Source organism: Xanthomonas citri pv. mangiferaeindicae, from assembly GCA_002240395.1.
In the GTDB taxonomy this organism is placed as follows: Bacteria; Pseudomonadota; Gammaproteobacteria; order Xanthomonadales; family Xanthomonadaceae; genus Luteimonas; species Luteimonas citri_A.
Genome location: CP016836.1, coordinates 1,295,605 through 1,410,947, shown reverse-complemented (window position 1 = coordinate 1,410,947; position 115,343 = coordinate 1,295,605). Strand labels below are relative to the sequence as shown.

Below are 115,343 nucleotides of genomic sequence, written 5' to 3'. Positions count from 1 at the left end.
GTGGGATCTAATTTGCATTGTGAATTGACCCGTGCATTAGTATTAATGAGAGGGTAAATTTAGTTCAGAATTTGGAGGCAAGGGATCCGATTCAAAAAGGAGCTGAGTTATATGTTGCCTTGAGCTTGTATCCGAAATAGGATTTTTCGCCGGCGGCGGATGCGGCGTGGAAAGTTATCAATCAAATGCATAAAAACTAGTCGAACAGGCGCCGCCATCGCATAGTCGTATACGGAAGGAGCGGCCGGTCTACGGTATCGCGACCCCGACGCCTGCACGACGGCGCGGCACTGATGGTAATGACAGTGTGACGGGGCTAGTCCGCGTCCGGGTACCAAGGCCGGGCAGTGGGGTCGACGTCGTCCTGGCCGCGCTCTATTGCTACAGGCCTCGGTCCTCACGAGAGGGCATGCATCCCAGCCCAGAACGAGTAGCCCAGCCCTGCCGATTTCAAGTTCCCACCAGCATCGACGCCTGTCGAAGCCGTCACCCTGCAGCAAGTCACGGACATCCAGTCTCGCTGCGCACACGAGTAGCACTGAGGGCGGTCAGATGCTGCCCGGTTCACTGATCGCGTGGCGCTATCTCTTCATTAACAGTGGTGACTGTGCAGCTATGAAGGGCTGAAGTATTCTCGCTGTTCCGGCCGCTTTGCGAGATGCCGACAAGCGACCCGGGTCACCGTGGTCCTGTGCCAGAGCATGCGATATTCCGCAGATGAGATAGAAGGCCATGAAACCCTCCGAAGCCATCCGCCACCAGTTGACCGCTTTGCGCGGCACCGCGCGCCGCTTTCGGGTCGCCAATCCGCGCTTTTACGGATCGGTGGTCCATGGCACCGATCGTGACGGCAGCGATCTCGATCTATTGGTAGACCCCACGCCCGAGACCACGCTGTTCGACCTCGGCGGGCTGCAAGTTACCTTGGAGGAATTGCTCGGTATCCCGGTCGACGTGCGCACGCCTGGCGATCTGCCGGTCCGGTTCCGGGACACCGTGTTGCGGGAAGCTCGGCCGCTGTGAGCCCCGACCGATTCGAGGGCTGGCTCGATGACATGCGTGGGGCGGCGCACCAAGCCTGCGGTTACGTGGAAGGCATGACACGCGAAGCGTTCCTCGACGACCCTCGCACCCAACAAGCGGTTGAACTTGCTGACCATCGGTGAGATTGCGGCCAAAGTGATCGAGCGGTACCCAGAGCGCATCGCACGGTACCCCGGCATTCCCTGGGCGGGGATGAAGGGAATGCGCAATCGCATCGCGCACGGATACTTCGAGATCGACATGGGCGTGGTATGGGAAACCGTGCAACGTGCCCTGCCCGAACTTGTCAGCCATCTCGAAGCGCGTTCCGACTGATCGCTGCGCGGTCCGCCCCCCTCAGCAGGACACCGTCTACGTCTTCGATCGTTTTACGATCGTGCCCAGCTCTACGCCGGATCGGTGTTGAGGCAACGGCGCCGCGATCGCAATGCCGGCGTCGTCAGCGGTCATTCTCCCGATACGCTCGCACATGCTCGATCAGCGCGCGCAGCTTCGGGGGCTGGTGCCGGCGGTTGGGGAAGTACAGAAAGAAGCCCGGGAACGGCGGGAGATAGGCCTGCAGCAGCGGCACCAGTTCGCCGCGTGCGAGGTAGGGCGCGAAGGTGTCCTCGATACCGAAGGTGATGCCGCCGCCGGCCAGTGCGGTGCGGATCATCAGCAGCATGTCGTTGGTGGTGATCTGCGGCGCGACCTGCACGTCGAACGGGCGGCCGTCCTCGACGAACTCCCAGCGGTGCGGCGCGACGGCTGGCGTCACGCGCCAGCCGATGCAGCGGTGGGCGACGAGGTCGCGCGGATGCGCAGGCACGCCGTGGCGGGCGAGGTAGTTCGGCGCGGCGACGGCGACTTCGCGCTGCGGGCCGGTCAGCGGCACGGCGACCATGTCCTGCTCGATCACCTCGCCCAGGCGCACGCCGGCGTCGAAGCCGGCAGCGACGATGTCGAAGGTCTCGTCGGTGACGGTCACATCCAATGTGATGCCGGGATAGGCGTGGGCGAACGTCGCGATCAGCGGCCCGGACAAAAAGCGCTCGGCGATCGAGGTGACCGCCACGCGCAACAGGCCCCGTGGCGGGCCGTCGTCGACGGCTTCGTCGAGCGCGGTACCCAATGCGGTCAGCGGCGTGACGACCTGGCGATGCAGACGCTCGCCGGCCTCGGTCAGGCGCACGCTGCGCGTGGAGCGGTGGACCAACGCGATGCCGAGCGCATCCTCCAGCCGGCGGATGCCCTGGCTGACCGCTGAGCGCGTCACCCCGAGCCGGTCGGCGGCGGCGCGAAAGTTGGGGCCTTCGGCAACGGCGAGAAAGACGCGCAGCAGGTTGAGATCGAGGTCCATTGGTTAGTCATCCTAACCAATACGTCCAGCGGCCAGGGAATTCCGGCCGCGTTGCACGACGCCTACCGTGGGCGCTCCCCACTGGAGCCCGTCTCATGCAGACCCTGACCGACCGCATCATCCTGATCACCGGCGCCAGCAGCGGCATCGGCGCCGCCACGGCGCGCGAGCTCGCGGCCCGCGGCGCGACCGTCGTGCTCGGCGCGCGGCGGACCGAACGTCTCGACGCTCTGGTCGCCGAGATCGTCGCTGCGGGCGGGCGCGCGCAGGCGCGTGCGCTGGATGTCGTGTCGCCCGACGACATGCAGGCCTTCGCCGACCACGCGCTCGCTGCGCACGGCCGCATCGACGCCATCGTCAACAACGCCGGCGTGATGCCGCTCTCGCCGCTGTCGGCCCTCAAGCGCGACGAATGGAACCGGATGATCGATGTCAACCTGCGCGGCGTCCTGCACGGTATTGCCGCGGTGCTGCCGACGATGGAGCGGCAGGGCTTCGGGCACGTGGTCAACGTCGCCTCGATCGGCGCGCACCGCGTGTTTCCCACATCGGCGGTCTACTGCGCGACCAAGTACGCGGTGTGGGCGTTGTCGGAAGGTTTGCGTCAGGAGACCGACCGCCTGCGTGTGACCGTGGTCAGCCCGGGGACCACGACTTCGGAGCTTGCCGACACGATCACCCATGCGGGCGCGGCCGAGGGCATGCGCGATTTCCGTCGCATCACGATCGCGCCCGAGGCGGTTGCACGCGCGATCGCCTATGCGATGGAACAGCCGGCGGATGTGGATGTCAGCGAAGTGGTCGTGCGGCCGGTGGCCAGTCCGTATTGAGCCCGCGATCGCCGTCCCGTGTCGCCTTCGCAAACGATGGCCCGTCCGAGTTCGACTTCCCGCGCGCGGGCAAGTGCCGTGCAATGGGAGCATTCGACATCCGCGCTGCAGCCCGGGCTTGCCACTGTGCGTCAGCTTCAGTCCGCGGTCGTTGCAGGTGGTGGCGTCTCGGCGTCTCCTGCCGACGCATGGGGTGCGTTCGCAGGGCCGCTATCGGCGAGCAGACCGTTGAGCCGGTCGACGAGACGCGGAATGGAGCCTTCAGAGTAGCCGCGCATGATGTCTGCCGTGTTGCCGTGCCGGTCGATGAGGAAGACGTAGGGGACCGAGGTGACGCCGTATGCCGCACTGATCGCCCCGTCATGGTCGTGGGTCCAGGTCACCGTCAGATCCTTGAGCTGGCGCCGCAGCGTGCGATAGGTGCGGACGTCTTCCTTGAAGTTCACCAGGACGACGTCCAACTGGTCTTTGCCGACTTGCCGCTGCAGCCCTTCGAGTACGGGCGTGTACTTTCGGCAATACCCGCACCAGGAGGCCCAGAAGGCCATCACGACGACCTTGCCGCGCTGTTCGCTGATGCGATAGGTCGCCCCATCGGGCATGAGACCGATCACATCGGGTGGTGGCTGGCCAATCGTGGGCAGACCTGCACTGGCCGACAGCGGTGTGCCCAGCACGCACGCCAGGAGCCAGCCCACGATGATGCGTGTCGTCATTCCATGTCCCCTGTGTGCGCTGGCGGCCCGTTGCGGGGCGCTCCCGTTGTCCCGGCGCCTGCATGCGCGGCAGGACCATCGGCGATTGCGCATCGGGCGTCAAGCGCGACGCGGTCCGTCCATGCGCGCTTCCATCGCGCGCCGATGCCGATGCGCGCGGCATCGTGGGCAGGCGGCGCCCGGCATGCCGCTTTCATACGATCTTTGCGATCGCCGCCGCACACTTGCGGTTCCCTCATCAGGAGCGATGTCCATGGGCCTGTTCTCCAAGATCACCGACCGCATCTTCGGCCGTAAGGCCACCCCCGCGCCGCCGGCCGAGACCAAGCAGCCCAAGGCCGTCGTCTTCACCGGCAGCGAGGACGATCCCAAGGTGTCGCCGCCCGCGCGCAATCCGGCGCCTGCGGCACCTGCCGCCGAGCCGGTCGATGTCGAAGCGGTGTTGAGCGGCATCGCGCAGGAAAAGGGCGGCAAGTCCGACTGGCGGCATTCGATCGTCGACCTGCTCAAGCTGCTCGACCTCGACTCCAGTCTCGACGCCCGCAAGGAACTGGCCACCGAGCTCGGCGTCTCCGCGGGCGCGCATGGCAGCGCCGAGCAGAACATCGCGCTGCACAAGGCGGTGATGCGCAAACTGGCCGAGAACGGCGGCAAGGTGCCGGCCGAGCTGCGCGACTGATCCAACTGCGTGGCGGTGGTCCGGTGCGCGGATGCCGGACCGCCGCCTGTTTGGCGCTTGGCGCGACACCCGGCGCCAAGCCCCAAGCCGTGCGTGATGGCGGCGCGGCGAAGCGACGATGACGGGCCGGCTCGCGTTAGGATGCCGCACTCCCCGGTCGTCCCTCCTGGCATCCGCATGAAGGTCCGCTTTCCCGACGCCTTGCCGGCGGCATGAGCAGTGCAGCGCGGCGCGCGGACGCCCGAATCGAACCCCGTCTCGAACGTTTGCAGCCGTGGTTCGCCGCGCTGGGCAGCCTGCTGGTGCATGTGCTCGCGGTGCTGCTTCTGCTGGCGTCGACGCCGGTGACCGTGACGTCGCCGCAAGGCGCTTCGTCCGGCAGCCGGATGGTCGTGGACTTCATCGGCATCCCGCCACCACAGGCTGCCGAGGCGCCACCCAGCCCGCCGCCGCCAGTGCGCCCGCCGGTCGCGCCGCCGCCGGCGGCCTCGCGCCTGCAGACCACGCGCGTCGAACGTGCGGAGATGGCCCTACCGCCAGACAGACAGGCGCCCGCGGACGTGCCGGTGGACCCACCGCGCCCGGCACCGCAGCCCGCGCCGCCGCAGGCGGTGCCGCCCCCGACACCCGCGCCTGCGCAGGCACAGGCCGCCAGTCCGCCGGCGCCGCCGCGACGCGACCACACCTGGGGCCAGCCGCCGGGCATGCTGCCCACCGAGACCGCGCCGGTGAATGCTGGCATGACCCGCAGCCCGACCGCCGGGCGCACGCGCGGCCACGATTCCGACGCCGACCATCCCAGCCTCGAGGTGGGCGGCTACCAGGTCTATTACGACCTGCGCAGTGAGACCCGATTGCAGGCCTGGCGCGACCAGGGCATGACCGAGGTGTTCCTGCCGTTGCCCGGCACACGCAAGCTCATGGCCTGCCCGCTGGAGACGGCGCTGCGGCGTGATTCGGGGCCGTGCCGCCTGCTCGATCCGGAAGACCCGGCCATGGCCGGCATTGGCGATGCGCGCGAGGTCATCAACATGCAGCAGGTCTATCGCCGCGGCGAGCCGGTCTGGCGGGGACCCGGGCCGTATCGCTGAGTTCCGCGCGGCCTTGCGCCGCAGCCCGGCTCAGGTCGGTGTGTCGACGTCGTCCCAGTCGGCGTCCTCGAACCGCACCAGCCAGTTGAGCGCGTGATGGCGCTCGGTCACTACGCCGCCGATGAGGCCGCCGGCCGGTGCCTGGTTGTCGAGCTGTGCCTGGCGGACCAGCCAGTGCAACCGCAGGTGCAGGTCGAGGGCATCGAGGATCTCGGCGGCCGGGCGCGGCGTCGGCAGTGCCGGCAGCGTGCCGTCGGCCCAGGCGAGCGCCCGTTGCGCGCAGTCGGGCACATTGCAGATCCGGTCCGGGAACGGCAGCGCCTCCGATAGTCCCAGTGCCCATTGCAGGACCGCCAGTGCCTCGTAGCGCCACACCGCATCGATGGTCTGCTGGCGCGTCGGTGCCTCGTCGTGCAGGAAGGCCGCTTCCTTGGGCGACAGCGCCGGCCAGCCGGCCGCCAGACGAGCGCGGATGTCGGCCAGCGGCAGCGGATCGCCTTCGTTGAGGGTTTCGCCGCGAATCGCCACCGCCATCAGCGCCAGCATGCGGCCCGCCATTTCGTCGGGGCTGCGCAGGACGACCTCGCCTTCGCCGATCACGGGCGGCAGCGACGCCGGCACGCGCAGCGACCTCGCGGCCAGGGCCTCCAACGTACGCGTCCGGCGATGCCGCGCGTCTGCGGGATAGGGCGCCTCGGCATCGGGATCGGCGCCGGCATGGCCGACCAGACACTGACCGTTCGGCGCATGGAGATCGCCATCGGCGTCTGCGTAGATCGCGTTCGCCGCCTCCGCCCACTGCTGGAACGCCGGCAGCGCATCGCGTGCGATCTCCACCCGATGGTGCCAGTGCGTGCGCTGCAGATGGCGGAACGTGTGGTAGCGCTGCGCCGTCATCTGCTCGCGCGCGACCTGCATGACCTCTGCAATGCGCATCTGCAGGTGTGTGGCCAGCGCCGGATCGTTGCGCGCCCAGCGGGCGTGGTGCACATGCGGCACGTCGAGTGGCGGCGGATCGCGCAGGGTGATGTAGGTGTCGAGCGTCAGCGTCATGCGGGGACAGGGAGGTGGGGGTGGCGGGGGCGAAGAGCTTGCCAGACCCGGGGCTGCACATCCGTGGAGGCGTGATCAGGCGATCAGAGGTGGCGCGGACGCCGTGCGCTGTCCCCGCGCGCGGGCATGCGGCAGCGCGGACCAGTGGCGCGCCATGCGCTGCACGGCGTCCAGCAACTGCGCTTCGGGTTTTGCGTAGGGCATCCGCAGCCAGCGGTCGAAGCCGCCGTCGACGGCGAATGCCGGTCCCGGCGCGAGGTGCACATCGTCGCGCTCGAGCGCCGCCGCAAGCGCCGTGGCGCTGCCATGCGGCAGCCGTAGCCACAGGCTCAAGCCGCCGGTCGGCAGACGAAAGCGCCAGTCGGGCAGGTGGTGCTGCAGCGCGTGTGCGAGCGCGTCGCGCTGGCGGCGGACCTGCTCGCGGCGGGCCGCGAGCATCGGTCCGTCGTCGAGCAGCTCGACGGCGACCAGTTGATCGAACAGCGAGCTGCCGAGATCGAGCTGTACGCGCGTGGCGACCAGGCGCTCGACCAGCGGCTGCGGCGCACGGATCCAGCCCACGCGCAGGCCGCCCCAGCACAGCTTGGAGGCACTGCCGACGGTGATCGCGTCGCGCGCGAACGTGGCGAACGGCGCCGGCATCGGCGTGTCCGACAACCCGGTTGCCTGCAAGGTCTCGTCGACGATGGCCTGGGTGCCGGTGGCCGCCAGCGCGGTGGCGTAGCGCGCGCGCTGGGCTGCGTCCATCAGCAGGCCGGTCGGGTTGTGGAAATCGGCGATGACGTAGGCCAGCCGTGGCCGGGCCTGCCGCAACGTCGCCTCCAGACCGTCGAGGTCCCAGCCGGCGTCGCCGAGCGGATCGCCCATCGGCACGGCGACCAGCCGCGCGCCGCCCAGCGTCAGCGCGCCCATCGCATTGGGATAGACCGGCGTGTCCACCGCGATGCGGTCGCCCGGCCGCGACAGCGTGCGCGCGACGATCGCAAGCGCCGACAGCGCGCCGGCGGTGACCACGATCTGGCTCGGCGTCGTCGGCAGTCCGCGCCGCGTGTAGGTGGCCGCGATCCGTGCCTGCAAGGCCGGCAGGCCGGACGGCAGGTAACCATCGCCCGACAGGTAGGCCGGCAGCGCCGCGAGCGCGCGCGCATATGCGGCCGCGGTGCCCGGTGTCGCTGAGCCCGCCGCGCGAGTGAGGTCGATCGCGTCGGCGGCGAACTTCGACGCGCCCAGGGTGTGGTCGTGCGCGCGTCGCCGGGTGATGGGGACCGCAGCGAAGGTCCCCGCCCCCTGGCGCGCGGTCGCAAACCCTGCCGATGCCAGTTCGGCATAGGCGCGCGTGACGGTGTTGCGCGACACCCCGAGCGCACCGGCGACGGCGCGCTCGCTGGGCAGTCGAGTGTCGATCGGGATGCGCCCGTCGCCGATCAGTTCCTGCAGCGCTTGGCACAGCGCGCGGTAAGCCGGGGCGGCATCGAGGCGGCCGACCAAGGCGGCGAGGCGTTCGGGGGCGAGGCTGCGTTGCATGCGGGGCCACTATCCCACGAATGGCTCTATCGCAAAGGGCCAATTGCCGACATCGTGGCCCCAATGTCCGTCCCTTCCGCCACGACCCTTGCCAACCTCGGCCCGCTTGCGCAGTTGCGCGCCGGGCGCCTGCCAGAACGTCTGGGCCGGTTGCTGATCGGCTTGTGGATCTACGGGCTGGCGATCGCGCTGATGATCCGTGCCGCGGTGGGCGCCTCGCCCTGGGACGTGTTCCACCTCGGCGCTACGCGGCATGTGCCGATGTCGTTTGGCATGGTGATGGTCGTCACCGCGCTGGCGGTGCTGCTGGCATGGATCCCGCTGCGGCAGATGCCGGGGCTGGGCACGTTGGCGAACACGTTGCTGCTGGGCCCGTTCGCCGACCTGCATTTGCTGTGGCTGCCCGTGCCCGAAGGCTTGGCGCTGCGCTGGGCCTACATGCTCGGCGGCGTGGTCGCCTGTGCCTTCGCCACCGCGCTTTACGTGGGCGCACAACTGGGGCCGGGCCCGCGCGACGGGCTGATGACCGGCCTGGCCCGCCGCACCGGTTGGTCGATCCGCAGCGTGCGCACCGGGATCGAACTGACGGCGCTGGCAGTCGGCGTGCTGCTCGGCGGCACTGCGGGCCTGGGCACGCTGGTATTCGCATTCGGAGTTGGTCCGCTGACCCAGCGCTTCCTGCGGCCGTTGGCGGTCAAGCTCGAGCGACCTGCTGCGCTGCCCTGAGTCGGCTGGCCCGGGCCGACGGCTTGCGCCTGCCGTCGGCGCCGCCAAGCTCGCCGCCATTGCGGGATTCCAGCGCGTACTTGATCGTGGTCAAGGTGGGCAAGACCGGTTGCACGGACACTGCAGCCATGAACACGCACCGCCCTCGTCCACTGCGATCCGCACTGCCGGTCTCGCGTCGGTGCGATGCGGTGGGGACACGCGTGACGGCGTTGCGCAAGCGGCATGATCGCGCTCGCACCACACCCTCGGCGTGGCACTGGCTCGCACTGCTGGCGATGCTGCTGCTCGCGGTGGCGCCAGGGATCAGCCGGTTCCAGGGCAGTGTGCAGGTCGATCCCGAGCAGATGTCGATGGCCCTGGCCGCAGCCGGGCACGCAGCAGGGCATGCTGTCCCGGACGACCACCCACACGAGGGTGCGCGGGACCACGCGGGCGCGGATGGCCACTGCGGCTACTGCCCGCTCGCCTCACATCTCACGCTGCTGTCCAAGGTGCCGGTCGTGGTGCCCCCGACCGCATGGGCGGCAGCGCCCGCATTCCGCTTCCATTCGGTCCGGCGCATCGCCGCGACCAATCTCCGCGGCATCGGCGGGCAGGGCCCGCCAGCGCGCACCGTCGCCGCCTGACCGCGGAATCCCGGCTTGAAGCGCACCGTCCATGCGCACGCCCCAACGGCGTGACGCAGGGCGCAGGGCCCGCTCACGCCCGCATTCCGAATCCAGATGTCGCGACCGGCCGCCAGGCCTGCGTCCGATGAAGCTGCACGCGTCACCGGCCCGCCCGGCGACGCTCGATCCGGAGATCTTCCATGTTGTCCACACGTCCCCAGGCGCAACCCGCCTCCCGCACCGCCCTGGCCATCGCCTGCGCGCTGACGCTGCCGCTCGCCGCCCAGGCCGACGACCTGCCCGAACCCGTCAACCTCGAAGCGGTGCTGGTGACCGCCGCGCCGGTCTCACCATTGACCTACGACATCGATCCACGCCTGCCGCGCCAGCCGGTACCGGCCAGCGATGGCGCCGACTACCTCAAGACCATTCCCGGCTTCACCGCACTGCGCAACGGCGGCACCAATGGCGATCCGGTGCTGCGCGGCATGTTCGGCTCGCGCCTGAACCTGCTCACCAACGATGGCAGCATGCCTGGCGCCTGCCCCTCGCGCATGGACAACCCGATGTCCTACGTCTCGCCCGAGACCTTCGACAGCCTGGTCGTGATCAAGGGCCCGCAGACGGTGCTGTGGGGCCCCGGCGCTTCGGCCGGCACGGTGCGCTTCGAGCGCGAGACGCCGGTGTTCGATGCGCCGGGCGTGCGCATCAACGGCAGCCTGCTGGGCGGCTCGAACGGCCGCAACGACCAGGTGCTCGATGTCGTGGCCGGCACGCCGCAGGGCTATGTGCGCGTGAGCGGCAACCGCTCCGAAGCCGACGACTACCAGGACGGTGACGGCGTCGTGGTGCCCTCGTCGTGGAAGAAGTGGAACAGCGATGTCGCGCTGGGCTGGACGCCCGATGCCGACACCGTGCTCGAGCTCAACGCCGGCGTCGGCGACGGGCAGGCGCGCTACGCCGGTCGCGGCATGGACGGTGCGCAGTTTCGGCGCGAGAGCGCGACGTTGCGGTTCGAAAAGCACGCCCTGGGCGGCGCGCTCGACGCGATCGAGAGCAGCGTGTTCTACAACCACGCCGACCACGTCATGGACAACTACACCCTGCGCGATCCGAACCCCGCCAGTGCGATGCCGATGCCGATGGCGTCCAATGTCGACCGGCGCACGACCGGCGGGCGCATCGCGCTGGGCTGGAAGTGGACCGGCTGGGACCTTCAGGCCGGCGTGGACACGCAGCAAAGCCGGCATCGCGCGCGCAAGGGCATGGGCCGCGGCACATACGCAGCGCAGCCCTGGACCACCGACGCGCGCTTCGAGACCGCCGGCGTGTTCGCCGAGGGCACGCGCCACCTGCCGCCGGGCCGGCACCTGACCGGCGGTGTGCGCATCGACCGCGCCAAGGCCACCGACGAACGGGCCACGGCCGGCATGATGGGCATGCCCAATCCGACCGCCGGGCAGACCCGCGAGGAAACGCTGCGCGCCGGGTTCCTGCGCTACGAGCAAGAACTCAAGGACACGCCGGTCAGCTGGTACGCCGGCCTGGGCCACACCGAGCGCATGCCCGACTACTGGGAGCTGTTCTCGCCCGGACGTGGACCGACGGGCGCGGCCAACGCCTTTGCCGGTATCGCACCGGAAAAGACCACGCAGCTCGACATCGGCGTGCGCTACCGCACGCGGAAACTGGATGCGTGGGTGTCCGGTTATGCGGGGCGCATCGAGGACTACATCCTGTTCACTTACTCGGCCGGCGGCATGATGGGCATGACCTCGTCGGCGGCGAATGTCGATGCCGACATCCGCGGCGCCGAGGCGGGCGTGGAAGTCCGGCCGTGGACGCACTGGAAGTTCGGCGGCACGCTCGCCTACGCCTGGGGCGAGAACCGCACCACCGGCCAGGCCTTGCCGCAGATGCCGCCGCTCGAGGCGCGCCTGTCGGCAGGCTACGACGACAAGCGCTGGAGCTTCGGGGCGCTGGTGCGCGCGGTCGCCAGCCAGGACCGCATCGCGGTTGGCCAGGGCAACGTGGTGGGGCGCGACCTCGACGCCAGCGCGGGCTTCGCGACACTCGCCCTCAACGGCGGCTATCGCATCAACGACCGTCTGCAGCTGACGGCCGGCATCGACAACGTCTTCGACCGGACCTACAGCGAGCACCTGAACCTGACCGGCAGCGCCGACTTCGGCTATCCGGCCGACCCGGTACGGATCAACGAGCCCGGCCGCACCGCGTGGGTGAAGTTGAACGTGAACTACTGACGGTTCGGACGATGAGTAAATTAATTTACATTACGAGCCGGAAAGATGTAATTTAATTTCCATGTCTAAGCGAACGCCACCGACGATGCCACGCGCCCAACGCCAGATCCAGGCGTTGGGCGCGCGGCTGCGCGCGGCGCGCATGCGCCGGCAGATGACCCAGGGCGAGCTCGCGGCGCGGGTCGGGGTGAGCGTACCGACGGTCGGCAAGCTGGAGCGCGGCGATCCGGCGACGAGCCTGGCCACGATGTTGCGCGTGCTCACGGCGCTGGGGCTGGAGCAGGACATCGATCTGTTGGCCCGCAACGACGAACTCGGCCGCGAACTGCAGGACAGTCGCCTGCGTCGCCCCGCCGCACGTCGCGTGAGTACGTCGTGAGCCCGTCCGCTGCCGACGTTCAGGCGATCGACCAGGTCGAGGTCTGGTTGGATGCCGCTGGCCTCGGCGGCGAGGCGTTGGTCGGCCACCTGGCCCGGCTGCCCAGCCGGACCGGCGACACGTTCCAGTTCCAGTACGCCGACGACTGGGTGGACGGCACAGCCCCGATCCGCAGCTTTGCGCTGGATCCGCAGTTACCGCTCCATCGCGGCCCCCATGTCGCGCGCACGGGCGCCAGCACGTTGACCGGTGCATTCACCGATTGCTCGCCCGATCGTTGGGGCAAACGCCTCATGGATCGGCGCGAGGTCATCGACGCCCGTGAACAGAATCGGCGGGTGCGAGCACTGCGCCCGTGGGACTATCTGATTGGCATCCACGATGCCTCCCGGATGGGCGCATTGCGGCTGCGCGCGGCCAACGGCCGATATCTGGACGATCGTGAACTCAGCGCGCCGCCGATGACCGAGTTGCGTGCGCTGGAGGCGATCGCCGTGCGCGTGGAACGCGACGACATCGACGACAGCGCACTCGACGCCAGGTGGATCAGGCAATTGGTGGCACCGGGCGCGTCGCTGGGCGGCGCCCGCCCCAAGGCGAGCGTGCGCGATGTCGATCAGACACTGTGGCTTGCGAAGTTCCCGTCCAGCGACGATCGGCACGATGTGGGCCTGTGGGAGTACGTGACCTATCGCCTCGCGCGCGCGGCCGGCATCGACATGCCTCAAGCACGTCCGCTGTCTCTGTCCAACCTGGGCACCACCTATGCGGTGCGCCGGTTCGATCGGAGTGGGGCCGACCGCCATGCATACGCCTCGGCGCTTACGCTGTTGGATGCGGACGACAGCGAGGACATCAGCTACGTCGAGATCGCCCACGCGATCGAAAACCAGAGCGTTGCCTCGGCGATCGTCGATGATCTGTCGCAGCTCTATCGTCGCGCGGTGTTCAATGTCCTGGTCGGTAATCGCGACGACCATCTGCGTAACCACGGATTTCTGCGGGCGCCCGATGGCTGGCGCCTGGCCCCGGCCTTCGATGTGAATCCCAACCCGGACAAGGACACGCACGTCCTTTCGATCGGCCTGGACGATCCGTCCCCCGATACCCGGCTGTTGCTGGACACCTGCGCCTACTACCGTCTGAGCAAGACGCGAGCGCGCACGATCGTCGAGGAGGTACGGGTGGCGGTGCGCGGCTGGAGGGACGAAGCCAGGCACTGCCAGGCACGTGGTACTGAGATCGCGGCGATGGAGGCGGTGATCGACCCGGAGCGCTGACTGGCTATGGTCCCCCGTATCATGGGGCCCGACATTCCACACGACGTTTCGGACATGGCGAAGGCGAACCCGCTCCAGGAACAACTGCTCAAGGCGGGCCTGGTCAAGAAGAGCAAGGTGGCCGAGGTCGCGCGCGAGCAGCACAAGGCGCGGCACGGCAAGGGCGCGCCGGCGCCGACGGACAGCCAGCGCGAGGCCGAGCGCGTACGCGCGGAGAAGGTCGAACGCGACCGTGCGCTGGCCGCCGAGCACAAGGCCCGGGCGCGCGCTGCCGAGTTGGTCGCGCAGGCGCGCCAGATCATCCAAGACAAGCAGGTGCCGCGTGCCGGGCAACTGGAGTATCGGTTCACCGCCGATGGTGCGATCCGCAGCCTGCTGGTCGATGAGGCCCAGCGCAAGCAACTGGCCGCAGGCACATTGGTCGTCGCGCGGCTGGGTGAGGGCTATGCCTTGTTGCCGCGTGCGGCGGCCGACAAGGTGCGCGAACGCGATGCCGCACTGATCGTGGTCGATCACGGACAGGCTGCGGAGGCAACGCCGTCCGAATCCAACGCCGAGGACGACGCCTATTACGCGCAGTTCAAGGTGCCCGACGATCTGATGTGGTGAGGCTGTTGCGGTTCGCGATGACGCGACGTGGTGTGCGCCGGCCATGCGCAGGGCCGACGCCGTGACCACGGTGCCGCGCTTGGCGTTCGCGCCCGATGGCGAGAGCCAGCCGATGTGGCTGGGCGATGCCGATCTGCAATCGCCAGACGGCCGGCACGTGGTCGCGCTGCGCTACGCGGGCGAGCCGCCGCACGGCGCGAGCTTCTACGAGGGGCAGATCGATGGCGTGCCCGTTCCCGGTTTCTTCTGGGCCGGCGCGCTGGGCTTTTCGGCCGATTCGCGCTTCTTCATTGGCGGGTGGATGCCGGCGCGCTACGCGCGCAAGACTCTCGTCGTCGACATCGCCGCACGTCGGTATCTCGTGCTGCCGCTGTATCTGCGCAGCTTCACGTTCCATTGGCCGGTGTTGCAGGGGGTCGGTGCCGATGCCGCCACCGCGTACGCCGACATCGACGACGCACTGACCTTCACCCTCCGCGGCGACGCGCCGTGGACCGCCTACTGATCCACGCCCAGCCGCGCGCCTCAGGGCGCGGCGATCGGCAGGACCAACCGCGCCCGCAGGCCGCCGCCGTCGCGGTCGAGCAGTTCGAGCGCGCCACCGTGGCGCTGCGCGGTCGAGCGCGCAACGGCGAGACCGAGCCCGGCACCGCCGGTGTCGCGACTGCGCGAGTGTTCCAGGCGCTGGAACGGCTGCACCAGCCGCGCGCGCGCCTCGGCGGGAATACCCGGGCCACGGTCGACCACGTCGATGGACAGCCGGCCGTCGCGCGTGTGGATTTCAATGTCGGCCGCGCCGGCGTAGCGCACGGCGTTGTCGATCAGGTTCGACAGCGCGCGGCGCAGCGCCAGCGCATCCCCTTGCACGATGGCCGGTGCGTGCGCATGCACCTGCACCGACTGGCCCAGCGCCCGGGCGGCCGCAGCCAACTCGCCGGCAAGCGCGGTCATGTCGATCGGCGCGCGCTGCAGCGGCGCGACCTCGCCCTGCGCATAGGCCAGCACCTGCGCGATCATCGTCTGCATCCGCGCGATGTCGGCGACCATGCGCTCGCGATCCGGCGATGGCGCGGTCTCGGCGCGCAGCCGCAGACCGGTCAGCGGCGTGCGCAGGTCGTGCGCCACGGCAGCGAGCATCGCAGTGACATCGTCGGCCTGCGCGCGCAGGCGGGCGTGCGCGTCGGCGATCGCCTGGCCCAGCATGCGGACCTCGGCGGCGCCTTCGACCGGCACCGGTGGCGCGCGCGCGGCCAGGTCCACCCGGGCGCTGGCCTCGGCCAGCCGCCGCAGCGGCAGCGTAAGCCGGCGCGCCATCCACCAGGCCAGTGGCGCGATCAGCAGCGCGCCCAGCGCCAGCGCCAGCAGTACCTGGCGGCGCCACTGTCCGCGTCCGGCGTCGACCGCACTCACGACGCGCCAGGTCCCGTCCGGCTGCGCGACCGCCAGCTCGAACGCCGGGACCTGCAACCCGGTCGCCAGCAACGCAGCGCGCACGCGCGCCTGGCGCGCGCTGTCGGCCTGCCCGGCCATCGCCAGTTGGCCGTCATCGACGACCTGCAGCGCGACGTCGGGTTTGCGTCGCCAGGTCGCGCGCACCTGCGCTGCGGGACGCTGCAGGCGCTCGGCCGCCAGGTCGGCCAACCAGGGCACCGGCGTTCCGCTCGGCGCGGCCGTCTGCGTGCGCAGCTGGAGTCCGGGTGCGGGCGGCTGCGTACCCGACAAGGCTGCGATCGCGTCGGCCGGCACCATCGTCGGCATCGGCGGTGCCGGCCACCAGCCGACCACGGCGAAGCTCACCGCCTGCGCCAGTACCAGCGTCGCGAGCGCCAGCCCGCCGACCAGGACCAGGATGCCGCGCGGCCGGCTCACAGGCGGCGCACCGTGGCCGCGAAGCGATAGCCCTCGCCGCGCAGCGTCTGGATCAGCGCGTCGGCGCCCGGCCGTGCCTGCGCCAGCTTGCGGCGCAGCCGGCTGATGGCCAGATCCACGGCGCGATCGAAGGGCTCGGCCGCGTCGCCATGGGTCAGTGCCATCAGGCGTTCGCGGTCGAGCACGCGGCCGGCGCGTTCCACCAGCGCGCGCAGCAGCGCGAACTCGCCCGCGGTCAGCGCCACCTCGGTGCCGTCGGGTGTGCACAGGGCGCGGATATCGAGCCGCAGCATCCAGCCGTCGAAGCCGTAGCCCTCGGCCGGGCGTGTTGCCTGCTGACGCAGCTGCGCACCGCGTCGGAGCAAGGCGCGCACGCGGGCCAGCAGCTCGCGCGGATCGAACGGCTTGGCCAGGTAGTCGTCGGCGCCCACCTCCAGCCCGATCACGCGGTCGGGCGGGCTGTCGAGTGCGCTGAGCATCAATACCGCGACGTCGGCATCGGCCAGCCGCCGGCACACCGACAGGCCGTCCTCGCCGGGCATCATCCAGTCCAGCACCACCAGGTCGGCCGGCGCCTGCGCGAGCAACCGGTCCATCGCGGCGGCGCCGTCCGCACCGCGCACGGCGTAGCCGTGGCGTGCGAGGTAGTCGCACAGCGCATCGCGGATGCTGGCGTCGTCGTCGACGACGACGATGCGGGCGGTCTCGGCCGTCATGCGGGCATTGTCGCCTGCCTTTGTATCGCGTTCGTATCGGCGATGCCCGCCCCGCGCCGTCGCCGACATCGTCGCGATACCTGTGCCCGCTGCAATGGCGGCTCTTTCATCGAGGTGCCGCCATGTCGCTCCGCGTCCTGCTCTCTGCCTGCCTGCTGTCGCTGACCCTGGGCACACCCTGCGCCGCCACCGCATCGCCTTCGATCTCCGAAGGCGAGACCCACCGCATCGCCATGCGCCTCGTCGGCAAGCACCCGCGCGTGGAGGTACAGATCGAAGGCGCCACGCGTCCGCTGAGCTTCGTCGTCGATACCGCCGCCGGTGCCAGCGTGGTGGACCTCGCGCTGGCCGAGCGCTTCGGCTTGCTCGAGGCCACGGCGCGCGACATGACCATCCAGGGCGCAGGCGGCAGTGCGGCTGCGACCCGGGTGACCGCGTTGCAGGCCTTGTCGGCCGGTGACTTCGCCTGGAAGGCGCAACTGCTGGCGATGGACCTGTCGCAGATCGCCGAGGGCGATGCACCGCCGATCGACGGCATCCTGGGCAACGATCTGATGGCGCGCTTCGACCTGCGCTTCGACCTGCCGACCGGCGAACTGCTGCTCACCCCACCCGGCAGCCTGGCGCGCGCCGACTGCCTGGACAACGCGCTGCCGCAGCGCGCCGCCGGCCTGCAGCGCTTCGCCTTCGTGCCGACGCAGCTGCGTGACAGCGCGCAGGCCGTCGACGCGATCGCTGTCGTCGACACCGGCGCCGCGCAGACCGTGCTCAACCTGCCGGCTGCGCGCGCACTGGGTGTGACCGAGCACGATGCCCGACTGCGTCGCCGCGACGCCGGCACCCGCGGCATCGCCGACCAGGTGGTCGAGACCTGGCTCTACACCCTGCCGCAGCTGTCGATCGACGACTGGTCGCTGCCGTCCACCGAAGTGCGGGTCAGCGCGCTGCCGGTGTTCTCGGTGCTGGGCCTGGCCGAGCGCCCCGCGGTGATCCTGGGCATCGACGCGCTGCGCCAAGGGCGCGTCGACGTGCTGGCGAACGCGGCGGGCGTGTGCCTGGCAAGCGCGTCGGGCTCGGGTACGCCCTGACCGCACGCCGCGGTCCCCTGAGCGGCATGGTTGTCCCGGTTGCCAATGGCATCGCTGCGACACGCAACGTCGGATGCCTGGAAATCGCGCGCTATCGTGTCCCGCGGCACGCCGGATAGCCCGAGCATCCCCAGAACGTGGCGCCAGTCCTGCGGTTGGCACGCCGGATCATCGTGGCGCCGCAGCGTGGGCAGTCGGGCGATGCGCCGGCCTGGTGACTGGGATCGGGATCACGCTCGACGGCGTCGATGGCTTGTGCCACCACCGGTGCATCGCGCGTGTCGGCGCTGTTGGGGTCGGCGGCCTGCACACTGCGGATCATCGCCAGCAGCGTGGGTCCGTCGATGAGGTCGATCGGCTTGCCCTGCGCGAAGCGCGCGGCATCCCGGGTGAATCCGCCCAGTGCAGCGATACGCACCGCTTGCGCGCGGTGGTGCGCGAGCAGGCCGTACATCTCGCGTACGACGCTGACCGGCACCTGGCGGCGGCGCCACTGTTTGCATTGCACGAGGGTGCGTTGCCCACCTTTGCGCAGGATCAGGTCGATGCCGCCATCCGCGCCGCCCAGGCCGGTCTCCTCGATGCCGTAGCCCTGACGCCGGAACGCCTCGCCGACGAGACGCTCGAAATCGCGCCATCCCAGTGCCGCCACATGATCGAGCTGCGTGCAGGCATCGAGCAGCCGCCGGCGCCGGCGCGTGCGGACGAAGGCGGCCAGTGAGGCGATACTGCAGGCGCCAAGGAACAGCCAGGCGATCGGCGCGAGGGCATCGCGCTGCATTGCCAATGCTTGGGCGAGTGGACCGTCGAGCCGTGTGACGTAGGCCGGCACGCCATGCCGGATCGCCGCATAACCGACCAGCCCGACCACAAGCGCGACCGGCCACGGTAATGCGGCCAGGCCTTCGAATGGATTGCCGCGTCCGCGTCCGCGTCCCATGCGTCCCCCTATCTCCTGCGGTGCACGATAGCCGCACGCAGGCGCCAGGAGAAGCGACGCCCCGGCGCAGAGCGTCGAGGCGTCGGGACCTCAGCCGAGGTCGGCCTGGGTCACACGTGCAGACAGGCAGCGCGTCAGTAGACCAGGCTCAATCCCAGCGACGAGTAGGCGTAGTCCGTGCTGGTGTAGACGCACAGGCCCGCCGAGGGATTGCCGGCACTGTGGACACCGGCCGCGACGACGCCGCCGGCCACGGCGATGAACCACGGTCCGCCGCTGTCGCCGCCCTGGCACAGGCCTGCGCTGGAGTTGAGGCCGACGAAGGTCGCCGAGCACGCCGCGGTGCCCGGGACGGCCGGCCCGCAGATGCTGCCCGGGCTGTATGCCTTGGAGAACACCGTCGCGCAGCCATAGCCGCCGGTGCGGCCGTAGCGACAGATCACGTTGCCCACGGTCGTGGCCGCCTGGGTCCGGCGCCCAGTGACCTGCGCATAGGCGGCGCCGGTCCACACCCAAGGGCCTACGCCCACGGCCGGGACCGGAAGCGCCCAACCGATGTCCGAGGTGCTGTTGTAGGCCCGTGCCACGTGGGTCAGGCTATGGCTGGCGCCATCTTGGCCGAAGTAGCTGTAGATGCCGGACGTCGGCTGGCAATGGCCGGCGGTGAGCGTGCCGTACTGGCTGGCGGTGTTGCCGACGACGAAGCCGCCGGTACAGATGTACGTGATGCCCGAACGCACGTAGTCCAGCAGCCCACCGCCGAAGACCGCCTGTTGCTCGTTGGGCGCATCGAGTTCGACCAGACGCACCGGGACACCGAAATGCGCGGCGGCGAGGCGTTGGACATCGGCTTGACCCATCGCTTTCTCGCCGCGGACGCGTTCGATCACGATTTGGCCGGTGCGCTCGTCGACATAACCGCCCTGCAGGCCCTGCACTCGCTGACCGAGCGTCGAAAAGCCCGTGTCGAATCGGCGTTGCAGATCGGCGAGCGTGTGGTCGGCGCCCACCTCGTACGCGACCTCCAGCGGGTCGGCACCGAACTGGTGGAACTCCGGTCGCACGGCATCGTAACCGGTCAGCCGCACGACGAGCCGACTGGATGGGGCATGCTCGATGTAGACGCCCGCCAGGCGGCTTGCGTAACGCTGACGGACGCGCTCGGCGATGGCGTCGGCGAACGGTTGGACATTCAACTGTCGGCGCGCCGCGTCTTCGGAAATCCCCAGCGCGTCGGCGACGCCGGCCACATCGCGCGACATCGACGCGTCCGCACTCAACAGCCCGTCCGGTGCGATCCATCGCGAATCGGCCGCATGGCCGGTTGCGATACTTCCCACGCCCAGAACCGCGATGCAAGCGACATACGGTAACAACTTGGCGTTCATGGTCACTCTCCATTGACTCGGGAAAATGTCACGTTCTCGTGACGCCCCGACCGTACGCCGATCCCGCACCGGGAGATGTGACGCGCATGCTTATTTTGGCGGTCCGGGCGGCGCCTGATCCGCCTGCCGCGCACGCAGCGCTTGGTACTCGGCCGCATTCATCAGCGCTCCGGCCATCCAGTACTCGCCGGTCGCGCATGCCGCCGGAATCTCCGGGATGACGCGGGCCGGTGCATCCGGCCCGCCTGCACCGCCCAGGGCGATGTCGTCGCCGATCGAAGCCGCATGGCCGGTGAAGCCGTCGATCACCTGGACGCGGCCGTCCGCCCCCTGCTCGAGGCGACTGTCGTGATGCCAGACGATCAGTGGGCCGCTGTCATCGCCGATCCGCAGGCAGCCGGCGGGATCTGCGTGCAGACGCCCTTCGATCAGGGCCTGATGGGCCACGAGGGATCGCTCAGCGTTGCGGATCAGAATCGGTGACGCCTTCGGGCGTTCGTCGGACGCGCCAGCGGGGGCGTCGACGTTGGACGAGCAGGCCGCCAGCAGCGCGCCCGCGGCGCTGGCGACGAACAACATGCCTGGATGCTTCATCTGGATGCACTCCCTTGTGATCGCCTGGGTCGGTGTCGGGCCGAACCGCATCGGCGGCTCGACGTTACCAGCCTGCGCGCGAACGAACTGAGGCGCCCGATGGGGTCGAAGGCGCGCGGTCGCGCTTGACCTTCCCACGGTGGCAAGCCGCACACTGCCGGCAACCTATCTCAAGGAGTCCGCCATGCAGTTCCATCTCGACGACATGACCTGCGGCGGCTGCGCACGGTCGGTGACCAAGGCCATCCAGTCGGTCGATGCGCAGGCGAGCGTGGAGGCCGATCCGCCGAACCGCACGGTGGTGGTGCAGACCTCGGCTGCGCGTGAGGCGGTCGTCGCGGCGCTGCGCGAGGCCGGTTTCCCACCACGCGAAGGCTGACCTGCTGCCTCGCGCACTGCGGCCTGCATCGACAGGTTGCGGCGCTCTGTCTTGATACGCAGGCAGACGATCGCGTGATGCCCACCGTCTGCGTTAGCGCATCCGCGTCCGCTTCGTTGCCGATCGCGTCGTCGCGGATGCGCTCGGGCGCCGCAAGACGGCGCCAGTCCGCGGGCGGTCGTCTGCCGGGCCGGGAACGGGCTGCTGCAGTTGCTCGAGGATCGGGCAGTCGGGCCGATCGTCGCCGGCGCAGCAGTCGACGAGCGTGCGCAGCGTGTCGGTCATCTGCTGCAGGTCGCGCATGCGCCGTTCGAGTTCGGCGATGCGGTCCTGCGCCAGGCGTTTGACGTCTGCGCTGTGGCGCGCGGTGTCGTGCCACAGGCCCAGCAGGTCGGCGATCTCGGCGACCGAAAACCCGAGGTCGCGGGCACGGCGGACGAACTGCAGGCGGTGGACATCGGCCTGACCGTAGGCCCGATAGCCGGCGGCGGTGCGCGCGGGTGCCGGGATCAGGCCGCTCTGCTCGTAGTAGCGGATCATCTTGGCCGAGACGCCGGACGCGCGAGCGGCCTCGCCGATGTTCATGGCGCCGCGCCTGCGCATGCGGCCGCGGTGACCTGCGGTGCCTGAAAGCGGCGTAGCCGCAGCGCATTGCCCAGCACGAACACGCTCGACAGCGCCATCGCGCCGGCGGCGAAGATCGGCGACAGCAACACGCCGTAGGCCGGATAGAGCACGCCGGCAGCGACCGGGATCAGCGCGGTGTTGTAGCCGAAGGCCCAGAACAGGTTCTGTCGGATATTGCCGAGCGTCGCCCGCGACAGTGCGATCGCGTTGGGCACGCCCTGCAGATTGCCCGACATCAGCACCACGTCGGCCGATTCCATCGCCACGTCGGTGCCGGTGCCGATCGCCAGGCCCACGTCGGCCTCCGCCAATGCGGGGGCGTCGTTGATGCCGTCGCCGACGAAGGCGATGCGGCCGTGCTGCGCCCGCAGTCGACGCACCGCCTCGACCTTGCCCGCGGGCAGCACTTCGGCCACGACCTCGTCGATGCCCAACTGCTGGGCGATGGCCTGCGCGGTGCGCGCGTTGTCGCCGGTGATCATGGCCACCTGCAGGCCGAGCGCGTGCAGCGCAGCGATGGCCGCAGGCGTGCTGGCCTTGATCGGATCGCCGACCGCGACGATGGCGGCCAAGCGGCCGTCGAGGGCGGCATACAACGGCGACTTGCCTTCGTCGCCCAGGCGCTGCGCGGTATTGGCGAACACGGCGACGTCCAGGCCGAGCGTGCGCATGAAGCGGTCGGCGCCAACCTCGACGCGTACGCCGTCCACGTGCGCACGCACGCCCATGCCGGTAATCGACTCGAATCGGTCGGTGGTGGCCACCGCGAGGTCGCGCCCGGTCGCCGCATCGACGATCGCGCGCGCGATCGGATGCTCAGAGCGCGCTTCGACCGCCGCGACCTGTGCGAGCACATGGTCGCGTTCGAAGCCGTTGGCGACGACGAGATCGGTGAGCACCGGACGCCCCTCGGTCAGCGTGCCGGTCTTGTCCACGGCCACCACGCGGGCGTCCTTGAGCAGTTGCAGCGCCTCGCCCTTGCGGAACAGCACACCGAGTTCGGCGCCGCGGCCGGTGCCGACCATGATCGAGGTCGGCGTCGCCAGGCCCATCGCGCAGGGGCAGGCGATGATCAGCACGGCCACCGCGTTGACTAGTGCAAAGCCCAGCGCCGGTGTCGGACCCAGCCACAGCCAGGCCAAAAAGGTCAGCAGCGCCGCGAGCATCACTGCCGGCACGAACCACAGCGTCACCCGGTCCACGACCGCCTGGATCGGCAACTTGGCGCCTTGCGCCTGTTCGACCAGGCGGATGATCTGCGCGAGCGTCGTGTCCGCACCGACAGCGGTCGCGCGCAGTGTCAACGCACCCTGCTGATTGACGGTGCCGCCGACCACCGCGCTGCCGACGGTCTTTTCCACCGGCACCGGCTCGCCGGTGATCATCGATTCGTCGACGTAGCTGCGTCCTTCGACGATCTCGCCGTCGACCGGAATCCGCTCGCCGGGCCGCACCTCGAGCACATCGCCGAGCATCACATCCTCGACCGCGATGTCATGCACCACGCCTGCGCGCTGTACGTGCGCGACGCGCGCCTGCAGGCCGACCAGGCGTTGGATCGCCTCGGACGTGCGACCCTTGGCCCGCGCCTCCAGGAAGCGCCCGAGCAGGATCAGCGCAACGATCACTGCAGCCGCTTCGTAATAGACATTGACCGTGCCGGCGGGCAGCAGGCCGGGGGCGAACGTGGCGACCACCGAGTAGCCGAACGCGGCCGCGGTGCCGACTGCGACCAGCGAGTTCATGTCCGGCGCCAGCCGCAGAAGCGCGGGGATGCCGTGGCGATAGAAGCGGCGGCCCGGCACCGCCAGCACCAGTAGTGTCAGCGCGAACTGCAGATACCAACTTGTGCGCATGCCGATATGGGTCATGACCCAGTCGTGCATGCCAGGAATCGTGTGCGCGCCCATCTCCAGCACGAACACCGGCAACGCGAGCGCGGCGGCCAGAAGCAGGTCCCGGCGCAGGCCTGCGCGTTCCTCGTCCTTGCGCGCCGCGCCGGCATCGTCGTTGCGTTCCTGCCCGACCGGCCGGGCCGTGTAGCCGACCCGGTCGACCGCCGCGAGCAATGCATCCAGGCCCGCTGTTCCGCGCACGGTGGCGCGCTCGGTCGCCAGGTTCACCGCTGCGGACTCGACGCCCGGCACCGCTGCCAGTGCCTTCTCGACGCGACCCACGCAGGACGCGCAGGTCATGCCCTCGATCGCAAGCGTCAGCGTGGCGGCCGGCACCGCATAGCCGACCCTCTCGACCGCCTGCACCAGCGCCGCACGGTCGACCGGTCCGGCCGGCACGACCTGGGCGCGCTCGCTCGCCAGATTGACCGACACGCGCGCCACGCCGGGCACCTTGGCCAAGGCCTTTTCCACTCGACCGACACAGCTTGCACAGGTCATGCCGGTGATCGGCAGATCGATCGTCGCGTCCGGAGACGTCCGGGAACCGGGAGAGGCCATGGGAACTTCCGCAAAGGCTGACAGCTGCGGCCAGCCTAAGCCTTCCCATCGTGGGAAGGTCAAGCGCGCGTGCGGCGCCTTGTACGGCGCAGCCAACGACATCGCCGTCGTGGCAGCAGCGCCGCCGTTCTTGGTCGGGGGCGTCAGGCCGAGCCGGCAGCGCCCATGAACTCGTCGTAGGCCGCCTGCGCATTGGCGGCGTACATCAGCGACGGCCCGCCGCCCATGTAGACAGCCACCCCCAGCATCTCCCGGAACTCCTGTGGCGTCGCGCCCAGCCGCACCAGTGCCTTGGCGTGGAAGCCGAGGCAGCCGTCGCAGCGGTTGGCCACGCCAATGGCCATGGCGATCAGCTCCTTGGTCTTCTCGTCGAGGGCGCCGGGCGCCATCGCCGCCTTGCTCAGCGCATTGAAGCCGCGCATCACGTCGGCGTGGTGGCTGCGCAGATCGGTGAGATTCCGCGAGATGTCGCGGGTCAGTTCGGTATAGGTCGAGGCGTGCATGGTCGATTCCAGAGAAGCCGGCACGACGCCGGCCGCATGATCATATTAGCAATTGCTAATTTAGCAAAACCTAATATGATGGCGCCATGTCAACAGACGACTCCCTGGATTTCATGCACCAAGGCGCCGAGCAGGCGGCCTCGATGCTGCGCATTCTCGGCCACCCGCAGCGGCTGCTGTTGCTGTGCCTGTTGATCGAGCACGGCGAGGCCAGCGTAGGCGCGCTGCAGGCCCAGGTGCAGCTGAGCCAGTCGGCGCTGTCCCAGCACCTGGCCCGGATGCGCGAGGACGGGCTGGTGTGCTTTCGCCGAGAGGCGCAGACGCTGCATTACCGCATCGCCGATCCCCGTGTAGAGCGGTTGATCGCCACGCTCAAGGACCTGTTCTGCCCATGAGGACCCCTCCGATGGACATGCTCGACGCTCGCGCCACCTTTGCGCTCATGCAGACCGGCGCCTGCCTGATCGACATCCGCGATCATGATGAACATAGGCGCGAACGGATTCCCGGTGCGGTGTCCCACCCGCTGGTGCACCTGGGCACGACGCTTTTGCCACGGGGCGAGGCCACGGTGGTGGTGTTTCATTGCCGCTCGGGGATGCGGACCGGCGTCCATGCGGCGCGGCTCGCCGCTGCCGCGGGTCCGCATGTCCGGGTGTGCACGCTCGAGGGCGGTCTGGATGCCTGGAAGCAGGCCGGCCTGCCGGTACTGACGGACCGGACGCAGCCGTTGGAATTGAACCGCCAGGTCCAGATTGCGGCCGGCAGCCTCGTCCTGCTGGCGACCGCCCTGGGTTTCGGTGTTTCGCCCTGGTTCCACCTGCTGGCAGGCGGCATCGGCGCCGGCCTGACGTTTGCCGGTATCAGCGGATTCTGTGGGCTTGCCCGGGTGTTGGCGCGCATGCCGTGGAATCGCCGGTCAGGCCTGCCCGCATCGAGTTGAGCGCAGGCCACGCAGGTGAGGCTTTGTGTACGTCGGGGAGCCTCAACGCGCGAACGCCATCCGGTCGAGGGTGTTGTCGGCCGCGTTGATCCATACGTGCAGTTCGCGGCCGTGCACGGTCCGCCCGCCAAGCGTAGGGACGCTTTCGTCGGCCTGCTGCGGTTCGAACACGACTTGGAACGTGCCCTGATCGGCAGGATGGACGTGGACCTGGAACTTGGTCAGATCGGCTTCCGGCTGCTTGTCCCGGAAGACGGAGATGGCCGCGGCCAGCGCGGCGGCGCGGGCGCCGTCCAGAACGAGCTCAGCGGGGCCGCCGCCGGTGGCGCCGGCGTGGGCGAGAGAAGCGAACGCGAGCGTGCGTATGAGCAGGATCCTGTTGAAGACCATGGGACGACCTCCAGCAGTCGAGTGGCGGCGCCCGAGGGCCCGCCTCCGGGTGAATCGCGAGGCACGCTTTTCGCGCTAGAACAGCGCGCCCTGTGACGGCGGGACGTCGGCGTCGAGATCTCGACCGGACTCCTGCGCTGGCGGGGGAGCTTGTTGCAGGCTCGCCGCGCCCAGCCGCCACGCCAGCCCCGACATCCGCACCGCATGCCGCGCGAGCGCGTCGCGCAGAACCTGCGCGCCGCCGGCGATGTGCAGGCGGCTGCGCGCGCGGGTGATCGCGGTATAGATCAGTTCGCGCGAGAGCACGCGGCTGTCGTGGCGCGGCAACTGCAGCCAGACCTCATCGAACTCGCTGCCCTGGGCCTTGTGCACGGTCATCGCAAACGCGCTCTCGTGCGCGGGCAATGCGGCAGGATGAAACGCGCGGACCTCGCCGGGCACGTCACTGGCGAACCAGGCCATCGGCGTGTCCGCGCCGTCGCGCCAGCAGATGCCAATGTCGCCGTTGAACAGGCGATGGCGATAGCTGTTTTCGGTGATCAGCAGCAGGCGGCCGTGGAACCAGGCCGGCGCCGGCCCGATGCGGTGGCCCGACAGCAGCGCTTCGATCCGGGCGTTGAGACCGCGCGCGCCCTGCGGGCCTTCGCGCACCGCGGTCAGCAGGCGCAATCGCTGCGACTGTGCAAGCGCTGCCGCAGGATCGGAAGCCTCGGCAAGACTGCGCCAGTGCGCGAGCAGCGTGTCCTGCTGTGCGTCCAGCGCATCGGTCAGGTCCTCGTGGAAGTGAACGCCGCGCAACCGGCCACCGCGCAACAGCGACAGCACGGACTCGGCATCGCCTTCGCGCGCGGCGTCGGCCAGTGGCGCCAGGTCGAAATCGGCGTCCTGGCGGTAGCCGCGCTGCAATTGCACGCGATGGCCGTGCAGGCCGCCGCTCACGCGGTCGACCGGCGTGGCGGCACCGAGCAGCGGTTGCAGCGCGCGCGCATCGTCGGCCTGCAACGCGTGACCGGGGCCGGCGGCGGCCAGGATCGCGGCCAGCACGTCGCCAGCTTCCACCGACGGCAACTGGTCGGCATCGCCGAGCAGGATCAGCTGGGTGCCGTCGGCGACGGCATCGACCAGCTTGGCCATCAGCGGCAGGTCAACCATCGAGGCCTCGTCGACCACTAGCACGTCCAGCGGCAGCGGATGGCCAGCGTGGTGGCGGAACGTGGGGCTGTCGGGCACCGTGCCGAGCAGGCGATGAAGCGTGCTGGCGGTGTCGGGCAAGGCGCCAGGCAGTGCGGCGCGCAGGTCCGGATCGAGGTCACCGACGAATCCTTGCACCGCGCGGCGCAGGCTCTCGGCCATGCGCTCGGCGGCGCGGCCGGTGGGCGCCGCCAGCGCGATGCGCGGCAGTGACCGTCCGCTGCGCAAGGCCTGGGCGATGCGCAGCACCAGCAGGCGGGCGATGGTCGTGGTCTTGCCAGTGCCGGGGCCACCGGTGACCAGCAGCAGGGCACGGCGCAGCGCCAGCGCGGCGGCGCGCGCCTGACGGTCCGCGCCGGCCTGCGCGTCGGGAAACAGCACGGCAAAGGGATCGGCGACGGTCTCAGGGCTGATGACATCGGGTGGCTGCGCCGCGATGCGCCGCAGGCCGGCTGCCAGCGCGGCCTCGTACTCGCGATAGCGGCGCAGGTACAGCAAGCCGTCCGCGGCATCGGCGGGTTCGAGCACCAGTGGAACATCCGTTGCCGAGGGCGCGAGCGGATCCGTCGGTCGGCTGACCCAGCGCGCGTCGCGCAGCAGCGCGTGCCAGGCATCGGGCGCGGGCCAGTCCAACTCGGCGTCGACCAGCACCTGCGGGCGCGCGGGATCGAAGCCGGCATGACCGTTGGCGACTGCCCGCGAGGCCAGTGCCGCAGCGGCGAGCACTGCGGCCGGTGTCTCAGGCGCGAGCCGCTGCAGGCGCTGCGCCAGCTCGAAATCGAGCGTGCGTAACGCGCCGCTGCGCTGCAACGCGGTGAGCAGATCAGGCGTGCGCGATTTGGTAGGCGCAGATGCGGTGGCGTCACGCGTGGCATCGGTCCTGGCGGTCATGCGTGCGCACCTCGGGATCCGGTCCGGTGCCCGCCGGCGAACAGTGCATCGAGCGCATCCACCAACGCGGGGTCGAAGCGCTGCGCATGTACGCCGGCGGAGGCATCCCGATCGGGGGCCAGGCCCCGGCAGAACAGGTAGCGCACCCCGCCGAAATCGCGGGCGTAGTCGTAGCCCGCGCCCAGGCGGAAGCGCAGCCAGCGATGCAGGGCGAGCGTGTAGATCAGCGCCTGCAGGTCGTACTCGCTATGCACCATCGCGCGCTGCAGCGTGGACGCGTCGTAGCCGGGCAGGCGATTGGATTTGTAGTCGAGCACGTACCAGCGGCCGTCCACGGTGTAGGTCAGGTCGATCAGGCCGGTCATCAGGCCTTCGAGCGTGCGGCGCAGGCCGAAGCCGCTGCGGCCGGTCGAAACCCCGTGGGCATGCAGCAACGCGAGCATCGCCTCGACCGCGGTGGGCTGCAGCGCGAACTGGAACTCGATCTCGGCCCGGCGTGCGTCGGCGGGCACATCGCACAGCCGCACGCCCTCGGGCAACGCGACGGTGAGCGTGGGGCCGATCAGCGCCGTCAGTACCGCAACGCCGTCGTCGATGTCCTCGGCCGCATAGCCGCCGCCGCGCAGTGCTGCTTCGATGATCGCGCGCTGCCCAGGCGGCGCCGGGTCGCCCGGACGCCAGTCGCGCCAGGCGGCGAAGTCGCCGAGTTCCAGCGCCTCGTGCAGGACCACGCCGAAGCGGTTGCCGGCAAAGCGTGGATCGTGATCGTCCGCGCGTGGCGCCTCGGGCGCGGGCTCGCCCTCGGGCTCGTCCTGGCCGCCGGCGGTAGCGACGGTTGCGCGCGTGGAGGCGTCCTGCGCGCCGCTGTCGGCATTGGCGAGCTGGGTGAAGCTGTAGACCCACCAGTCCGGTGCGATCGCGCGTGCGGCGGACCGCGCGGTGGGGCGGTCGCCGGCCTCGATTGGCGGCAACCACGGCAGCGTGGATGGCACGGTCGCGTCGCGCACGATGCCGGGCGTGTCGGGTAGGCCGTCGAGCATCGGCGCCAGTGCGGTCTGGCGCGCGTTGTAGAAATCGCCCGTCGCGATCCACACCGCGTGCTCGGCACGGGTCAGACCGACGTAGAGCAGGCGTGCGTCCTCGGCGCGCTGCGCCTCAATCCATGCGCTGCGCACCGCGTCCCATCCGGACCTGTCGGCCTGCAACTTCCAGTGCAGCGCGCGGCCGCCGGTCGCATCGGCGACCACGCAGGCATGGCCGGGGTCGGGCGCGCGGCTGCCGATGCCGACGAACGGCAGGAACACCAGCGGGTATTCCAGGCCCTTGCTCTTGTGCAGGGTGACGATCTGCACCCGGTGCGCATCCGATTCCAGGCGCAGCAGCTGGGCCTCGTCGTCGGCATCGGCGCGGGCGATCTGCTGGCCCAGCCAATCGACCAGACCCTGCAGCCCCAGCGCGCGCGCATCGGCCTGCTGCAGCAATTCGCCCAGTTGCAGGTAGTTGGTCAGCCGGCGCTCGCCGTCGAGCAGGCCAAGCAGGCGCGGTCCATTGTCGGCGCACAGGTCGGCGACCAGCGCCAGCGGACCGCCACGCTGCCAGCGCTCACGCCAGGCCAGCGCACGCAACTGCCAGCCGCGATGCGTGTCGGCATCGTGGTCGAGCGCGGCGATGCCGGCCGCGTCCACGCCCAGCAGCACCGTCGCCAGCGCCGCGCGCAGGCGACTGTCGTCGGCGGTGTGCAGCAGCGCGAGCAACAGCGTGAGCAGCTCGTGCGCCTCGGGCGTGGCGAACAGACTCTGTTTGCCGGCGGCGACTGCGGGAATACCGATCGCGGCCAGCGCCTGCTGGATCTGCGTGGCTTCGCTGTGCTTGCGCACGAGCACCGCGATGTCGCCCGGCTGCACCGGCGCGCCATCGAGCGTGGCGGTGCCGGCGCGCGCTTCGATCAGCACCGCGTGGATCGCAGCGACGCAAGCCTGGGTCGCGAGGTCGCGCGCGCGACCGGCGCTGTGGGGCCTGCGCTTGCCGGCGTCGTCGGCCGGCGGGGCCGGAGCCTGCCACAGCATCAGGGCGGGCGCAGGGGCGCCAGCGCGCTGGAAATCGGCATCGGTGCGCTTCGTGCCTGGCAGCACGCGATGGAACCGGATCTGCCGATCAAAAAACGCGGCCTCACCGGCCTGCGCGTACAGCGCCTCGATCGCGGCGAGCAGCGACGGGCGCGAACGGAAGTTGCGGTCGAGCGGCGGCGCGGCGATGGCGTCGCGTGCCGCGAGCAGGTAGGTCTGCACATCACCACCGCGGAAGCCGTAGATAGCCTGCTTGGGATCGCCGATCAGGAACAGGGCCGGTTCGAACCCGGCCTCACGCGCAGCCTTGGACTCGCCAAACACCGTCCGGAAGATGTCCCACTGACGCGTGTCGGTGTCCTGGAATTCGTCGACCAGCGCGACCGCGTACTGCGCACGCAGACGCTGCACCAGCGCCTGTGCATGCGGCCCGTGCAGTGCATCGGCAACGCCGTCGATCAGATCGTCGTAGGTCTGCACGTGCAGTTGCTGTTTGCGCTGGGCGAGGCGTGCACGTGCCGCGTTGCGCAGGCGGTGAAGCAGCCGCGTCTTGGCCTGCTCGAGCCAATCCTGTGCAACACGATCGGCGTTGGACCAGGTGTGCAGGGCATCGAACAATGGCGAGCACGGCACCTTCGACTGCGTGTCGTCCTTGCAGAAGTCCAACAGCCGGGCTGGCAGCAGTTTGTCGAGATGGGTCTTGTCGTCCAGGACCCAGTGCGAAAGCGCGCGGCCGTCGCGCAGTGTCTGGAAGGCCTTGTCGAAACTGGGCCGCCGCGCGCGACGGCCGTCGAAGACCTTGGCGTCGAATGCCATTGCGACCGCTGCCTGCGCAGCGTCGATGTGCGCATCGATCGCGGCGATCAGCGCCTGCGCTGCGGCGTCGCGCGCCGGGCGCGGATCGGGTTGCGGCGGCGTGGCGGCCGGTCGCAGCACCGGCTCCCGGATCAACGGCCCAAGATCGCGCGCCATATCGCCGGGTCCGCCTTTCCACAGGTCCATCAACAACGCGGCGTCGTCTGCATCGGCGGCGGTGCTGCGCCACAGATCGGCGGCCAGTTCCTCGCGCAGCGCGCGGTCGTTGGCCAGCAGTTCGGGCGCGGCGAAGCTCTGCCCGCTCTCAAGCGCGTGCTCGCGCAGCACACGGGCGCAGAAGCCGTGGATGGTGAAGATCGCGGCCAGATCGATCTCGTCGGCGGCCTGCTGCAGCCGACGCTGCAAAGCGGCGGCGGACTCGTCGCCGGTCGCCAGGTGTGCGGCGATCACCGCCTGGCTGAGCGCGGTGTCGGGTGCAGTGTCGTCGTCTGGCGGCGCGTCGACCAGCCGCGCGGCCAGCACCAGGCGTTCGCGGATGCGCTTGCGCAGCTCCTGTGTGGCGGCTTCGGTGAACGTCACCGCGAGGATCTGGCCGATGCGCAGGCCGTGCTCGACCACCAGCCGGGTGACCAGCGTGGCCAGGGTGAAGGTCTTGCCGGTGCCGGCGCTGGCTTCGATCAGCTGTGTACCGGTCAGTGGCAGCGTCAGGAACGGATCGACCGGCTCGGGCGTGGGCGCGATCATGCCTCCGCCTCCACGTCGGTCTCGATTTCGAAGCTGCGGCCGTCCTCGAAGCCGGTATGCACGCGGCCCTGCTCGACGGCCGAGAACACGGTGAAGGCGATCTGGGCGAAGTGCTGGAACAGGGCCGGATCGGCGAACGGGTCGCGACCGCGCAGCGCGAGTCGATACGCATCGCCGCGCCCCTCGCCCCACTGCCGGTCGCCGCCGCGCCACTTCGCGGTTGCGGCTTTCGCTGCCCTGTCGGCATCGACGGCGCTGAAGTACTCCCAGCCGCTGTAGGGGCCGAACGGCAGCGGCGCCTGCAGTCCGTCGGCCCGCAGCGCGAGCAGGGCGCGCAGCGCATCGCGCGCCGCGTCCGGCGGCAACGGCGCGCGCTCGAAGGGGCCGATACCGAGGTCCTGGGTGTCGTGGAAGCGCACAAGCGGCAGGTGGAGGCCCGCGGCGCTCGCAAGCAGCCAGTCCAGGCCCTGCCGGATCGCGGCCGGTCCGTTGAGCGGCCCCAGACGCACATGGGCGATGCCTGCCGGGTACACGTTGTCGAGCCGGCCCTGGAGGTGGATGCCGTCGAGCACGACGTCGATGTGCCGGGTGTCGGGTGTGGCGTCGCCGCGCCAATCAGCAAAGCCTTGCACATAGGGCCGCAGCGACGTCACCAGCGCATCGAGCTGGCGTCGACCCAACGGACCGGATGGCAGCAGCGCGCGCGCGCGCAGGTGCTCGAACAGCCCGGTTTCGCGGCCGGCGAGCAGGGCCTCGAACACCTGCTGGTGCAGCGCCGCCCGTTCGAGGCCGCCGCCGGCGACCAGCAGCGGCTCCACGTCCTGGCCGACCTCGGCTTCGTCGGCCAGGCGCAGGTCCAGGCGCTCGCGCAGGAACTGCGCGGCCGGCGCCACCAGGAAGCGGCGCAGTGCATCGAGCGACAGTGCGGCATCGGCCGGCGACAGCGTGGCGGCATCGGCGCGCGGTGGCAGCGGCGTTGCGCACCATGGCGCGAGTTCTGTGCGTGCGCCGCCGATGCGTGCTGCCGCCGGCTGCCATTGCGCGCGATAGCTGAAGCGGCGCGGGTCGCCATCGGCTCCGAACGCGCTTGGGGCGAACGGCTGCAGCGCATGGCGCACCGTCAGTGCCGCGGCGGCGGCTTGCGGGTCGGCGTGGTAGGTCGCGGCGGTGGCGAGCAATTCGGCGACCAGCGGCGAGGGTTCGCGCACACTGCCATCGCGCGCGTCCGCGCCCAGATAGCTGACGTAGAACACGTCCTGCGCCGAGGCGAACAGCTGCAGGAACAGGAAGCGGTCGTCCTCGCGCGTGGAGCGGTCGCCATGGCGACGCCGCGTCGTGCCCAGCTCCGCGGTGAGCCGGTTGATCCCGGCAGCGGTGTCGCGGCGCGGGAAGTCGCCATCGTTCATGCCGAGCAGGCAGATCACCCGGAACGGCAGCAGGCGCATCGGCACCATGCGGCCGACGCTGATGCCGCCGGTCAGCAGTGGCGCGCGCGTGTCGGCCTCGGCCAGCAACTGTGCAAAGTGCGCACGCACGACCTCGGCCGGGACCGGCGTCTCGATGCCCGCGCGTGCGGCGTCGGCGGCGAAAGCGTCGATCAGCCGTCGCAGCCGCTCGAGTGCGCGCTGGGTGGCCGGCGCGGCCGGCGTGCCGGGCAGCAGCGCATCGAGCAGGCCGAGCAGGCGCTCGCGCCACGCCGCAGCGGTGAGCGCCTCGCCGAGCTCGCGCCGCGCGTCGCCGAGCACGTGCAGCAGCCGGATCAGGGTGTCGAGCGCATCGAGCGCGCTGCCTTCGAGCGCCGGCCACGGGGCGACGCCTGCGATCGTGTCGTCGCTGCCGCTCGCATGGCCCAGCAACAGGCGATCGAGGGCGAACGCCCAGGTGTAGGCCGCGTCGTCGGGCGCACCGTGCGCGGCGCGATGCGCGCCGTCGAGCCCCCAGCGCGCGCCGGCGGCCTGCAGCCAGCCGTGCAGCCGCTCGAAGGCGGCCGCATCCAGCCCCGCGGCCTGCGCCAACGGCGGGCTGGCGAGCAGGTCGAGCACCTCGTTGAGCCCGAAGCGCGACACCGGCAGGCCCAGCAGGCGCACGAAGACCTCGGCCAGGGGCTCACCCGCCAGCGGGCTGGTGTCGGCGAGCGCATACGGAATGCGCATTCTCCCGAAACCGGGGTCAGAGTCGGATTTTCCGTGAAAATCCGACTCTGACCCCGGTTTTGATTCGCCGAAGACGGCTTCCAGGTACGGCACGTAGGGGTCGATGTCCGGGGCCAGCACCGCGATCTCGCGCGGTTGCAGCGGCGGGTCGAAGCGCGGGTCCTCGAGCAGGCCGCGCAACTGGTCGTGCAGCACCTGGAGTTCGCGCAGGCGGGTGTGGCAGGCGTGGACCTGCAGGCTGGGGTCGCGCAGCTCGGGCGCGGCGCGGGGTGCGGGCACCGGTGGCGGGGCGCGGCGGAACAGGTCGCTCTGCATCCGCCGCAGCAAGGTGTCGCCCAGGCCGCCGGCATCGAGCGGGCGCTGGCCCGACTCGAGCGGATCGGCGTAGACCTCGATCTCGGCGCGCGGGTGCACGACCTCGTAGCTGCCCAGCAGCGCCATGAAGTCCCGGCCGGCCGCGCCCCAGGCTTGTAGCAGGCGGTTGTCGTCGGCGTTACCCGCCAGCAGCGCGGCGTCGAAGGCTTCATCGGTGCGGGCGCGCCGGCGCGGGGCCAGTGCCTGCAGATCGCCCCAGTAACCGCGTGCGGGCGTGGGCAGGTAGAAGTGCAGCGTGCCCACACGGGCCTGGGTCGCCAGCACGCGCAGCACATCGGGCGAAACGTTCAGCGTGGCGAACGCGAACATCCGGGGCGGCAGGCCCTGCGGCAACGCGGCGTGTTCGCCCGAGAAACGGTCCAGATAGGTCTGGATGCGACGCGCGCGGGTGGCATGGCCGGCGGCCACGTGCCGCCATAGCGCGGCCTGCGGGTCGTCGGGGTCGGCCCCGCCCTCCCAGCGCAGCAGCCAGTCGCGCCGCCAGGCCTGGTACTTCTCGAACACGCCGGCCAATTCGCCCGCCAGCGCCCACGGTCGCAGTGCATCGTCGCCGGCCAGATACGTAGCCAGCGGCGCGAGCGCCGGCTGCGCCAGCACGTCGGGATCGACCAGGGCGGCGTACAGGCGCCAGCGCAGGCTGGCGGCGTCGAGCTCGTCCTGCACTGGGCCCAGGTTGGCCGTGAGCGCGCGGGCGACGAACTCGCCGGGCGTCAGGAACTCGAGGTTCGCGGCCACGCCGTGTTCGGCGGCCAAGGTGGCCTGCAGCCAGCGGCGCATGGCGACCTGCGGGATCAGCACGACCTCCGGGGTGAGGATCGACCGGCCCGCCACCGGCTGCTGCAACTCGGCGGCCAACAGCCCGGCCAGCACCTCCAGCGCGTTGGACGGGTAGAGGCGGAAGTCGGCGGGCGCTGCGGTCATCGCGCCATCTTGCCGCAGCGGGTTCGCAGCATGCGAGACACGGCGGCCCGCACGCGGCTAAACGGCGCCGTCACGGCCGGTGCCTAAGCTGTGCGGATGTCGCCGCCGCCGTCCCCGCAAGCGCTGTCCAACCGCGTGCCGACCGGCGAACGCGCCGCGCGCCTGCGCGCCCGCTTCGACCAGGTCCGCGCCCGTACGGCCGCGCTCGCCGCGCCGATCGGAGCCGAGGACGCGATGGTCCAGAGCATGGACGATGCTAGCCCGACCAAGTGGCATCTGGCACATACGACATGGTTCTTCGAGCGCTTCGTGCTGGCCGCCGACGCGGGGTATCGCGAGATCGACCCGGCCTGGGATTTCCTGTTCAACAGCTATTACCAGAGCGTCGGGCCGATGCATGCGCGTCCGCACCGCGGGTTGCTGTCGCGGCCGACGCTGGCGCAGGTGCGCGATTACCGCGAGGCGGTCGACACGCGCCTGCGGGCGCGGCTGGCCTCGGGCGATCTCGACGATGCCCGGCTCGACATCATCGAACTGGGCCTGCAGCACGAGCAGCAGCACCAGGAGTTGTTGCTGACCGACATCAAGCACGCGTTCTGGTCCAACCCGATCGCACCGGCCTATCGCACCGACCTGCCGGCCGCATGCGGCACGGCGGCGCCGCTGCGCTGGATGGCGCGCGAGGAGCGCGTGATCGAGATCGGCCACGCCGGTTGGCCGGGCACGGCGGGCTTTGCCTACGACAACGAGTCGCCGCGGCACCGTGTGCTGGTGCCGGCGCATGCGCTGGCCAGCCGGCCGGTCAGCAACGCCGAGTACCTGGCATTCGTCGAGGACGGCGGCTATCGCACCGTCGGTCTGTGGCTGAGCGCCGGCTGGGCGCGTGTGCAGGCCGAGGGCTGGCAGCGGCCGCTGTACTGGGATCAGGCGCTGGCGCGCGAGTTCACGCTCGGCGGCTGGCGCACGCTCGACCCCGGCGCGCCGGTCTGCCACCTGAGCTATTACGAAGCCGACGCGTTCGCGCGCTGGGCCGGTGCGCGCTTGCCGACCGAGTTCGAGTGGGAGCAGGCCGCCGCCGGCGTGCCGGTCGAGGGCAATTTCGTCGATGCCGGCCGTCTGCACCCCTGCGCGCCGGCGGCTTCCGACACCGGTCTGCAGCAACTGTTCGGCGATGTCTGGGAATGGACCCACAGTGCCTACACCGCCTATCCCGGCTACCGGGCGTGGCCCGGCGCGTTGGGCGAGTACAACGGCAAGTTCATGGATGCCCAGTGGGTGCTGCGCGGTGGCAGTTGCGCCACCCCGGCCGACCACGTGCGCGCGAGCTATCGCAATTTCTTCCCCTCCGATGCGCGTTGGCAGTTCGCCGGTCTGCGCCTGGCCAAGGATTCCCCATGAACGCCGCCACCGCCCGTGCCCGCGCGCAGGCCGCGCTGACCGACCTGCGTCCGCGTCCCGACGACATCACGGCCGATGCCATCGCCGGCCTGTCGCGCACGCCCAAGCGGCTGCCGTCCAAGTACTTCTACGATGCCGAAGGCTCGCGCCTGTTCGAGGCGATCACCCGCCAGCCCGAGTACTACCTCACGCGCACCGAGCTGGCACTGCTCGAGGCGCGCATGGACACGATCGCCCAGGCGATCGGCGCGGGCGTGCATGTGGTCGAGTTCGGCAGCGGCAGCGGGCGCAAGACCGAACTGCTGCTCGACGGGCTCGACGATCCGGTCGCCTACACGCCGATCGAGATCTCGCGCACCGCGCTGATGGACAGCGTCACGCGACTGTCCCAACACCATCCCGATGTCGAGATGCTGCCGGTGTGCGCCGATTTCACCGTGCCGGTGCCATTGCCGGCCGCCGCGCGCGGTGCGAGTCGCACGCTGGTGTTCTTCCCCGGCTCCACGCTCGGCAACTTCGGTGACGAGGAGGCCGTGCGGTTGCTGGCGTCGATGCGCCGTACGATGGGCGAGGATGGCCGTGCGCTGATCGGTATCGACCTGGACAAGGACCCGGCGGTGATTGAGGCGGCCTACAACGACCTGGCCGGGGTCACCGCGGCCTTCACCTTGAACCTGCTGGCGCGGCTCAACCGCGAGATCGGCAGCGACTTCGACCTCCAGGCGTTCCGCCATCGCGCGGTCTACGTGCGCGAGCGTTTGCGCATCGAAACCGCGCTGGTCAGCGAGCGGGCGCAGACGGTGCACGTTGGCGGCCAGGCGTTCGCGTTCCAGGCCGGCGAGGCGATGGACGTCGAGGTCAGCCAAAAGTACACCGATGTCTCGTTTGCCGCGCTCGCGCGTGCGGCCGGCCTGCGGGTGACGCATGGCTGGAACGATCCCCAGGACTGGTTCGGCCTGCGCCTCCTGCAGCCCGTCTGACCCGATGCCCGATGCGGACGCCGCGACGTTGCGCGCGCGCATGCTTGCGCTGCTGACTGCACGCCCCGCCGAGGCGTCGATCTGTCCATCGGAAATCGCGCGTGGGTTGCGGCCGCATGGCGACTGGCGCGCGCTGATGCCGGATATTCGCCAGGTGGCTGCCACGTTGGCCCGTGCGGGCGTGGTATCGGTCACCCAGCGCGGGGCGGTCGTCGATGCCGACGCGCCGCCGCCAGGGCCGGTGCGCCTGCGGCGCGGGCCACGCTGGCCGGCGACAGACTGAGCGCCCTACGATGGAGCGCTCTGCAATGACGCCGTCCATGCCGTCGACCGACAAACCGTTCTCGCCTGCCTGCGAACGCAACCGTGATCCGATTCTCGCGGTCCTGCGCGAGGCGCTTGCGATGCACACGCATGTGCTCGAGATCGGCAGTGGGACCGGCCAGCATGCGGTGCATATCGCCGCGGCGCTGCCCGGCCTGCGCTGGCAGTGCTCCGACCGCGCCGAGCAGCTGCCGGGGATTGTGCAATGGCTGGGCGAGGCCGGCTTGCAGAACACGCCACCGCCGATCGCACTTGATGTGAGCACCGGGCCGTGGCCGGTCTCGGATGCGGCCGGCGGCCGCTTCGATGCCGCGTTCACTGCCAACACGCTGCACATCATGGCCTGGCCGGCGGTGGAGGCCTGCTTCGCTGGGCTCGACCGGGTGCTCGCATCCAACGCGACACTGGTCGTCTACGGCCCGTTCAACATCGATGGCCGCTTCACCAGCGACAGCAACGCCGCTTTCGATGCCTGGCTCAAAGCACGCGATCCCGCGTCGGGCCTGCGCGACCTGGCGGCGGTCGATGCGCTGGCGGCCGGGATCGGCCTGCGCCGTGTCGACAATATCGCGATGCCCGCGCACAACCGCTGCGTGGTCTGGCGGCGCTAGGGCAGGCCCCTTCGGCAGTGCGTGCCGATGCGCTCGGCAGGGTCAGTGCTTGTCTTCGACCGGAATGCGGCGCTCGACCAACCAGGCGCGGACCTTCTCGCGGTCGCTGCGCGCCTGCGGTGTCAGCACCGCGTCGCGTGCACGGAAGAACGACGGCTGGAAGGTCGCGCCGACGCGGTCGCGTGCGGTCGGATCGGCACCGGCTTCGAGGAAGCGGACCACCCAGCCGGTCGCATTGATACGCGCGGCCTTGTGCAGCAGCGTCGCGCCGTAGCGGTCGGTGGCATCGATCTTGGCGCCGGCCGCGAGCAGGGTGCGGATGGCATCGTTGTTGCGCGCTTCGAGCGCGTTGAACAGCGGCGACTCGTCGTTGCGCGCATTGGGGGTGTCGGGCGACAGTCCGCGCGCCAAGAGTGCTTTGAGAAACGTCGGATCGTCCTGCATCGCGGCCACGTGTAGTGCGGTGTTGCCATTGGCGGCCGCGGCGGCAGGATCGGCGCCAGCCTCCAGCAGGGTCTCGAACCCGCGGCGGTCGCCGCGCAGGATCGTGGCCTGCAGCAGCGGTGTGCCATCGGCATCGGTCGCGTCGGGATTGGCGCCATCGGCGATCAGCCGCTTGGCGTCGGCCAGGTCGCCGCTGTGGGCGGCGCGCGCCAGCGCGGCGGTGCCGGGATCGGTGGACGGATCGTGGGACATGTTCGGTCCTTGTCGGGCGCAGGCACTCTGGGCGGCGACGAACAGCAGCGCACACACCCATGCGCGCGTGCGGGTCGCAGTCAACGGCAAGAGCGGCTCGATCATGACGGCGCCCCGTCGGCGGTACAAGCGCGCAGACTAGCGCCTTGGCGTCGAATGGGGCGTGACAACGTCATCGGCCCGCCGCCATGCGCGCAGCCCCATCAGCGGAACCAGTTGAGCGGATTGGCCTTCTCGGCCACCCAGCGTCCGCCCTCGGCGAGGCGATCGCCGGTCCAGGCCGCAGCATCGCCCACGGCGCGTGCGCCGTCGGCCAAGCGGTCGCCGGTCCACACCGCCGCATCGCGCACGGCCAGCGCCACGTCGACCGCGCGCTCGCCCAGCCAGGTTGCGCCCTCGACAGCGCGGTCGGTCGTCCACTGCGCGCCGTCACCGGCCTTGTCCAGCAGCCAGTTGGCTCCGTCGCCGACCTTGTCCAAGCCCCACTGCACGCCGCCGCCGGCCGCATCCGCGACATTGTCGACGGCCCGGCCGGTCCACTCGATGCCGCTGGCGACGGCATCGAACGGTGCATCGAAGCCGACGCGGTCGCCGACATCGCGCAGCACACTGCCACCGAGGTTGGCGACATTCTCGACCGCGTCGCCCGCGGTATCGAGCGTGTTGGCGACCACGTCGCCGCCGAGCCCGACGACCCCGTCGACCACATCGCCGGCGATCGACAGACCGCCCGCGACATAGCGACCTTCGCCAAAGTCGGTCCGGATCGTCTCGCCGATGCCGTCGATCGTGCCGGACACCGTCGTACTGCCATCCCGGTACAGGCCGCCGATGCCGTTGGCGAGCGAGCCCAGCTGATTGAGGTTGTGTTCGCCGATGTTCTCGACGGTGCTCAGTGCCAGGCCGAGGTTGGTGCCCGAGCGGTCCGCGGGTTCGCGCGCGGTGTTCTCGCGCAGCGACTCGACATAGGACGGATGGTCGCCGCCACCGCCATGCAGGCCCAGCAGATCGAAACGCCCCATCCCGGCGGGCGGATCGATGCGCAGTTCATGGCCGACCGCATCGGGCGGCGAGACGCCGAGGATCCCCGGCAGGTCTTGCTGCGCGAGCGTCAACGGATCGCCGTCGACCACGTAGCGGCGGATCTGGCCGCTGTCGGCCAGGTCGCTGCGCGCGCCGTTGGGATTGAAGCCCAGCGAGGCGAGGGTGTTGTTGCTCAGGCCCGAGGCGTTGAAGGTCACGCCCGGCGCATCGGTGGCGAGCATCGCCGCCGAGGCCAGACCGCCGCCCAGCGAATGGCCGGTGATCGCGACGTTGCCGTCGCCGAAGGTGTCCATGGCCAGTTGGGCCAGTTCCATGGCCTGCGAATACTGCGCGGTCTGCATGCCCAGGCCCTGGCCGCCATTGGCGCGCGAATCGCCGCCCTGACCCAGGCCCCAGTTGTCGGTGCCGCGGTAGGCGACGACGTACTGGCCTTCGGCGTTCTGGTAGATCGCGGCGTCGAAGCCGGTCTGCGCGTCGTGCAGCTTGTCGGCGGAGATCGGAATCTGGTTGCCCTGGGCATCGACCAGATGGCTGCCGTCCTCACTGGGGACCAGGCGCTGCCAGCCCGCGGCCTGCAGTTCGGCTTCGGCAGCTGTCCCGGTGACGCCGTTGGGGCCGCTCAGCGTGTAGCTGTCGTTGGCCATCAGCGAGAAGTGCAGGTCGCGCTCGGGTTGCGGCGCTGTGCCCCTCACCTCATTGGCGAAACTGCCATCGCCGCGCGGGAAGCCGGCGCTGGTGTCGACGTGGCTGCGCGGCACATTGGCCGGTTGGCCACCCTGGGCGCGCAACGCGGGGTCGAGCGCGTGGTCGCGCCAGGTGTCGATCGGGTGGCTGTTGCCGGAAACCGGGGACAGGCTCATGACGCGCACCTCGCAGTCGGATATGCCGACCATAGGCGTGCAGCGGCGGTGCAACAGCTGGTGCGCACCCTAGGGTGGACGCGATTTCGCCTATTCAGCAGGCGGCTTGGCGGTCATCGGACAGCGCGGTTGGCTTAGCTGACCATCGCGACCATCTGCCATCGGTGTCGTATGCCGCGTCTCGGGCCAGCCAAGGCCGCGCCCGAACGATCAGAACGCCGGCAGCACCGCCTCGTGATAGCGCTGCGCAATGAACGCGCGGACCTGCTCGCCGGTCAGTGCGTCGATCAGCTTGCGCACGCGCGGATCCTCGCGCTTGTCCGGCAGCCCGACCAGGAAGTTCACATACGGCGAGTCCTTGCCTTCGATCGCCAAGGCATCGCTTGCCGGGTTGAGGCCGGCATCGAGCGCGTAGTTGGTGTTGATCAGCGCCAGGTCCACCTGGTCGAGCACGCGCGGCAGCATCGCCGCGTCGAGCTCGCGGAACTTGAGCTGCCGGGGGTTGGCGGTGATGTTGCGCAGCGTGGCGAGCGCATTGGTCGGGTCGTCGAGCGTGATCACGCCGGCATGGTGCAGCAGGATCAGCGCGCGGCTGTTGTTGCTCGGGTCGTTGGGGATCACCACCTCGGCGCCGGCGGGCACCGCGTCGAGGCTGTCGTAGCGCCGCGAGTACGCGCCGAAGGGCTCGATGTGGATGCCGGCCAGGGTCACCAGTTCGGTGCCACGGTCGCGGTTGTAGGCGTCGAGATAGGGTTCGGTCTGGAAGTAGTTGACGTCGATCTGGCCCTGCACGACCTGGTCGTTGGGCTGCACGTAGTCGTTGAACACGCGCACCTGCAGGTCCACGCCCTGCTCGGCGAGCAGCGGCTTGACCACTTCGAGGATCTCGGCGTGCGGCACCGCGGTCGCGGCGACGGTCAGCCGCTCGCGGCCGGGGGCGGCGCCATTGTCGGCACTGCCGCACGCGGCGAGGCCGACCAGCAGCAGGATGGCGGTAGCGAGGCGGGGCAGCAGAGCGGGCATGGACAGTCCGGCGCGACGTGGGCCGCCCAGTATCGGGCGGCGCGCGTGCGGATCGAGTCCACGCGTGGAAATCAGTGTGCGACGCGATCAGCGGCGGCTGAAGCGTGCCACCAGCCGGTCGCCGAGCATCTGCAGCACCTGCACCATGACCAGCAGCGCGACCACGGTCACCACCGCCACATCGGTGCGCGAGCGCAGGTAGCCATCGCGGTAGGCAAGATCGCCCAGGCCGCCCGAGCCGATCGCGCCGCCCATCGCGGTGAAGCCGATCAGCGCGATCGTGGTCACCGTCGCGCCAGCGATCAGCCCCGGCAGGGCCTCGGGCAGCAGCACCCGCAGCACCAGCTGCCGGGTCGTGGCGCCCATCGCCAGACTGGCCTCGATGACCCCGCGCTCGACCTCGCGCAGTGCGGTCTCGACCAGGCGCGCGTAGAACGGCGCCGCGCCGACCACCAGCGGCAGGATCGCGCCGCGCACGCCCAGCGATGTGCCCATCGCTTTGAGCGTGATCGGGATCAGCACGATCATCAGGATGATGAAGGGCACCGAGCGCAGCAGATTCACCACCAGCGCCAGGCTGCCGTAGAGCGCGGGGCGCGCATGCAGCTGGCGCGGGCCGGTGAGGAACAACAGCACGCCCAGCGGCAGGCCGATCAACAGCGTCAGCGGCAGCGAGCCGGCGAGCATCAGCAAGGTGTCGATCGTCGCCTGGCCGATCTCGGCCCACTTGGCGGCATCGACATTGGGCAGCAGCGGGGTGCTCATCGCGGCAACTCCTCGACATGCACACCGGCCTGCGCGAACCGGCGCAGCGCCTCGTCGGATTGGGCGCCGGTCACTGCCAGCGTCAGCTGGCCGTAGGGCAGGCGCTTGATGCGGTCGATGCGCCCGGCCAGGATCGTGTAGTCGATCCCGGTCTCGTGCGCGACGCGGCCCAGCAGCGGCTGCCAGGTGTCCTCGCCGGTGAACGTGAGTCGGAGCAGGCGCCCCTCCACATGCGCGATGTCCTCCTGCAGCGCGCCCTCGTCGATCGCTTCGGATTCGGCAACGAACCGGCGCGTGGTCGGGTGCTGCGGGTGCAGGAACACCTCGGCGACCGGACCGCTCTCGACCAGATGCCCGGCATCGAGTACCGCGACACGGTCGCAGACCCGACGCACGACATCCATCTCATGGGTGATCAGCACGATCGTCAGGCCCAGCTCGCGGTTGATACTGTCGAGCAGTTGCAGCACCGAGGCGGTGGTTTGCGGGTCGAGCGCGCTGGTCGCCTCGTCGCACAGCAGGATCTTGGGCTCGGTCGCCAGCGCGCGCGCCACGCCGACGCGCTGTTTCTGCCCGCCCGACAGCTGCGCGGGGTACTTGTCGCGGTGCGCCTCCAGGCCGACGCGCACCAGCAGGTCCTGCGCGCGGGTGCGCGCCTGTGCCTTCGGCACGCCGGCCAGGCGCAGCGGGAAGGCGATGTTGTCGAGCACGGTCCGGGCCGAGAGCAGATTGAAGTGCTGGAAGATCATGCCCACGCGCCGCCGCAGGCGCCGCAGACCGTCGCCGTCGAGCGTGCCCAGCGCCTGGCCATCGACGGTCAGCGTGCCGCCGCTGGGCGTCTCCAGCCCGTTGATCAGCCGCAGCAGCGTCGACTTGCCGGCGCCCGAATGCCCGACGATGCCGAACACCTCGCCGGCCTGGATCGTGAGGTCGAGCGGATGCAGCGCGACGACCTCGCGCCCGTGCACCGGGTAGGACTTGTGGATGCCTTCGAAACGGATCACGTGCTGCGCTGCGCAAGAACCGGCGTGCAGGCTAGCAGGCCAAGGCCGTCACGGCGATGCGGTGCGCGGCGACGGCGGTCCGACAATCGCCCGCCGGACGCGCTCAGCCGGCCTGGGCCTGCGTGAACGCGGCGAAGATCGCCAGGGTTTCCGGGCTGACGTGGTGCTCGATACCTTCCGCATCGCGCCGGGCGATGGCCTCGGGCACGCCCAGTGCCAGCAGGAAGGCCTCGACCACCCGATGCCGCTCCCGGCTGGCCGCGGCCAGCGCCTCGCCAGCCTCGGTCAGGAACACCCCGCGGTACGGCCGCTGGACGACCAAACCGTCACGGACGAGCCGCTGCAGCATGCGCGCAACCGTCGGCTGGGCCACGCCCATCCGGGCGGCGATATCGACCTGGCGCGCTTCGCCGGCATCGGCGATGAGGTCGGAAATCAGCTCGACGTAGTCCTCGGCCAGCTCCATGCGGTGCGCGTTGCGGACCTGACGAAAACTCTCGGCCTGGACGTCGGCTTCGAGCAGGGGGGCGGCCGGGCGGGCGCCGCGTGGGGATCGGGCCATACGACGGGGCTCACGGACAATCGCGCAATGCCCATTGTCGCCAATCGGCGCCCTCGGTGCCTGCCGTCAGCCGTTGCCGGGCAGTGGGCGGACCTGGGCCGGCCGGCCGCGCGAGTCGAGCGCGATCATCACAAAGCGCCCGCGCGTGCACAGCTCGCGCTCGCCGCTGAGCAGGTCCTCGGCGATCACTTCGACCTCGACCTGCATCGAGGTGCGCCCGACCTCGACCACCCGCGCGATGGTCTCCACCAGTTGCCCCTGGCGGATCGGCAGCTTGAAGTCGACCTGCTCGGAGCGTGCGGTGACCACCGTCAGGCGCGCATAGCGCGAGGCGGCGATGAACGCAGCCTTGTCCATCCATGCGAGCGCCTGGCCGCCGAACAGCGTGCCCAGGTGGTTGGTGTGGTCGGGAAAGACGATCTCCAGCATCCGGGCTTCGGTGGAGGGGGTGGAGGTGACAGCTGTGGGCATGAGGGGGTCCGCCATGAGGAAGTGCGTGGGTCCGGCCCCGCAAGCAAGGTGAGGCGCCGGCACATCTGAAAGGGGCGACAGGGTGACGTCAAACGGCTGAATAGGGAATGCCGGCGGATGGTGCGGACGGCCGCGCAGGGCCTGCGGTCGGGAACCGTGCGCAGCGTGCGTCGCGAGCCGCCGTCCGGCGGGAATGGCCGGGTGCGTTGCAGGCGGCAACACCGACGGTGCCTGAACGTGTGGCGCCGGCCCCGGGTCTACCCTAGTCCTGCGAGCGACGACGAGCGGGGACACTGACGCCATGCCCGCGCCAGGGCGCACGGCCAGGCGCCCGACCGAACCCCCATGAGGTACACCCGATGCGCATCGATCTTCCATTCGATCCCCCGTCGTGGAACCAGATCAAAGAAGCGGCAGGCCAGGTGCGAGACGTCGCGCTGGACCGCGTCGATTCGGCGAGCGATTTTCTGCGCGGCGTCATCGATGGCCGCAGCGGACCGCGTCTGGTGCATGCGGGCGAAGGCTCGCCGTGGATTCCGCAAGGTCAGGGCTACGACGCATCCCGCAACGAACTGTTGACCAGCTACAACGGCGACGTCGACGGCAGCAAGCGCGTGCTGTTGTCGGTGCAGGATGCGCAGATCGGCAGCCCCTCGCAGCACGAGCGATCGGTCTTTCTGGGCGGGACGGATGCCGAGAACCCCGCTTCGGACGGCCCGACCAAGGCGGGCGGCGTGGCCGTGCACGGCGATTACGTTTACGTCGCCGACGGCGGCGAGGTATATGTCTACGATCGCGCCGACATCGACGCGGCGGTATCGGCGAATGAAGTCCAGGCCACGGTGCCCACGCCCTATCTCGACGCCGGTGAACCGGTTGTCGGCCCCGACGGCGAACCGGTGTTCGAGGCCTACAGCACGCCCGAAACCCCGGTCAAAGCAATCGACAAGATCGCGATCGGCGAATGCGGCAACGGCCCGTTCGGCGCCAGCTACGTCACCGTGCATGAGGGCCAGTTGTACGTGGGCCAGTTCACGCAGGATCCGCTCGATCCTGCATCGTTCACCAACGACTTCCCTACGCACGATGCCGAACTGCGGCGCTACGAGATCGATCCGGAGACCGGGCTGTTCAATGCCAGCGATTTCGACTCGATCGATGCGCCCCACAACGCGCAAGGCGCGGCAGTGACCGACACTGGCGTGTTGTTCTCCACGTCCTACGGCTCGGTGCCGGGTGTGGCGACCGCGCAGCTGGTGTTCCAGCCGACCATCGACACCGCAACCCGCTTCGAGACCGACGGCGCGTCGAAAGTCGCCGCCGACGTGCCGTATTACGGGGAAGAGCTCAACATCATCAACGGCGAGATCTGGATCACGCACGAAAGTGGCGCGGACAAGTATCGCGACAAGACCGAGCCGCTCGAGGAAGTCCAGATCTACTCGCTCGACGATCTGCGTATTCCCCGCGAGGAGGTCGTCGGCGGCGGTTGATCGCGGCAGAGCGCAGTGGATGGGTCGCGCGATGTGAGCGGCCGATGCTGTGGCTTGCCAGGATATGGCGTGATCGTGACCGATGTGACGCGAGGTGCTCTGTCGGACGCCAGCCGCGGTCAGGGCTGGGGCAAGCAAATGGCGCTCATGGCGGCGCGTCGACCGGAAGGAGCGACTTGCGCAGAAAGTGTCGCGCGTGGCCTGGCGGGAAGTCATCCAGGGTGCCGAAGCACTCATAGCCGTGGCGCCGATAGAAGGCGAGCGCCTGCCAGTCGAAGGTGTCGAGGAACGCGCCATGGGCGCCCTGTGCGCGAGCTGCGTCCTCGGCGTGCTGGAGCAGCCGAGTTCCCAAGCCCCGGTGACGCATTGCTTCGTCGATCCACAGGACGTGGATGGACAGCCAGCCCAGATAGAGCTCCGCAGACAGGCCGCCGATCAACACGCCCGCGTCTTCGATCACCCACTGCAGCGGCACGATCTCCAGTGCAGGCACGGTGGTGCGGTTGAACGCGAACAGGCGGGCCGCGACCCAATCCGCCTCATCGTGCGAGGCGACGCGGATCGTCGATGTCACGGCGCATCAGCCCAGATGCAGGCTGGCGGCCTTGGCGATCTGACCCGGCGCCTGGAAGCCCGGCAGGCGCGCGGCTTCCTCGCCGTCGCGGAACAGCGCCAGCGTCGGCGTTTGCCGCAGCCCCAGGCCCCGGAAGAAGTCCTCGCCGACGATCTCCAGCTTCACCTTCAGCAGGACCAGGCCGTTCGCGTCGTCGGTCGCGGCGAACTTGGCCAGCGACATGTCCAGCATCTTGCAGCCCGGGCAGTCGTCCTTGTAGTAGTCCACGAGCAGGCGTGGATGCGCAGCCAGGGCGGCGGCGTAGTCGTCAGGCGTGGAGGCGTGCAGGGTCTGCATGGGGCGAAATCTCGTGACGGCCGACTATGGTATCGGTCCAGCGTTCGATCTTCAGCACGTCGCGCTCGCCGTGCGGCATCTGTTCGATTTCCAGCCGCGGATAGGGGCTGGCGAAGAACGTCGCGATGCGATGCACCGCGCCGCAGTAGTACTCCGCGCCCCACTGCGTCTCGCCGGTGCCGAACACCGCGACGTGCTCGGGCTTGCCGACCGCGTCGACCAGATCGGCGATGAAGCGTTTCATCTCGCTCGGCGTGCGGCCGGCGTTGTCGGTCCAGGCACCGAGCACGTACAGATCATGCGCAGCGCCAGCGGGGCAGACCGACGCGAGCGTCTGGATGTCGGTCTCGATCCAGGTCACCTCATGCCCCAGCGCCTCGCACCGCGCCCGCACCATCCGGGCGACGTCACGGGTGTTGCCGCTGAGCGAGCAATAGGCGAGGAGGATGCGCAAGGCGTAAGGCTCAGGTTTATACGATCTTTAGGCGCGAAATTGTCTTCAAACGAAATGGGTGCCAGCTCGCTTACGCGCCCAGTTCCCATCTCGCTCGAATCTCTTCGCAAGCAGCGGCGACTGCTCTCATAACTAGCTTGTTGTCATCGGTCTTTCCAGAGGCTAGGAAGTCGACAATTACTTCTCTGGCGTCCATGTAACGTGCTGTAATAAAAGGCTTTGGATCCTTCTGGTCGTGTACGATCCGCCTACGCCGCGCAGGGCTTGCGGTCAGGTACTCGCCAAGCTTGTTCAGACTGATCTTCGGAGAGGTCATCTTTCCTGGGCTTTCGAAATTGTCCTTACCGCGCGCCGGAGGGCAATCATTCGATAACGAGCTTCAACTCTTCCAGCCGAATAGCCATCGCTTCGGCGCTGACTCCGAAGGATTCCGACAATGAAACGAAGTGGCGGCCGTTGTAATACGCCGTGCTAGCCAGCTTTCTAGAAACGTGGCGGAGAGTCGGGAAACTCTTCAGGACTTCGTAGATTGGCTTGCTCAGCAAAGCAAATGCGGTCTGCTCATCGAGGGTAAACGGTCCCAAGAAGCGAGACTTGAACTCTTCGACAAGGAGTTTTCTTGGCAGCAGGAAGTACGTCGCGAACTTGTCTGCTTCAAGTTCGGTGCGATCACGTGACCGCCGAACTCCGTCGAGCGGCTGATCTCGATGGCGCCCTGTTTGATCGGGATGAAGAACTGCGTGTCCGATTTCATGAGCCGCCGTAAAGCGCATAACTCTGGGCTCAGCGTCCGTTGCGACTTGGATCGATCGAGTAGATTGATCAATCAGGCCTGCAACCGAAACTCGACGGCGACCGTTAATCATCCAGCCAAGGCTAGGATGCAGCGTGAAGTCGAAGCCGAGCAGTTCGGCGGCAAGCTGCGGGTCTAGGACATCTATGGGGTGGACGTTCTGGCTCAGCCCGAGATCTCTTCTCTTCTTCCAAATCGCGCGTTGCAACTCTTTCGCCTGTGCCTCAATCGACTCGAAGCTATGGGTCTTCCTTGCAGAGACTGATTCTTCATCCGAACTCACGAATCGATACGGATTTTGATAATTCGCCGCCTCCCAGCACTGCTCAAGCTCTTCCATGTGAGCGTACGGGTTTTCCAGTCGCATGCGACTAGACGAGATGCGTGGATCCAATCGCTTACTCATGGTGTCCCCCCGTACTTAAAAGTGGAATGACAAATGTGCTGATGGTCCCGATTAGAGATCGTCGAAGCCGTTGTCCGAATTCGTCTTCTTGTACGACGCGTTGCGCATCTCGAAGAAGTCGGTCTTGGTCTCGGTGAAGTTGTCGGCGTAGGCCTTGATCCACGGCATGACGTTGTCGGTGGTCTCGGTGTAGAGCTTCTCGATGCCGAGCATGCCGGCCATCTTGTTGGCGCGGTACTTCACGTAGCGGATCATCTCATCGACGTCGATACCGTCGATGCCGTCGAGCACCTCGCCGGTCCACTGGGTTTCCAGCTCGATCGCGTGCGCGAAGGCCTTGTGCACGTAGTCGGTGAGTTCGTTGGTCTGCAGCTCGGGGTTCTCGCCGACGATGGCGCGGATCACCTCGCTGATGAACTTGGTGTGCGCCAGTTCGTCGCGGTTGATGAAGCTGATGATCTTGCCCGTGCCGGTCATCCGGTTCTGGCGGACCAGGTTGTAGAAGTACGCGAAGCCCGAGTAGAAGTTGATGCCTTCGAGGATCGAGGACTGGATCAGCGAGCGCAGCAGCGTCTCGGCGGTCTTCTCGCGCATGAAATCGTCGTAGGACTCCATGATCGGCGCGTTGCGCTTCTGGATCGTGGGGTGCGTACGCGCGATCTCGAACACACGGTTCTGGTTCGACAGGTCGGTGATCGAGGCCAGCACGTAGCTGTAACTCTCGTTGTGGATCACTTCCTGCTGACCGATGATCGCGGCGTTCGCATGCGCGGCCGGGTCGGTGATGTACTCGGCGACGTTGTAGATGAAGCGTGTCTGCGGCGAGTCGAGCGTGGCCAGCAGGCCAATGATCGAATCGTAGGCGTTCTTCTCGCGCGCCGAGAGCTCGCCGTACTGCTTGGCGTCGCCCTTCATGTCGACCTCGTCCGGGATCCAGAAGTTGGTCGAGAGCTCCTTGTAGGCGCGGTAGAACGACGGATACGGAATGTCGTTCCAGTTGAGGATGCCGGACGTGCGCCCGTTGATGATGCCGGTCGAGCGGTTGGGGTGGCGCGGCTCGAGGATCTTGATGCGGTCGAGGGGCGTAGAAGTCGTGGCCATGTTCATTTCTCGTGTTTCGTGTCGCGGGCGATCGGCAGAACCAGGGTCAGAGTGCATTTTTCCGGTGCACTCTCGAGCCGGGATCAGTGAATGAAAAAATGCACTCCGACCCCGGTTTTATCTGGTGGAAAGCCCCCCTTGAGTCAGGGGGGCGCGCCGAAGGCGCGGGGGTGTGGATGCTGGTGAGGAAGGGTCCAAGGTTCGCAATGCGAACCTTGGAAGCGAAAGCGCGAATGCGCTATCGCGTTCCTTTAGCTACTGCACCACTCGCATTCGGCGATGTCGATGTCGTTGGAGCGGACGTAGTACGTGGTCTTGATGCCTTCGCGCCAGGCGGTCATGTGCAGGTCGAGCAGGGTACTGGCGCGGATGGTGCTGGGCACGTAGAGGTTGAAGCTGATCGCCTGGTCGACATGGCGCTGGCGGCGCGCGTTCTGGCGCACCGATGCGAACTGGTCGACCTTGTAGGCGCCCTTTTCGTAGAACGGCCAGGTCTCGAGCGACAGCCCGGGGGCCGCGACCGGACGCCGGTAGTCCTTCTTTTCCTCGTAGTAGAACGCCGAGTAGATCGGGTCGATCGACGCGGTGGACCCTGCGATCTGCGCGGTCGACATGTTCGGCGCGACCGCCATCAGCCAGCCGTTGCGCATGCCGTTGACGCCGACCTTGGCAGCCAGCTCCAGCCACGCCGGCGAGTTGTAGTCGCGGTCGCGGAAGTAGGCACCGGTATGCCAGTCGCTGCCGGCGAACACCGAGTAGGCGCCCTTCTCCTTGGCCAGTTCCATGCTCGCCTGCACGGTCAGGAAGTTGATGCGCTCATACAGCGAGTCGCTGAAGTCCTCGGCCTCGGGCGTGTTCCAGTGGATGCCCTTCTGCGCCAGCAGGTGATGCCAGCCGAACGTGCCCAGACCGATCGCGCGGTACTTCTGGTTGGTGATCGTGGCCTGCGGGACGGGCAGCTGGTTGAGGTCGATGACGTTGTCGAGCATCCGCACCTGGATCGGGATCAGGCGCTCGAGCACGTCGGTGATCAGATCGCCCTGGCCTTCCTGCGGCACGATCGCCCGGCCCAGGTTCACCGACGACAGGTTGCACACGACGAAGTCGCCGGCCTGCTTGGTGGTGACGATCTGATTGCCGGAGATGATCTCCTGCATCATCTTCGTCGGGCTCATGTTCTGCAGGATCTCGGTGCACAGGTTCGACGAATAGACACGGCCGACGTGCTTGTTCGGGTTCTTCCGGTTCACTTCGTCGCGGTAGAACATGAACGGGTTGCCGGTCTCGAGCTGCGACACCATGATCCGCTTGAAGATCTCGATCGCTTTGACGGTCTTGCGCGAAATGCGTTCGTCCGCGACGACTTCCTCGTACTTCTTGCGGAAGGTGCCCTCGCCCTTCTTCTCATCGAAGAAGTCCTGCAGGTACCAGCCTTTGACCCGATGGACCTCGTGCGGGTCGAACAGGTACCAGTCGCCGCGGCGCTCGACCGCTTCCATGAACACGTCGGGGATGCACACCGAGGTGAACACGTCGTGGGCGCGCAGGCGCTGGTCGCCGTTGTTCAGGCGCAGGTCCAGGAACGCTTCGATGTCGCGGTGCCACACGTCCAGATACACCGCGACCGCGCCCTTGCGCTGGCCCAGCTGATCGACCGAGACGGCAGTGTTGTTGAGCTGCTTGATCCACGGCACCACGCCGCCCGAGGAATTGGGTACGCCGCGGATCGCCGAGCCCGACGAGCGCACATAGCCCAGGTACGCGCCGACGCCGCCGCCGCCCTTGGAGACGCGGGCGATGTCGGTATTGGAGTCGTAGATGCCCTGCAGCGAGTCGTCGACGGTGTCGATGAAGCACGACGACAGCTGGCCGCCGACCTTGCCGGCGTTCTGCAGCGTCGGGGTCGCGACCGTCATGTACAGGTTCGACAGCGCCCAGTAGGCCTCGCCGACGAGCTGCATGCGGCGCTCGCGGCCGCCGCGGGTCTCGTTCTGCATCAGATACAGCGCGATGGTGAGCCAGCGCTCCTGCGGCAGCTCGAACACGGCGCGCGAGGTGTCGGTGGCCAGATACCGCGTGGCCAGCAGGTACAGGCCGTTGTAGGCGAACAGCTTGTCGCGCTCGGGCTCGATCATGCGCCCGGCTTCCTGCAGTTCCTCCTTGGAGTAGGCGCGCAGGATGTCGTTGGAATAGATGTTGCGGTCGGCCAGCGACTCCTGCAGGCCGACATAGGAGCCGTACTTCTGCTCGGCGTCGTAGAAGCGGTTGCGGCTGGCGCGCTTGTACAGGCGGTGCAGGTACAGGCGGGCGGCGAAGAATTCCCACTCCGGCGCGGTGACGTCGACCCGGGCCTCGGCCTCGCGGATCAGATGGTCGACCAGGTCGTCGGCGTTGACCGCGTCCTTGCGCTCGACGAAGCCGAACACGCTGCGCTTGTAGTCGGCGATATCGAGCTGCGGGAACTCGCCGTGGACGCGGTCGATGCTGCGCTCCAGGCGCGCGCGGTCGTACGGGATCCGGCGATTGCCGGCTTCCTTGGTGATCCAGGTGGAGACGTCGGTGTCGACGTCGGAATTTTCAGCAATTGCGGTTTGCATGGCGGCGCTCGGGGGCGGCGGCACCACGTCGTCGGCGTCGACGGCGGACGGCGCCACAGGGGTGGGGGAAGCGATCGGGGTCGGGGGCGCGTCTGCGGGCGTCGAAGGGGCGGTCGAGACGGTGTCGTGGCTGGTCATGCGTCCTCTCTCTTGGTGTCCAGTGCATTCGCGCACGCCCCGGCCCGCCCGCGTCGGGTCCGGTGGCTGCGGACGGCTCGTGTGGGGCGGGTGCGCCGCGAGACGGCGACGGCGGGTGCCGTCGGGTTCCGCGCCGCGGACCCACCCCTGTGCGGAGTGTCCACAGCGATCACCACGCGTCGTGCTTTCGCGCGGCTGTCGGCACGGTACGGACTTATGGGTGAAGGCAGGCCTTCGGTCCCACTGCACCGGATCGCTCCGGTGGCGGCGGGGACGTTCCCAATTACCGCTGCGGGGGCAGCACCGGACTGGCGTGGGGCGTCACCGGCTTCCCGTTTTTCATCCACAGGCTTGTGGCTGCGGAACCGACGTGGCCCAAGATAGTGGGGTGGTCGGACAGCGTCAACGCTAAATGTGGGGCGGGCGCGCAGATCCGCGTCAGGCCGGGAATCGGGCGGCCTCAGCCGCCGGCCGGGCACGGGGCGATGCAGATCCGGCTGCGCCAGGCAACCCCGGAAGAGGCCTATTCAGCCACGGCGACCGCGGTCCGCGCCGCCAGCGCAGTGGCGGTTGCACGCGACCAGTGCTGCCAGTCGGGGGCCGGAATCGGCAGGGGCTGGTCGTGGTCGAGCAGCCGACGCAGGTCCACCGCGGCGTAATGCGGCGCCAGCGCCTGGACCAGCGCGAAGCCGAAATCGCGCAGCACCCGGTCGCGGCGCAGCAGCGCCCAGGTGATGCATTCAGGCAGCAGGCCGTCCTCGACCGGTGGTGCGATCAGGCCGTCGTCGAGATCGGCGCCCATCTCGTCGACGATCCCGACCCCCAAGCCAGCGTGGACGTAGGTCCGGATCAGCGCGCCGTCGCGTGCGGTCACCGCGAGGTCGGCGCGCAGGTTGGCGGCCGCAAACGCGCGCTGCAGCGACGAGGCGGGCTGCCGACTCGATTCGTAGCTCACCAGCGGCACGCCGGCCAAGTCGCGTAGTCCGATCGGGCGCGGCAATGCGGTCAGCGGATGGTCGGCCGGCACCAGGACCCGCCGGCCCCACCGGTAGAGCGGAATCGCCACCAGGCCCGGCGGCGGGGCGCCGGTGCCGCTGAGGATCGCCAGATCGGCGTGGTGTTCGGCCAGCAGCCGCAGCGACTCGGCATCGCCCCCCGGCACCACGTGCACCGCGACCTCGGGCCAGTCGCATTTGAGCGCCTGCAGCGCAGGCGGCAGCGCGTGGCGGGCCTGGGTGTGGGTGGTGGCGATGCGCAGCAGGCCCTGGGCCTCGCGGCGCAGGTTGTCGGCCAGCGCCTGGATGTTGCCGGCCTCGGCCAGCAGTCGGCGGGCGTGCGCAAGCACCTGCCGGCCTTCGTCGGTCAACGCGGCGAGCGCGCGCTGGCGACGGGTGAACAGTAGGAAGCCCAGCGCGTTCTCCAGTTGCGCGAGCTGCTTGGACAGTCCCGACTGGGTCGCATGCAGGCGGCGGGCGGCCAGGGTGATGTTGTGGCCGCATTCGACGATGGCGACGAAGCTGCGCAGTTGGGTGAGGGTCATGCCTGGTCGATGCGACGGACAAAAAAGCCGGTCGCCGATGGTCGCTCGCGGCGGCGACCGGCATGTCCCATGGGCGACAACACTGTGTACCGCGATCCGGCGAAGCGGCCCGTGCCGCGCCGCGCTCAGCGCAGGCGACTCAGCGACGCCCGGCCGGCACCAACTGGTCGGACAGCAGCAACGCATTGAGCAGCAGACGTTCGGTGCCGTGCCAGTACTTGCGGTGCGCCGGGTCGTCGGCGAACAGCACGACGTTCCCGCGCCCGGTCGCGGCGACGACCGCCCACGGCGCGCCGCCGAGCCGGGTGCGGTTGCGCGCCGAGACGTAGCCGTTGACCAGCGGCGCATCGCCGATGCGCACGACAGTCGAGAAGCGGTCGCGCGCCGGTGGCAGCACCACTGCTGTTTCCTTGTTGACGAAGAGCGCGCGGCGCGGCACGCCGAAGGCCAGCGGATGGCTGATGTCGGCATCGGCCGAGACCAGGTTGCCGGAGATGCGATCCTCGGCCAGCAGGTCGCGGCGGTCGCCGAAGTCGGCGCGGCCGGTGTCATCCTCGTCGCGGGCCGGGGCCTGGCCCAGGCCGTCGACGAGCTTGCGATCGATCGCCCACTGCGAGGCACTGCCGAAGGTCACCAGCGAGCCGCCTGCGCGGATCCAGCCGCGCAGCGCCTCGATCGTCGCCTCGCTCCAGTCTTCGTAATGGCCGCCGGCCAGCACGAGGCTGGTGTAGTCGCCCAGCGGCGCGTGCGCCAGCTGGGTCGGGTCGAGCCGGGTCGCCGGCCAACGCAGCTGCTCGCTCAGCGCGAACCAGGTCGAGCCGATCTCGGTCGCGTTGACGCCCTGGCCCATGACCAGCGCGATCCTGGGCTTGCGCAGCGGGCGCACGCTGTCGCTGCCCAGGTCGATGCCGGCCACGCTCTGCCCGGTCGACAGCGCATGCGCGCGCACCCCGGCCTCGCGGGTCGCCGCATCGACCGCCGCGTGCAGCGCCTCGGCCGCCAGCGCCTGTCCGGCGAGCGGCACCACCAGCGTGCCGTAGGAGAACGCGGTCTCGCCGTCCGCGGTGCGCGCGGTGAATGGCTGGAATGCGCTGCGCACGCGGATGTCCTGCGCCAGCAGCGTGGCGAGCACGCGCGGTGCGGCCTGGTCGCGCCAGTCGATCGCATAGGCGTAGCGCGCCTGGCCGCCGAGGACGCCAGCCTCGACGGGTGGTAACGCCTGCACCTGCTCGCCCAGCGCCGGTGTCCGGCGCGCGCGTGCGAATGCGATGCCGTAGGCGTGCGCGATCGCGTACGAGGTGCTGCCGTAGACGCTCTCCTTCACCTCGGGCGTGGTCTCGAAGATCGCATGCACCAGCCGGAACTGCGGTTGCGCCGACGGCACGACGTAGGCGCTGCCGGGGGAGAACGTGGTGCCGTCGATCGTCGTCTCGCGCGCCAGTGCATGGACCTCGATGCGGTGCAGCAGCAGCAGGTCGAGCAGGCGCCGGGTCAGCGACGGATCGTGCGCATCGCCGAACACGAACGCGGCCGCGTCGTGGCGCCGGCCCTGGCTGAGCGCCGAGCGGAAGAAATCCTTCTGCAGCGCCAGCAATCCGGACTTCTCGGCGACCGCGCCGCGCAGCGTCGCCAGCCCGGTCGCGACCTGGTTGCGGATCGTGAAGCGGAACTCCAGCGGGCCGCCGGCGGTGTCCTGCACCAGGCCGCGCGAGCTGCCCTGCTCGACCGTGACACCGACCCCGCCGTGGAAGTCGGGATAGGTCGAGCCGTAGACCGGCGAGAAGTTGTCGAAGTTCTCTTTTGTGTAGTACAGCGAGCCGAGCGCATCGAGCCCCTGGGCGTGATAGCGCGCCAGCGTGACGTTGAAGTCGTAGGAGGCTTGCGGCAACAGCGGGCTGTGCATGCTCGCCGGCGACGGCTCGAAGTAGTACGTACTGCCGGCGCCCATCTCGTGGAAGTCGATCTGCACGTTCGGCGTCCATTGGTGGAACAGGTCGAGCTTGGGCCGGGTCTCGCGTTGGGTGACCGCGAGCCAGTCGCGGTTGAGGTCGGTGAAGTAGTGGTTGGTGCGACCCATCGGGAACGGCTCGACGTGTTCCTTGTCCAGCGGGTCGGCGACCGGCGGGTTCGACTTCCACGCGTTGTGCCAGTTCGCCGCGCGGTCGCGGCCGTCGGGGTTCTGCGCTGGGTCGATCAAAACGATCGCCTCATCGAGCCAGCGCGCGGTCTCCGCGCCGCGATGCGCGGCCAGGTAGTAGGCGGTCAGCAGCGCGGCCTCGCCGCTCGACGTCTCGTTGCCGTGCACGCTGTAGTACAGGCCGACGACGACCGGCAATTGCGTGGGCACGGCCGCAGCGGGATCGCGCTGGGTCGCGTGCGCGGCGCGCAGCGCTTCGAGCCGGCCGTGGTTGGCGGCCGAGGTGACGATCGCGGCGACCAATGGGCGCTCCTCGTAGCTGCGCCCGGTCTGCTGCAGCGTGATCCGGTCGGACACGCGCGCCAGTTCGCGGAAGTAGTCGACGATGCGGTCGTGCCGTGTGTAGTGGGTTCCCAGCGGATAGCCGAGGAACTGCTCGGGCGTGGGCACGTCGGGGTCGAAGTCCGCGGCCTGGGCCTGTGGAAAGTAATAAGCGGTCTGCGCGACCGCGACCAGCGGCAGCAGCGCGAGCAAGGCCAGCAGCAGCCGCATCGGCGCGCTGCGGAAGAAACGGCCGCGCTCGGGGCGCGGTGGAGGGAAGCGTCGGGCATCGGCGTATCCGGTGTGGGGCGGCGCCTGCGCAACGCGCAAGCGCGCGTTGCGGGAGCGCCGTCGGGGCGCGGGGAGCGGGTGCGGTGAGATCGGCGGCGAACGGTCAGAAGCGGTAGTCGAAACCCACCTGGAAGTAGCGCCCGCGCAGGTCGTACTGGCTGAAGTCGTAGGGCGCGCGGATGCCGGGGAAGGACGCGTCATGCGGCGGCGTCTCATCGCTGACGTTCTCGACCTTGGCGTAGAGCGTCAGCCGCTCGATGCCCGACCAGGCGAGGTAGAGATCGAACTGGTCATAGGCGTCGACCCGCGACTGCGCCGCGCGCGCCGCGGCACTGGCCTTCTGGTCGTAACCGCCGGTGCGGTACCAGGTCAGGCCGGTGTCGAAATCGCCGATCTTCCAGTCCAGGGTCGTCGTCGCCTTGTTGCGCGGCAGCGAGGGGCCGAGGTTGCTGCCGGCATAGTCGACCAGCGGACCGCCGATCGTTTGCGGGCGCTTGTAGTCGAGCACGTGGGTGAACACGCTCGACAGCCCGAAGCTGCCCGCATTGCCGGTGTGCCAGCGCTGGCGCAGCTCGGCATCCAGGCCCGAGGTCTGCAACTCGCTCAAGTTCTGGTAGCGGTTGTAGACGGCCACCAGCTTGCCGCGGGCGTCGCGCACGACATCGGCCGGGTCGTTGGTCTGCACGATCGTGGTGGTGTTGCCGGTGCCCACCAGGTTGTCGAGCTCCACCCGGTACCAATCCACGCTCAGGCTGGTGTCGGCCCACGGCGAGACGACGACGCCCAGGTTGTAGCTGCGCGTGCGCTCGGGATCGAGATCGGTGTTGCCGACAGTGAAGAACGTCGGCGTCTGGCGCGAATCGGCAACATCGGGATCATAGGGATCGACGACCGAGCCGTAGGCGATGCTGGTGGAGGCCGAGTTTTCCGACAGCGAGGGCGCGCGGAAGCCGCGCGAGGCCGAGGCGCGGACCAGCAGCGCATCGAGCGGCTGCCAGCGCAGCCCGGCCTTGGGCGAGAACGCGCTGCCGAAGTCACTGTAATGATCGCCGCGTCCGGCCAGTTGCAGTTCCAGCGTCGGGGTCACCGGCACGTTGACCTCGGCGTAGAGCGCGGCGACATCGCGGTCGCCGTCGACCGCCGCGATCGCCGGGCGCACCTGCAGGCCGGCATCGATCTGCCACGGGTTGCGCGAGACCAGCGACTCGTGCCGCCATTCGGCGCCGGCCGCGAAGCCCACGGTGCCCGCCGGCAGCTCGAACAGGCTGCCCGAAACCTTGAAGTCGACGCCGGTCAGCCGCGAGTCGGCCGGTCGCAGCGTGCTGAGCGCGATCGCGTCGAGCACCGCTTGCGGCGTCGTCGATGGCGCGTGCAGGTTCAGGCTGCCGTCGGCGAGTGCCTGCGCCAGCGTCCAGCGGTTGGCGAAGCCGCCGGCGACGGTTTCTTCCTCCTTGCTGCGCGCTGCGAACGCCGCGGCCTCCCAGTCCCAGGTGTCGGAGAACTGGCCGCGCACGCCGCCGAGCACCCGATAGGCGGTCGAGCGGTTGGTCTTGAGCGATTGGCCCAGGTCGAAGAAGGTGTACTCGATCGGCGTGGCGACGCCGTAGGGGTTGTAGGGGTTGCCGGCCGGCAGCAGGTTGGACACCGGCTCGGCCAGTCCGCTCTGCGCGTTGAGCGCGAAGCGCCCGCCCTCGAGCGTGAAGTAGGGGCTGGAGCCGAACAGCGATGCGCCGCGGATCCGGCTCACCACCAGTTCGCCGAATGCCTCGGTGGTGTCGTTGATGCGGACCGTCCCGTTGACGTAAGCCTGGTAGCGTTCGGTTGCGGGAATCAGCGTCGTGTAGGGCGCGAGATTGATCGCGCAGGTGTCGCCGGCGAGTCCGTCGATCGGCGCGCTCGCGGTCAGCACCATGCCTTGCGGGCAGTGGCCCGCGGCATCGAGCAGCGGCACCGAGGCCCCGTTGACGAGGAAGCGCGCGCCCTTGGCCGACCAGCCGTTCCAGCGGCCGCCGGGCTTGTCGGTGTAGATGCCCGAACGGGTGAGCGCGCGCTGGTCCTGGTCGAGCCGGTCGCGGTCGTAGGCCTCCAGGCTGAAGAGCAGGTTGTAGCCGTCGGTGTCGAGGTCGCCGATGCCGCCGACCAGCCGCGCACGCTGCGTGTCCAGCCCGCCAGCATCGGACGTACCCAGGCTGCCGCCCACGTCCAGGCCCTGGAAGTTCTGGCGGGTGATGATGTTGACCACGCCGGCGACCGCGTCCGAGCCGTAGACCGCCGAGGCGCCGTCCTTGAGCACCTCGATGCGTTCGACCGCGACCAGCGGCAGCGCGTTGAGGTTGACGAAGGTGTCCGACAGCCCGCCGGCCGGAAAACCGTAGTTGGCCAGCCGGCGGCCGTTGAGCAGCACCAGCGTGTTCTTCTGCGACAGGCCGCGCAGCCCGATCCCGGCCGAGCCCGACGCCCAGCCGCTGTTGCTGGTCTCATTGGCGGCGTTGCCGGTGTGGGCCGAGATCGACCGCAGCACGTCGGCGACGGTGACCTTGCCCGAGGTTTCGAGCGCCTGCCGGTCGATGACCTGCACCGGGTTCGCCGTCTCGGCGTCCGCACGGCGGATGTGGGAGCCGGTCACGGTCACCGTGCCCAGCGTGCGCGCTCCGGCGTCTGCATGACCGTCCGCGTCCTGTGCGGCGGCGAGAGAGGGGACAGACAGGGCCGCCAGGAGGGCGGCCGCAAGGCGCGAGGGGCTGGACATCTGCTGCACTGCAATACGGGGAGGGGCAGGCAGTGGGCCATGGCCGCGGGAGCGACAGAAATGGTCATCCGGACTGGCGGTATGGCGAGATGGAATGTCCGCGCGCAGCACGCCGGCCCGGGCCGGCTGGCCAGTCGGGCGCGTGGGTGATCCGATGGGGCCCGCGCGACACCGCGGGCGGTGACCACTACGTGCGATGTGCCCGCAGCAGATACTCGGCGCTGCGCATCTCGATCAGACGCGAGGCGGTGCGTTCGAAGGCCGCCGACAGCCGCTCGCCGGTGTAGAGCTGTGGCGGTTCGGTGTCGGCGGTGCACACCAGATTGACGCTGCGATCGTAGAGCTCGTCGATCAGCGTGACGAAACGGCGCGCGGCATCGTCGCGGCGGCCGTCCATCGTCGGCACGCCGCCCAGCAGCACCGTGTGGAACTCGGTCGCGATCTGGATGTAGTCGCTGGCGCCGCGCGGGCCTTCGCACAGTGCGTCGAAATCGAACCAGGCCATGCCGGTACAGCGCGCGCGCACCGGGATGCGGCGGCCGTCGAGTTCGATGCCGGCATCGCGATGCGCATCGTCGCCGCCGAGCTCGCGCCAGCGTGTGTCGAGCCAGGCGTCGGCGCCTGCATCGAGTGGCGCGCGGTAGACCGGCGAGCGGGTCAGCGCGCGCAGGCGATAGTCGGTGTCGCTCTCCAGATACACCACATGGCAGTGCTGCTCGATCAGGGCGATCGCCGGCAGGAAACGCGCGCGCTGCAGGCCGTCCTTGTACAGGTCGCCGGGCGCGGCATTGGAACTGGTCACCAGCACGATGCCGTCGGCGACCATGCGTTCGAGCAGCCGTGCCAGCAGCATCGCATCGCCGATGTCGCTGACGAAGAATTCGTCGAGCACGAGCACACGCAGCCCGGCGTCGCGCCAACCGCGGACGATCGCGGCGAGCGGATCGCGCTCGCCGGCATGGGCGCGCAGCGCGGTGTGCACCTCGCGCATGAACCGGTGGAAGTGCGTGCGCCGCTTGCCGCCCAGCCGGGGATCGGGCTCGGGGCTGCGTTCGGGGTCGCGCGGCGCGGTCGGCGCCGGCGCGTCGGCGCGCGCCTCGCCCTTGAGTGTCCGTAGCGCCAGGCCATCGTGGAACAGGTCGATCATGAAGGTCTTGCCGCGCCCCACGCCGCCCCACAGGTACAGCCCGGGAATGCCGTCGCTGTGGCCCTCACCGCCGAACAGCCGGCCGAGCAGGCCGCGCCTGGGCGGCGGCTCGTGCAGGGCCCGGTGCAGCCGGTCGAGCTCGACCAGCGCCGGCTGCTGCGCCGGGTCGTGCTGCCAGTCGCCGCGTGCGACGCCCGCGGCGTAGCGCTCGGAAGGCAGCGGCGGCAGGCTCATCGCCGGCCTCGCGTCAGTGCGTGGCCGGGACGGGCATGGCGGAGCCGACTCATCGTGCTGTGGGCAGGTAGCCGCGGACGCCGTTCTTGACCACGCCGCGCAGGTCGATCATCCGGCGGTGGAAGAAATGGCCGGTGTCGGGCATGCGCACCAGCTCGGCTTGGGCGTCGCGTTCCTCGAGCCAGCGGTAGACCGCCTCGGGATCGACGATTTCATCGGACTCGCCCTGGATCACCAGCCACGGGCAGTCCGGCAGCACGATGCGGTCGAAATCCCAGCGCCCGGCGGGCGGGGCGACCGAGATCAGCAGATCGGGCTTCAACGCATCGCTGGCACGCAACGACACGTAGGCGCCGAAACTGAAACCGGCCAGCCACAGCGCATCGCCCGGCCGCTCGCGACGCACCCACTCGACCACGGCGGTCAGGTCGTCGGTCTCGCCGTCGCCGCGGTCGAACTGGCCTTCGGAGGCGCCGGTGCCGCGGAAATTGAAGCGCAGCGTCGTCGCCCCGAGTTCGCGCAGCGAGCGCGCGACCATCGTCACGACCTTGTTGTGCATCGTGCCGCCCTCGGTGGGCAGCGGATGGCAGACCACCGCCACCAGCGGCAGCGCAGGGACATCGGCGTCGGGCAGGTCGAGTGCGGCTTCGAGTGCGCCGACCGGGCCGGCCAGCGTCAATGGGCCCGATTGCGTGGGAAAGGTGGGGGACATCATGGCGCTGATGATACCGAGCCCGCCGCGACGGCACCGTGGCGGACATGCGCAGCCGTCATGTCTGCATGCCCGGCGCCGCCCCGGCATTCGCCGCGTGCGTCAGTGCGCACGCAGACGCAGCCCGATCACCAGCGGGTCGTGGTCGGAGCTGCGCCACGGGCCGTTTGCCTCACGCTCGCGGATGTCGACCGGCTCGTCGGCGTTGCTGTGCCATTTCGCAGCGCCGGCCAGGCGCGTGGCCAGCGCCGGGCTCAGCATCACATGGTCCAGGCGACCGGCCTGGCCGTCGAACACGAAGCTGTGGGCAGGCGGCTCGGCACGAGCGAACGGGTCGCGCCAGCCGGCATCGATGAACACGCGCACCGGATCCTCCATCGCATAGGCGTTGAAGTCGCCGACCACGGCGATGCGCTCGGCGGCCGGGGTCGGTGCGGTGGCCAGCCAATCGCGCAGGCGCTGCGCCGATTCGGTGCGTGTTGCCTTCCAGCAGGCCTGGCCGTCGCCCCCGTCGGTATCGGCACCGGCGGCATCGCGGCAGCCCTTGGACTTGAGATGCACCGCGACGACGCTGAAATCGGCACCGTCCGCGCGGCCATCGCGCAGCGGCACGAAGGCCTGCGCCAGCGGCACGCGGCTCAGTTCGACGAAGGGCCCGCCTTCGAGCATGGCCGGCGCGCCCTTTGGGCGCACGCGGGTGTTGCGGTAGATCAAGCCGACCCGGACCGGATTGGTGCCGGGGCCCGTGCCGGTGTCGACGAAGCGCCAGTCGCGCGCCGGGCCCGCGGCGTTCAGGGCATCGACCAGTTGCGCGATGCTCGAATACGCATCGTAGCCGTCGTTCTCCAGTTCCATCAGTGCGGCGACATCGACATCCAGCGCGCTGATGGTCGAGACCAGGCCGTCGATCTGGCGCGCCAGTTCGGCCGGTGCGCGCGCCCCGCGTGGCGTGGGGAAGCCGCCGCCGCGGCCATCGCCGTTGAACAGGTTTTCCAGATTGAAGGCGGCCAGACGCACATCGCCTTCGACCATCGGTGCCGGTGGACGCGGCGCCGGCTGCGCCTGCAGTGGCGCGGTCAGTTGCAGCCGCCACGCGCCGTCGCGATGGTCGACGATGCCTTCGACGCCGGTCAGGACGCTGCCGGTGCGCAGCGCCTGCGCATGCGCGGGCAGGTACCAGGGCAGGCCGGCGTCGGGCGCCGCGTCGCGGCCATCGTCGAGCAGCACGCGATTGAGGGCGTTGGCGGCCTGCACCATTGCCGCGTCGCGTCCGGGCCAGGCGATCTCGGTCGGCGAGTACAGCCGGCCGTCGAAGCTTGCGATCAGTGTCCCGCGCCGTGCGCGGTCGTGCTGGCCGGTCAGGGTCAGCGGCGCATCGATGCGCACCCAGCGGCCGGCCAAGGCCGCCCAGTCATTGGGGGGTGAGGTGAGCACCAGGGGCGCGAGTCGCGGCGCGGGCGTGGTCAGCACCTCGATGCGGGACGGCTGCAGCGTCGGCACACCATCGACGTTCGTCAGGGCGCCGGCGACCCGCACATGCGCGCCCGCGGCCGGTGCGTCGTCGTGCCCGCGGGCGTCCACGAACACCGCCGGTGGCAGACCGCGCTCGGGCTTATCGGTCTGCAGGAACCAGCCACCGAGCCCGTCGCCGAAGGCACCGGTGACCTGCCCCACCAGCGTGATCGTGCGCGGCGCGGCGACAGGGGCGTCGACGAAGACGACCGGCGGCGCCGCATACGTAGCGACCGGGCCGATGGCGATCCAGGCACAGGCGAGCAGACGTGGCAGCAGACGGGCATGAGGGGGACGGCACATAGGGACTCTCCATCGGCCTCGAGGGCCTGACACGACGACGCCGCCCGAAGGCGGCGTCCAGGTGGTGCGCATGCCCGACAGGGCTTACTTCAGGTTGTCGACCATCCAATCGACCACGGCATGCATCTGCTCGTCGGTCAGCGCCGGGTTGCCGCCGCGCGCGGGCATCACGCCGGCCGCGCCGGTGAAGCCTTCGATCGAATGCTTGTACAGCGTCTCCTTGCCCTGGGCGAGGCGCGCATCCCAGTGCGCGTGGTCGAGCGTCGGCGCGCCGCCGGCGCCGGAGGTGTGGCAGCCCGCGCACAGGTTCTCGAAGATCACCGAGCCTTCGAGCGTGCCGCCGTAGGCGGCCTGCGAGGTCGCGGCCGCAGCCGCAGCGGCCGATGCGGCTGCCTGCGCGGCGGCACCGGTGGCGCCGGCGTAGACCGCGCCCACCGGCGCGATGCGCGCCTCGGTGCGCTGGGCGACATTGGGCGGAACTTCGGTCGGCACCGAACGATGCAGGAACCAGGCGCCAGCAATCAGGCCCAGTGTGACGATGGTCAGAAACACCAGCACCATCGAGAAGCGCTTGAGGAATTCGAGATCGTAGTTGCGCACGAAGCACCCTTGGCTTTGGCGACATGGTCCGCGGACCACAGCTGTGGGCGAGTATACGGCCAGGTCGGCGAAAATGCCTGCGGCGTTCCGTCGCGGCAGCGCAGCATCGCCGCGCGCCGCACAGGCTCACATCCCCGCGTAGTTCGGACCGCCGCCGCCTTGCGGGGCGACCCAGACGATGTTCTGGGTCGGGTCCTTGATGTCGCAGGTCTTGCAGTGCACGCAGTTCTGCGCGTTGATCTGCAACCGCGGGCCGTCGGGCCCTTCGACAAACTCGTAGACCGCTGCCGGGCAATAGCGCGCCTCCGGCCCGCCATAGGTCGCCAGGTTCACATCCACCGGCACGCGCGGATCCTTGAGCGTGAGATGCGCGGGCTGGTCCTCGTCGTGATTGGTGCTCGACAGGTACACCGAGCTCAGGCGGTCGAACGTCAGCACGCCATCGGGCTTGGGATACGCGATCTTCGCGTGCTGCGCGGCCGGCTCCAGGCAGGCGTGGTCGGGGCGGTCGCGGTGCAGCGTCCAGGGCGGCGTGCGGATGCCGAGCTTGGGCAGCAGCCATTGTTCGACACCGGTCATCAGCGTCGCGGTCGTACGGCCCTTCTTGAACCACTGCTTGAAGTTCTTGGACTGCGCGAGTTCGGCATGCAGCCAGCTCGATTCGAACGCGGCCGGATAGGCGGCCAGCTCGTCGCCGCCGCGGCCCTCGCCCAGCGCCGCAAACGCCGCCTCGGCGGCGAGCATGCCGGTCTTGATCGCCGCATGGCTGCCCTTGATCCGGCTGGCGTTGAGCGTGCCGGCCTCGCAGCCGACGAATGCGCCGCCGGGGAACACCAGCTTGGGGATCGACAGCAGGCCGCCGGCGGTGATCGAGCGCGCGCCGTAGCCGATGCGCTTGCCGCCCTCCAGATACTTGCGGATCGCCGGATGCGTCTTGAACCGCTGGAACTCTTCGAACGGACTCAGCCAGGGGTTGCGGTAGTCCAAGCCGACGACCAGGCCGATCGCGACCTTGCCATCCTCGGCGTGGTAGAGGAACGAGCCGCCGTAGGTGTCGTCGGTCAACGGCCAGCCGGCGGTGTGCACCACCAAGCCCGGCTCATGCTTGGCCGGATCGACCTGCCACAGCTCCTTGATGCCCAGGCCGTAGCTCTGCGGGTCGCGGCCCTCGTCGAGCGCGAAGCGTGCGATCAGTTCGCGGCCCAGCTGCCCGCGCGAGCCCTCGGCGAAGATCGTGTACTTGGCATGCAGTTCCATGCCCAGCTGGAACTCGGCGGTCGGCTGGCCGTCCTTGCCGATGCCCAGGTTGCCCGTTGCCACGCCGCGCACTGCACCCTCGTCGGTGTAGAGCACTTCGGCCGCGGCGAAGCCGGGGAAGATCTCCACGCCCAGGGCTTCGGCCTGCGTCGCCAACCAGCGCGTGACCGCGCCGAGGCTGACAATGTAGTTGCCGTGGTTCTTGAAGCAGTCGGGCAGCAGAAAATCCGGCGTGGCCTTCGCGCCGGTCTCGTCCAGGAACAGGAACGCATCGCGCGTGACCGCCTGCTTGAGCGGCGCGCCCTTGGCCTGCCAGTCGGGGATCAGTTCGGTCAATGCGCGCGGGTCGACGATCGCGCCCGAGAGGATGTGCGCACCGGGTTCGGAGCCTTTCTCCAGCACGCAGACCGACACCTCGCGCCCGGCCTGCGCAGCCAGTTGCTTGAGCCGGATCGCGGTCGACAGGCCACCAGGGCCGGCGCCGACGACGACCACGTCGTACTCCATCGATTCGCGCGGGCCGTGGGTCTGCAGCAGTTCCTGAGGTGTCGTCATCGTTGCCTTGGGCGGGTGCCTGGGTGATGGGAGCGTCCGTCGGGCAGCATCGCAGCATGCGTGCGATGGCGGCGTGGCCGCGGCCGGCAAGTGTAGCGCGCCGTGTTGCGCGGCCCGCTCAGCGCGGCTTGGCAGGCAGCGGGAACGGCGTGACGACCTTCTCGCCCGAGGTCGCATCGCGGATCGCCGACTGCCCTTTTTTCTCGACTTCCTCGACCCGCAGCACGCTCTGCATCGGCAGATGCAGCGTGCGGGTGTGGCCGAATTCGGCCTGCAGCCGTTCTTCGGTCGGATCGACGACCAGGCCGTCGTGCACATCGAACACCAGGTCCGAGACTTCGACAAAGCCCCACAGCCGCCCGCTCTCCACGCGCTGCGCGTACAGCTCGTAGACCTTGCCGTGGGTGAGGAAGGTGATCTTGTAGAGCGTCTTGGCGGTCATGGCCAAAGTATAAGAGTCGGGCTTGGGATGGGCGATGCCATGGCTGGCCCGCGCATGCCCATCCTGAGGCCCCAACGCTGGCCTTCAGTAGCCCTTGAGCCGCCGCAGCCGCTGGCCGATCGCGTGGCGCGAGACCAGCGCGAAGGCCACGCCGACCAGAAACCCGGCCAGATGCGCGGCCCAGGCCACGGCGCCGAAGGCCGGGCCGATGTAGGCGAAGAACACCTGCAGCAGGGCCCACACTCCGATCAACAGCGAGGCCGGCGCGCGGACGAACTCCAGGAACAGGCCCAGCGGCACGACCACGCCCAGCCGTGCGCGCGGGAACAATGCCAGGTACGCGCCGATCAGCGAGGACACCGCGCCACTGGCGCCGATGATCAACCGGTCCGGCGCGCCGATCGCCAGCACCGCAGCCAGGTTCGCCACCGCCCCGCCCAGCACGAACAGCACCAGCAACCGCCAGGCGCCCATCAGCCGCTCGGCCGGCAGGCCGAAGATCAGCAAGAACACCAGGTTGCCCAGCAGGTGGGCCCAGTCGGCATGCAGGAACAACGCCGTCACCAGGCGCAGCCAGGGGCCGGGGTCGAGCCAGTTGACCAGGACACCGTCGGTGCCGACCGGCTCGCCGTACAGCGCGCCCCAGTCCAGCAGCAGGGCGTAGTGCTCGTTGGCCGAGCGCGTGCTCGCCCACAGGAACGTCACCCACAACAATACAAACAGCATCGGCACGGCCCAGCGCAGCGGGGCTTTGGCGCGACGGTTGGGGATCGAGACGAACATGGGCGCACGCATTGTCGAGGGGGCGGCAGGCCCGGGTAAAGCGCGCCGCGACGGCCTCCGGGCATGCCGCAATGCAGCACGGTTCCGGACGGGGAGGTACGGTATAGTGCGCCCGCCGAGCGCGTCGGGAGGGGTTTTCCGAGGGCGAACGGACATCACAGGCCAGGCCTTTAAGGTCGCGTTCTGCGAACCAGGCCCGGACCATCAAGTACACCTTCGAGAGAGAGGCGACCATGGCGACCCACCCCCGCATCATTCAATGCACCGCGTTGGCACTCGGCATCGCCGGCGCCCTGGCATTCGCAGGCCAGGCGCACGCCGCCGGCTTCCAGCTCAAGGAAAACAGCGTCAAGTCGATGGGCGCCGCGTTCGCCGGCACCGCCGCCAAGACCGGCGACAGCTCGGTGGTCACCAACAACCCGGCGGTGATGACCCAGTTCGAGGGCACGACCATGCAGGTCGACCTGACCGTCATCGACCTCAATTACGAATACAAGGGGGCCGCGGTCGACGCCCTCGGCCGCCCGATGTCCGGCAACAATGGCGGCAACGCCGGCGACGTGACCCCGGTGCCGGCAATGTCGGTCGTCCACAAGTTCGACAATGGCACCGCGCTGGGCGCGATGGTCAGTGCGCCGTTCGGCCTGAAGACCGAGTACGACCCGGGTTGGGTCGGCCGCTACGCGGCGCTGACCTCGGAAGTGGAAATCATCGACCTGACGCTCTCGGGCGCGGTGGATCTGGGTGACCGTTTCTCGGTCGGCCTGGGCGTCATCGCTTCGCGCGCGGACGTCACGCTGTCGAAGGGGGTCGATTTCGGCGCGCTGCTGTTCTCCAATCCCGCGACCCGCCCGCTGCCGTTCGCCACGCCGCAGGGCGCCGATGGCACCGCCGAAGTGCAGGGCGACGACAACGGCTTCGGCTGGCTGATCGGCGCGCACTTCCGTCCGACCGACGCTGTGTCGATCGGCGTGAGCTACCGCTCGGAAATCGATTACGAGCTCAGCGGCACCGTCGACTGGACCGTGCCCGACAACGCGCGTGCGGTCTTCAATGCCAGCCCGATGACCCGTCCGCTGTTCGTCGACGGCAATGCCCGCGCCGAGCTGACCACCCCGTCGATCCTCAACGTCGGCGCGACCTGGCAGGTCACCGACGGTTTCATGCTGGCGGCGACCTACGCCCGCACGGGCTGGGAATCGATGCGTGAGGTCCGCATCCAGTTCGAGAACCCGGATCCGGATTCGGTCGAGCCGTTCGACTGGAAGAACAGCGACTTCTACTCGCTGGGCGCCGAGTTCCAGCTCAACGATGCCTGGACGCTGCGTGGCGGCGTGGCCTACGACGAGACGCCCACCAACCTCGAGCACCGCACCCCGCGTCTGCCCGATGCCAACCGCATGTTCTATTCGGTCGGTGCGACCTGGAAGCTCAACGACGCGTTCGACGTCAACCTGGCCTACACCCGCATCGAGCCGCGCAATCCGCAGATCAACACCGGCAGTGGCGGTTCCCGTCTGCGCGGTGCGTTCGACGGCAACGCCAACCTGTTCGGCGTGTCGGCGCAGTACCGCTTCTGATCGCAGCGGTCTCGCTTGACGAAAAGACCCCGCGTTAGGCGGGGTCTTTTTTTTGGGCGCGGGCCTGTCGGCGTCCTTGCGCGGACGCCCTCCGGAGGCGCGCCGACTACAATGCCGGTCCTTCTGATGCTATCGGGACGACCTTGTCCATGACCACGCTCGGCACCCCGCTGTCCCCCTCCGCCACCCGCGTGCTGCTGCTCGGCTCCGGAGAACTGGGCAAGGAGGTCGCGATCGAGCTGCAGCGGTTCGGCGTCGAAGTCATCGCCGCCGATCGTTACGCCGATGCGCCGGCGATGCAGGTCGCGCATCGCAGCCATGTGCTCGACATGCTCGATCCGGCCGCGCTGCGCGCGCTGATCGCCGCCGAGCGCCCGCATCTGGTGGTGCCCGAGATCGAAGCGATCCACACCGACACCCTGGTTGCGCTCGAGCGCGAGGCCGGGCTGCAGGTGGTGCCGACCGCGCGCGCGACACGGCTGACGATGGACCGCGAGGGCATCCGCCGGCTCGCGGCCGAGACGCTCGGCCTGCCGACCTCGCCGTACCGCTTCGTCGACACCCATGCGCAGTACCGCGAGGCGATCGCGGCGATCGGCCTGCCGTGCGTGGTCAAGCCGGTGATGTCGTCGTCGGGCAAGGGCCAGAGCACGGTGCGCACGGAGGCCGATGTCGATGCGGCCTGGGACTACGCGCAGACCGGCGGCCGCGCAGGCGCCGGGCGTTGCATCGTCGAGGGCTTCGTCGACTTCGAGTATGAGATCACGCTGCTGACCGTGCGTCATGCCGGCGGCACCGCGTTCTGTGCGCCGATCGGCCATGTGCAGATCGCCGGCGACTACCGCGAGAGCTGGCAGCCGCAGGCGATGTCGCCGCGCGCGTTGGCGCGGGCCCGCGAGATCGCACGCGCGGTCACCGACGACCTGGGCGGGTGCGGCGTGTTCGGCGTCGAACTGTTCGTGCGCGGCGACGAGGTCTGGTTCAGCGAGGTCTCGCCGCGCCCGCACGACACCGGCCTGGTCACGCTGGCCTCGCAGGACCTGAGCGAGTTCGCATTGCATGCGCGCGCGATCCTCGGCCTGCCGATCCCGGTCGACGCCGACGACACGGTGTTGCTCGCCGGACCCGGCGCGTCCTGTGCGCTGCTGGCGCAGGGGCACGGCGTGCCCGCGTTCTCGGGAATCGAGGCCGCGCTGCAGGCGCCGCACAGCGCGCTGCGCCTGTTCGGCAAGCCGTCGGTCGCGGGCCAGCGCCGGGTCGGCGTGACCCTGGCGCGCGGCGAGGATGTCGAGGCCGCGCGGGCTGTCGCGCGCGACGCGGCGGCGGCGATCAAGATCGAGCTCAAGTGAGCGCCGTGCTGCCGTTGCCCGCAGTCGCAGGCGGCCGGTCGTGCTGAGCCTGTCGATGCTGCTGTTCCCGGTCCTGGGCGCGGTCGCCGGGATTCTGGCCGGCCTGCTCGGAATCGGCGGCGGCCTGGTGCTGGTGACCGCGCTGGTCTGGCTGTTGCCGATCTACGGCATCCCGAAGGACGCCGCGATGCATGCCGCGCTCGCGACCTCGCTGGCGAGCATCGTGCTGACCGGCATGTCGTCGGCCCGCGCGCATCACCGTCGTGGCAGTGTCTTGTGGCCGTCGGTCGCCTGGCTGGTGCCTGGCATGTTGATCGGTGGTTGGTTGGGCGCGCGGCTGGCGATCGGACTCGACGGCGAGGTGCTCAAGTACGGCGTGATCGCGTACTGCGCGATCGCCGGCACCCAGATGCTGCTGTCGCGCTCGCCGCCCGACACCGGGGCGGCGGTCGTGCCGTCGGGCGCGGGCATGACCGGCGCCGGGATCGGGATCGGCATCGCCTCATCGCTGGTGGGCATCGGCGGCGGCAGCATGACCGTGCCGTTGCTGGTCTGGCGAGGCGTGCAGCCGGTGCGCGCGGTCGGCACCTCGGCGGCCTGCGGTGTGTTCATCGGCCTGGCCAGCGCGTCGGGCTATGCGTTGCAGGCGCCCGGCGACGTGCTGCCGTCGATGGCCTGGGGCTATGTCTATCTGCCGGCCGCGATCGGCATCGCGCTGGCCTCGGTGCTGGTCGCGCCGCTGGGCACGCGACTGGCGCATGCGATCAGCGGGCCGGCACTCAAGCGGGTGTTCGCGGTCTTCATGTACTGCATCGGCGCCAGCCTGCTGCTGTGGTGAGCCGCCGCGCCGCCGGCGCGCGCGTCCCCCTGGATTTCGAACCGGCGCGCTGTGCCGCCGATGGAGTGTTGCGATGACCGTGTCTTCCCCCCACATGCCCGAATCGATCCGCGCGCTGGCGCCGACGATGACCGACTGGCGCCAGGCGATCCATGCTTGGCCGGAGCTGGGCTTCGAGGAGGAGCGCACCTCGGCGCTGGTCATCGAGACCCTGCGTGGCCTGGGACTGGAGGTGCATACCGGCCTGGGCGGCACGGGCGTGGTCGCGGTGATCGACAGCGGCGCGCCGGGCCTGTCGATCGGTCTGCGCGCGGATATGGACGCGCTGCCGATGGACGAGGACAGCGACCTGCCGTTCCGCTCGCAGCGCCCGGGCGTGGCCCACACCTGCGGCCACGATGGGCACACGTCGGCGCTGTTGGGCACAGCCCAATACCTGGTCGCGCATCCGCCGGCCAGCGGGCGCGTGGTGTTGATCTTCCAGCCGGCCGAGGAGGGCGGGCGCGGCGCGATCCGGATGATCGAGGACGGGTTGTTCGATCGGTTCCCCTGCGACGAGGTCTACGCCTTCCACAACATGCCCGCGCTCCCGTCCGGCCGGGCCAGCGTGCGCGCCGGCGCCACGCTGCAGTCGCTGGCGGTGTTCGAGATCGCGATCGAAGGCATCGGCGGTCACGCGGCCGCGCCCCACCGTGCGAACGATCCGCTGCAGGTGGCCGCCCGCCTGGCGGTGGACATCGGCGCGATCGTCGGCCGCCACATCGACCCGATGGAAGCGGCGCTGATCAACGTCGGTTCGCTGCAGGCCGGCACGACCCACAACATCATTCCCTCGACCGCCTCGCTCAGCGGGACGATCCGCTCGCTGTCGACGGACGTGCACGAGGCGCTGCTCGCTCGCGTGCGCGCGCTGTGCGAGGGGCATGCGCAGATCTCGGGCTGCACGATCCGGCTGGAGATCCCGCATTCGTGCCCGCCGTGCGTCAACGCACCCGCGCAGGCCGCGCTGGCGGCCGAGGCGATCGGCGACGTGCTCGGCGCGGAGAACGTCAGCACCGATCTGCGCGCCTACCCCTTTTCCGACGATTTTTCGTACATGCTGCAACAGTGGCCCGGCGCCTACCTGTTCCTGGGCATGGACAGCGCCATGTGCCACCACCCGACGTTCCGTTTCGACGATGCGCTGCTGCCGGTCGCCGTCGCGGTGTTCGATCGCATCGTGCGCCGGCGTCTGGGATGAACGCCGCGCTCGCGAGTCCAGGTGCCGGGCCGGTCGCGTACGCCGCCGGACCTGCCAGGGCTTAAGCTGTCGTCGCGCCGCAACGCGCGGCGTCCCGAAGTTCGTTCGAGTGCCCCATGCCCAACCGCGACTGGGTGGCGCAGGCCATCCGCAAGATCGAGGCCGACTTCAACCGTTCGGCCGACACCCACCTGATCCCGCTCGACCTGCCGGGCTTCCCCGGCATCGACGTCTACTTCAAGGACGAGTCCAGCCATCCGACCGGCAGCCTGAAGCACCGGCTGGCGCGGTCGCTGTTCCTCTACGCGCTGGCCAACGGCTGGTTGCGCGCGGGCAGCACGGTGGTCGAGGCCTCCAGCGGCTCGACCGCTGTGTCGGAGGCCTACTTCGCGCGGTTGCTCGGCCTGCCGTTCGTCGCGGTGATGCCGGCCTCGACATCGCCGGAGAAGATCGCCGCGATCGAGTTCCAGGGCGGGCGCTGTCATCTGGTGAAGAACGCCTGCGACATCGCCGCGGCCTCCACGCAGCTGGCGCGCGAGTGCGGCGGGCATTTCATGGACCAGTTCACCTACGCCGAGCGCGCGACCGACTGGCGGGCCAACAACAATATCGCCGAGTCGATCTTCAAGCAGATGGCGCAGGAAGTGCATCCGGTCCCCGCGTGGATCGTCTGCAGTGCCGGCACCGGCGGCACCAGCGCGACGATCGGGCGTTATGCGCGCTATCGCGGTTTCGACACCCGGGTGCTGTGCGCCGATCCCGAGCACTCGGCGTTCTTCGACCACTACGCGCGCAGCCTGCGCCGCGAGCCGGCGCCCGAGGACCTCGCGCCGACGCCGCCCTCGCGCATCGAGGGCATTGGACGACCGCGCGCCGAGCCCAGCTTCATTCCCGGCTGCGTCGATGCGATGGTCCGCGTTCCCGATGCGCTGAGCCTGGCGGGCATGCGCTACGTCAACGCGCGCCTGGGCCGGCGCGTCGGCGGCTCGACCGGCACCAACTTCGTCGGCGTGTTGCGGGTCGCGCAGACCATGCGCGCGGCCGGCCGCACCGGCGCGATCGTCACCATCCTGTGCGATGGCGGCGAGCGCTACGCGCACAGCTACTACAGCCCGGACTGGATCGCCGCGCAGGGCTTCGACATGGACGCGGCCGATGCCGCGATCCGTGCGAGCGCCGACACCGGCGCCGCGCTGCCGTCGCTGGCCGACGCGGTCAGCGACCCGGGTTGCGGCTAGAACCGACATCCAAGCGCTTCACAACGAGGCGCGTGGATCAACCTGGGGTAAACCCCAGGTGCGGCCAGGTTAACGATTCGTTACAACGAATCCGCCGGCAGGAGGCCGGCGACCCTCGCCACAGGAGTCCGCATGATGCCGATCCGCCGCCACTGCCTGGCCGCAGCCGTCTCGTCGTCCCTGCTCGTCGTCCTTCCGCTCACCGTCGCCGCCCAGCAGCCCCCGGCCCCCGCGCCGCAGGCGCGCACGCTCGACACCGTGCAGGTCACCGGCACCCGCATCCGCAAGGCGGAAATGGAGACCGCGGTTCCGGTCCAGGTGCTCACCCGCGAGGACATCCAGCGCAGCGGGTTCACCTCCGTCGCCGACATCGTGCAGAACCTCACTGCCAGCGGCGCCGCGCTCAACACCAAGTTCAATTCCAGCGGCAACTTCGGCTTTCCGCCCGATGGCGGCGGCGTCGGCGCCGGCGCCGCAACGGTCGACCTGCGGCACCTGGGCGCCAAGCGCGTGCTGGTGCTGGTCGACGGCATCCGCTGGGTCAACGAGTCCTCGGCCTCGGGCGTCGGCTCGGCCGTCGACCTCAACACGATCCCGCTGTCGCTGATCGAGCGCATCGAGGTGCTCGAGGACGGCGCCTCGTCGATCTACGGCTCCGACGCGATCGCCGGCGTGGTCAACATCATCACCCGTCGCGATGCCGACGGCGGCAGCCTCGACCTGCACTACGGCGAGTACGACGACCTGGGCGGCGCGACCTGGGGCGCGGACCTGGGCTGGGGCGGGCACAGCGAACGCGCCCAATGGTTCTTCGGCGCGTCGTACTACAAGCAGCGGCAGATCGCCTCGACCAAGTTCGACAACGCCAGCGTGCCGGTGCCGGGCACGGGGTTGGCCAACGGCAGTTCGGCCACGCCGTCGGGCCGCTTCGTGTTCCGCGATCCCAACACCGGTGAGGATTTCGACCTCACGCCCAACGACGGCGCGACCTCGCCGGTCTACGACCCCAGCCAGACCGGCTGCACGCGGACCGACGACTTCCACTGCTTCGGCACTGCCGACCGCTACAACTTCGCGCCCAACAACCTGCTGCTGACCCCGTCGGAGCGCAAGTCGGTATTCGGCCAGGTGCGCTTCGAGTTCAGCCCGCAGCTGTCGGGCTATACCCGCGTGCTCTACAACACGCGCACCTCGGCCAACCAGGCTGCGCCCGAGCCGTTCTTCCTCGGCACCGATGCCGGCGTCTACAACCCCTGGGCCGAGCAGCGGCTGACGATCTCCGCGCGCAACCCCTACAACCCGTTCGGCTTCGACCTGACCACGGTGGGCCAGGACGCCAACCTGTTCCTGCTTGGCCGGCGGCCAGTCGAGGGCGGGCCACGCCGCTACACCCAGGACGTCAAGACCTGGTATGTCGCCGCAGGCCTGGAAGGCATTTTCGGCGTCGGCGATCGGACCTGGAACTGGGACCTCAACCTCGTCCGCAGCCAGAGCCGCGCCGAGCAGGTCAACACCGGCAGCTACAACGTGCGCCGCATCAACGAAGCCCTGGGCGACCCCGACGCGTGCGCGGCGATCGCCGGCTGCGTGCCGCTGAACATCTTCGGCGGGCCGGGCACGATCACCCAGGAGATGCTCGCCTTCATCCAGCCGGTGGTGCGCGACGCCAGCCGCAACACGCTGACCCTGGCCTCGGCCAACGTCACCGGCGATCTGGTGCAGTTGCCGGCCGGCGCGCTGTCGTTCGCGGCCGGTCTGGAGCATCGTCGTTATGAGGGCAGCTACACGCCCGATCCGATCACAATCGCGGGCGAGTACAACGGCGTGCCCTCGGGCGCGACCTCGGGCGACTACGACGTCAACGAGGCCTACGCCGAGTTCAACGTGCCGCTGCTGCGTGATTCATGGTTCGGCGACAGCCTCGATCTGAGCATCGCCGGACGCTATTCGGACTATTCGACCTTCGGTGGCGAGACCACCGGCAAGGTCGGCCTGCGCTGGCAGCCGGCCGACGAATTTCTGTTGCGCATGAGCTATGCCGAGGGCTTCCGCGCGCCGTCGATCGGCGAGCTCTACGGCACGCTCAGCCGCTTCGACGCGACGCTCGTCGATCCGTGCTCGGGCGCTGCCTCGTCGTCGCCGGCCTGCGCCGCCGATGGCGTGCCGGCGGGCTACGAGCAGACCAACTCGCAGATCTCGGTGGTGACCTCAGGCAATGCCGACCTCGAGCCCGAGCACAGCCGCAGCCTGATGGTCGGCGCGGTCTGGAGCCCGTCGTTCGCCGACGGCGTGACGTGGTCGGATCGCCTGGACCTGGGCGTGACCTTCTACCGCCACCACATCGACGGCGCGATCCAGGCGCCGGACGCGCAGGCGATCCTCGAGCGCTGCATCGCCACCCGCGATCCGCTGGCCTGCGCCTCGTACGACCGCAGTGAGCGCGGGCAGATCGTCCGTTTCGACGACATCCTCGCCAACCTCGGCACGATCAAGACCGACGGCTGGGACTTCACCGCTGCCTGGACGCTGCCCGAACACACCTGGGGCCGCCTGCGCTTCGATGCGAAGGCGACCTGGGTCGGCCGCTACGAGTTGGTCAACGAGTCGGGCGAGGCCGAGCCGCGGCGGCCCGGCGTCGAGGTCAACAACAGCGCGATCCCCGAGTGGACCGGCACCCTGGTCACCGACTGGACGCGCGGGCCGTGGTCGCTGGCCTGGACCATGCGCTACATCGACCGGCTGGTCGAGTCGTGCGGCGGTGCGATCGGCTTTGCGATCTGCCCCGACAGCGTCAACGACCGCAACGCGCTTGGCGCGACCACCTACCACGACCTGCAACTGTCCTGGCGCAGCACCGCGTGGCTCGAAGGCACGCGGGTCAGCATCGGCGTCAACAACCTCACCGGCAAGACGCCGCCGGTGTGCCTGAGCTGCAGCCTCAACGGCTACGACGCCTCGACCTACGACCTGCCCGGCCGTTTCGTCTACGCGCGGCTGGGCGTGGACTTCTGAGCCACGGCGGGGGATGCGGCCGGCGAGGCGCGCCGGCCGCTGTCTCCCGCCAGCCCGAACAGCGGTCGCAGCCAGCGCACGCGCCGGATCAGCAGTTCGTGGATGAGCACGCAGCCGGCCACGGTGATCGCCAGCACCCCCAGCGGTTCCCACACCGGGCCCAGCCCCAACGGGATCAGCCAGTACGCAGCCAGCACGATCAGGCTCTGGTGCAGGATGTACCACGGGTACACCGCCTCGCTGGCGTAGGCCAGGCCCGGCCACGGCCGGTTGAGCGCATGGGCGCCCCAGGCCAGTAGCGCGAGCAGGGCGGTCCACCAGTAGATCGACAGTGCCACGATCGACACGCCCTGCCAGCCGCCCTCGGGCATCATCGCAAGGAACGGCGCAGGCGACAGCGCGCCGGCATCGATCAGATGGCCCACCGCGCGCAGGCCCACATGGACGCCGCCGGTGACCAGCGCCAGCCCGAACAGCGGCCAGCGCCCCGCGCGCAGCCGGGCCCACACCACGTCGCTGCCCCCGATCAACACGCCGAAGGCGAAAGCCACGAAGTAGCCGGCGTGGTTGAACCAGTCGTCGACCAGGGCGTGTGTCGATGGAAAACGTGGGGCGAGCGTCACCAGTGCAAACAAGTACCAGGCCGGCGGCAGCAACCACAGCAGCCAGCGCCCGCGGGTGGTCAGCCAGTCGCGCGCCCGGGCGCCGCCGAACCGGCGCAGCAGTGGCCGTGCCGCCAGCACCAGAAGCGTGTACGCCCACAGGTAGGGCAGGTACCACAGGTGGTTCCAGGTGAAGCCGTATTCGGCGCCGGTGAACGTGCCGGCCGGCCAGGGCCGGAACTGCAGGTAGCGCAGCAGGAAGGCGCCGTAGCCGGGGTCGATCGTGCCCAGCATGCGCGCCTCGCAGTAGGCCTGGACCGGCACGATCGCGACGATGCCAAAGGCCAGCGGCAGCAGCAGGCGCCAGCTGCGGCGCGCCGCCAGCGCACCGGGCGCGCGCCGGGCCAGCACCAGGCCGAGCGCCAGGCCCGAGATCAGGAACAGCAGCGACATGCGCCAGCGGTTGATCGCGACCATCGGCCACTCGACCCAGGACAGCAGGGTCGGGCTCTTGATGTGGAAGCCCCAGTCGACCACGTAGACCATGCCCACGTGGTAGAGGATCAACAGGCCGAAGGCGATCACCCGCAGGGCGTCGATGTCGTGGCGTCGGGACATGGGAGCTGCGCATGGGAAGGGGGCGCCATCGTCGGCCCCGGTGCCCGTCCCCCGGCGCGGCAAGGGCCGAGACGACCGCCCCCGGGGACGAACGGATGGCCTCGCGGGGCGGCGCGGCCCGCGCCCGCGAGCTGGCTGCCTACAATGCCGCGATGTCCTCACCCCCGTCCGATGCGCCGTCCGCGGCCGAACGCTATCTGGCCATCCGCCGCCCGCTCGAGGTCGGCTACTGGCTGATCACCTGCCTGCTGTCGGCGGTGGGCAACAGCGCGACCGTCTGGATCGACGTCCAGCGCGCGGGCCTTGGGAGCGCGCAATGGGAAGTGGTGAGCTGGGAGGCGGGCAGTGCGCTGGCACTGTTGGCGCTGGTGCCGGCCACGGTCTGGTTCACCGCGCGCTGGCCGGTGCACCTGGACACCTGGTGGCGGCGGCTACCGCTGTACGCGCTGGCGAGCGTGGTCTGGTCGCTGCTGCACGTGGGCCTGATGGTCGGCATCCGCAAGGCGGTCTACGCGCTGCACGGCGCCCAGTACAGCTTCGATGGTGCCTATTTCTACGAGTACCTCAAGGACGTGCGCACGTTCCTGGGCATCGTGGTGCTGCTGCACGGCTATCGGTTGCTGCTCAGGCGCCTGCAGGGCGAGGCCTCGCTGCTCACCGCACCCGACGACGGCGCCGCCCCCGTGGAGCCGGTGGAGCGGCCCGAGCGTTTCCTGGTGCGCAAGCTCGGCCGCGAGTTCCTGGTCGCCGCCGACGACATCGAATGGGTGCAGGCCGCGGGCAACTACGCCAACCTGCACGTGCGCGGCAAGGTGTATCCCTTGCGCAGCACCCTGGCCGACCTGCAGGCCAGGCTCGACCCGGCACGCTTCGTGCGCGTGCACCGCAGCCATCTGGTGAACGTCGCGCGCATCGCCTCGATCGAGCCGCTCGACAGCGGCGATGCGCGGCTCCATCTCGACGACGGCACCGTGGTGCCGTGCAGCCGGCGCTGCCGCGAGGCCCTGCGCGCGGCAACCGGTACCTGAGTCCGGCGTTACTGCACGTGCGCGAGCGCTGCGCCGGCTTTTGCTTCAGCGGAAGAAGCGCAGCAGGGTGCGACGCAGCCAGCCGCCGTTCTCGTGGGTACTGGTGAAGCCGTTGAGATGCTGCTTGACGGTCGGCGAGTACGCCTTGTCGTCGCTGCGGATATGGTTGAACAACCAGCGCACGAGCATCGCACGCAGCTCATCGAGCATGTCCTCGCCGGCCTGGAAGCGCAGCCGATACTCCTGGACGCGGCGCGCAAACAGTTCGTGGACACGGCGATGGGCGGCGCAGAACGCATAGCCCGCTTCCTCCATCAGCGCCTCTTCGAACGCGAAATGCGAGAGCGTGTAGTCGACCAGCTCATCGAGCACCTCGCTGACGGCTTCGCGCGAGTGCCCGTGCCGCGCGAGTTCGAGCTGGTTGATCATGTCGACGATCCGCCGGTGCTGGCCATCGATGACATCGATACCCGTGTCCAGCTCGTCCCGCCATACCACTACCGACATCGTCCGCGCCCCGCATCCCTCTGGTTGCAGAGCATCTTGGGCGGCGATCCGGGGACCGGCCTTGATCGGACGCAATGACGTGGCGCCGTCCGTGTGCTTGTCCGGCACGCGGCCCGCAGGCGGGATCAGCTGCGGCGGGCGCGTGCGAAGGCGTCGGCGAGCGCGTTGTTGGCCGGCGGCGCACTCGGCTTGGGCGCACCGCCGCCCGGGCGGCCGCCGCGGCCGGGCCCGCGCGAATCGCGCGTTGCGGCGTCGCGCGATCCGCGCGCCTCGCGCGGTGTGGGCGTATCGTCCAGGCGCCGGGTCAGCGCGATGCGCTTGCGCGCCACGTCGACCTCCAGCACCTTGACCTTGACGATGTCGCCGGCCTTGACCACATCGCGCGGGTCCTTGACGAAGGTGTCCGACAACGCCGAGATGTGCACCAGGCCGTCCTGATGCACGCCGATGTCGACGAACGCGCCGAAGGCGGCGACGTTACTGACCACGCCTTCGAGGATCATGCCTTCGCGCAGGTCCTTGATGTCCTCCACGCCCTCAGCGAACTGTGCGGCCTTGAACTCCGGCCGCGGGTCGCGACCGGGCTTCTCCAGCTCCTTGAGGATGTCGCGCACCGTGGGCTCGCCGAAGCGTGCGTCGGTGAACTGCGCCGGCTTGAGCCCGCGCACGAAGCTGCCGTCGCCGATCAGCGAGGCGATCGGGCGGCCGGTGGCCGCAACGATGCGCTCGACCACCGGATAGGCCTCGGGTGCACCGACGATGCATCGAGCGGTTCATCGCCGTCGGCGATGCGCAGGAAACCCGCGCACTGCTCGAATGTCTTCTCGCCCAGACGCGGGACCTTGAGCAGATCGCGGCGGCGCTTGAACGGCCCGTTGGCGTCGCGATGCACGACGATGTTCTCGGCGACCCCGGCCGACAGCCCGGACACGCGCGCCAGCAGCGCGCTGGACGCGGTGTTGACGAACACGCCGACCGCGTTGACGCAGTCCTCGACCTTGGCATCGAGTGCGCGCGCCAGCCGGTACTGGTCGACGTCGTGCTGGTACTGGCCCACACCGATCGCCTTGGGCTCGATCTTCACCAGTTCGGCCAGCGGGTCCTGCAGGCGCCGCGCGATCGACACCGCGCCGCGCAGCGACACGTCGAGCTGCGGGAACTCGCGCGCGGCGGTTTCGGAGGCCGAGTACACCGACGCGCCAGCTTCGCTGACGACGATCTTCTGCAGTTTCAGTTCGGGCGCGCGCTTGATCAGATCGGCGACCAGGCGGTCGGTCTCGCGCGAGGCGGTGCCGTTACCGATCGCGACCAGTTGCACGCCGTGCCGCGCGCACAGCGCCTGCAGCACGTGCAGCGACTGGTCCCACTGCCGGCGCGGCTCGTGCGGGTAGATCGTCTCGGTGGCGACCAGTTTGCCGGTCGCATCGACCACCGCGATCTTGCAGCCGGTGCGGATGCCCGGGTCGAGCCCGAGCACGGTCTTGGGGCCGGCCGGTGCGGCCAGCAGCAGATCCTTGAGGTTGTCGCCGAACACTTCGATCGCCTCGCCCTCGGCCTTCTCGCGCGCCTTGCCCAGCAGGTCGATCATCAGATGCAGGTGGATCTTCGCGCGCCAGGCCAGCCGGCAGGCATTGCGCAGCCAGGCATCGGCCGGGCGGCCGCGCTCGGCGATGCCGGCATGCAGCGCGATGCGGCCCTCGGCGTAGGCGTTGCCCTGCTCGGCATCGGGGCCGGGATCGAGTTCGAGGGTCAGGAACTCCTCGCGCCGGCCGCGCAGCAGCGCCAGCAGGCGGTGCGAGGGAATCTTCGCCAGCGGCTCGGCATGGTCGAAGTAGTCGCGGAACTTCTCGCCGGCCGCTTCCTTGCCCTCGACGACCTTCGCCCGGATCACGCCGTTCGCGTCGAGCCAGGTGCGCAGTTCGCCGATCAGCGCCGCGTCCTCGCCCCAGCGTTCGATCAGGATCGCGCGCGCACCCTCGAGCGCGGCCTTGACGTCGGCCACGCCCTTGTCGGCATCGACGAAACCGGCGGCGACGTCCTCGGGCACTTGCGTGGGATCGGCCAGCAGACCGTCGGCCAGCGGCTCGAGTCCGGCCTCGCGGGCGATCTGCGCGCGCGTGCGGCGCTTGGGCTTGTAGGGCAGATACAGGTCCTCGAGCCGCGCCTTGCTGTCGGCGGCCTCGATGTCGCCACGCAGTTCGGGCGTGAGCTTGCCCTGCTCGTCGATGCTCGCCAGGATCGCGGCGCGCCGCTCTTCGAGCTCGCGCAAGTAGCCCAAGCGAACCTCGAGGTTGCGCAGTTGGGTGTCGTCCAGGCCGCCGGTGACTTCTTTGCGGTAGCGCGCGATGAACGGCACGGTCGCGCCTTCGTCGAGCAGCGCGATCGCGCTGATCGCCTGGGTGGGCTGGGCGCCGATCTCGGCGGCGATGGTCTCGGCGATTCTACGGGAAAGGGCGGCGTCGGGCTGGTACATCGGTTCCGAAAGCTGTCGCGGCAGCGGCGCCGCGGGCGGATTGTGGCCCCCGGGTCGCGGCAGCGGAACCCGTTGACAAGGCCGCCGCGCGCAGGTCCCGCCCGCTATCGCCGGCGCCGGCGCCAGGGCAGCGGCAGCTGAAACACCACCAGCGCCACCCAGGCCAGACGGCTCGACCAGCTCTCGCGATCGACCGGCACCGGCGCCGGCATCGGCGTGTCCTGGTCGGAAAGCGTGTATGCGCCGGCATCGAGCTCGGCGACGATCGCGCGGGCCCGCGCCAGCTCGGCATCGGGCACGTGCACCTTGACCCCACCGATCGCCAGTCGCCATTCCCAGTTCGCCAGCGCCATGTGCGCGTCGCCGACGAAGGCGTCGATGCCCTCGGCCTGCAGGCGGCCGCAGACGAGCTGCGCCTCGAGCGGATCGGTGTAGCGGGCGACGATGACGGTCATCGGATGGCGACGGCGGCGAACACAGCCAAAGAGTACCCTTGCGCACTGAACACGTTCTCACGTCGAGGTCGCGCATGTCCCGTCCGCTCCGCGCTCCGCGCATCCTCCTGCCCAGCCTGCTCGCGCTCGCGTTCGCCGGATGCGGCGGCCAGGAGGCAGCCCCGGCCGCACCCGCCGCCAATACGCCTGTCGATGCGCCGAGCCAGCGCGTGGACTGGCCGTTGCCGGCCACCGGGCCAGGCTCGAGCGCGCCCGACCTCGTCGCCGGGCCCGACGGCTTGCTGGTGCTGAGCTGGATCAATTCGCGGCAGGGGCGCCGTCATGCATTCCAGTACTCGCGCTTCGACCCGTCCGCGCAGCGCTGGCGCAATGCGCCGACCACGATCGCGATCGGCAACCGCATGTTCGTCAACTGGGCCGACACTCCGCACGTGCTGCCCACGCCCGACGGCGCGCTGTGGGCGCACTGGTTGCAGAAGCGCGGCGACGCGCCCTACGCCTACGACGTGGTGCTCGCGCGCTCGCGCGACGGCGGGGCCAACTGGAGCGCGCCAATCCCCGCGCACGATGACGGCACTGCCACCGAGCACGGCTTCGTGTCGATGTGGGCGCAGGGCGGTGGTCTCGGCCTGGCCTGGCTCGATGGCCGCAACACCGGCGGTGGCCATGCCGACGATGCCGACGGCGACCACGCCGCGCACGAGGGCGCACCGATGACCCTGCGCGCGGCGGTGTTCGACGCCAATCTGCAACGCACGGTCGAGCACGAGATCGATGCCCGCGTCTGCGATTGCTGCCAGACCGCGGCGGCGGTCACCGGGCGCGGCCCGGTGGTCGTCTATCGTGGCCGCACCGAGGCCGAGGTCCGCGACGTCATGCTGACGCGCCTGGAGAACGGCGCCTGGCGCACACCGGCGCGCGTGCACGCCGATGACTGGACGATGCCCGCCTGCCCGGTGAACGGCCCGGCGGTCGCGGCGCAGGGTGATGCGGTGCTGGTGGGCTGGTACACCGCCGCCGGCGACACGCCGCGCGTGCAACTGGCGCGCAGCGTCGATGCCGGCGATGCTTTCGCCGATCCGGTGGTGCTCGACAGCGGCCCGGCGGTACAGGGGCGCGTGGCCGTCGCGCTCGACGACGCGCAGGCCTGGGCGGTGTGGCTGCGCGAGGATGAGGCCGACGGCCAGTCGCTGTGGCTCTCGCGGCGCAGCCCGGACCTTTCGACCGAATACGAGCGCATCGAACTCGCCCGCCTGCAGGGGCGTGGGCGTGCGACCGGCTTCCCGCAGTTGCAGGTGCTCGGTGGGCAGGCCTATGTGGTCTGGACCGACGTCATCGACGGCGCGGCGCAACTGCAAGGCGCGCGGCTCGTGCGCTGACCGCTGACCGCCGGCCCCCGCGCCGGCGGGTCCAGCGCGGCCGAGCGCGGCTCAGCGCTCGTGCCGCCAGTTCACCGAGCCGCGGTTTTCCAGCGTGCTCGATTCGATCTCGACATCGAAGCCCCGGCTGAGCAGGTACTTGAGCGTCAGCACTTGGCCGGTGCCCAGCAGCGACACGCCGAAGCCGACGTACAGCCGCGGCGACAGCTGCTTGCCGACGCCCAGCACGCTGCCGCCGAGCGCACGCGACTGGCTGATGCCGGCGTTGTCGAGCCCGATCTTGCTGCCGAGCTGGCCGGCGATCAGGTCGCCGCCGGCGTTGAGCGCGGTGGCGGCGGCGTCGAGCTGCTGGCCTTCGGCACTGGTCAGGCTGGAGGCCGAGCGGCCCAGCACCAGGTACGACAGCGCCTGGGAATCGTCGCTGGACGGATCGGTCCAGACGTTGACCTGCGGCGCGGAGGCGCGGCCGCTGACGTCGATACCGGCGGTGATGTCCTCGGCATCGATGCGGCGCTCGGCGCGCACATCGAGCACCGGGTCGGCGACCGGACTGTTGTTGAAGACCAGATTGCCGCGGGTGACCTTCAATTCCTGCCCGTAGGCCTTGTAGCGGCCATCGACCGACAGGCGTCCATTGCCGGTCATCTCGCGGCCGGGCACGGCGCGCACGCGCAGCTCGCCGCGCATGCGGCCATCGAAGCCGAAGCCGCGCAGACCGACGTTCTCGCCCACGCCCACCGTCAGATCCAGCGCCAGCGACGAGGCGGTGCCGCTGTCGTCGGGATCGATCGGGTCGAGCACGACCACGTCGGGCGAGGCCGACACGCCTTCGCTCAGGCGTTCGAGATCCAGCAGCGCGACATCGACGAAGACCTTGCCGGTGACGTTGAGCGGTTGCTGCGCCGCATAGCGCACGGTGATGTCGGGCGAGGCGATGATGTGCATGTCGCTGGTGTCGGCGGCCAGCACATCGGTCCCGCGCAGGTTGAGCTCCAGCGGCGTCGCCTCGCCTTGCCAGTCCAGCCGGCCGTCGATGTCGAGCGTGCCCTTGCCCGAGCGCACATTGCCGCTGATGCGGGCGGTGCCGTCGGGCAGCGCATCGAGGCCGACATTGCCGTCTTCGAGCGCGATCGCCAGCGACGGGATCTCGGTCGTGAAATCGCTCAGCCGCGCCTGGCCCCCGATCGTCGGCTGCGCGCGGGTGCCGCCCAGCCGGATGTCGGCGGTCAGGCGGCCCTTGGGCTCGACGATATCGGGCGAGAACAGCTCGACGAAGGTCAGGTCCTCGACATGGGCGACCAGCGAGCCCGACAGCGGCGAATACGCATCCCAGCCATTGGTGACTTCCGCCTGCACGCGGCCAACCTCGTTGAGCGTCGTCGTCAGGCGCGCGCTGAGCCGGTTGGCGTCGAACTCGGCGTCGAGCGCGAGATCGTCGTAGGCGATCACGTCATTACGCGCGCGCTCGGACGTGCGCACGCCGCCGCTGGCCGAGCGCACGCTGGCGCTGCCGGCAAAGCCGTTGCCCACCGGGCGGGCGCGCCCTTCGAGCGCGATCTCGCCGCGCAGCGCGAACGCCTGCCCGCCGTCCTGCTCGGGCAGATAGGGCGTGGCGAGCGCGAGCGGCAGCCGCTCGCCGCGCACGCTCACGCCCTGGCGCGGCCAGTCCGCGCTGGCGCACAGCGAGCCGCCGCCGCTGGAGGCAAAGCAACTTTCCGACAACGTGATGCGCGCACCGGTCTGAGCGAACTTCGCCGGGCCCTGCAACGCCCAGCTCGCGCCCGTCGTCGGTGCCAAGCGCAGCGTGGCCAGGGTGCCCTGCCAGCCACCGTTGCGCTGGGAGGCCTCGCCCGACAGCGCCAGCGCGCCGATCTCGCCGCGCGCATCGGCCTGCAGCTGCAGGGCGGTGATCGCGCCGCGCGCCGACACCTGCACCGTGTCCAGCGCGACGCCGGCCTGCACGCCGCTGGCCGAGACCTCGAGCGTGCCGGCATCGCTGCGCCACGGCAGGCGGCCGTCGACCCGGGCGCTGGCCGCGGCGTAGTCGCCGAAACGCAGCGCGGTGCCGGACAGGTCGGCCGCGATGTCGGGCGCCGTGCGCGCACCGGTGACCCGCAGCGTGCCCTGCAGCGTACCGCCGCCCTGGGGCAGGAAGTCGGCCAGTTGCAACGGCGCCAGCTTGGCGTCGATGTCCAGGGTGTCGGCGACCTTGGCGCGCGCATCGACGCGGCTACCGCCGAGCGTCAGTGCGACCTCGCCCTCGAAATCGCTGCGTCCGGCCTCGCCGGCGTCGCGGGCCGGCCCGTGCATCGCGAATGTCGCGCGGCCGTCGAGCCGCCGTGCGCGCAGCGTACCGCCGAGTTGGTCGGCCTCGACGGCCACGTCCAGGCCGCCGTCGTCGCGGGTGCTGCCGGTCGTGGCCAGGCGTCCGTTCACCGCGCCCTTCCAGTCGCGGGCGAAGTAACCCGGATCGAAACCGGCCAGGGTCGCGGCGATGTCCCATTGCAGTGCCGGAGCCCAGGCCACATCGCCGGTCGCATCGAGCGTGCCGGTCGGCATCTCGACGTGCGCGGTGTGCAGACGCATGCGCTGTGCGTCGCCGCGGCCGTCGAAATCGACGCGTGCGCGCAGGCCCTCGCGTTCGATGCCCGCCTTGCCGATCGCCGCCCATGCCGCGGTGCTGCCGGCGATGCCGAGGTCCGCATCGGCGACGATCGGCGGCGCCGGATCGGCGCTGTCGGGGTCGGCGCCGAACTGCACGCCGCGGGCATTGACCGCGAAGCGGAACCGCACATCGCCGGGCTCGGCGACATCGGCATGGCCGCGCAGCGTCACCCGCCCGTCGAAGGTGTCGACGACCAGCTGTTCGATGTCCAGGCGCTGGTCCTCGAGCCGGAGCTTGGAAGGCTGCAGCACCACGGCCAGCGGTGCGGCGTCGGGCTCGCCGATCGTGACCTTGCCTTGCAGCGTCGCCGCGCCGCCGGTGCCGTCGGCGCGCAGGTCGAAGGCCAGCGGCGTGCCCGGCTCGCCGTTGCCGACCAGCAGCGACGGGTCGAGCCGCGTAGTGTCGGCGCGCAGTGCCCAGCCCGGATCGTCGCGACCGCGCAGCGTGATCAGTGCGCGCAGCGGCGCCGGTGCGTGGCCGATCGCCGCGACGTCCAGATGCGCCAGATCGCCGCGCGCGACCAGGCCGATGCGCGGCCGCGTGCGCCCGGGCGGTGCCGGCATCAGCGCGCTGGCGGTCAGGTCCATCCGATAGTCGTCGTCCGGTGCGTAGACGCCGTCTGCGGTGAACCGGCCGCGGTCGCTGTCGACGACGATCCCGGTCAGCCGCAGTTCGCCCTGCTGCGCATCGAGCCCGCCGCGCAGCGTGCGCACGTCGATCATCGGCTCGCCCATGCGCGTGACCCGGAAGCCGTCGACGCGGATGGTGTCGGCCTGCAGCGACAGCGGCAGGTCGATGCGCGGCAGCGAATCGGGCCAGCGCGGCAACTCGAACGGCGTGTCGACCGGCGCCGGCAGTTCCAGCACCGCCTGATCGATATCGAGCACATCCAGACGCAGGCGCCGGCCGACCAGCGGCATCAGCGCCGGGTCGATGGTCACGCGTGCGGCGGCGAAGGTCAGCACCCGCGGCTCGTCGCACTGCCCGTAGGGCACCGGCTGTTCCTCGACGTCCGGGCAGCTGCGCTGCACATAGCGCACGTCGTACATCGTCAGCGGGCCCGACGCGGGGCCCTCGGCCGCGCGCCAGGTCAGTTCCGTGCCCGCCGGCAGGCGCGATGCGATCTGGTGCAGCAGGAAGTCGCGTCCGCCGAACGTGGTCAGCAGCCACCACACCAGGCCGATGACCAGCACCGCCAGCACGGCGATGCCGATCGCACTGCGGATCGCCAGCTTGCGTCTGCGTGCGCGTCGGCGCTGGCGCAGTTCGGCGATGCGCGCCTCGCGCGCTTCGGGGGTCAGGTCGTCGGGCAGACGGTCGCGCCGGAAAGCCATCTCTAGAACTCCGCGCCGATGCTCAGGCCGATCGTGAACGCCGAATCGGGATTGTCGAGGCCGCGGCCGATGTCGAGCTTGAGCGGGCCGACCGGCGACTTGTAACGCGCGCCGATGCCCACGCCGGTGCGCCAGTTCGGCGAGGTGCCGTCGAACGCATCGCCGCTGTCGACGAAGACCGCTGCGCCGATCGTCTCGGTGAAGTAGCGCTCGAACTCGACGCTGGCGGTGACCACGTTCTTGGCGCCCAGCGCATAGGCCTTGCGGCCGTCGCGTGCGGGAATGCGTGGGCCGACTTCGCGCCAGTCGTACCCGCGGATGCTGCGGTCGCCGCCGGCATAGAAACGCAGGCTCGGCGGCATCGCGACCAGCGCATTGGTGAAGGTGTGACCGAGCTCGCCGCGCACGATCAGCCGGCTCGATTCGCCGATGCCGCGGAACCAGCTCGCGCGCGCATGCAGCTGGGTGAACGTCGCATCGGACGCCGCGCCTTCGATGCCGCCACGCAGCATCACCGAGCCGCCGATGCCCGCGGTCGGGAACAGCCGGTCGTCGACATCGATGTACTCGGCGCGCAGCGAGGGATAGGCGAACGTGGCGTAGCGGTACAGGGCGCCGGCGAATTCGTCGTCCGGATCGGCCGGGGCATCGGGGTCTTCCTCGGGCGCGTAGGCCCAGCGCTCGCGCAACACGTGCAGCGAGGCGATCAGGTTCAGACGGTCGTTGTACTGGCCGCTGCGACTGCCGACCAGCTCGACACGGCGCGAGTCGATGTAATCGGTCTGCTCGTCGGCGGCCTGCAGGCTGGCGGTGTACCAGCCGTCGAGCCAGGCGAACGCGGGGATGCGGTACTGCAGCGTCAGCGTCTTGCGGCGCTGCGCATAGTCGAGCTGCGCCAGCGCCTTGTGGCCGCGCATGTTGACGTAGCGGCGTTCGACGCCGAGCCGGATGCCCGCCCCGCTGTCGGTGCCGTAGCTCACGCCCGAGGTGTAGATGCTGCGCTTGGCCGGCGTCAGCGACACCTCGATCGGCACCTCGCGTTCGGCGTTGGCGTCCTCGACCTTGGGCTCGATGTCGATCGTGGAGAAATAGTCGAGCCGCGAGAGCGAGGTGCGCAGGCGGTCGAGACGGCCCTGGTGGTAGTAGCTGCCTTCGTCCCAGTAGACCAGGCGTTCGAGCAGTTCGTCGTTGACGACGGGTTCGGGCGACTGCTTGAAGGTCGTCGGGCCCATGTTGTAGCGCTCGCCGCTGGTCCACACCAGGTCGATGTCGGCGGCGTGGTCAGCGCGGGTGATCTCGACCCGGCGCGAGGCGAACTCGGCGTCGAAATAGCCGCGCTCGCTGAGACGGCGGCTGAGCCGGTTGCGGCTGCCGTCGTAGTCGGCGTGGTTGAACACGCCGCCTTCGCCGGGCACGAAGCTCGCCAAGTCGCGCGCCAGGTACCGGTCCTGGCCGCCGGGGCCGATGATCGCGATATCGCGATTGCGCACGCGCACCGGCTGGCCCAGATCGACGACGATGCGCACCGAGAAGACATCGTCCTTGCGCTCGCGCTGCACGTCGATCGTCGGCGAGTAGTAGCCGAACGGCTCGAGTGCCTTGCGCGTCTGCGATTCGGCCTCGCGGATCAGATACGCCATCCGCCGTCCCGACACGTCCTTGCCGATCGCATCGTGCAGCGCCAGCGAGACGCGCACGTTCTCGGTCATTTCCTCATCGAGGCCCGAGATATCGACACGATCGACACGTGCGGCCTGCGCCGCAGCCGACGAGAACACGAGGACGACGGCGGCGAGGCACAACGGGAGGCGTGGCATCGGGCGAGGATACCCGGTGCGCGTCAAGAGTCGATTAACGGCGCGACCCCGTTCGTGCAGTGCTCAGGCCGACAGATGGCCGATCGCCGCGACGCTGCCCAGCCGGTCGGCCAGCCCTTGCAACAGTGCCAGGCGGTTGCCGCGCAGCGCCGGGTCGTCGGCGTTCACCATCACCGCGTCGAAGAACGCATCGACCTGCGGACGCAGCCGCGCCAGCCGCGTCAGCACGGCGACGTAGTCGCCCTGGGCCAGGGCGGGCCCGGTCTCGCCGTGCGCGGCCGCGACCGCTTCGGCCAGCGCGGCTTCAGCCGGTTCGCGCAACAGCGCCGCGTCCACTGCGCCGGGAATCGCATCGTCGGCCTTGCGCAGGATGTTGCGGATGCGCTTGTCGGCCGCGGCCAGCGCAGCGGCTTCAGGCAATTGCGCGAATGTCCCGATCGCATCGATGCGGCGGTCGAGGTCGTACAACGAGGCCGGGCGCAGCGCGGCGACCGCGGCCAGGTGCGCGGCCGGCACGCCGCGGTCGGCGTAGTAGCCCTTCAGGCGTTCGAGCAGGAAGTCATAGAGCTCGTCGGCCAAGGCCTCGGTCGACTCGACCAGGCCCGCGACGCTGGCAGACTTGGTCGCGATGCCTTGTGCTTCGAGCGACTTGAGCTTGTCCATCGCACGCGTTGCTTCCAGCGAGACCGCCGCACGTTGGATTTCCTCGGCAGCCCGTCGCAGCAGGACATTGAGATCCAGATCGAACCCGCTCTCGATCAGCGTGCGTGCCAGCCCAAGCGCGTTGCGGCGCAACGCGAACGGGTCCTTGTTGCCGGTCGGCTTGAGGCCTGCTGCGAAGCCGCCGGCCAGCGTGTCCAGGCGCTCGGCGATCGCCAGCACCTTGCCCAGCGCCGAGAGCGCGATGTCGTCGCCGGCAAAGCGCGGCTGCCAGGCCTCATCGAGCGCGTTGGCCAGCGCGCTGCGGTCGTCGTCGGACAAGCCGGCCAGCGCCGGGTCGTGCCGGGCGTAGTAGCGACCGGCGATGCCCTGCAGCTCGGGGAATTCGCCGACCATCCGCGATTGCAGGTCGGCCTTGGACAACTGCGCAGCGCGTTGCGCCAGGCCGGCATCGACGCCGACCTGCGGCGCGATCGCCTGCGCCAGCGCGGCCACCCGCGCCACCTTGTCGGCGATGCTGCCGAGCTTGGCCTGGTAGGTCACTGTCCGCAGGCCCTCATTCATCGCTGACAGGCCCTGCTTGAGATCCTCGTCGAAGAAGAACTTGGCATCGGCGAAGCGCGGACGGATCACGCGCTCGTAGCCCTTGGCGACCTCGGCCGGATCCTTGGAGACAATATTGGCGATGCCGATGAAATGCTCAGTCAGCCGGCCGTCGCGCAGCACTGGGAAGAACTTCTGGTTCGCCTCCATCGTCGCGATCAGCGCTTCCTGGGGCACCGCCAGGAATTCGGCCTCGAACGTGCAGGCCACCGCACTCGGCCATTCGACCAGGCAGTTCACCTGCTCGAGATTGTCGGCCTCGATGCGCGCCTGGCCGTCGACCGCGCGCGCCGCAGCGTCGACCGCGTCCGCGATCGCCTGGCGTCGGGCATCGGGATCGACCAGCACCGAGGCTGCGCGCAGCGCCTCGATGTAGTCGCCGGGCGCGACAATGGTCACCGGCGCATCGTGCATGAAGCGGTGGCCGCGGCTGTCGCGGCCGGCGCGTGCGCCGAACAGGTCGGCCTCCACGACCGCATCGCCGTGCAGCGCGACCAGCCAGTGCACCGGGCGTGCGAACGCGTGGGCGTGGGCGCCCCAGCGCATGGGCTTGGGGATCGGCATCGCCGCGATCGCCTCGCGCAACACCTCGGGCAGCAGCGCGGCGGTGGTCGCACCGGCGGTCGCGGTGCGGTGCACGAAGCGCTCGCCCTTGGCGTCGGTGGTCTTCTCCAGTTGGGTCCAGTCGACCCCGGCCTTGGCGGCGAAGCCTTGCAGCGCCTTCGTCGGCTGGCCGTCGGTATCGAGCGCGATGTTGAGATACGGCCCCAGCACCTCGCCGCGCTGTTCGGGCTGTTCGGCGGCGACGCCGGGCAGCAGCACCGCCAGGCGCCGCGGCGTGTACAGCGGCTTCGCATCGCCGCGCACCACGTTGATGCCGCGCTTGTCGAGCGCCGCGATCACGCCGTCGAAGAACGCCTGGGCCAGGCCGGGCAAGGCCTTGACCGGCAGTTCTTCGGTGCCCAGTTCGATCAGCAGGGGCTTGGTGTCGGTCATGCGGAAGGACCCTTTCTCTCTTCGCCCGCCGTGCCCGCGGTGCGGGGGAGGGCCGTGTCGACCGCCGGAGGGCGGATCATGGAACGTCTTGGTGCGCAGCAGATCCGGGCAGATTCAAACTGCGGCGTCGGCAAGCGCGGCGTCGCGCTTGAGCCGCGGGAAGCCGAGCTTCTCGCGTTGCGCGTAATAGGCCTTGGCGACCGCCTGGGCCAGTGTGCGCACGCGCAGGATGTAGCGCTGGCGTTCGGTGACGCTGATCGCGCGGCGCGCGTCGAGCAGATTGAAACTGTGGCTGGCCTTGCAGACCTGCTCGTAGGCCGGCAGCGGCAGCCCGAGCTCGACGAGCTTGAGCGCCTCGGCCTCGCAGTGGTCGAAGCGATGGAACAGCTCGGCGACGTCGGCGTGCTCGAAGTTGTAGGTGCTCTGCTCGACTTCGTTCTGGTGGTAGACGTCGCGGTAGGTGACCGGCGTGCCGTCGGGGCCATGGGTCCAGACGATGTCGAACACGTTGTCGACGTTCTGCAGATACATGCACAGCCGCTCGAGGCCGTAGGTGATCTCGCCGAGCACCGGACGGCATTCCAGCCCGCCGGCCTGCTGGAAGTAGGTGAACTGGGTCACCTCCATGCCGTTGAGCCAGACTTCCCAGCCCAGCCCCCAGGCGCCGAGGGTCGGCGATTCCCAGTTGTCCTCGACCAGCCGCAGGTCGTGCACCTGCGGGTCGATGCCCAGCTCACGCAGTGAGCCGAAGTACAGCTCGACGATGTTGTCGGGATTGGGCTTGAGCGCGACCTGATATTGGTAATAGCGCTGCAGGCGGTTGGGGTTGTCGCCGTAGCGGCCGTCGGTGGGGCGGCGGCAGGGTTGCACGTAGGCCGCGTTCCATGGCTCGGGGCCGAGCGCCTGCAGGAACGTCGCCGGATGGAAGGTGCCCGCGCCGACCTCCAGGTCCAGCGGCTGGATCAGCACGCAGCCCTGACGGGCCCAATAGGCGTTGAGCGTGAGGATCAGCTCCTGGAACGTCGGTCCGGTCATCGGAGTGGGGCGTGGCGGCGGCGCGCTAGTATAGCGGTCCACGCCATGCCGCCCGCCGCGCCAGGCGGCCGCGGCCACGGAGGGAACAGGCTTGAACGAACCCCGGATGCCGCCGTCGCCCGCAGGCCAGGAGGCCGGCGCGCCCGTCGCGCGGCTGCCGCCGGGGCGGTTGACGTTCGAGCCGGTCGTCGCCGCGCTGGTCGCCGACGGCCTGCTGGCACCGGCCGACGCCGAGCGCGCGCGCGTGGGTGGGCGCGCGACCCGCGGCCTGGAGGCGGTGCATCCGCTGGTACTGTTGGCCAATCTCAAGCTGCCGTCCGCGCTGCGCCCCGGGCGCGAGCTGGGCCTGGAAGCGTTGACGCAATGGCTGGCGCAGCGCACCGGGCACGCCTATCTGCGCATCGACCCGACCAAGATCGTCGTGGCCGATGTGACCGATCTGGTCTCCCACGCCTATGCCCGCCGGCACCGCATCCTGCCGGTCGAGGTCACGCCCCAGCACGCGCGCATCGCGACCAGCGAACCGCTGGCGCTCGACTGGCTGCCCGATCTACAGCGTCTGCTGCGCCGGGACATCGACCTGGTCGTCGCCAATCCGCTCGATCTGCATCGCTACACGATGGAGTTCTTCGGCGTCACGCGCTCGGTGCGCGGCGCGCGCGACCTGCGCGACGGTGGCGGCACTGCGCCGTCGTTCGAACAACTGGTCGAACTGGGCCGCTCGGGCGACGTCAACGCCGACGACCAGCACATCGTGCACATCGTCGACTGGCTGCTGCAGTACGCCTACGAGCAGCGCGCCTCGGACATCCATCTGGAGCCGCGCCGCGACGTCGGCCGCGTGCGCTTCCGCATCGATGGCGTGCTGCACAAGGTGTTCGAAATGCCGCCGCCAGTGATGACCGCGGCGGTCAGCCGCATCAAGGTGCTCGGACGCATGGACCTGGCCGAGCGCCGGCGGCCGCAGGACGGTCGCATCAAGACCCGCTCGCCGGGCGGGCGCGAGGTGGAGATGCGCCTGTCGACGATGCCGACCGCCTTCGGCGAGAAGTGCGTGATGCGCATCTTCGATCCCGACACGGCGTTCAAGACGATTGCGCAGCTGGGCTTCGACGCGGGCGAGGCGACGGCCTGGAACGACCTGGTGCAACGTCCACACGGCATCGTGCTGGTCACCGGGCCCACCGGCTCGGGCAAGACGACGACGCTGTATTCGACCCTGCGTGCGCTGGCCACGCCCGACGTCAACGTGTGCACGGTCGAGGATCCGATCGAAATGGTCGCCGTCGAGCTCAACCAGATGCAGGTGCACGCCGCGATCGATCTGACCTTCGCCCAGGGCGTGCGCACCCTGCTGCGCCAGGACCCGGACATCATCATGATCGGCGAGATCCGCGATCTGGACACCGCGCAGATGGCGGTGCAGGCCGCGCTGACCGGCCACCTGGTGCTCTCCACGCTACATACCAACGACGCGCCGTCGGCGGTGACGCGGCTGCTCGACCTGGGGCTGCCACACTATCTGATCGCGTCCACCCTCAACGGGGTACTCGCCCAGCGCCTGGTGCGCACGCTATGCCCGCATTGCCGGACCGCGCGCGCGGTCGACCCGGAAGGCTGGCGCGCGCTGGTCGGCCCGAGGGCCCGCCACCGCCGGCGCAAGCCTGCGGTCCGGTTGGCTGCCTGGAGTGCCGCAACACCGGCTATCTGGGACGCATCGGCCTCTATGAGCTGATGCCGGTGACGCCGGCGCTGCGGGCACTGGTCCAGCCGGCGATGTCCCTGGCCGGCTTCGCCCGGGCGGCGGTCGGCGCAGGTCTGCGCACACTGCGCATGGCCGGCGCGGAGAAGGTCGCGCAGGGGCTGACGACGGTCGAGGAAGTAATGACGGTGCTGCCGCCGCGCGAGTAGGCGCGCCGGCGCGCCCCCACCCGTCGCGCTGCGCGCGCCGACCTCCCCGCGGGCGGGGGAGGTGCGATCTCGATGCAGCGTCCTGCCAGCTCGCGACGCACCGCGCCTTCTCCTGTTTCAAGACGGGAAGAGGCGGGGGGCGCGCGTTTCAGCGTCGAGTCGCTACGCTTGCGGCTTCATCCACGCGCCGACTCCACGATGGCTTCCGATCTTCCCATCCTGATCCTGCAAACCGGACGGCCCGTGCCGTCGATGCGCCGCTACGGCGGCTTCGCGCACTGGATCCGGGTGGCCGCCAGGCTGGCGCGTGACCAAGTCGTGGTGGTCGATGTCGAAGGCGGTGCGGCGTTGCCGCCGATCGATGCGGTGCAGGCGGCGATCGTCACCGGCTCGGGCGCGATGGTCACCGACCGCGCCGACTGGAGCGAGCGCAGTGCGGTCTGGCTGCGCGATGCCGCGCAGGCGGGCATGCCGCTGCTGGGCATCTGCTATGGCCACCAGCTGATCGCCCATGCGCTCGGCGGCGAGGTCGGCGCCAATCCCCACGGGCGCGAGATGGGCACGGTGGAGATCGAGACGCTGGCAGCCGCCAGCGACGATCCGCTGTTCCGCGGGCTGCCGCCGCGGTTCGCCGCGCAGGCCACGCATCTGCAGAGCGCGCTGGCGCTGCCCGCCGGCGCGGTGCCGCTTGCCCGCTCGGCGCTTGAGCCGCACCACGCCTTCCGCTGGGGCGAGCGTGTCTGGGGTCTGCAGTTCCATCCCGAGTTCAGCGCCACGCACATGCGCGGTTACATCCGCGCCCGGGCGCAGCCGTTGCGCGAGGAGGCCGCCGATCCTGCGGCGATGCTGACCGCAGTACGGGCCGCGCCACATGCGCGCACGGTACTGCGACGTTTCGCGGCCGCTTGCGGCCGGACGTCCAGGCCGAAGGCCGGGTAACGGCCCTGTCTGCCGCGCGCCGATCGCGCGCACGCGGCTGCGCGCGGCCTGCGCGCCGTGTGCATCGGCACTGCAGTACGATGACCGGCCTCGTGGCATGACGCCATGTGCGGAAACGGGAAGCAGCGGGATGACGATTCGGAGCGTGGGAGCGGGCCATGGCTGGCAGTGGCTGGTGCAGGCGGTCAACGTCGGTCGCGGCAATCCCCGGGCGGTGTACGGCGCGGTGGCCATCGTGTCGCTGCTGGCGCTGCTGCCCAGCGTGTTGCAGCTGGTGCTGCAGCTCGCGTTCGGGCTCGACGCGCAGTCGCAACTGATGGTGATCGGCGCCATGTCGCTGGTTTCGATCCTGGTCTACCCACTGCTGATCGGCGGCGTGTTACGGGTCATCGATGCGGTCGAGCAGGGCCGGCCGGCACGACCGGGCGACCTGTTCTCGGTGTTCTCGGTCGGCGCCGGGCGCCTGGTCGGGTTCGGCCTGTTGATGGGCGCGCTGTACATCGCCACGTTCTACGCGCTGGTCAGTCTGTTCGGAGACGGCGTGCCGGAGTGGTACCTGGAGGTCGTGACGATCACCCAGGAGGTAGGCGCCAGCCAGACGCCGCCGTCGGCACCGCCCGAGTTGCCGATGCCGCCCGCGGGGATCGGCCCGTTGATGGCGCTGGGCCTGCTGTTCGGCATGTTCTATGCGACGGTCTATGCGATCGGACTGGGCCAGGTCGCGCTCGGCGGGCGCAGCGTGTTCGCGGCGTTCGGCGACGGCGTGCTGGCCACGCTCAAGAACGTGCTGCCGGTGCTGGTGATCGCGGCGCTGGCGATGGCTGGCGGTTTTGCGCTGCTCCTGGTGTTCGGCGTGGTGGCGTCGCTGGTGACGATCGTTGCCACGCTGCTGCATCCGGCGCTGGGCGCGTTCCTGGTGCTGCCGATGTACCTGGTGCTGCTGCTGGTGCTGTACGTGGTGATGTTCGGCGCGATGTACGTCATGTGGCGCGACATCTGCGGCGAGGCCGCGGCGCCGACCGGGCCGGCCCCGGGCTCGACGATCGAGCTGTAGCCAGGCGGGGGCCTACAGCCCAGCGTCGTGTCCAGCGCGGCGGTCACGCTGCGGTCGACGGCATGCATCAGCCAGGCCAGCAGCAGGAAGCAGGCCGGCAACTGCAGCGCCAGCCACAGCCGCACGGGCAGGGGCATCGGCCGTGCATCGACGCGTACCACGTGGGTGCCGGCAATGCGGTCGTGCAGTGCCTGGTGGCGCGGGGCGAGTCCGGCCAGTGCGTGGCCGATGTTGAGGCTGGCCCACGACAGCAGGCCCGCGGCCTGACGCAGCGCCGCGCGCACGGGACTGGGCGGCAGGCCGTCGTCGTCGACCACGCGCAGGCCCAGCAGGCGCTTGCCCGGGGTCGCCTGCCAGCGCGAGCCCTCGAACCCCGCGAACCAGATCAGCGCGAGCAGCGCGAATGCCAGCATCGGCGGCAGCAGCCAGGCGCTGACCGCGACCGACAACTGGCCGACCGCGGCGTGCAGCGCGGGGTCGGCGAGCCAGGTCCGTGCCAGCGCTGCCGGCGCGACGCCGCGGTCGGCGGCGTCGGCCATCGTGCCGGCCATCGTCAGGCTCAATGCGTCGAGCGCCTCGCCGCAGGCGGCCAGGCCCGCGCACAGGCGGCGATGCAGCAACGCGACGACGACCACGGCGATCGCGGCCGCGTCCAGCGACCAGGCCGCATAGCGGCGCGGCAGCGACGTCGGCGCGCCCACACTCATGCGCGGTCTTGCAGGGGGCCGGGCTTGGGCGCCAGCAACCGCGCCGCGATGATGCCGGCCTCGTAGAGCAGGCACATCGGCACGGCCAGCATCAGCTGGGACACCACGTCGGGCGGGGTGATCACCGCCGCCAGCACGAACACGCCGACCACTGCGTAGCCGCGCGCCTCGCGCAATTGGTCGGTGGTCACCCAGCCCAGCAGCACCAGGATCACCAGCGCCACCGGCAGCTCGAAGCTCAGACCGAACGCCAGGAAGATCACCAGCACGAAGTTCAGGTAGGCGTTGATGTCGGTCATCATCGCCACGCCATCGGGGGTGACCAGGGTCAGGAACCGGAACACCGACGGCAGCACGAAGAAGAAGGCGAACGCGCAGCCGATGTAGAACAGCCCGACCGCCGAGGCCAGCAGCGGCAGCGCCAGGCGCTTCTCGCGCTTGTACAGGCCCGGCGCGACGAACGCCCAGGCCTGGTACAGCAGCCAGGGCATGGTCACCACCAGCGCGGTGAAGAAGGCGAGTTTGAGCGGCGCGAAAAACGGCGAGGCGACCTCGACCGCGATCAGATGCGCGCCTTCGGGCAGTTTGTCGAGCAGCGGCTGGGCCAGCAGCCCGTACAGGCGATTGGCGAACGGCAGCAAGGCCACCAGCACCAGACCGGTACCGGCCAGGCCGCGCATCAGCCGCATGCGCAGCTCGATCAGATGATCGACCAGGCTGCCCTCGCCAGCGTCGTCGTCAGCGTGCCGTGCCATCGCCGGCCTCCTGGGGGACGCGTGGGGGCGCGGTCGGGTCGGCTGCGATCGCGCCCGGTGGCAGGGCAGGCATCTCGGGCTCGTCGGCGGGCGATGACGCGATCTGCGCCTCGGTCTGGGCCGGGGTGCCCGGCACACGGCGGGCCTCGTCGGCGAGTTCCGCGGCGCCGCGACGCACGGCGTCGAACTCGTCGCGCACCTTGCTCTGAGCATCGCGCAACTGGGTGCCGACATCCGCAATCGACCGCTGTGCGTCCTGGACGCTGCGCTTGAGTTCCTCGGCCTCGAGTTCGCGTTCCAGCTCGGCCTTGACCGAATGCCACTGGGTGCGCGCGCGGCGCACCCACAGCCCGGCAAAACGCGCGGCCTTGGGCAATCGCTCCGGGCCGAGCACGATCAACGCGACCACCGCGATGATCAGCAGCTCGCCGGACCCGATCCCGAACATCGTGGAGAACGTCGACCCGCGCGATCAGCGCGGGGTATGGTCTTCGCGTCGTGCGCGCTCGGCGGCCGACTCCGACTCGCGCGAACGGTCGTCGAGACGCTCGGGCGGCACGTCGTCGTCGTGCATGCCCTTCTTGAAGCCCTTGACCGCCTCGCCAAGGTCGCGCCCGGCGCCGCGCAGCCGCTTGGTGCCGAACACCAGCAGCACGACGAGCAGGACGATGAGCCAATGCCAGATGCTGAAACTGCCCATGGCGGGACCAGTCTGATTCGAGTGGACGGCTAGGATAGCGCACCGACCGCGCTCGCCGGCCTCACGCGCGTTTTTGTCGCAGGGGCAAGCTCGCTTACGGCAGCTGTTCGACCTGGGCGGGCTGATCGTTGACGGTCTCGAACGGCTGCGGAGCCGGGTCGTAGGACTGCACCGGTACGGTGGTCGCTTCGGGCACGCCCTGGATCGGCGGAGCCGGCTGCGCGGCGCGCGGGGCGACCGCGGCGCCACCACGGGCCACGCGCGCGGTGGCGCTGGCCTCTTCCAGGCGGTCGCGGAAATCGACGATCGGCCCCGATGGCGCCTGGCCGGGCCGGTTCTCGAGGATCGCGCGCGGCGTGGTGGTGTTGCCGTAGACCGCGACATTGGCCTCATCGTCGATCGACAGCACCGCGCCATCGAGCGCGACGCCGGCGAACAGCCCGCGCGCGCGCGACCACGACCAGATCTCGGCCTTGAGCTGGCCGTCGGTCAATGCCGCCGCATTGCGGCCCACCGGGCCGGCGGCGACCCCGGCATCGGCGCCGAGGGTGAACTTGCCGTTGACGATCGATTCGAGGCTGCGTTCGTTGCGAAACACCAGCACCACGTCCGAGGACTGCACGCCCGCCTGCAGGCCGATGCTGCCGCCGGTGAGCTTGACGAAGGCCGGGTTGGACCAGGTGCCGTCGGCGGTTCGCACCGACAGCAGGCCGTGGCCACGGCGACCGCCGATGACCAGCCCGGCCTTGACGGTGTCGGGGATCACGATGATCGCGCGGGCCTCGTCGAGCAGCTTGTCCGGAATGCCGGACTCCGGGATCGCCTGGATTTCGTTGAGCACGCGCACCGCATTCCGCGCGCGCGCCTCTTCCTGTGGACCGGCGAAGGCGGGACCGGCAACCAGTGCGACGGCGAGACCGGCAACCAGCAGGGAACGACGCGGGGACAGGCGCATGGAGAGCTCCGGAGACTAAAGAAGGGGCAACGGCGCAACGCGGCGCGGAGCGGCCGATTCAGGCTAGTGACGACGGCATGAATCGTGCGTGAGTTCGGCCGGTCGCCGTGCGACGTGCGCGTCGGCTGCATTGCAGCGGCCGGCCTGCCATCCTATGCGGATGTCCGCTCATCCGCTTTCCTCAGACGCCGCGCCGGCCGCCACCGCCGTGTTGATCGTCAATCTCGGCACGCCCGATGCGCCCACCGCCGATGCGGTGCGCGCGTATCTGGACGAATTTCTGTCCGATCCGCGGGTGGTGCGCCTGCCGCGCTGGCTGTGGCTGCCGTTGCTGCGCCGGGTGATCCTGCCGCGGCGCTCGCCGAAGGTCGCGCACAAGTACGCCGAGATCTGGCTCGAGGGCGGCTCGCCGCTGGCGGTGTACACGCGTCGGCTGGCCGAGGCGGTCGATGCGCGCATGCCCGAACTGCGCGTGGTCCATGCGATGCGCTATGGCCGCCCGGCGCTGGCGCAGACGATGCGCGCGCTGGCCGCCGAAGGCATCCGCCGGATTCTGGTGCTGCCGCTGTATCCGCAGTACTCGACGACGACCACCGCCTCGGTCGCCGACCGGATCGCCGAGACCCCGATCGATGGGGTCGAGGTCCGCATGATCGAGGACTACGCCCGAGAGCCGGCTTGGTTGCAGGCGCTGGCGGCTTCGGTGCACGCGCATCGCCAGGCGCACGGCCGCGGTGAGGTGCTGCTGTGCTCGTTCCACGGCATTCCGCAGCGCATCGTCGACCAGGGCGATCCCTACGCCGAGCGCTGCGAGGCGACGTTCCGCGGGCTGGTGGACGCGCTCGGCCCCGATGCCGGCGACTGCCGCATGGCCTACCAGTCGCGCTTTGGCGCCGGCAAATGGCTGCAGCCGGCGACCGACGCGACCCTGGTCGCGATGGCCAAGGCGGGGGTGCGTGAGGTCGATGTGCTGTGTCCGGGCTTTCCGGCCGACTGCCTGGAGACGCTCGAGGAGATCGCGATGCAGAACGCCGAGCTGTTCGTCGCCAATGGCGGGACACGGCTGCGCTACATCCCCTGCCTCAACGACGCGCCCGAGCATGCCGATGCGATGGTGACGCTGCTGCGCCGCGAACTGGACGTATGGGCATGAGCGGCGCGGACTTCGCACTGGAGATCGGCATCGGCACAGTGCGTGGCCTGCGTTACGGCACACCGGGCGCGCGGCGGGTGCTGGCGTTGCATGGCTGGCTCGACAACGCCGCAAGCTTCGGGCCGCTGGCCGCGCATCTGGACGGGCTCGATCTGGTCGCGCCCGACCTGCCCGGGCATGGCCGCAGCGTGCACATGCCCAAGGGCACCGACTACACCTTCGTCGGCGCGGTGCACCAGGTCCTGGACATCGCCGATGCGCTGCAATGGGATCGCTTCGCACTGCTGGGCCATTCGATGGGCGCGGGCATCGCCAGCCTGGTGGCCGCTGCGTGTCCTGCGCGGATCGAGCGGCTGGTCGCGATCGAAGCGCTCGGGGCCCTGCCCGAGACCGAGGCCAACACCGTGGTGCGGTTGCGCGACGCGGTGACTTCGTCACGCGGTCTGGGCGAGCGGCCCTTGCGGGTGTTCCCCGATCTCGACGCGCCGGTGCGTGCGCGCATGCGCGTCAATGCGCTGTCGGAAGGCTCGGCACGCCGGCTGGTCGAGCGCGGCGTGCAGACGGTGGACGGCGGCTACGTGTGGTGCAGCGACCCGCGGCTGACCGTGCCGACCGCGGTGCGCATGACGCCCGGCCAGGTCGATGCGCTTGTGGCCGGCATCGAGTGCCCGACCCGGGTGATCTACGCCGATCCGCCGCAGGACTACCTGCCCGAACCCGACCGCAGCCGCCGCGCGCGCCTGCTGCCCGATGGCGACCTGGTCGTGCTCCCGGGCGGGCACCACCTGCACATGGAGCAGCCCGACGCGGTCGCCGCGGCGATCGGGGATTTTCTCCGGCGTTGAGTCCGCCGCGGTGCGTACGCCGGCAGGCGCTCAGCCCGTCAGCAGCGCATGCAGCGTGCCCTTGAGCCGGCGTCCTTCGCTGCGGAAGTAGTCGCGTGCCCGGCGCCAGTCGGGACAACGCGCCTCGACCTCGCGCCAGAACGCGCGCGAATGGTCGGCATGCACCAGGTGGCAGAGCTCGTGTACCAGCACGTACTCGAATGCCGACGGCGCGCCGAGCACCAGCGCCAGATCGAGCGCGAGTGTGCCGTCGGGCGCCAGCGAGCCCCACTGCGAGGACATTGGCCGGATCCGGATCCGCGACGGCGTGCGCGGCAGGCCCGGAAGATAACCGGGCAGCCAGCGGGCGACATCAGCGCGTGCCTGGGCTTCGTAGAACTCGCGCAGCGCGCGCTGCAGCGCCGCCGGGCCAGCCTGTGTGGGCGCAACGAACACCAGGTGCGCATCGTCCGCCCGCACATGGGCGAAGCGGCCGGGTTGCCAATCCACCGCCAGCAGCGCGCCGCGCAGCGGCAGGTGCGTGGTCAGGTCGCGGCGCAGCGGCGGCGCCTGGCCGTGTTCGGCCAACTGCGCGGCGAGCCAGTCACGGTGCTGGTGCACGAAGGCCTCGCCGGCCGCCAGACTGGCGCGCAGCGGCAACGTCAGGCGCGCGCCTCGCTCGCTGACGCTCAGGCGCATGCGACGCGCGCGCGGATCGCGCACGCGCAGCACCTCGATCCGGCGGCCATCGTCGAGCCAGACCTCGAGCGTGTCGCGCCGCACCGACACGGCGGCGGGGGGCGACGAGGTCAAGCGCGAGGACGGCGGCATGCGTGCAGTGTAAGGCGCGCGCGGCGCGCGCCTGCGCTCATTCCACCTTCGACAGCTTGAACGCGCCCTCGAGCACCTTGAACAGACGCTTGAACTCACCGCGCATCAGCGCAAAGCGCGCATCGAGTTCGGCTTGGCGATCGTCGGCGTCGGTGTGTTCAAGCGTGTCGAGCGCGCCGTCGAGCAGCTTGAACTTGCGCACGATCAGGTCTTCGCCGAGTACGAACTCGATCTGATCGTCGAGTGTGAGCGCCAGCTTGGTCACCTGCTTGCCAGCGTCGAGATGGCGGGTGATCTCCTCGCACTGCAGATCCTGGCGTTGGCATTTGACGATCGCGCCCTGGTCGGACGGATCCTTGAGCTCGCATTCCTCGCCCAGCGCCAGGCCGTCGGGCAGCGGCTCGCCGGCGATCCAGCCGGTCATCACTGCGCGCGGCGAGGTCTCGGCATTGAGCGGCAGCGCCGGGAAGCTGCCCATCGCGGTGCGCACCTGGCTGACCACGTTCTCGGCGCTCTTGCGGCTGGAGGTGTTGACCGCGATCACGCCCAGCTCCAGGTCGATCAACGCATCCGAGCGCACCGGGCGCACGAACGCACGCGGCAGCAACTCCTGGAGGATGTCGTCCTTCATCTGCTTGCGCATCTTGCCGCCGGGCTTGCGTGCGTTCTTTTCCTCGTACTCCTCGATGCGCACGGCCAGGAATTCGTTGACCACCGCGCCGGGCAGGATCTTCTCCTGGCCACCGACGGCCAACCAGATGCCGTCTTCCATGCGGTGGGTCAGTGCGTCGGCCTCGCGACCCAGCGCCGGCACGAAGCCGTGCGTGGACATTTCCAGCGGGCCGACATCGCGCAGGCGGAACTCGCCGACCTGGGTCTCCAGTTCGGAAACGTCGACGGAGGTGGGGAAGCGGAACAGGGTCAGATTCTTGAAGAACATCGAAGGGCCGTGATTGGGGATGGGGGATCGAAAAAGCAGAAAGCCGGAGCGCCCGTCCTCGTGCGTGTGCGGACCGCCGCCACGTCAGCGGACGCGGCGGCGCGGCTCAGTCGCGGGCGTCGTGTGGTGCGCCGGCCAGCCAGTCGTGCGCGTCGGGCAAGGCCGCGCTGCGGCTGCCCAGCGACAGGAAGTCGAACAGCTTCGGATCGCTGAGCTGCGAGGGGCGGATATCGCCGAGCGCGCGCGCGATGGTTTCGATGCGGCCGGGGTGCGTCTTCTCCCACTGCGCCATCATCAGCCCGACCTGTTTGCGCTGCAGATTCTCCTGCGAGCCGCACAGGTTGCACGGGATGATCGGGAAGGCCTTGGCGTCGGCATAGGCGACGATGTCGGCCTCAGCGACATAGGCCAGCGGGCGGATCACCACATGCTTGCCGTCGTCGCTGCGCAGCTTGGGCGGCATGCCGCTGAGCTTGGCGTGGAAGAACAGGTTGAGGAAGAACGTGGCCACCAGGTCGTCGCGGTGGTGGCCCAGCGCGATCTTGGTGAAGCCGTTGGCCTCGGCGTAGGTGTACAGCGCGCCGCGGCGCAGCCGCGAACACAGCGAGCACATCGTCTTGCCTTCGGGCACGACGCGCGAGACGACCGAATAGGTGTCCTGCTCGATGATGTGGTAATCCACGCCGAGTGTGCGCAGGTAGTCGGGCAAGATGTGCTCGGGAAAACCGGGCTGCTTCTGGTCCAGGTTGACCGCGGTGATCGAAAACGACACCGGCGCCTTGGCCTGCAACTGCAGCAGGATGTCGAGCAGCGTGTAGCTGTCCTTGCCGCCCGACAGGCAGACCATCACCTTGTCGCCGTCCTCGATCATGCCGAAGTCGGCGATCGCGCGCCCCACCTGGTGGCGCAGGCGCTTGCCCAGCTTCTGGGTCTCGTGCGCGGCGCGGCGCGGGTCGAGCGTGCGGGGCAGGGGGTCTGGCAGGGGCAGGACGGTGCTCATCGCCCATAGTCTAACGGGGCCGGCTTGCGTGGCTGCGACCGCCGTTCAGCGCGCGTGCCGCGTGCCGCCGGCCTGTGTGCCTATACTGCGGCCCGACCGCCGGCGCCCGTCGCGCCGCCCTTGGAGACCCGCAGACGTGAAGCACTGAGCCGACATCCGATCCGCCGTCCTCCGCACGAGGGCGCCATTCGAGTCTGCGCACAGGTCACGTCATGTCCTTCGTTCCGTTCCCGGGCTTCGCCCCGGCCGGTGTCGTCCCGTCGGACGCCGCCCTTTCCGATCCGCTGCATGCCCGCAACCTGACGGCGACGCTCGCCGATGGGCGGGTGCTCTACGCCGGCCTCGACCTGCGCCTGCCCGCCGGGCCGAGCGCGCTGGTCGGTGACAACGGCAGCGGCAAGTCGACCCTGCTGCGCCAGCTCGCCGGCGACCGATCCCCCGAGGGCGGCCGGGTGCACCGCACCGCGGACCTGGCCTGGCTGCCGCAGGTGCCGGCGACGTTGCCGGCGCGGGTGATCGACCTGCTTGGCGACGGCCCGCGCCTGGATGCCTTGCGCCGGCTGCTGGCCGGCGACGGCAGCGCCGAGGATGTGGTGCGCGTCGGCGAGGACTGGACGCTGGAGACGACCTGGCGCGAGCGCCTGGATGCCTTGGGTCTGACGCGGGTCGGCCTGGACGCGGATCCGGCGCAGTTGTCGGGTGGCGAGCGCCAGCAACTGCGCCTGCTGGCGATCGCGCATTCGGCCGCGCCGATCCTGCTGCTGGACGAGCCGAGCACCTTCCTCGACGCCGAGGCCTCGATGCACTGGCATGACGTGTTCGCGCGCCGCGGCGGCGCGGTGCTCGTGGCGAGCCACGACCCGGCGTGGCTGCATGCGATGCCGCGGTTGTTCGAACTGCGAGCCGGCGCACTGCATCGTGTCGACGGCGGGCTTGCCGCCTGGCGCGCCGTGCGCGCAGACCGCCTGCGCCAAGGCGAGGCGGCGTTGCACCAGGCACGGGTCGCGCGGACACGGACCCAGCAGGCGGTCGCACGCGAGCGCGAGCGCCTGGAACGACGACAGGCCCGCGGCCGCCGCGCCGATCGCGACACCAACCAGTCGCCGCTGCTGCTCGATCGCCTCGCCGACAACGCCGAGCGCGGCCAGGGCCGTCGCCGGGTCGCGCTCACCCAGCGGCTCGACGCCGGCGAGCAGGCGGTACGCGCGGCCTTCGATGCGCTCGATGCCCCCGCCACGCCGCAGTTCGTGCAGGCGGCCGTCGTCTTGCCGCCGGGCCGGCAGGTGCTGGCCTTCGCGCAGGCGCATCCGACCTGCGCCCAGCCGGCGGCCGCGCTCGACTGGCAGGCGAGCGGGCCGGTCCGGATCGGGCTGACCGGCCGCAACGGCAGTGGCAAGAGCACCCTGCTGCGCGCGCTGCTCGGCCGGGCCAGGCTCGCCAGCGGTTCGGCCCGGGCGCTGGTGCCGGCGCAGACGCTCGATCAGCATCTCGACGGCCTGCCCGGCGAGACCGGGGCGCTGGACTGGTTGCAGGCGGCGATGCCCGGCGATGCCCGCGCGACGATCGCGACCCGGCTCGCGTTGCTGGGGCTGGGCCGCGCGCATGTCGAACGGCCGATGCGCACGCTCTCGGGCGGCGAGCGGATGCGTGTGGCGATCGCTGCAGCCGCGTGGGGCAGGCCGGCCGCACCGTTGTTGCTGCTCGACGAGCCGGCCAGTCACCTCGATCCGGCCAGCGTCGATGCGCTGGTCGCGCTGCTGCGCGCCTGGCCCGGTGCGCTGCTCGTGGTGTCCCACGATGCCGACCTGCTCGAGGCGATCGGGCTCGACATCGGCCTGCGGCTGGATGCGGACGGGCTGCGCCTGCATCCGCTGTGAGGCGGGCGCCCGTGTTCGACGGGCGCCGGCCGCAGCGTCAGGGCACCCAGACCAGGTTGCGGGTGTTGGCGTCGGTGCTGATGTCGCGCACGCGACCGGACCCGTCGAACAGCACCTGGAACTCGGCGAAGCTGCTGAGCCAGTAGCGCCACAGCGGCGCCTCGAGGTCGGGGTTCTCGCTGCTGATCGGATAGCCGAGCGAGGTGATGACCTGCTCGCGGGTCATGCCCGGGGTGATCTTGGCGCGGCGCACCGCCTCCTGCACCTTGGCCGGCCAGCTCGCGATCTTCGCCGCCGGGTCCTCGGTCACGACGTAGCGGCGTGCAAAGGTGTCCAGATCCAGGTCGCGGCTGTAGTCGTTGCCGATCGACTGGCGTTGGCCGTCGATCCGGACGTTGACGCGGTAGCGGCCGTGGCCGGTGACACTGGCCGGGGTGCCGGCCGGGATCACCCGCTTGCCGTTCTCGGCATAGTTGCTGTCGCTGATCCAACTGCCGTCGCTGCGCAGGTTGCAGCACAGGTAGCCGTCGTACTTGGACTCGGCGCTGGCGGAAGTGGCGCAGGCGGCGAGCAGCGCGGCGCAGGCGATCGACAGAGAGCTTGCTTGGATTCGCATCGTGTCTTTCCCAAAGCGGACGCGGCCGGAGGCGCCGCGGATCGACGATGGGCGACGCGAGGCGTCGGCGCCGCGCCATCCCCCGACTGGCGCGATCGCATTCTTGCAGGGCCAGGCGCAGGCGCCAAGCGGAGCCGCGACCGCTCGGGTAAGCTCACCGCCATGGCTTTCGAGCGTGCCGACGACTCCCCCGCCCAGCGTCTTGTCGCGCTGCGCGGCGAGCATCGCGAGCTCGACGCGTTGATCGATCGGCTGCAGCACGATCCCCTGCACGATGAGGTCATGCTCAAGCGACTGAAGAAGCGCAAGCTGGCGCTGCGCGATGCGATCGCGCAGCTCGAATCGTCGCTGATCCCCGACGAACCGGCCTGACCCGTCAGTGTCGGCAGCAGGCGCCCGTAGCCCGCGCGCGGCGTGCCGGGCGATTTACCAGGTCAGCATGTAGCCCAGTCCGTGTACCGTGCGCAGGGGCAGTTCGGTGCCCGCGACCCGGATGCACTTGCGCCGCAATCGATAGACCAGCACTTCCAGGCGATGCGGGTCGAAGGTGTCGATGTCGTCGGCCAGACAATGGATCAACGTGGCGCGCGCCACCGGGTGTCCGGGGCATGCGGCCAAGCGTGCCAGGAGTCGCTGTTCGGCGAGCGTGAGATCGATGCTATGGCCGCCGGGCGAGACGAGGTGCCAGCCATGCCCGTCGAGCCGCCAGGTGCCGCCTTCGCTGCTGTCCGCTGGCGGGGCGATGCCGGTGGTGTCGGGCGTGCCGGGGCATCGGCGTCGGTGGGCGCGGCACGCGGTGCCCGGGTATCGGGCGGATCGCGCGGCGTCGCGTCCGGCGAGGCCGCGTCAGCGGGGAACAGGTGCCGGATCGTCAGCACAGCACCGTCGTCGAGATGCAGACGCAGTCCGTCGCCGACGCGCTCGAAGCGTCCGGCCGCGTCGGGGCCGATCCGGCCGGCAACGATGCGCCATGTGTGCGCGCAGTCACCGGGTGCGAGCGGCCCGAGCGTGCTTGGAGGGTGCTCTAGGTGATGGGTGGACATACCTGCCTGTTTCGGAAATCGGACGTTCGGTTGCGGGATGCAGAAATCGACGGGCCGCGCGTGGGCGCGCTGCCATCGCGATGCACCGGGCGCACGACCCGGGATGGGGCGTGCACGCCGTCCCCTGTTCAACACCTCGTAGAAAGCCGCCGCGACAGGACATGCTGTCGACGACAGCCGGACTGCGGACCTAGGCGGGATCGCGTGTCGGCTGGACAGGGGCCGCGTCCGGAGCACCCAGCTGTGCCTGCAGGAAGGCGCGGGCCTTGCGCCAGTCCCGTCGGATGGTGCGCACGGTGACTCCGAGCAGCGATGCGATGGCTGCCTCGTCGAGCCCACCGAAGTAGCGCAGCTCGACGACGCGCGCCAAGCGCGGGTCGAGCGTCTCGAGCGATTGCAGGGCGCAGTGGACGCTCAGGAGCTGATCGAGCGCCAGCGAACCGCAGGCTGCATCGTGCTCGCTGGCGGGTGTGGCGACCAGCACGTCCCGCCCCCGCTTGCCGGCAGTGGTCCGTCGCGCCTGGTCGACCAGTACGAACCGCATCGCCCGAGCGAGCAGCGCAACAAGGTGACCGCGTGAGGCAGCCGGGACATCGGCGCGTGCGAGCTTGATCCAGGTCTCGCTGATCAGTGAGGTCGGTGAGTGGGTGGCGATCGCCAGCCGACGGATCTCCGACCTGGCGATGCGGTGCAAATCGTCGTAGAGGAGGCGATAGATCGCGTCCCACGCGGCCGCGTCCCCGTCGCTGGCCTCGGCCAACAGGCGGGCGATCGCCGGGTCGAGCGCGTCGCCATCGCGCTTCCCGATCGCGTCGTGCTGCACCGGGGCGGGGGGGGCTGTCGCGTCCATGGGCCGGGTTCGTCTCCAGTCCTGACGATCGATCGCGGTCGATGCATGCTAGTTCATCCCCGCCGACCCGGGACAGTGAGGAGCTCCGCCATCGATACACCGCCGTCTTCAGAGCCCGCGATCCAGCGACGCGCGTTCGATCTGTTCGACGCCTATGTGCGACTGCCGCGCTGGTGGCGGGCCAGGAAACTGGCCCGGCTGGCCGAATCCGATCCCGCGCTGCACGGGGCGCTGTCGGCACTGCTCGATGCCGATCGTCGGGGCGACGTGATCGCGGATGCGCCGTTCCCCGCGATTGCGGGGCTGCTGGAAGCGCAGGCTGAAGAACCTGAGGCCGATCCGCGTATCGGTGCTCGGATCGGCGCGTGGGAGATCATCGGGGTACTGGGGCGGGGCGGGATGGGCACGGTCTATCGGGCCCGGCGCTGCGATGCGCAACTGCGGCAGATCGTGGCGCTGAAGTGCATCCGCGACGACCTCGTCTCTCTGCGCCTGGTCGAGGCCTTTCTCGCCGAACGCAATATGCTGGCCGACCTGACCCATCCTGACATCGTGCCGTTGCTCGACGGCGGCGTGGACGACGCCGGGCGCCCCTGGTACGCCATGCCGTTGGTCGACGGGCTTGCGATCGACCAATGGTGCGATGCGAATGCACTGTCGATTCGTGCGCGCGTCGCGCTGTTCGTCGAGGCTTGCGGCCAGGTCGCCTATGCTCATCAGCGCGGTCTCGTGCACCAGGACATCAAGCCGTCCAACCTGCTGGTGACGTCCCAGGGCCGTCCGCGACTGCTGGATTTCGGGCTGTCGATGCTGCTGTCTTCCGATGTGCTCACAACGTCGCAGCGGTTGGCGATGACCAGCGGCTACACCGCGCCTGAAGCGCTGGCGAGCGGATCGCAGGATGTGCGCGTGGACGTCTACGCGCTGGGTGTGCTGCTGTGCCGGCTGCTGTGCGGTGACGGCCCTTGCGTTGGGCCGCTGGCATCGGGGCCGCCGCGGGCGCCGTCATCTTGGGTGGCCAAGCTCGATGCGTCCGCCATCCGCGCGCGTGCCGCGTCGTCGGCGGCGGGCCTGGCGCGGCAGCTGCGCGGGCCGCTCGACGCCATCGTGCTGCGCGCTGTCGCAACGGCTCCCGACCAGCGCTTTGCGAGCGTCGACGCGCTGACCGACGCGCTCACGGCCTGGCTGGGTCGCACGGGCCCAGCGTCGGTGTCGCGCATGAAACGCGTGCTGATGCCTGCGGGCGCGGTCCTGGCGATGGCGGTCGTTGGCCTGCTCGGCGGGCACCTGTGGCGCGGAAGCCGAGAGGCCGCGGTCGCCAGCCAGGCCGACCGCTTCTTCGAATCGATGCTGGGCATGGCCGCGGTGTCCGAGTTGGGCGATCTGCCGCCGACCCGGTCGGCACTGCTGGTCTCGCTCGAGCAGGGGTTGCGCCGGCAGGCCGTGGGCGACGATGCGGACGGCATGGGGGCGCGGGGACTGTCGGTGCTTGCACGCGGTTGGGCCGTCGCCGGGGACTACCGGCGGGCCGAGGCGTTGGCGCGCGAGGCGGCACAGATGATCGGCCCGCGGGATCCTCTGGCCGCCGCCTTCAATCTGGCGACGCTGGCGCAGATCCAGAATCTTCAGGCCCAGCATGCCGACGCCGAGGTGACGGTCCGCGCAGGCCTGGCGCGCCTGCCGGTCCGGCTGACCGATCAGCACCGGCTCGCCCACCTGCGGCTGCTCGCGCAGCGCGCGGTGGCCGAGTCGGGACAGGGTCGCTCGCAGGCCGCGTTCGCGACGCTCGATCAGGCGATCGGCGAAGCGGGGCGCCTGCCGCCGGCGGTGGCCGACAACATCACTGCGCAGTTGCTGACCCAGCGCGGAATCTGGCTGCGTTGGCGCATGCGGATGCAGGAATCGGAGGCCGACCTGCTGCGTGCGATCGCACTGACCGACGACACGGCCCCTATCCTGGCCGATGACGCCCGCGAATCCTTGATCCGCACCGTGCGCGCGTCGCGCCAGCCTGGGCGCGAGCAACGCGCGCTGGCGCTAGCGAACCAACTGATCGAGCGGCGGCGCGCGACCCTGGGCGAGCGCCATCCGCAGACCGGAATGGCCTTGGCCGAACTCGCCTTCATCCAGATCCTCAACGCCGATCTGGCCGGCGCAAGCGAGACCGCGGACCAGGCCGAGCGCATTCTGGCCGAGGCGCTGGGGGCGGACCATCCCGCTGTCGCGCGCGCGTACATGGCCCAAGGGCATCTGGCCGCCTATGCGCGCGACATGCCCCGCGCGTTCGAGCGGACCGGACGCGCGCTGCGTATCTACCAGCGGCACTATGGGCCGGATCAGGAGTTCACGCTCGAGGCGCGCTTCCTGATGGCCAGCCACCTTTGGGCGCGGGCCGGTGACGGCGCCGACGATCCCGACCTGATCCGGGCGCGCGATACGCTCGGGGCTGCGATCGCAAGCAGTGTCGCGGCGCACGGCGATGTCTCGGCGCATCACCGTGGTGGCTATGCGATGCTGCTCGCCACCACCGGTCGCAAGGCCGAGGCGGCGCGTCAGCTGGTCCTGGGCAAGCGCGACGCCGCGCGCCAGTTCGGGCCCGACAGCCAGGACGCGATGATGGTCCGCTTGGCCGAATGCGGATTTCTGGTGCGCTATGGCGAGAACGATACGGACACGCTCGCGGCATTGACCGGCCTGGAACGCGATGCGGCCGCAACCGGCACGATGTTCGCCGATGGCGTGTTGCACAGCGTGCTGGCAATGCAGGCACGTTGGCTGCTGGAGCGGCAGCGCCCCAACGAGGCGCTGGATGCTGCGCAGCGCGGCCGCGCGATCGCGATCAAGTTGGACAAGCCGGGGTTGATCGCCGATAGCGATGCGATGATCGACACCGTACGGGCCGCACACCGCAGCGACGCCGCGCCCGTCGACCGGACCGCGGCGCGGTCGCCTTAATCGGCTGCGGCGGCCGGCGGTGCCGGTTCGGCGCGCACTGCTTCGGGGCTGACTTTCTCGATCGAATGCCGCAGCTCGCGGCCCAGGATCACCTTCGCGTCCTTGGCCAGTGCGGTCAGACGCTCGTCGAACACCAGCTTGCTGTTGCCGTCGAGCCGGACGAGGCCCAGTTCGCGCAGCTTCTGGATGAAGCCGCGGAACAGCGATTTGTCGAAGAACTCCGGTGCGGCCGGCGCGTAGAGCAGCGACAGGCGCTGCGCGGCCAACTGGCACAGGCCCTCGAGTTCGCCGGCGCCCAGCGTGCCCGGACCGTTCTTGGCCAGCACCGAGATCGCGATGTAGTAGCGCTCGAATGCCTGCTGCAGCGGGTGGCTGAGCGCACGCAGCCGGAACACTTCGTCGCTCTGTCCGGCGTTGCGGGCGTAGACCGGATCGCCGTCATGGTCGTCGGCGAGCGGTTCGAGCAGTCCCTCGCGCACGAAGGTGGCCAAGGTGCGTTCGATCCGGTCGGCGAAGACGTCCTCGGTCCAAGGCAGGAACAGCTCGGCCTGCAGGAACGGATACATCGTACGACCCAGCCGCAGCAGCGTGTGCCGGCTCATGCGGCGGTTGTGCAGAAAGCAGCAGGCGATCCACGCCGAGGCGGTGTACAGGTGCAGCACGTTGTTGCGGAAGTAGGTCAGCAGCACCGCCTGCTCGTCGTCGCCGACCCGCAGCACATCGCCCAGCGGGTGGGCGACGCGTTCGAGCACGCCGATCTCCTCGCCGTGGGCGACGATCTCCGCCGGGGTGTGCGGCGTCAGCGTGACCCGATCCGAATACGGCACGTCGTCGAGCAACTGCTTGGACAGCGCGATCTGCGCCAGCAGGTCGGCTTCGCCCATCGCATGCTTGGGTGTGGACAGCAGTGCGAGCGAGAGCAGGTTGATCGGATTGACGTCGGCTGCGCGGTTGATGTTGACGTGGATGCGCTGGGCCAGCACGTCGATCGTGCTCGCAAGCCACGCCGGCTTGGCGTCCTCGGGCACGGCGCGGCCGTCCCAGTCGGGCGCCAGTTCGGCGAGCACCGCATTGAGGTGGATCGGCTCGCCGAAGTTCACCACCACCTGGCCGTAGTTGCTGCGCAGCACCTGCGGAATGCCCCACAGCAAGCGCCAGATCGATTCCTTCTTCTTGGCCTTGCCCGACAGCTCGTCGAGGTAGCTGCTGCCCTCCATCAGCTTTTCGTAGCCGATGTACACCGGCTGGAACAGCACCGGCTTGCGCGGCTCGCGCAGATAGGCGCGCAGGGTCATCGCCAGCGCGCCGCCCTTGGGCGGCAGCAGCCGGCCGGTGCGCGAGCGACCGCCCTCGATGAAGTACTCGATCGAATAGCCGCCGCCGACCAGCTGCGCCATGTATTCGGAGAACACCGCCGAATACAGCGCATTGCCGCGGAAGCTGCGCCGGGCGAAGAACGCGCCGCCCTTGCGCAGCAGTGTGCCGATCACCGGCAGGTTGAGATTGACGCCGGCGAAGATGTGCGGCGGCACGATGCCGCGGCCGTAGAGCAGGTACGACAGCAGCAGGTAGTCCATGTGGCTGCGGTGGCTGGGCACGTAGACGATCTCGTGCCCGGGCGCGGCTTCCTTGAAGCGGTCCAGGTGGTGGACCAGCACGCCGCGGAAGATCCGGTTCCACACCGTAGTCAGCAGGAAGCTGGCCGAACGCACCAGCGGGTGCGAGTAGTCGGCGGCGATCTCGTAGGCGTAGGCGTGCGCCTTCTTCCAGGCATCCTCCGGCCGGCTGTTGTCGCGTCGCGCCTGGTCGGCGATCGCGTCCTTGACCGACGGCGCGGCGAGCACCTTGTCGACCAGCAGCCGGCGGGTCGACAGATCGGGGCCGATGATGGCCTCGCGCATGCGGTTGAAGTGCGTGCGCAGCACGCGCGAGAGCTTGCGCACCGTGCGTTCGGCGCCCAGGTCCTCGTCGAGCAGCGGCCGCACTGCGACCGGCTCGGCGAAGCGCACCAGCGTGTCGCGGCCGTTGAGCAGGATCGACAGCAAGCGGCGGAAACGGCCGACGATCGTCCAGTTCTCCGAGAACAGCACCGAGAACCAGCCGTTGGCCTTGTCGGGCGAGCGACCGACGAAGATCGAGACTGGCACCACCTGCACGTCGAGCGTGGGATCGAGCCGGTGCGCTTCGAGCAGGCGCGAGAGCGATTCGGAATGCGTCGATTTCGATGGCGGCTTGCCGGCCGCCAGCGCCAGCGCACTACCGGCATTGCGCCGCGACAGCGCGACGTAGGCGCGCTTGCGCCCCAGCGGATCGCCGGGCAGCGGCTGCAGCGGCGACGGCAGGCCGGCGTCGCGGCAGGCGCGCTCGAGAATCAGCGCGTTCGACAGGCCGTAGTCCTCGAGCACGTAACAGACCGGGCGGTGGTCGACCAGCGTCTCCGGGGCCTGGGGTTCGACCTTCAGCCCGATCCAGGGGCGCAGGAGCCGGTCGAGCAGGCCGGCCCACCATGGCCTGCGTGCGGCGCGGCGGGGCGTGGCCGCTGGGCGCGGCACGAGAGGCGTACGCGTGTCGGTGGCAGGGGGCGCATCGGCGGCCTGCGCCGGGCTCGCAGCGTCCGCCTGGGGGGCCTCGTGCGCGGCGCGAGCGCCTGCGTCGGCCGGTGCTGCGGCGGGTTCCGGCGCCGCGGCGGTGGGCACCGAGGTGGCGTCATCGCCGTCGCGCCGGGGGCGCGCGTCGTCGGGAAAGGGGAAGGTCGGTTGGTCGGGCATCGGCGGCATTATGCCCAAGCGGCTCCGCGCGGCGGGCGTCAGGGGCCCGGCGGGGGCGCGGCCGCGGTGCGGGCGTGGCGCAGGAAGTCGGACACGTACCAGCGCCCGGCCACGCGCTCGACGCCGATCTCGGCATCGATCGAACGGCCATCGAGCAGGTAGCGCAGCCGCACGCGCGCCTGGTCGCCGGTCTGCGAGGCCAGCGTTGGCGTGACGCTGTCGAAGCTCGCATCCAGATCCAGGCCGTAGGCGCGCAACTGCTGCTTGGCGACCTCGAACACGGGCGACAGGCGGCGCAGCCCGGCCGCCATCCCGGCCCGGCCGAGGGCAGCGTCGCCGTCGAGGGCGCTGCGCCGGACCGCCGCAGTCAATGCCTCGACGGTCTGCTGGGCGAGGGCGCGGTCGGCCAACGGCGCGCGGGCCGCCCACTCGCCGGTGGCCGCCACCAGTTGGGTGTAGTGCTGGCGCTCGTCGTCGCTGAACCCCGGCGACTGGGTCAGATACTGGGTCGCGAACACGGCCAGGGCCCGCGCCGTCGAGCGCAGCTCGCCGTCGGCACCGGCGAACTGCCGATCGAAGGTCGCCAGCAGCGCGCGTTCGGCGTCCGCCGCGTGCAGCGCGGCCAGTG

General features: G+C 69.9%; 92 protein-coding genes, 3 pseudogenes and 1 other annotated feature (1 of these 96 running past the window's edge). Of the genes and pseudogenes, 38 read left to right on the top strand and 57 right to left on the bottom strand.

What is annotated here, in order from left to right; all coding sequences use genetic code 11:
• The first annotated feature begins 732 nt into the window (after positions 1–732).
• Together BEN78_06050 and BEN78_06045 are read left to right on the top strand one after the other, a co-directional pair.
• Positions 733–1,023 carry a nucleotidyltransferase gene (locus tag BEN78_06050; GenBank protein ASR43004.1) on the top strand — a complete coding sequence of 97 codons (291 nt, stop codon included), beginning with the start codon at positions 733–735 and terminating at the stop codon, positions 1,021–1,023.
• Positions 1,020–1,359: pseudogene (locus tag BEN78_06045) on the top strand (hypothetical protein). Before BEN78_06050 ends, BEN78_06045 begins: the two are co-directional and overlap by 4 nt.
• 124 nt (positions 1,360–1,483) lie before the next feature.
• Here BEN78_06045 and BEN78_06040 read toward each other — a convergent pair.
• Positions 1,484–2,383: a LysR family transcriptional regulator gene (locus tag BEN78_06040; protein ID ASR43003.1), complete on the bottom strand. Its 900-nt coding sequence runs from the start codon at positions 2,381–2,383 to the stop codon at positions 1,484–1,486.
• Positions 2,384–2,478: 95 nt separating this feature from the next.
• On the opposite strand from BEN78_06040, the gene BEN78_06035 reads away from it, so the two are divergent.
• Positions 2,479–3,213: an oxidoreductase gene (locus tag BEN78_06035; GenBank protein ID ASR43002.1), complete on the top strand. Its 735-nt coding sequence runs from the start codon at positions 2,479–2,481 to the stop codon at positions 3,211–3,213.
• Positions 3,214–3,350: 137 nt separating this feature from the next.
• On the opposite strand, the gene BEN78_06030 is transcribed toward BEN78_06035, so the two are convergent.
• Positions 3,351–3,929 (bottom strand): hypothetical protein, encoded by a 579-nt coding sequence (locus tag BEN78_06030; protein ASR43001.1) that lies wholly within the window; start codon positions 3,927–3,929, stop codon positions 3,351–3,353.
• A 253-nt stretch (positions 3,930–4,182) separates the two neighbouring features.
• On the opposite strand from BEN78_06030, the gene BEN78_06025 reads away from it, so the two are divergent.
• Together BEN78_06025 and BEN78_06020 are read left to right on the top strand one after the other, a co-directional pair.
• Positions 4,183–4,608 (top strand): hypothetical protein, encoded by a 426-nt coding sequence (locus BEN78_06025; protein ID ASR43000.1) that lies wholly within the window; start codon positions 4,183–4,185, stop codon positions 4,606–4,608.
• Positions 4,609–4,820: 212 nt separating this feature from the next.
• Positions 4,821–5,699: a hypothetical protein gene (locus BEN78_06020; GenBank protein ID ASR42999.1), complete on the top strand. Its 879-nt coding sequence runs from the start codon at positions 4,821–4,823 to the stop codon at positions 5,697–5,699.
• 30 nt (positions 5,700–5,729) lie between these two features.
• Here the strand turns inward: BEN78_06020 and BEN78_06015 are convergent, their stop codons facing one another.
• Complete coding sequence (locus tag BEN78_06015) at positions 5,730–6,752, bottom strand: hypothetical protein (protein ID ASR42998.1); 1,023 nt, start codon at positions 6,750–6,752, stop codon at positions 5,730–5,732.
• A gap of 75 nt (positions 6,753–6,827) precedes the next feature.
• Positions 6,828–8,276 (bottom strand): GntR family transcriptional regulator, encoded by a 1,449-nt coding sequence (locus BEN78_06010; protein ASR42997.1) that lies wholly within the window; start codon positions 8,274–8,276, stop codon positions 6,828–6,830.
• A gap of 63 nt (positions 8,277–8,339) precedes the next feature.
• Between BEN78_06010 and BEN78_06005 the strand changes: the two genes are divergently transcribed.
• From BEN78_06005 to BEN78_05975, 7 genes are all read left to right on the top strand, one after another.
• Entirely contained in the window at positions 8,340–9,002 is a 663-nt protein-coding gene (locus BEN78_06005; GenBank protein ID ASR42996.1) for a hypothetical protein, read from the top strand.
• Between the two features lie 80 nt (positions 9,003–9,082).
• Positions 9,083–9,631: a hypothetical protein gene (locus tag BEN78_06000; protein ASR42995.1), complete on the top strand. Its 549-nt coding sequence runs from the start codon at positions 9,083–9,085 to the stop codon at positions 9,629–9,631.
• A 182-nt stretch (positions 9,632–9,813) separates the two neighbouring features.
• Positions 9,814–11,877, top strand: a complete 2,064-nt coding sequence (locus BEN78_05995; protein ID ASR42994.1) for a TonB-dependent copper receptor — start codon at positions 9,814–9,816, stop codon at positions 11,875–11,877.
• A gap of 61 nt (positions 11,878–11,938) precedes the next feature.
• Positions 11,939–12,256, top strand: a complete 318-nt coding sequence (locus tag BEN78_05990; protein ASR42993.1) for a transcriptional regulator — start codon at positions 11,939–11,941, stop codon at positions 12,254–12,256.
• Positions 12,257–12,282: 26 nt separating this feature from the next.
• Complete coding sequence (locus BEN78_05985; GenBank protein ID ASR44954.1) at positions 12,283–13,536, top strand: hypothetical protein; 1,254 nt, start codon at positions 12,283–12,285, stop codon at positions 13,534–13,536.
• Positions 13,537–13,590: 54 nt separating this feature from the next.
• A complete protein-coding gene (locus tag BEN78_05980; protein ASR42992.1) occupies positions 13,591–14,145 on the top strand; it encodes a nucleoprotein/polynucleotide-associated enzyme in 555 nt (184 codons plus the stop codon).
• Positions 14,146–14,188: 43 nt separating this feature from the next.
• Positions 14,189–14,650: a hypothetical protein gene (locus tag BEN78_05975; protein ID ASR42991.1), complete on the top strand. Its 462-nt coding sequence runs from the start codon at positions 14,189–14,191 to the stop codon at positions 14,648–14,650.
• Positions 14,651–14,670: 20 nt separating this feature from the next.
• On the opposite strand, the gene BEN78_05970 is transcribed toward BEN78_05975, so the two are convergent.
• Complete coding sequence (locus BEN78_05970) at positions 14,671–15,975, bottom strand: hypothetical protein (protein ID ASR44953.1); 1,305 nt, start codon at positions 15,973–15,975, stop codon at positions 14,671–14,673.
• Between the two features lie 35 nt (positions 15,976–16,010).
• Positions 16,011–16,730: a DNA-binding response regulator gene (locus tag BEN78_05965; GenBank protein ASR44952.1), complete on the bottom strand. Its 720-nt coding sequence runs from the start codon at positions 16,728–16,730 to the stop codon at positions 16,011–16,013.
• 122 nt (positions 16,731–16,852) lie between these two features.
• On the opposite strand from BEN78_05965, the gene BEN78_05960 reads away from it, so the two are divergent.
• A complete protein-coding gene (locus tag BEN78_05960; protein ID ASR42990.1) occupies positions 16,853–17,818 on the top strand; it encodes a hypothetical protein in 966 nt (321 codons plus the stop codon).
• Positions 17,819–17,909: 91 nt separating this feature from the next.
• Here BEN78_05960 and BEN78_05955 read toward each other — a convergent pair whose 3' ends face one another.
• From BEN78_05955 to BEN78_05945, 3 genes are all read right to left on the bottom strand, one after another.
• Positions 17,910–18,758: a restriction endonuclease gene (locus BEN78_05955; GenBank protein ID ASR42989.1), complete on the bottom strand. Its 849-nt coding sequence runs from the start codon at positions 18,756–18,758 to the stop codon at positions 17,910–17,912.
• A gap of 134 nt (positions 18,759–18,892) precedes the next feature.
• The gene (locus BEN78_05950) at positions 18,893–20,146 is read right to left on the bottom strand and encodes a hypothetical protein (protein ID ASR42988.1); all 1,254 of its coding nucleotides are present in this window, start codon (positions 20,144–20,146) and stop codon (positions 18,893–18,895) included.
• A 90-nt stretch (positions 20,147–20,236) separates the two neighbouring features.
• On the bottom strand, positions 20,237–20,740 hold the full coding sequence (locus BEN78_05945; GenBank protein ID ASR42987.1) for a hypothetical protein: 504 nt from the start codon (positions 20,738–20,740) through the stop codon (positions 20,237–20,239).
• Between the two features lie 184 nt (positions 20,741–20,924).
• Here BEN78_05945 and BEN78_05940 point away from each other — a divergent pair, with 184 nt between their 5' ends.
• On the top strand, positions 20,925–21,119 hold the full coding sequence (locus BEN78_05940) for a heavy metal transport/detoxification protein (GenBank protein ASR44951.1): 195 nt from the start codon (positions 20,925–20,927) through the stop codon (positions 21,117–21,119).
• A gap of 93 nt (positions 21,120–21,212) precedes the next feature.
• On the opposite strand, the gene BEN78_05935 is transcribed toward BEN78_05940, so the two are convergent.
• The 3 genes from BEN78_05935 to BEN78_05925 all read right to left on the bottom strand — a co-directional run bounded on the left by BEN78_05935 (position 21,213) and on the right by BEN78_05925 (position 24,705).
• On the bottom strand, positions 21,213–21,704 hold the full coding sequence (locus tag BEN78_05935) for a Cu(I)-responsive transcriptional regulator (protein ID ASR44950.1): 492 nt from the start codon (positions 21,702–21,704) through the stop codon (positions 21,213–21,215).
• Positions 21,701–24,202: a copper-translocating P-type ATPase gene (locus BEN78_05930; protein ID ASR42986.1), complete on the bottom strand. Its 2,502-nt coding sequence runs from the start codon at positions 24,200–24,202 to the stop codon at positions 21,701–21,703. Before BEN78_05930 ends, BEN78_05935 begins: the two co-directional genes overlap by 4 nt.
• Before the next feature lie 143 nt (positions 24,203–24,345).
• On the bottom strand, positions 24,346–24,705 hold the full coding sequence (locus tag BEN78_05925; GenBank protein ASR42985.1) for an alkylhydroperoxidase: 360 nt from the start codon (positions 24,703–24,705) through the stop codon (positions 24,346–24,348).
• An 86-nt stretch (positions 24,706–24,791) separates the two neighbouring features.
• Here BEN78_05925 and BEN78_05920 point away from each other — a divergent pair, with 86 nt between their 5' ends.
• Positions 24,792–25,100 carry a transcriptional regulator gene (locus tag BEN78_05920; GenBank protein ASR42984.1) on the top strand — a complete coding sequence of 103 codons (309 nt, stop codon included), beginning with the start codon at positions 24,792–24,794 and terminating at the stop codon, positions 25,098–25,100.
• Positions 25,097–25,648 (top strand): hypothetical protein, encoded by a 552-nt coding sequence (locus BEN78_05915; protein ID ASR42983.1) that lies wholly within the window; start codon positions 25,097–25,099, stop codon positions 25,646–25,648. Before BEN78_05920 ends, BEN78_05915 begins: the two co-directional genes overlap by 4 nt.
• Positions 25,649–25,690: 42 nt before the next feature.
• Here the strand turns inward: BEN78_05915 and BEN78_05910 are convergent, their stop codons facing one another.
• The 4 genes from BEN78_05910 to BEN78_05895 form a co-directional block, all read right to left on the bottom strand.
• On the bottom strand, positions 25,691–26,038 hold the full coding sequence (locus tag BEN78_05910; protein ASR42982.1) for a hypothetical protein: 348 nt from the start codon (positions 26,036–26,038) through the stop codon (positions 25,691–25,693).
• 75 nt (positions 26,039–26,113) lie between these two features.
• Positions 26,114–28,051, bottom strand: coding sequence for an exodeoxyribonuclease V subunit alpha (locus BEN78_05905; GenBank protein ASR44949.1), 1,938 nt, complete (start codon positions 28,049–28,051; stop codon positions 26,114–26,116).
• Between the two features lie 65 nt (positions 28,052–28,116).
• On the bottom strand, positions 28,117–31,746 hold the full coding sequence (locus BEN78_05900) for an exodeoxyribonuclease V subunit beta (GenBank protein ID ASR42981.1): 3,630 nt from the start codon (positions 31,744–31,746) through the stop codon (positions 28,117–28,119).
• Entirely contained in the window at positions 31,743–35,195 is a 3,453-nt protein-coding gene (locus BEN78_05895) for an exodeoxyribonuclease V subunit gamma (GenBank protein ID ASR42980.1), read from the bottom strand. The genes BEN78_05900 and BEN78_05895 overlap by 4 nt, the downstream gene beginning before the upstream one ends.
• Positions 35,196–35,318: 123 nt before the next feature.
• On the opposite strand from BEN78_05895, the gene BEN78_05890 reads away from it, so the two are divergent.
• Genes BEN78_05890 through BEN78_05875 form a run of 4 tightly spaced genes read left to right on the top strand, consistent with a single transcriptional unit; the run spans position 35,319 to position 38,508 of the window.
• The gene (locus tag BEN78_05890; GenBank protein ASR44948.1) at positions 35,319–36,593 is read left to right on the top strand and encodes a hypothetical protein; all 1,275 of its coding nucleotides are present in this window, start codon (positions 35,319–35,321) and stop codon (positions 36,591–36,593) included.
• A complete protein-coding gene (locus BEN78_05885) occupies positions 36,590–37,573 on the top strand; it encodes a dimethylhistidine N-methyltransferase (protein ASR42979.1) in 984 nt (327 codons plus the stop codon). Before BEN78_05890 ends, BEN78_05885 begins: the two co-directional genes overlap by 4 nt.
• Positions 37,574–37,577: 4 nt before the next feature.
• Complete coding sequence (locus BEN78_05880; protein ID ASR42978.1) at positions 37,578–37,856, top strand: hypothetical protein; 279 nt, start codon at positions 37,578–37,580, stop codon at positions 37,854–37,856.
• A 37-nt stretch (positions 37,857–37,893) separates the two neighbouring features.
• Positions 37,894–38,508 (top strand): methylase, encoded by a 615-nt coding sequence (locus BEN78_05875; GenBank protein ASR42977.1) that lies wholly within the window; start codon positions 37,894–37,896, stop codon positions 38,506–38,508.
• Between the two features lie 42 nt (positions 38,509–38,550).
• Here the strand turns inward: BEN78_05875 and BEN78_05870 are convergent, their stop codons facing one another.
• From BEN78_05870 to BEN78_05840, 7 genes are all read right to left on the bottom strand, one after another.
• Positions 38,551–39,333, bottom strand: a complete 783-nt coding sequence (locus BEN78_05870) for a hypothetical protein (protein ID ASR42976.1) — start codon at positions 39,331–39,333, stop codon at positions 38,551–38,553.
• Between the two features lie 74 nt (positions 39,334–39,407).
• The gene (locus tag BEN78_05865; protein ID ASR42975.1) at positions 39,408–41,108 is read right to left on the bottom strand and encodes a hypothetical protein; all 1,701 of its coding nucleotides are present in this window, start codon (positions 41,106–41,108) and stop codon (positions 39,408–39,410) included.
• A 210-nt stretch (positions 41,109–41,318) separates the two neighbouring features.
• A complete protein-coding gene (locus BEN78_05860) occupies positions 41,319–42,131 on the bottom strand; it encodes a methionine ABC transporter substrate-binding protein (GenBank protein ASR42974.1) in 813 nt (270 codons plus the stop codon).
• A gap of 87 nt (positions 42,132–42,218) precedes the next feature.
• On the bottom strand, positions 42,219–42,896 hold the full coding sequence (locus BEN78_05855) for a metal ABC transporter permease (GenBank protein ID ASR42973.1): 678 nt from the start codon (positions 42,894–42,896) through the stop codon (positions 42,219–42,221).
• Positions 42,893–43,900 (bottom strand): methionine ABC transporter ATP-binding protein, encoded by a 1,008-nt coding sequence (locus BEN78_05850; GenBank protein ASR42972.1) that lies wholly within the window; start codon positions 43,898–43,900, stop codon positions 42,893–42,895. The genes BEN78_05855 and BEN78_05850 overlap by 4 nt, the downstream gene beginning before the upstream one ends.
• Before the next feature lie 103 nt (positions 43,901–44,003).
• The gene (locus BEN78_05845; protein ASR42971.1) at positions 44,004–44,462 is read right to left on the bottom strand and encodes a transcriptional regulator MntR; all 459 of its coding nucleotides are present in this window, start codon (positions 44,460–44,462) and stop codon (positions 44,004–44,006) included.
• A gap of 66 nt (positions 44,463–44,528) precedes the next feature.
• On the bottom strand, positions 44,529–44,933 hold the full coding sequence (locus BEN78_05840) for an acyl-CoA thioesterase (GenBank protein ASR42970.1): 405 nt from the start codon (positions 44,931–44,933) through the stop codon (positions 44,529–44,531).
• Positions 44,934–45,292: 359 nt separating this feature from the next.
• On the opposite strand from BEN78_05840, the gene BEN78_05835 reads away from it, so the two are divergent.
• On the top strand, positions 45,293–46,426 hold the full coding sequence (locus tag BEN78_05835) for a hypothetical protein (protein ID ASR42969.1): 1,134 nt from the start codon (positions 45,293–45,295) through the stop codon (positions 46,424–46,426).
• A gap of 145 nt (positions 46,427–46,571) precedes the next feature.
• Here BEN78_05835 and BEN78_05830 read toward each other — a convergent pair whose 3' ends face one another.
• From BEN78_05830 to BEN78_05760, 15 genes are all read right to left on the bottom strand, one after another.
• The gene (locus BEN78_05830; protein ID ASR42968.1) at positions 46,572–47,000 is read right to left on the bottom strand and encodes a hypothetical protein; all 429 of its coding nucleotides are present in this window, start codon (positions 46,998–47,000) and stop codon (positions 46,572–46,574) included.
• A gap of 6 nt (positions 47,001–47,006) precedes the next feature.
• A complete protein-coding gene (locus tag BEN78_05825) occupies positions 47,007–47,336 on the bottom strand; it encodes a thiol reductase thioredoxin (protein ID ASR42967.1) in 330 nt (109 codons plus the stop codon).
• Positions 47,308–47,790: a flavodoxin gene (locus tag BEN78_05820; GenBank protein ASR42966.1), complete on the bottom strand. Its 483-nt coding sequence runs from the start codon at positions 47,788–47,790 to the stop codon at positions 47,308–47,310. The genes BEN78_05825 and BEN78_05820 overlap by 29 nt, the downstream gene beginning before the upstream one ends.
• Positions 47,791–49,040: 1,250 nt before the next feature.
• Entirely contained in the window at positions 49,041–50,090 is a 1,050-nt protein-coding gene (locus tag BEN78_05815) for a ribonucleotide-diphosphate reductase subunit beta (GenBank protein ASR44947.1), read from the bottom strand.
• 251 nt (positions 50,091–50,341) lie between these two features.
• Positions 50,342–52,825 carry a ribonucleoside-diphosphate reductase subunit alpha gene (locus BEN78_05810; protein ID ASR42965.1) on the bottom strand — a complete coding sequence of 828 codons (2,484 nt, stop codon included), beginning with the start codon at positions 52,823–52,825 and terminating at the stop codon, positions 50,342–50,344.
• A gap of 182 nt (positions 52,826–53,007) precedes the next feature.
• Positions 53,008–53,210 (bottom strand) — a binding site (cobalamin riboswitch).
• 138 nt (positions 53,211–53,348) lie between these two features.
• A complete protein-coding gene (locus BEN78_05805) occupies positions 53,349–54,365 on the bottom strand; it encodes a CysB family transcriptional regulator (protein ID ASR42964.1) in 1,017 nt (338 codons plus the stop codon).
• Between the two features lie 139 nt (positions 54,366–54,504).
• Positions 54,505–57,054 (bottom strand): peptidase M14, encoded by a 2,550-nt coding sequence (locus BEN78_05800; GenBank protein ASR42963.1) that lies wholly within the window; start codon positions 57,052–57,054, stop codon positions 54,505–54,507.
• Positions 57,055–57,217: 163 nt separating this feature from the next.
• Entirely contained in the window at positions 57,218–59,863 is a 2,646-nt protein-coding gene (locus BEN78_05795) for a TonB-dependent receptor (GenBank protein ID ASR42962.1), read from the bottom strand.
• Positions 59,864–60,050: 187 nt separating this feature from the next.
• On the bottom strand, positions 60,051–61,244 hold the full coding sequence (locus BEN78_05790) for an ATPase (protein ID ASR42961.1): 1,194 nt from the start codon (positions 61,242–61,244) through the stop codon (positions 60,051–60,053).
• Between the two features lie 49 nt (positions 61,245–61,293).
• Positions 61,294–61,959 (bottom strand): alpha/beta hydrolase, encoded by a 666-nt coding sequence (locus tag BEN78_05785; protein ID ASR42960.1) that lies wholly within the window; start codon positions 61,957–61,959, stop codon positions 61,294–61,296.
• A gap of 99 nt (positions 61,960–62,058) precedes the next feature.
• Positions 62,059–63,771 (bottom strand): hypothetical protein, encoded by a 1,713-nt coding sequence (locus tag BEN78_05780; GenBank protein ASR42959.1) that lies wholly within the window; start codon positions 63,769–63,771, stop codon positions 62,059–62,061.
• Between the two features lie 84 nt (positions 63,772–63,855).
• Entirely contained in the window at positions 63,856–64,371 is a 516-nt protein-coding gene (locus tag BEN78_05775; protein ID ASR42958.1) for a cytochrome C class I, read from the bottom strand.
• A gap of 126 nt (positions 64,372–64,497) precedes the next feature.
• On the bottom strand, positions 64,498–66,183 hold the full coding sequence (locus BEN78_05770) for an electron transfer flavoprotein-ubiquinone oxidoreductase (protein ID ASR42957.1): 1,686 nt from the start codon (positions 66,181–66,183) through the stop codon (positions 64,498–64,500).
• A 118-nt stretch (positions 66,184–66,301) separates the two neighbouring features.
• Positions 66,302–66,625, bottom strand: coding sequence for a hypothetical protein (locus BEN78_05765; GenBank protein ASR42956.1), 324 nt, complete (start codon positions 66,623–66,625; stop codon positions 66,302–66,304).
• Between the two features lie 84 nt (positions 66,626–66,709).
• Positions 66,710–67,408: a rhomboid family intramembrane serine protease gene (locus tag BEN78_05760; GenBank protein ID ASR42955.1), complete on the bottom strand. Its 699-nt coding sequence runs from the start codon at positions 67,406–67,408 to the stop codon at positions 66,710–66,712.
• A 233-nt stretch (positions 67,409–67,641) separates the two neighbouring features.
• Here BEN78_05760 and BEN78_05755 point away from each other — a divergent pair, with 233 nt between their 5' ends.
• The 6 genes from BEN78_05755 to BEN78_05730 all read left to right on the top strand — a co-directional run bounded on the left by BEN78_05755 (position 67,642) and on the right by BEN78_05730 (position 76,665).
• Complete coding sequence (locus BEN78_05755; protein ID ASR42954.1) at positions 67,642–68,988, top strand: hypothetical protein; 1,347 nt, start codon at positions 67,642–67,644, stop codon at positions 68,986–68,988.
• A 149-nt stretch (positions 68,989–69,137) separates the two neighbouring features.
• The gene (locus BEN78_05750; protein ID ASR42953.1) at positions 69,138–70,337 is read left to right on the top strand and encodes a phosphoribosylglycinamide formyltransferase 2; all 1,200 of its coding nucleotides are present in this window, start codon (positions 69,138–69,140) and stop codon (positions 70,335–70,337) included.
• 55 nt (positions 70,338–70,392) lie between these two features.
• Complete coding sequence (locus BEN78_05745; GenBank protein ASR44946.1) at positions 70,393–71,175, top strand: phosphotransferase system, fructose-specific IIC component; 783 nt, start codon at positions 70,393–70,395, stop codon at positions 71,173–71,175.
• A gap of 94 nt (positions 71,176–71,269) precedes the next feature.
• Positions 71,270–72,415 (top strand): amidohydrolase, encoded by a 1,146-nt coding sequence (locus BEN78_05740; protein ID ASR42952.1) that lies wholly within the window; start codon positions 71,270–71,272, stop codon positions 72,413–72,415.
• Positions 72,416–72,531: 116 nt separating this feature from the next.
• A complete protein-coding gene (locus BEN78_05735) occupies positions 72,532–73,653 on the top strand; it encodes a cysteine synthase (GenBank protein ASR42951.1) in 1,122 nt (373 codons plus the stop codon).
• A 132-nt stretch (positions 73,654–73,785) separates the two neighbouring features.
• Entirely contained in the window at positions 73,786–76,665 is a 2,880-nt protein-coding gene (locus BEN78_05730; GenBank protein ASR42950.1) for a TonB-dependent receptor, read from the top strand.
• On the opposite strand, the gene BEN78_05725 is transcribed toward BEN78_05730, so the two are convergent.
• On the bottom strand, positions 76,638–77,885 hold the full coding sequence (locus tag BEN78_05725; GenBank protein ASR42949.1) for a hypothetical protein: 1,248 nt from the start codon (positions 77,883–77,885) through the stop codon (positions 76,638–76,640). The genes BEN78_05730 and BEN78_05725 overlap by 28 nt on opposite strands.
• Positions 77,886–78,037: 152 nt before the next feature.
• Between BEN78_05725 and BEN78_05720 the strand changes: the two genes are divergently transcribed.
• Positions 78,038–78,913 (top strand): LytTR family transcriptional regulator, encoded by an 876-nt coding sequence (locus tag BEN78_05720; protein ASR44945.1) that lies wholly within the window; start codon positions 78,038–78,040, stop codon positions 78,911–78,913.
• 45 nt (positions 78,914–78,958) lie between these two features.
• On the opposite strand, the gene BEN78_05715 is transcribed toward BEN78_05720, so the two are convergent.
• The 3 genes and pseudogenes from BEN78_05715 to BEN78_05705 all read right to left on the bottom strand — a co-directional run bounded on the left by BEN78_05715 (position 78,959) and on the right by BEN78_05705 (position 82,348).
• Entirely contained in the window at positions 78,959–79,420 is a 462-nt protein-coding gene (locus BEN78_05715; GenBank protein ID ASR42948.1) for a bacteriohemerythrin, read from the bottom strand.
• Between the two features lie 125 nt (positions 79,421–79,545).
• Positions 79,546–81,893: pseudogene (locus BEN78_05710) on the bottom strand (RNA-binding transcriptional accessory protein).
• Positions 81,894–81,997: 104 nt separating this feature from the next.
• Positions 81,998–82,348: a hypothetical protein gene (locus tag BEN78_05705; protein ASR42947.1), complete on the bottom strand. Its 351-nt coding sequence runs from the start codon at positions 82,346–82,348 to the stop codon at positions 81,998–82,000.
• Between the two features lie 74 nt (positions 82,349–82,422).
• On the opposite strand from BEN78_05705, the gene BEN78_05700 reads away from it, so the two are divergent.
• Positions 82,423–83,727: a hypothetical protein gene (locus tag BEN78_05700; GenBank protein ID ASR42946.1), complete on the top strand. Its 1,305-nt coding sequence runs from the start codon at positions 82,423–82,425 to the stop codon at positions 83,725–83,727.
• 51 nt (positions 83,728–83,778) lie between these two features.
• Here the strand turns inward: BEN78_05700 and BEN78_05695 are convergent, their stop codons facing one another.
• The 4 genes from BEN78_05695 to BEN78_05680 form a co-directional block, all read right to left on the bottom strand.
• Positions 83,779–87,693, bottom strand: a complete 3,915-nt coding sequence (locus BEN78_05695) for a hypothetical protein (protein ASR44944.1) — start codon at positions 87,691–87,693, stop codon at positions 83,779–83,781.
• Between the two features lie 35 nt (positions 87,694–87,728).
• Positions 87,729–89,504 (bottom strand): hypothetical protein, encoded by a 1,776-nt coding sequence (locus BEN78_05690; protein ASR44943.1) that lies wholly within the window; start codon positions 89,502–89,504, stop codon positions 87,729–87,731.
• Between the two features lie 102 nt (positions 89,505–89,606).
• Positions 89,607–91,802, bottom strand: coding sequence for a glycine--tRNA ligase subunit beta (locus tag BEN78_05685; GenBank protein ID ASR42945.1), 2,196 nt, complete (start codon positions 91,800–91,802; stop codon positions 89,607–89,609).
• A gap of 114 nt (positions 91,803–91,916) precedes the next feature.
• Positions 91,917–92,837 (bottom strand): glycine--tRNA ligase subunit alpha, encoded by a 921-nt coding sequence (locus BEN78_05680; protein ID ASR42944.1) that lies wholly within the window; start codon positions 92,835–92,837, stop codon positions 91,917–91,919.
• Between the two features lie 106 nt (positions 92,838–92,943).
• Here BEN78_05680 and BEN78_05675 point away from each other — a divergent pair.
• From BEN78_05675 to BEN78_05660, 4 genes and pseudogenes are all read left to right on the top strand, one after another.
• A pseudogene (locus BEN78_05675) lies at positions 92,944–94,748 on the top strand (type II secretion system protein E).
• Between the two features lie 198 nt (positions 94,749–94,946).
• Positions 94,947–95,687: a GMP synthase gene (locus BEN78_05670; GenBank protein ASR42943.1), complete on the top strand. Its 741-nt coding sequence runs from the start codon at positions 94,947–94,949 to the stop codon at positions 95,685–95,687.
• Positions 95,688–95,832: 145 nt separating this feature from the next.
• Complete coding sequence (locus BEN78_05665) at positions 95,833–96,741, top strand: hypothetical protein (GenBank protein ID ASR42942.1); 909 nt, start codon at positions 95,833–95,835, stop codon at positions 96,739–96,741.
• A 336-nt stretch (positions 96,742–97,077) separates the two neighbouring features.
• Positions 97,078–97,413 (top strand): hypothetical protein, encoded by a 336-nt coding sequence (locus tag BEN78_05660; protein ID ASR42941.1) that lies wholly within the window; start codon positions 97,078–97,080, stop codon positions 97,411–97,413.
• Positions 97,414–97,444: 31 nt separating this feature from the next.
• On the opposite strand, the gene BEN78_05655 is transcribed toward BEN78_05660, so the two are convergent.
• From BEN78_05655 to BEN78_05640, 4 genes are all read right to left on the bottom strand, one after another.
• A complete protein-coding gene (locus tag BEN78_05655; GenBank protein ASR42940.1) occupies positions 97,445–98,203 on the bottom strand; it encodes a twin arginine-targeting protein translocase TatC in 759 nt (252 codons plus the stop codon).
• Positions 98,187–98,651, bottom strand: a complete 465-nt coding sequence (locus tag BEN78_05650) for a twin arginine-targeting protein translocase TatB (GenBank protein ID ASR42939.1) — start codon at positions 98,649–98,651, stop codon at positions 98,187–98,189. The genes BEN78_05655 and BEN78_05650 overlap by 17 nt, the downstream gene beginning before the upstream one ends.
• Before the next feature lie 24 nt (positions 98,652–98,675).
• Positions 98,676–98,903: a preprotein translocase subunit SecA gene (gene tatA / locus BEN78_05645; protein ID ASR42938.1), complete on the bottom strand. Its 228-nt coding sequence runs from the start codon at positions 98,901–98,903 to the stop codon at positions 98,676–98,678.
• Between the two features lie 94 nt (positions 98,904–98,997).
• On the bottom strand, positions 98,998–99,858 hold the full coding sequence (locus BEN78_05640) for a ligand-binding protein SH3 (GenBank protein ID ASR42937.1): 861 nt from the start codon (positions 99,856–99,858) through the stop codon (positions 98,998–99,000).
• Positions 99,859–100,018: 160 nt separating this feature from the next.
• Between BEN78_05640 and BEN78_05635 the strand changes: the two genes are divergently transcribed.
• Positions 100,019–101,011 (top strand): ferrochelatase, encoded by a 993-nt coding sequence (locus BEN78_05635; protein ASR44942.1) that lies wholly within the window; start codon positions 100,019–100,021, stop codon positions 101,009–101,011.
• On the top strand, positions 101,008–101,856 hold the full coding sequence (locus tag BEN78_05630) for a hydrolase (protein ASR44941.1): 849 nt from the start codon (positions 101,008–101,010) through the stop codon (positions 101,854–101,856). The genes BEN78_05635 and BEN78_05630 overlap by 4 nt, the downstream gene beginning before the upstream one ends.
• 30 nt (positions 101,857–101,886) lie before the next feature.
• On the opposite strand, the gene BEN78_05625 is transcribed toward BEN78_05630, so the two are convergent.
• The 3 genes from BEN78_05625 to BEN78_05615 form a co-directional block, all read right to left on the bottom strand.
• Positions 101,887–102,666, bottom strand: coding sequence for a hypothetical protein (locus BEN78_05625; GenBank protein ASR42936.1), 780 nt, complete (start codon positions 102,664–102,666; stop codon positions 101,887–101,889).
• Positions 102,667–102,703: 37 nt separating this feature from the next.
• On the bottom strand, positions 102,704–103,606 hold the full coding sequence (locus tag BEN78_05620; GenBank protein ID ASR42935.1) for a recombination-associated protein RdgC: 903 nt from the start codon (positions 103,604–103,606) through the stop codon (positions 102,704–102,706).
• A gap of 106 nt (positions 103,607–103,712) precedes the next feature.
• Positions 103,713–104,588: a tRNA 2-thiocytidine(32) synthetase TtcA gene (locus BEN78_05615; protein ID ASR44940.1), complete on the bottom strand. Its 876-nt coding sequence runs from the start codon at positions 104,586–104,588 to the stop codon at positions 103,713–103,715.
• A 302-nt stretch (positions 104,589–104,890) separates the two neighbouring features.
• Between BEN78_05615 and BEN78_05610 the strand changes: the two genes are divergently transcribed.
• Complete coding sequence (locus tag BEN78_05610; protein ASR44939.1) at positions 104,891–106,483, top strand: hypothetical protein; 1,593 nt, start codon at positions 104,891–104,893, stop codon at positions 106,481–106,483.
• A gap of 37 nt (positions 106,484–106,520) precedes the next feature.
• Here BEN78_05610 and BEN78_05605 read toward each other — a convergent pair whose 3' ends face one another.
• Positions 106,521–107,099 carry a hypothetical protein gene (locus BEN78_05605; protein ID ASR42934.1) on the bottom strand — a complete coding sequence of 193 codons (579 nt, stop codon included), beginning with the start codon at positions 107,097–107,099 and terminating at the stop codon, positions 106,521–106,523.
• Between the two features lie 162 nt (positions 107,100–107,261).
• Here BEN78_05605 and BEN78_05600 point away from each other — a divergent pair, with 162 nt between their 5' ends.
• Positions 107,262–107,471 (top strand): hypothetical protein, encoded by a 210-nt coding sequence (locus BEN78_05600; protein ASR42933.1) that lies wholly within the window; start codon positions 107,262–107,264, stop codon positions 107,469–107,471.
• An 861-nt stretch (positions 107,472–108,332) separates the two neighbouring features.
• On the opposite strand, the gene BEN78_05595 is transcribed toward BEN78_05600, so the two are convergent.
• Complete coding sequence (locus tag BEN78_05595; GenBank protein ASR44938.1) at positions 108,333–108,914, bottom strand: hypothetical protein; 582 nt, start codon at positions 108,912–108,914, stop codon at positions 108,333–108,335.
• Between the two features lie 153 nt (positions 108,915–109,067).
• Between BEN78_05595 and BEN78_05590 the strand changes: the two genes are divergently transcribed.
• A complete protein-coding gene (locus tag BEN78_05590) occupies positions 109,068–111,947 on the top strand; it encodes a hypothetical protein (protein ID ASR42932.1) in 2,880 nt (959 codons plus the stop codon).
• On the opposite strand, the gene BEN78_05585 is transcribed toward BEN78_05590, so the two are convergent.
• Positions 111,944–114,643 carry a glycerol-3-phosphate 1-O-acyltransferase gene (locus tag BEN78_05585; protein ID ASR44937.1) on the bottom strand — a complete coding sequence of 900 codons (2,700 nt, stop codon included), beginning with the start codon at positions 114,641–114,643 and terminating at the stop codon, positions 111,944–111,946. The two genes, BEN78_05590 and BEN78_05585, sit on opposite strands and share 4 nt — an antisense overlap.
• Before the next feature lie 110 nt (positions 114,644–114,753).
• Positions 114,754–115,343, bottom strand: the 3' portion of a protein-coding gene (locus tag BEN78_05580) for a hypothetical protein (protein ASR42931.1). 316 nt of this gene lie beyond the right edge of the window; only the last 590 of its 906 coding nucleotides appear in the window; its start codon lies off the right edge, out of view; its stop codon occupies positions 114,754–114,756.

Excerpts from the sequence above, each read along its gene's own strand:
- BEN78_05780 (ASR42959.1), bottom strand. The coding sequence starts at position 63,771 with ATGTGCCGTCCCCCTCATGCCCGTCTGCTGCCACGTCTGCTCGCCTGT.
- BEN78_05805 (ASR42964.1), bottom strand. The coding sequence starts at position 54,365 with ATGACCCTCACCCAACTGCGCAGCTTCGTCGCCATCGTCGAATGCGGC.
- BEN78_05885 (ASR42979.1), top strand. The coding sequence starts at position 36,590 with ATGAACGCCGCCACCGCCCGTGCCCGCGCGCAGGCCGCGCTGACCGAC.
- BEN78_06010 (ASR42997.1), bottom strand. The coding sequence starts at position 8,276 with ATGCAACGCAGCCTCGCCCCCGAACGCCTCGCCGCCTTGGTCGGCCGC.
- BEN78_05605 (ASR42934.1), bottom strand. The coding sequence starts at position 107,099 with ATGCGAATCCAAGCAAGCTCTCTGTCGATCGCCTGCGCCGCGCTGCTC.
- BEN78_05635 (ASR44942.1), top strand. The coding sequence starts at position 100,019 with ATGTCCGCTCATCCGCTTTCCTCAGACGCCGCGCCGGCCGCCACCGCC.
- BEN78_05640 (ASR42937.1), bottom strand. The coding sequence starts at position 99,858 with ATGCGCCTGTCCCCGCGTCGTTCCCTGCTGGTTGCCGGTCTCGCCGTC.
- BEN78_05790 (ASR42961.1), bottom strand. The coding sequence starts at position 61,244 with ATGAGCCTGCCGCCGCTGCCTTCCGAGCGCTACGCCGCGGGCGTCGCA.
- BEN78_05650 (ASR42939.1), bottom strand. The coding sequence starts at position 98,651 with ATGTTCGGGATCGGGTCCGGCGAGCTGCTGATCATCGCGGTGGTCGCG.
- BEN78_05700 (ASR42946.1), top strand. The coding sequence starts at position 82,423 with ATGTCCCGTCCGCTCCGCGCTCCGCGCATCCTCCTGCCCAGCCTGCTC.
- BEN78_06005 (ASR42996.1), top strand. The coding sequence starts at position 8,340 with ATGTCCGTCCCTTCCGCCACGACCCTTGCCAACCTCGGCCCGCTTGCG.
- BEN78_05800 (ASR42963.1), bottom strand. The coding sequence starts at position 57,054 with ATGCGGCTGCTGCTGGCCTTGCTCGCGCTGCTGCCGCTGGTCGCGGTC.
- BEN78_05715 (ASR42948.1), bottom strand. The coding sequence starts at position 79,420 with ATGTCGGTAGTGGTATGGCGGGACGAGCTGGACACGGGTATCGATGTC.
- BEN78_05730 (ASR42950.1), top strand. The coding sequence starts at position 73,786 with ATGATGCCGATCCGCCGCCACTGCCTGGCCGCAGCCGTCTCGTCGTCC.
- BEN78_05740 (ASR42952.1), top strand. The coding sequence starts at position 71,270 with ATGCCCGAATCGATCCGCGCGCTGGCGCCGACGATGACCGACTGGCGC.
- BEN78_05680 (ASR42944.1), bottom strand. The coding sequence starts at position 92,837 with ATGACCGGACCGACGTTCCAGGAGCTGATCCTCACGCTCAACGCCTAT.
- BEN78_05670 (ASR42943.1), top strand. The coding sequence starts at position 94,947 with ATGGCTTCCGATCTTCCCATCCTGATCCTGCAAACCGGACGGCCCGTG.
- BEN78_05810 (ASR42965.1), bottom strand. The coding sequence starts at position 52,825 with ATGACCAGCCACGACACCGTCTCGACCGCCCCTTCGACGCCCGCAGAC.
- tatA (ASR42938.1), bottom strand. The coding sequence starts at position 98,903 with ATGGGCAGTTTCAGCATCTGGCATTGGCTCATCGTCCTGCTCGTCGTG.
- BEN78_05600 (ASR42933.1), top strand. The coding sequence starts at position 107,262 with ATGGCTTTCGAGCGTGCCGACGACTCCCCCGCCCAGCGTCTTGTCGCG.
- BEN78_05910 (ASR42982.1), bottom strand. The coding sequence starts at position 26,038 with ATGGTCTTCAACAGGATCCTGCTCATACGCACGCTCGCGTTCGCTTCT.
- BEN78_05795 (ASR42962.1), bottom strand. The coding sequence starts at position 59,863 with ATGTCCAGCCCCTCGCGCCTTGCGGCCGCCCTCCTGGCGGCCCTGTCT.
- BEN78_05760 (ASR42955.1), bottom strand. The coding sequence starts at position 67,408 with ATGTTCGTCTCGATCCCCAACCGTCGCGCCAAAGCCCCGCTGCGCTGG.
- BEN78_05720 (ASR44945.1), top strand. The coding sequence starts at position 78,038 with ATGTCCTCACCCCCGTCCGATGCGCCGTCCGCGGCCGAACGCTATCTG.
- BEN78_06035 (ASR43002.1), top strand. The coding sequence starts at position 2,479 with ATGCAGACCCTGACCGACCGCATCATCCTGATCACCGGCGCCAGCAGC.
- BEN78_05895 (ASR42980.1), bottom strand. The coding sequence starts at position 35,195 with ATGACCGCAGCGCCCGCCGACTTCCGCCTCTACCCGTCCAACGCGCTG.
- BEN78_05860 (ASR42974.1), bottom strand. The coding sequence starts at position 42,131 with ATGCCCGCTCTGCTGCCCCGCCTCGCTACCGCCATCCTGCTGCTGGTC.
- BEN78_05825 (ASR42967.1), bottom strand. The coding sequence starts at position 47,336 with ATGCAGACCCTGCACGCCTCCACGCCTGACGACTACGCCGCCGCCCTG.
- BEN78_05935 (ASR44950.1), bottom strand. The coding sequence starts at position 21,704 with ATGAACATCGGCGAGGCCGCTCGCGCGTCCGGCGTCTCGGCCAAGATG.
- BEN78_05625 (ASR42936.1), bottom strand. The coding sequence starts at position 102,666 with ATGCCGCCGTCCTCGCGCTTGACCTCGTCGCCCCCCGCCGCCGTGTCG.
- BEN78_05770 (ASR42957.1), bottom strand. The coding sequence starts at position 66,183 with ATGACGACACCTCAGGAACTGCTGCAGACCCACGGCCCGCGCGAATCG.
- BEN78_05725 (ASR42949.1), bottom strand. The coding sequence starts at position 77,885 with ATGTCCCGACGCCACGACATCGACGCCCTGCGGGTGATCGCCTTCGGC.
- BEN78_05875 (ASR42977.1), top strand. The coding sequence starts at position 37,894 with ATGCCGTCGACCGACAAACCGTTCTCGCCTGCCTGCGAACGCAACCGT.
- BEN78_06050 (ASR43004.1), top strand. The coding sequence starts at position 733 with ATGAAACCCTCCGAAGCCATCCGCCACCAGTTGACCGCTTTGCGCGGC.
- BEN78_05930 (ASR42986.1), bottom strand. The coding sequence starts at position 24,202 with ATGGCCTCTCCCGGTTCCCGGACGTCTCCGGACGCGACGATCGATCTG.
- BEN78_05945 (ASR42987.1), bottom strand. The coding sequence starts at position 20,740 with ATGAAGCATCCAGGCATGTTGTTCGTCGCCAGCGCCGCGGGCGCGCTG.
- BEN78_05755 (ASR42954.1), top strand. The coding sequence starts at position 67,642 with ATGGCGACCCACCCCCGCATCATTCAATGCACCGCGTTGGCACTCGGC.
- BEN78_05745 (ASR44946.1), top strand. The coding sequence starts at position 70,393 with ATGCTGCTGTTCCCGGTCCTGGGCGCGGTCGCCGGGATTCTGGCCGGC.
- BEN78_05995 (ASR42994.1), top strand. The coding sequence starts at position 9,814 with ATGTTGTCCACACGTCCCCAGGCGCAACCCGCCTCCCGCACCGCCCTG.
- BEN78_05960 (ASR42990.1), top strand. The coding sequence starts at position 16,853 with ATGTCGCTCCGCGTCCTGCTCTCTGCCTGCCTGCTGTCGCTGACCCTG.
- BEN78_05855 (ASR42973.1), bottom strand. The coding sequence starts at position 42,896 with ATGAGCACCCCGCTGCTGCCCAATGTCGATGCCGCCAAGTGGGCCGAG.
- BEN78_05880 (ASR42978.1), top strand. The coding sequence starts at position 37,578 with ATGCCCGATGCGGACGCCGCGACGTTGCGCGCGCGCATGCTTGCGCTG.
- BEN78_05955 (ASR42989.1), bottom strand. The coding sequence starts at position 18,758 with ATGGGACGCGGACGCGGACGCGGCAATCCATTCGAAGGCCTGGCCGCA.
- BEN78_05685 (ASR42945.1), bottom strand. The coding sequence starts at position 91,802 with ATGACCGACACCAAGCCCCTGCTGATCGAACTGGGCACCGAAGAACTG.
- BEN78_05975 (ASR42991.1), top strand. The coding sequence starts at position 14,189 with ATGCGCAGGGCCGACGCCGTGACCACGGTGCCGCGCTTGGCGTTCGCG.
- BEN78_05765 (ASR42956.1), bottom strand. The coding sequence starts at position 66,625 with ATGACCGCCAAGACGCTCTACAAGATCACCTTCCTCACCCACGGCAAG.
- BEN78_05785 (ASR42960.1), bottom strand. The coding sequence starts at position 61,959 with ATGATGTCCCCCACCTTTCCCACGCAATCGGGCCCATTGACGCTGGCC.
- BEN78_05980 (ASR42992.1), top strand. The coding sequence starts at position 13,591 with ATGGCGAAGGCGAACCCGCTCCAGGAACAACTGCTCAAGGCGGGCCTG.
- BEN78_05630 (ASR44941.1), top strand. The coding sequence starts at position 101,008 with ATGAGCGGCGCGGACTTCGCACTGGAGATCGGCATCGGCACAGTGCGT.
- BEN78_05840 (ASR42970.1), bottom strand. The coding sequence starts at position 44,933 with ATGCCCACAGCTGTCACCTCCACCCCCTCCACCGAAGCCCGGATGCTG.
- BEN78_05735 (ASR42951.1), top strand. The coding sequence starts at position 72,532 with ATGCCCAACCGCGACTGGGTGGCGCAGGCCATCCGCAAGATCGAGGCC.
- BEN78_05920 (ASR42984.1), top strand. The coding sequence starts at position 24,792 with ATGTCAACAGACGACTCCCTGGATTTCATGCACCAAGGCGCCGAGCAG.
- BEN78_06040 (ASR43003.1), bottom strand. The coding sequence starts at position 2,383 with ATGGACCTCGATCTCAACCTGCTGCGCGTCTTTCTCGCCGTTGCCGAA.
- BEN78_06020 (ASR42999.1), top strand. The coding sequence starts at position 4,821 with ATGAGCAGTGCAGCGCGGCGCGCGGACGCCCGAATCGAACCCCGTCTC.
- BEN78_05940 (ASR44951.1), top strand. The coding sequence starts at position 20,925 with ATGCAGTTCCATCTCGACGACATGACCTGCGGCGGCTGCGCACGGTCG.
- BEN78_06025 (ASR43000.1), top strand. The coding sequence starts at position 4,183 with ATGGGCCTGTTCTCCAAGATCACCGACCGCATCTTCGGCCGTAAGGCC.
- BEN78_05915 (ASR42983.1), top strand. The coding sequence starts at position 25,097 with ATGAGGACCCCTCCGATGGACATGCTCGACGCTCGCGCCACCTTTGCG.
- BEN78_05750 (ASR42953.1), top strand. The coding sequence starts at position 69,138 with ATGACCACGCTCGGCACCCCGCTGTCCCCCTCCGCCACCCGCGTGCTG.
- BEN78_05845 (ASR42971.1), bottom strand. The coding sequence starts at position 44,462 with ATGGCCCGATCCCCACGCGGCGCCCGCCCGGCCGCCCCCCTGCTCGAA.
- BEN78_05900 (ASR42981.1), bottom strand. The coding sequence starts at position 31,746 with ATGATCGCGCCCACGCCCGAGCCGGTCGATCCGTTCCTGACGCTGCCA.
- BEN78_05950 (ASR42988.1), bottom strand. The coding sequence starts at position 20,146 with ATGAACGCCAAGTTGTTACCGTATGTCGCTTGCATCGCGGTTCTGGGC.
- BEN78_05865 (ASR42975.1), bottom strand. The coding sequence starts at position 41,108 with ATGAGCCTGTCCCCGGTTTCCGGCAACAGCCACCCGATCGACACCTGG.
- BEN78_05965 (ASR44952.1), bottom strand. The coding sequence starts at position 16,730 with ATGACGGCCGAGACCGCCCGCATCGTCGTCGTCGACGACGACGCCAGC.
- BEN78_06030 (ASR43001.1), bottom strand. The coding sequence starts at position 3,929 with ATGACGACACGCATCATCGTGGGCTGGCTCCTGGCGTGCGTGCTGGGC.
- BEN78_05925 (ASR42985.1), bottom strand. The coding sequence starts at position 24,705 with ATGCACGCCTCGACCTATACCGAACTGACCCGCGACATCTCGCGGAAT.
- BEN78_06015 (ASR42998.1), bottom strand. The coding sequence starts at position 6,752 with ATGACGCTGACGCTCGACACCTACATCACCCTGCGCGATCCGCCGCCA.
- BEN78_05655 (ASR42940.1), bottom strand. The coding sequence starts at position 98,203 with ATGGCACGGCACGCTGACGACGACGCTGGCGAGGGCAGCCTGGTCGAT.
- BEN78_05815 (ASR44947.1), bottom strand. The coding sequence starts at position 50,090 with ATGGCCACGACTTCTACGCCCCTCGACCGCATCAAGATCCTCGAGCCG.
- BEN78_05990 (ASR42993.1), top strand. The coding sequence starts at position 11,939 with ATGTCTAAGCGAACGCCACCGACGATGCCACGCGCCCAACGCCAGATC.
- BEN78_05620 (ASR42935.1), bottom strand. The coding sequence starts at position 103,606 with ATGTTCTTCAAGAATCTGACCCTGTTCCGCTTCCCCACCTCCGTCGAC.
- BEN78_05835 (ASR42969.1), top strand. The coding sequence starts at position 45,293 with ATGCGCATCGATCTTCCATTCGATCCCCCGTCGTGGAACCAGATCAAA.
- BEN78_05705 (ASR42947.1), bottom strand. The coding sequence starts at position 82,348 with ATGACCGTCATCGTCGCCCGCTACACCGATCCGCTCGAGGCGCAGCTC.